We start from the raw sequence: 115,343 nt of genomic DNA on the forward strand, positions 1-115,343 counted from the left end.
ACGTTGTGATACAGAATTAAAATTAATGGCAACTGGATACAATTTTAAAAGAATATTCAATGAAAATGAACAAAAGATCCAATTCATAAGAAAAAAAAAGAATTTTTTGGATTTTGGAAAAAATTAAAAAAAAAATTGGGATCATGAATTTGATTTTTTTTCAAAATTTGTGACACCCTCTCTCATTTAGTTTTAATGTGAATTTAATCATATAAAAAAAATAATAACTTAGGTGTCTGATGATTCGTAATTTGAAAAATTAATAAAAATAATCTTTTAGAAATCAATTAAAAAAATACTCGGATTTCATTTCATATATAAAAAACAAATATATTTTCCAGCCACCATTTTTATAATGTAACTTCTTTACTAAATAAAGTTTATTGAATGTAAGCACTTACTTGCTTTTTAATTAGGTCATATCCATAAATAAAATTGCCAAATACTTTTTTGAGAAATTTGTTCATTAAATAACATATTTTAACCATTCTAATGCGGATGATGGGTCCATATTCATTCCATTTTTTTATTTTCTTAATTAACATATTCTTGCTTTAAAAAAAAACTATAAAAAAAGGTAAATAAACATTAAACATATTCTTGTTTTCAAAAAAAACTATAAAAAAGGTAAAGATATCTGATAAATTCTCACAATAAAGAATATTGCAATGATTATAATAGATAGGGAAAAGAGTATTATCAGGAAGTATTTAATGAATCCAGACATTAAATCTGAAAATCCAAATTTGTCATGGCTTGAATTATGCTGTCTTGGAGCTTCCTCTGTCTCATAATAAGGAGTTTTGAAATTGTTTCTGCAAGTTTGGCATTCCCAATTAGCAAATCCCCAATCTATTTTTTCCAATTTAGTGCTGCCACAGTATGGACATTTTCCTATTTTCTCTTTTTCGGCCATCTAATCTCTCCCCTTAAAACAAGACTATTAAATTGTTTATTTAAAAAGATATATAAATGGGATAAAACTTAAGGTTTACTTTACGCTTCCCCAGTATTCTATAAATCAATTACTTTATAAAACTTAATTAATCAATAAAAGAAAAATATATTCAATTATGGGTTGTGATTTTAATGGGTAAGGTGAAAAAGTCATTTACATGATTATTCAAAACCAAAAAAGAGAATAGGTATTTTTATAAAAATAATTAATAGCTAAATCAAACATACCATAATATGAGAGTGTACTCATATGGATTTAAATTCAAATAAAAAAACTAGTGATAAAGGCAAAAAGAAGCAACCAATGATTTCAGATATTTATTCATTAGACAATAATGAAATTGACAATGTCCCTATAGGATTTTTCTTCGGACCTGCTGCCAGCCAATATCTTACCTTTTTTGGCAGATATCTAAAGGATCTTGATATAACTCAAAACCAATTTTGGATCCTATTGACACTATTCCAGGAAAAGAACATTTCACAAGAGAGAATAGCATCTATTTTAAAGCTTAATGAAGCAACCGTGACTCGTGAAATCAACACCTTAGAAAAAAGGAATCTCATAATGAGAAAAACCGATGAAAATGATAGGCGTAGAAAAATAGTTTCACCGTCCGATGGAGGACTTGAAATGTATAAAATGGTTAAGGAAGTTGACTATAAAAGCCAAGCAGAAGTATTGAAATACTTCAGCAAGGAAGAACTTCACATTTTGAAATTTTTGCTTAAAAAACTTATGATTACAATGAAAGAGATTCTGGAAGAATAAATACTTATTCTAATCATTATATTGCAATTAATGATCCATCATTCAAAACTCATGAACCCAATCATTTACATTGCAAATAATGACCCATCATTCAAAACTCATGAAAAAACTATTTGCAGATAATCTCATCATCACTGATAATATCCTCTTCAACAACAGTATCTTGGGAAATTACAGCATTTTTAATTTTAGTTCCCTTTTTAATAAGACAATTATCCATTACAACAGAATTTAAAATATCAACATCCTCCTCAATAACAACACCATCCCCAATCATGGAATGGTTGACATTACCTAAAACAAAGGAATTTTTACCGATTATTGAAGATTTTATATTGGAATTCTCACCAAAAAAGGATGGGCTTGAATTATTAATATCTTTATTAATTTTAAATCTTTTATCTAATTCAAAAAAGTCCTTAATAAAAGTAGGGTGATCTAATAGGCTCATGTTTAATTTCCAAAATGAGTAAACTGTTCCTACATCCAACCAATACCATTTAAACTTGTATAAGCCTACTTTATAATTTTCAAGGAAATATGGTAAAACATGTTCTCCAAAATCCAAATCAGCCCCGAAACTCTTTTCCAACTCAATTAATGCTTCTTTTAGCTTGTCTTTTTTAAATAAATAAATACCCATAGAAACGTAATTGCTTTTAGGATTCTCTGGCTTTTCTTTAAAATCTATAATATTATCCTCTTCATCAAGTGTGAAAACACCTAAACGTGAAGCTTCCTCTAAAGAAACTTGTGAAACTGAAACGGTTAAATCATTATCCATTTCCAAATGATGCCTATAAAAAAAGTCATAATCCATGGAATAGACATGGTCTGCAGATAAGATTAGAATATCCCTTATATTATCATCATCAACCATATAATCCATATTGACCTTCACTGAATGGGCAGTGTTTTTATAAGCAAAATCCCCATCACTTGATTGCTTTGTTCCAGGAGGCATGACTTTGAAATTGGCAACTAATGAATTTAGGTTTGATTCAAATAAATAGTTAATCAAATCAATTGATTCATACTGAACAATAACTGCTAATTTTGTAATATTGAAATGTAAACAATTTATTAGACTAAAATCAATTAAATGATAATGGGAACAAACCTTAATTAATGGCTTGCATGTATTTCTAGTTAGATTTCCTAATCTAGAACCTTCCCCCCCAGCTAAAATAAAGCAACCTATCCTTTCTTTGTATTCTCTTAACATTTCCTCAATTCCTACAAATCTCAACATAATCTTTAACGGAATTATGCAAACTGTTCTGAATCCTAAACATTTCTCATTAATTCCATATTTAGCAAACTATATTTAAACTCTGTTGATTTTATAATATTTTTCAAAATATCTCAATATTTAATATTTTATTTAATTTATTATTTAAATTATAACGATAACCATATTTTAAAAAGTTTTTTGCTTAATTAATCTATTTTTTATGGATTTAGGCAAAAAATAAACAAATATTAACCAAAACAATAAAAAAAAGACATATTAACCAAAAAAATAAACAAATATTAACCAAAACAATAAAAAAAATACCTCAAAAAAAAATAAACAAATATTAACCAAAACAATAAACAAATATTAACTAAAAAAATTAAAAAATATATTACTAAATAGGGAATGCTTAAGCTTATTACACTCCTCAAATTCCAAATTAGAAAAAAATTTAAAGTTTAACTTGAAAATAATATAATGGTGATTAAAATTAAAAACATTGAAGTGAACAAGAGAGATAATTCATTAAATCTTTTAAGGCTGATTTTTGCCATTTTGGTTCTAGTTGGGCATTGTTATTTTATTCCTAATTTTGAATATAACTTACCTCAACCTGTTATATACCTAATTACATTAGCAGTTCCATTATTTTTTGTAGTTTCTGGATATTTAATCACCGGTTCTGCAATTAAGAATAGCTTTAAAACATTTTTAATAAAAAGATTTGCTAGAATATATCCAGGATATTTTGTTTCTTCAGTAATGGTTGTTTTACTTTTTGCACCAATCACATATGCACTGATTCATCACGGATTCGATATAAATAGTTATTTTTCTTTAAATCCTTCACCAATAGACTATTTACTTAACTGTATGGTATTTGATATTCTTACCCCAATTGGAAACATCTTGACTACAATACAAGTTAATGGATGGAATACTTCAACATGGACATTATTCTATGAAATTTTATGTTACCTTTTGATAGGAATCGTGATGTTTTTATTAAAAAAGCTAAAGCTAAAAAACTACACAAAAATAATAATTTTCTTGTATTTATTTATGATTTTCTGTTCTTTTATAATTCCAAGGCCAGAAAATCCGCCAGCAAATTTTGTAGAGGAAATTGCATATTTCATTAATTTTAGCGCAATATTTTTAGGAGGATCTATTCTTTATTTAATAAAGGATAAACTGGTATTTAACAAAAAATATCTGATTCTATCTCTAATCTTCTGTATAATAATTATGACATTGCTAAATAATTGATTTGCTACTGAAATATGTGCAATACCAATGACATATAGTGTTGTACCTCGCTATCAATCTAAAATCACCGAAGTTCATTCAAAAAAATGATATTTCCTATGGAATTTACATTTATTCCTGGCCAATACAAATTGTGTTAACATGTTATTATAAGCTTTACAATCCTAATATGAATGTTTTAGAATTTGGTATCATTTCACTGATTATTGCAATGGCATTTGGATTATTTAGCTGGTATGTGGTTGAAAAGCCAATCTTAAATAAAGTAAGGTCTATTTAATTAAAGATTAACAAGTACTCGCCAAAAATATATTTTTATAAAAATTTGTTTCCATATTTTTAAAATAAAGGGTTTTTAGAAGTTTTTTAAAAGGATTTTTATTCTTTTGGCGAACACTCTTAACTTAAAAAAGAAGCTTTTCAAACCTAAAATTAGTAAAATTAATAAAAAAAAGATTTCCAAACCTAAAATTAGTAAAATTAATAAAAAAAAGGTTTTCAAACCTAAAATTAGTAAAATTAATTAATTAAAAAACCTAATGAAAGAAGTTATTTACGATAAGCATGTATTAAACCAACTTCTTCAAAATTAGCTGCTGTTTCAATCAAATTTTCAACTTCAAATCCTTGGCTTTTTAATTTATCCATCAATAAATGATAATCTTTCTTAACCAAAGCCTGATGATGTTCAAAAATTATATCCTTAAAATCTGATAAGTCAGTGTTTAATATTATATTATATTCACAGCCTTCACAGTCCATTTTTAATATATCAGGTTTAATGTCATTCTCATTTAAAATATCCTCAATAGTGATTATATCAACTTCATAAGAATCTTCCACATTTCTATAATCATCTGTAGAATCCATTGAATCAATCAGCAATTTACCTGTCTTATCTGAAACCCCATAATTAAAGAAATGAATCTTATCTTTAAGGCTTGGATTCAATTCCCTGATTTTTAAAGAAAACTCATAATTTTTCTTCACTGGATCAAAAGCATATACCTCAGCACCATTTTTGGCAAATAAAAGTGCTGTATCACCAATAAATGAACCTATATCAATTACAACTCTATTTTCAAAATCAATTTTAGAAGAATTATAATGTCCATAATAATAAAACTCATAAAAAGGGTCAGTCATGAAATCATATTCATCATTAAAAAAGTTATAAATTGTAACGCCAAACCACTCTACAGTTTCATTAAATTTAAATAATTCATTATTAAATTCAACATAATCTCCAATAAGCTCAGGCCTTACACGAAAAATATTTTTTATAATCGCATTCAACAATCTTACATCAGTTATCTTTAAATCATTATTTGAATGCCTGAATTTTACAGTGACTTCCTTCTTAATCCCACATTTAAACATTAAGCAGGAAATTGGATTTTTAAAAAATTCAAAATAAGAACAAAAGTTACCGAAATGCTCTAATATGCCAGTCATTTTAATACCTTATTTTAAGTCTATAATTAATTTAATACCTTATTTTAAGTCTATCATTAACCTACAAAAAATACAAGTCCAACACACCAATATTTAAATCAGCATCAACCTACAAAAAAACTGTTAAGGTTAACAAAATTAAATTATTTAAGTAAATATTTATATTTAATATTTTAAATATATAACCAATAATTGTGAGCATTTATACTCATAAAAATTTATAGGAGAAACTAATTTGCAAAGCAGATTTTGGAAAGGGGAATTAAAGGAATTCTTCTCATTTAATAATTTTACAAAAAAAGCCAGTGAAAATAAAAACTTTGAAAAGATTAAAAGCAATCTTTTAAACACTCCTGAATTGGAACTATTTTTAACAGAAAATAATATTTCATTTTTTGAATTTTACACAAGCATTCTATCCATATACTTATCCAGAACCAGCAGAAGTGAAGGGATAATATTAGCTTACAATAACATAAGCCCAAATGATACACTTTTTAAAATTAGCTATAACAGCAAAAGTTCCCTTTTAAATAGTGTTTTTAATGTAAAAACAGTGCTAGACAAGTCCTTAAAAAGCTCTATGGACAATCTAAAGGACTATGTTGATGAATTATATCCTGAATATAGTGATTACATTTTCAATTATTTGATCGTAGATGGAGAAAAAAATTCAAATATCCAGGATAATGATTCTGCTATAAGATTCATCATATTTGAGGATGCTGTTGAAATTGAATATGATAAAAACACTTTCAATAGAATTGAAATGGAAACCATGATGGAAAATATTGAATACATTATTTTAAACTTCCAAAAGAACATCAATCAAAATTGCTGTGACATAAATATTGTATGCGATAGACAATTAAAATTATTGGATGAATTTTCAAAAGGTTCAAATTTTGAAATAGAAGAAAAATCACTTCCAAAAATCATATCTAACATAGCAAAAAAATATCCAAATAATTTTGCAATAAATGATGAAGAAAACCGAATAAGATACAATGAATTATATGATTTGATTAAATCCACAACATATACTCTTCAAAAAGACTATGACATTTCTAAATCTGACAAAATCATTTTAAATTTATCTAGATCATATAATATTCCATTGTTAAGCATTTGCCTAATGAAATTAGGTGCCATCACCATTCCTATTGATGATTCATATCCTGAAAATTATATTCAAAATATCATTGATGACAGTTCAGCAAAATACATAATCCAAGAAACTCCTCATGAGTTCAAAAATATTGAATCCATTGCATTGGATTCACTAAGAACATCTGTTAAAATTGATTCTTCAGAAGATTCTGATGCAAATATTGATTTTTCTGATGCAGATGTTGATTTAGATGACACTGCACTTATTTTATACACTAGTGGAGTGACTGGAACTCCAAAAGGTGTGGAAATAACTCAAAGAAACATTATTAACATTAACTACAATTACATCAATCATTTCAATATAGAAGAAGGTGGTTCAGGGAACTTCATGTGTTTAGCAAAATTCACTTTTGTTGCTTCCCTTCCAATTTATGCTGCATTAATGAATGGGTCTGAAGCATTCATTATACGTGAAACCAGCCAAGATACAATTCCAAAAATTGTCAAATACCTATCAATCCATCATTGCTATGTGTTGATTTCAACACAGGAATTAGGATTATACCTATACAATAATTTTGACTTGAATTTGGATAATTTAGCCTTTGCAGGTTCCAGTTTAACTAAAGCCAATATTAGAAAAAACTCTTCAACAAACCTGTTTAATGCCTATGGCTGTAGTGAAACATCAGGTTCTGTTATAATAAATAAGTTAAATGATGATTTATCTGACTATTCAGTTATTGGAAAACCTTTAGGCAATTCTAAAGTCAGCATATTAGATGAAAACAAAAAGCAATTGCCTATTGGTTCTGTAGGTGAAATCGTTATTTCTGGACCAATAGTCACTAAAAAATATTTAAACAATCAAAAAGAGACAGAAAAAGCCTATGGTAAATTTAATAATGAAAAAGCATTTTTTACAAATGATTTAGCTTATTTCAATAATAATGGTGAAGTTGTTTATTTAGGAAGAAAGGATAATCAAATCAATCTAAATGGTTTTAGAATTGAACCTGAACAGATTGAATCCACAATCCTTGATTATAAGGATATGGATCAAGTGAAAGTCATTGTCGGTGAAATAAATCATCAAAATCATTTGATTGCATATTATTCATCAGAGCTTGCCATTGATGAAAATGACCTTAAGGAATATTTGCAGAATCAATTGCCAAATTATATGATTCCATCATTTTATATGCAAATGGAAGTTTTGCCGCTAAATCCAAATGGAAAAATAGATGTAAAGAAATTGCCTCCTATAGAAGTTGATGAAGTTGAATTTGCCAAAGCAAGGGACGAATATGAAGAAATGATTGTTAAATCCTTTGAAAAATTCTTCAATAATGATAAAATCAGCATATATGATGATTTCATACAATTAGGAGGTAACTCCATTATTGCAATGAAGATCTTAAGCGAATTAGATGAATATAATTTAACAATCAACGATTTGATTAGACTAAGAACTCCTGAAAGAATTGCCAAACACATTAAAAATAATGAGATGCCTGATTTCGATTGGAACAAATACTCAATAAATGATGCCTGTCCATTAAACGAATCACAATTAAACGTTTATCTAGACATTCAAAGAAATGAAAATAATGAAGAATACAATATACCACTTAGGATTAAGATAGACAAAAGCCATTCAATTGAGGATGTAAAAAATGCATTAAATGAAATATTCAAGGTTCATCCAATACTTAAAACTCATATTGAAATCATTGATGGAACTCCTTATCTAAATTCTGGAAAGACTCCTGAAATCAAAATTTTGAAAAAACAAGAAGAAAACAAGACAAACCATATAAATGAATTACTTGATTCAAAACAAGAAGAAAACAAAACCAACAAATTCATGAATGAATCATTTGATTTGAATGAAAGCTTATCTCGCTTTTTATTAGTGGAAAACAATGATGAACTTAGTTTGATTGCAGTCTTCCACCACTTGATTTTTGATGGTTTTTCCAGCATGGTATTCAGAAACGATTTATTCGATTTACTCAATGGAAAAACATTAGAAACTGATGTTGGATTCATCAAAGCAAGTATTTATGACGAAGAAATCATTAAAGAGCCAAAATATGAAGAAGCAGAAAAATTCTATGACTCCATGTTGTCTGAAGCCAATGAAATTGCCCCTCTTTTAAGCAGTGTTGAAGGCAATGAAGCAGGAGCTTACTGTTTTGATTTATCAATTGAAAAAAATGAAATCCAAGACTTCCTAAAGGCCAACAATATTACTGAAAACATTTTATTCACAGAAGTTTTCGCATATGCCTTATCCAGATTCACTGGAGACAGTCAAGTATTATTCAATATCCTAGACAACGGACGTGACACTTTAAACAATTATAAATCCATAGGCATGTTCGTGAATACCTTACCATTGCTTGTTGATTGCCATGACAAGGAAATTAAATCCTATACACATGAAGTTAAGGAATTAATTTTAAAAGAATTATCCTATAACTTTTATCCATTTAGGATCTTAGCAAACAAATATAATATTAATTCTTCAATTCTATTCCAATACCTGCCTAATTCTGATGAAAACGATGAAACAGGCCTATTTTACAATGTTTCCGATTTGGATTTCACCATATTAAAAACTGATGATGAGAAATATTCAATAAAAGTCATATATTCAAGCCTCTATTCCATGGAAACTATAAAGCGATTTACTGAATCATATAATATGATACTAAATCAAATCATAAAGGCGGATAAATTATCAGAAATAAGTTATACTGCAGGTTCAGACATTGAACTATTAAATGAATACAACCAGACCGAACATGCCCTTGAGTACAATGACATTTTAGAGGCATTCAATGATAATCTTAGTCAAAATCCAAATAGCCCTCTTGTATCAATGAATGATAAAGTCTATAGTTATGCTGAAGGAGCATTTATTGCAGATAAGCTTTCAAAAGGATTAATTGAATTGAAAGTTGAAACAGGTGATTGTGTTGCATTTCTACTTGAACGCTCTGAAATTTATGTGCCTTGCATTTTAGGAATCATGTCTATGGGAGGAATTTATGTTCCTTTGGATGATAAGCTCCCTGATGAACGGATTAATTTCATATTGGAAGATTGTGATGCTAACGTGATTGTTGCAAGTGATGAAACTTACGAACGTGTCTGCAGCTTAAGCCATAACTGTGATATCCTAAACATATCTGAAATAATAAAAGGAGATACTGGAAAAAACCTCTCAAACACACCAAAAAATACAATAGATGAAACTGGAAAATCACTTAGTTTGCCTCTTGTTTACAGGGATATAGCCTGCATTTTGTATACCAGCGGTACAACTGGTATTCCTAAAGGTGTTAAAATTACCAGAAAATCCATACTTAACCTATCAGAGTTTTATATCAGAGCCTATGGCTTAAACAATGATGATGTTTATGGATTATTTGCTTCCATTGGCTTTGACGTATCCATAAAGGCCATATTCTCATCTATCTATGCAGGAGCCTGTTTATCAGTCATTCCAGGTGAAATTAAGTTGGATATAACTGCAATGAACGAATACTTCATCAAACAGGGAGTGACCCATACTGAAATTTCAACACAAGTTGCAAAACTGTTTATCGACCAAATTGATGAGACTTCACTTAAGGTGTTGACTACTGGTGGTGAAAACTTAGGTGAAAGTGAAATTGAAGTTGATTATCGTTTTGTAGACTCATATGGACCAACAGAAGCATGTGTTGATGTAACAAGTATTGATTCAGATGAGAGGATTGACCCATCATCAATTGGTTTCCTCATTGACAACACTAAAGCATATGTTTTAGATGAGGAGTTTAGACGAGCTCCTGTTGGAGCTGTTGGTGAACTGTACCTATCAGGTTATCAAATAGCTGACGGTTACTTGAATCGTGAGGAAGAGACCGCTAAGGCATTCTTGAAAAATCCATTCAATGATAGTGAAGATTATCCCATAATGTATCGTACCGGTGATATGGTACGTGTTTTGCCGGATGGCTCTTTAGCTATTGTTGGTCGCCGTGACAGCCAAGTGAAAATCAGAGGAAACCGTGTAGAGCTAACTGAAGTAGAATCAAGCATAAGGGAAATGAAACATATCAAGGACGTTACTGTCCAAACTGTTAAAAAGGGCTCTAACAACGAGCTTGTTGCCTATGTTGTAACAGATAAGAAAATGGACAAAAACACCCTCAAAGAAGATCTTTGCGATTATATAGCAAAATCCAAACCAAGCTACATGGTCCCTTCATATGTAATGGCATTAGATGCCATCCCTCTAAACGTTAATGGAAAAGTGGATAAGAATGCATTGCCTGAAATTGACTTAAGCAGTCTTCAGACAGAATATGTGGCCCCAAGAACAGAAAGAGAAAAGAAAGTCACAGAAGCCTTTGAAAAGGCATTCGATATGGAAAGCATAGGAATTTACGATGATTTCATACAATTAGGGGGAGAATCATTAACTGCCATCAAATTAGCATCATATCTAGAGGAATATGAGATTTCAATAGCAGCCATACTAAGATTAGGTACACCTTATGCTATAGCTAAAAACATGAAAGAAATCACATATGACTTAAATATCTTCTCATTAGAATCAGGATGTCCTTTAAACGAATCACAATTAAACGTATACCTGGATATTGCAGCTAAGGGCAAAGTGAATTCATATCTCATGCCATTAGCTATGGAAATCCCTAAAAAATATGACACAGCCAGAATTAACACTGCTTTAGAAGAGATGATGAATGTCCACCCTATTTTAGGAATGTGCGTTAGCGACGAATACGATGTTCCATATTTAGTCAAAGGAAATAAGCCACAAATAATCTTTAAAACCAATATTAAAGAGGAATCTGTCATTGAATTTTTAACCAAGCCATTTGACTTGCATAAAAGTTTATGCAGATTCCTAATCATGGAAGAAGAGGATAAGCATTCACTCTTAGCGGTTTTCCACCACATCATTTTTGATGCACTGTCAAACAATGTATTCAAAGAAGACCTATTGGCGATACTTGAAGGAGAAACCATCGACATTGATGATTCTTTCTTAAAAGTCTCAGCATTCAGCCAAGAAATGCAAAATTCAGATGAAACCGAATCCGCTAAAGACTTTTACGAATCAATGCTGGCAGAAAGTGATGAAACTGGCCTGTTTTTAGAAAGTGTTAACAGTGATGGCCCAGGATCAATAGAAAAGGACATGGACTTGAAGCATGATTCAATTAAGCCGTTCCTAATTGAACAGGGCATAAGTGAAAATGTGTTATTTACCAGCGTTTTTGCCTACACCTTATCCAGATATGTTGGCGGAGACTCTGTCCAGTTCAATATCATTGAAAATGGCCGTGACAGATTCAATAACTTCAACTCTATCGGAATGTATGTAAATACCTTGCCAATATTGGTTAACTGCAAAAACCAAAACATCTCATCATTCATGGACTATATGTCCAATTTGGTTTATGATGTAATGAAATACAATTACTATCCATTCAGATTGCTTATAGACAAATACAATATTGATGCCAATATCATGTTCCAATACTTGCCTGATTGGACAATGGATACTGATAATGATAATTATAATAAGAATATGGAAGATATCATACTTGGCCAAATGGATGACTTAATCGCTGATTTCACTGCAGAGCTTATCCAAAAGAATGAAAACTACAAACTGCAAATAACATATTCCAACAAGTATTCAAGTGACTTTATTGAGCATTTCATCGAAAGCTATAAGCTCATCCTACAGGAAATGCTTAAAGTCGAGAAATTAGGAGATATTGATTACATTACAGATAAGGATATAAAGCTTTTAGACAGCTATAACCAAACCGAATATGGATTTGAGCATAAGGATATTTTAGAGGCATTTGACAATGGCTTGTCAAAATATTCAGACAATATCCTTGTAGGATATGAAAACAGAAGCTACACACATGGTGAAGGGGCATACATAGCAAATGAAATAGCAAACAAAATACACTCACTAAATATTGCTAAGCAGGACAAGGTTGCTTTAATTGTACCACGCTCAGAATGGTTCCTCCTTGCAAGTTTAGGGGTCTTAACTGCAGGAGCAATATATGTCCCAATCGATACCACATATCCTGATGATAGAATAATGCAAATGCTAAAGGACAGCCAAGCAAAAGGAGCAATAGTAAGTGAACAAACAGAACAACGTGTAATGGACATAATCAACAAAAGCAAATTAGACATTAAAACATTAAACATGTCCAAAATAACAAAAAGCAATATAAAAAGCTCTAAACACTTAAACTATGAAGCAGTCAATGAAAATGACATTGCCTGCATCCTATACACCAGTGGAACAACAGGTGTTCCTAAAGGGGTCTTAATCACCAGAAAGGCAATAAACAATTTTGTTTCATGGTATGTGAAAGAAACCGACTTCAATGATAATGACGTTTACGGAATGTACTGCTCATATGTATTCGACATGCATACACATGCATTATACTCTCCACTCATCACAGGAGGATCATTATATGTCGTTCCAGAAGATATCCGTCTAGACTTGAAAGCCTTAAACGATTATTTTGTAGAACACAATTGTACCCACACATACATTACAAGCCAAGTGGGAAAGCTCTTTGCTGAAAGCGGCATGGAAACATCAATTAAGCTTTTATGCTTTGGAGGAATGAAGCTGGGAGAACTTAATGCACCAGACTCCATCGGTCCATTCGAATCATATGGCCCTTCAGAAAACTTAGCGATTTCAACAAGCATATTTGCAAATAAGCGTATACACCCTTCAAGCATTGGTAAATTGGTCAATAATGTAAAAGCCTATGTGCTTGACAATGAACAACGCCAAGTGCCTATAGGTGCAGCAGGAGAACTATACCTATCAGGTCACCAATTAACTCCAGGATACCTCAATCGTGAAGAAGAAAACAAAAAAGCATTCTTCAACAACCCATTCGACAATACAGAAGGATACAAAAAGATCTACAAAACAGGAGATATCGTCAGATTCCTGCCTGACGGCACATTAGGAATAATAGGACGCCGAGACAATCAAGTAAAAGTGAGAGGAAACCGTGTAGAATTAACTGAAGTCGAATCAACCATAAGAGAATTGGAATATGTTGAAGATGTAACAGTCCAAACAGTTAAAAGCAACAGCAATCATGAATTGGTAGCCTACATTGTATCAGAAGAGATGGAAGAAAACCATCTAAAGGAATCTGTCAGCGAATACATAAGCCAACACAAACCAGATTACATGATTCCATCCTTTATCATAAAAATAAATGAAATTCCATTAACAGTCAATGGAAAAGTGGACAAGCAATCCTTACCTGAAGTGGATATGAACAGATTAAAAGCCGAATATGTTGCTCCAAGAACAGAAATCGAAGAAATAATCACAGACACATTCAAAACAATATTCAATGAAGAAAATATAGGCATATATGATGACTTCATCCGTCTCGGAGGAGATTCAATCATTGCAATAAGAATGATTTCCTCCCTTCACAAGCAACACATTTCCTGTTCTGCTAAGGACATATTAACTTACAAAACACCTTACTTAATTTCACAGCATGTAAAAATAGATGATTCAGTCAAGTCATATGAAAGCACAGAAGGAATAGTGGATCTTCTCCCTATTCAATCTTATTTCTTTGATCAAATCAATGAAAACAACTTCACACAGCAATTCGTATTGAAAATCAAAGAAGATTTAGATGTGGATATTTTGCAAAAATCATTTGATGAATTAGCAAATATTCATGACATCTTACGTGCCGTATATAGGTTTGATGAGGATAATAATCCGATTCAGGAAATATTGCCGGTAAATACACATATCTGCGATATAAATGAACACTTCATAAATGATAATTTCAACAATACACAAAAAGAACAAAAAACAACACCAAATAAACACAACAATACACAAAAAGAACAAAAAACAACACCAAATAAACACAACAATACAGAAAATGAACAAGAACAATCCATATTAGATAAATTCAATGAAAGCATAAAGGATATCCTAATGGAATCCATCCAAAATATAAACATAAAGAGCAAGCTAATTGATATCAATTTAGTTCATCATAATAATGAAAATTATATGATTATAGTTGCTCATCACTTGATTATTGATGGAATAAGCTGGAATAATCTCCTTGTTGACTTAACAGAGATTTACCTTAAATTATCCAAAGGCGAAGAAATTGACATCTTAAGGCCTTATCCATATAAATACTGGGTTGACGATGTTAAAACATTAGTTGAAAGCATATCTGATGAGGAAAAGCAACATTGGACTAAAGTAAACAACCAATTAGATGACTCTCTCATTAAGGGAAATGCTAAAAATATTCTCCTAAAGATAGACAAAGATTACAATAAGGATAATCTATTGAACTTATCTGAAGAGGAGTATTTAGCATTAGCAATTGTTCGTGCTTATAAGAACACATACAATGAAGATGTCATTTTCAACCGTGAATCACATGGACGTGACGACAGCATAGCAAACATCAACCAAACCATAGGATGGTTTACAAGCCAATACCCGGTTACAGTTGAAACAAATAACGGCTATGACCCTATTTCACTAACAAATGACATATATAGCATCAAAACAGCTTTAAAAGATGTTAATAATTTAGGACTAAACTATGCTTCCTTGATTTACACTAGCCATGATTTGGAATTCAAGCATTGTCCAATAACCTTCAACTTCTTAGGAAATGAATTCATATTCAAAAATGAACTCTTTGAATCCATTAATCATCTTATAACTGAAAATGATTCAAATGATATGAAGCCAATTGAATCAAAAACCTATGGAATTACCTTAAACATTGGCGATTTAGATGATTCATACATCATTGATGGAGAATATGCAGACAAGACCTATTTAAGTGAAAAATTTGATGAATTTATAGAAAACATCAAATCAGAATTAAGATTCATTGGAGAATATGAATTTAAGGAAATCATTTGCAGCTTATCAGAACCACAATTAGGAATATACTTAGATGAAAAAGTTAATGAAAAAAGCACTGCATATTCTGTTCCAGGAATTTTAGACTGTAAAGACAAATCTATGGAAGAAATTAAGGATGCAATCGATGCATTGATTGAAAAGCACCCTATCCTAAAGGGTAGAATATTAGATAATGACTTGCCTCTTTTAGTTTGCGATACTTATCCAACAATTGAAACCGTCAATGAAAAAGACTATATGGAATTGATCAAGCCATTTGACTTAAATAAAAATTTAACTCGCTTCTATATAGTTAATAATGATGAAGGCAGATTCATATTATATGATATGCACCATATAATCAGCGATGCAAGCTCACGTATTATCATCAATAATGAGTTAGAAGATATTTTAAATGGAAAAATAGACAATAAAACAGATTTAGACCTTAAAAAAGCAAACTCACAAAACAATACCGATTTAGACCTTAAAATAAACCCAGAAAACAATAAAACAGATTTAGGATTTGTTTATGCAAGCTTAAATGACTTTGAATCCAAATTTAAAGCAGAATATGAATTAGCCCATGAATTCTTTATAGAACAATTTGCAGACATTGACGAAACCTACACAATATTAAATGATATAGACGGATCTAAAGGAAGCATAACTCTTCCTATTAGAGGAATCAAAGATAAGATAGACTCATTTACACATGAAATAGGAATTACAACCAGCAACCTATTGAATAGTGTATTTGCATATACATACTCCCGTTTTACCGGTTCAGATAAAGTTTATTATACCTTTACAGAGCATGGACGTCATGAAAGCTACACACAAAATAGCTTAGGAATGTTTATCAGAACAATACCAATTATTGCAGACTGCAAAAACAAGTCAGTAGAGGAATTTTTAGATGAAATGTCTGATTCAATCATAAATTCCATGATGAACAGCAATTATCCATTCAGATTGCTTGCAAAAGAATTCAATCTAAACAATAATGTATCATTTGAATATAATTATGACTTAAATGATGTTTCTAACATTGGAGATGAAATGGAATTTAGTGAATATGCTGATACTGTTTCTGAATTCTCATGTGTTGTCAATGACTTAGAGGATGGTTTTGCAGTTAATCTCAGTCATTCAAACAGCTTTAGCCAAGATACAGCGATACGCTTTGTCAATGTGTTTAAGGAAATACTAATCCAAATTTTAGATAAGGAAGAATTATCTGACATCAATTATGTTTCCAATGATGATATAAAACTTTTAAATAACTACAACCAAACAGAAAAGGTATTGAAATATGATAACATTTTAGATGCATTCAATGATAACCTTAGTCAAAACCCTAATGCCCCTCTTGTATCAATGAATGATAATAGCTTCACTTATGCTGAAGGAGCATTCATTGCAGATAAAATAGCTAATGATTTAAGGGCTTTAGGTGTTGGAATGGATGATAATGTTGCCTTTGTCTGTGAACGTAGCGAATATTACATGTTTGATGTCTTGTCAATTTTATCTCTTGGTGCAGTTCCAGTTCCTATCGATGATGCCCTTCCTGATGAAAGAATAAGGCTTATGATAGAAGATTCAAGCTCAAAGGCGATTATTGTCAGCAATGCCACTTATGAAAGGGTTTGCAGCTTATCTGATGATATTGCTGTATTAAATGTTTCAGAAATCATTGAAGGTAAAATAGGCCGCTTATCACATCTTCCTGTTTCAAATGGCAATTTGGCAGGAATCTTATATACCAGCGGTACAACCGGTGTACCTAAGGGAGTTAAAATCACTAAAAAGGCAGTTCTTAATTTAGCTGAACATTATGCAGAAGCTCAAAACTTAAGCAATGAAGATGTCTATGCCCTATATCCATCTATTGGTTTTGATGCAGGATATAAATCAATATTTAAGGTCCTCTATTCCGGATGTTCCCTAGCAATAGTTCCAGAAGAGATCAAATTGGATATGAAGAAGTTGAATGATTATTTCATTAGGCATAATGTAGGCCATGTCTTCATTACCACTCAAGTAAGCAAGCTCTTTATGGATAGTGTTGAAGAGACTTCCTTGAAGGTATTGTCAGTTGGTGGAGAAAAGCTTGGAGAGTTTGAAAGCCCTGAAAGCTATCTCTTAATGGATGACTATGGTCCTACAGAGGCATTTGCATTTATAAGCTCAATTGACAACTCCAAAAAGATTGATGACTCTTCTATAGGCAGCTTAAATATTAACTCTAAAGCATATATTTTAGATAATGAAGGCAGACAAGTTCCTGTTGGTGCTGTTGGTGAATTATACCTTGGAGGAAATCAAATAGCTGAAGGATATCTAAACAGAGAGGATGAAAACAGAAAAGCATTTGTCGATAATCCATTTGATGAAAACCACAAGCTAATGTATCGTACTGGAGATATGGCAAGGATATTGCCTGATGGCACTTTAGGGCTTGTTGGACGTCGAGACAGTCAAGTAAAGATTAGAGGAAACCGTGTAGAGCTTACCGAAGTCGAATCAATTATAAGGGAATTGGATTATGTAGATGACCTTACTGTTCAAGTGTTTGACGGAAAGCTGGCAAGCTATATTGTAGCAAAGGACGATATCAGCGAGAAGGAGCTCTTTAGCTCTGTAACCGATTTTGTAGCTAAACATAAGCCAAATTATATGGTTCCATCATTTGTTGTCAAATTGGATTCAATCCCACTAACAATTAACGGAAAAGTCAATAAAAATGCATTGCCTAAGCCTGAATTAAGCGATATTGAAATAATAGCTCCTCAAAATGATATTGAAAAAGGATTGCTTGAGATTTGTCATGATTTAAGCAATGTTTCTAATTTCGGAGTTAAAACAAACCTATTCAATCTAGGATTTTCATCACTTACCTTCATGAAGCTGAATCATGAAATACTAAAGGAATATGATGTGGATTTAGGTATTGGATTCCTATTGAACAATCCATATATACAAAAGATTGCAGAAGCTGTAATCAATAATGATTCCTATAGCCTAAAATCATATCCTCCGCAAAAATACTATCCATTAACCAGCATGCAAAGGACAATGGCAATATTTTCACATAGTGACTTAAGCAAGCAAAAGTTTGTATTGCATGAGGTTGCCAGCTTAAATGAATTTAATGACGTGGATAAGCTTAAAAGTTCAATAATTAAGGTTATTGACACACATGCATCAATGAAAGCCCAATTGCTTAAAAAAGATGATGAAATAATTCTAAAGCGTGATGATGACTTGGACATTAGCCAATTCATTGAAATCAGGAAAGTTGATGAAATCACAGATGAGCTCCTTAATGATACAATATTTGAGTTCAATGATTTTGAAGATGCATTATTCCGCTTTACAATTTACCATACCTCAGATGAGGTAAAGCTGGTTTCCAATATCCATCACATAATAATGGATGTCTACTCCATAAAACTGTTTATTGAAGATGTAAAGCTAGCTTATGAGGGTAAAGAGATAGAAGAGGAAATCATTAATATGTATGACCTTACATTGAACGAATTGGAATACGAAAATACAATTCAATATAAGCAGTCAGAGGAATACTATTTAAATATCCTAAAGGAATATGAGGAAGTCAAGCTTCCTAAGAATCAGGAAGATTATTCATCAAAGGAAAATGCTAATGTTCAATCAATAGAGATTGATGATATTGAAATAGAAGAGTTTTGCAGTGAAAACAACATCTCACCAAGCATTCTATTTATGGCCTCAAGCCTCCTTGCCTTAGACAAATTTACATATTCTACCATGTCCAGCTTAAGCAATATCTATAATGGACGATACAATGCCTCATTATATAAGACATATGGTGAATTGTCAAAAGAGCTATTGCTGATTGTCAATAGGGATAATAGGGAAGAGACAGTCAAAAGCCTATTTGAAAAAATCAATGATTCATGGAACAATGCATTAAAGCATTCCATGTATCCGGTTGAAAGATTATATGATAAGGAAAATATCAGTTCTACAATTACCTATAGGTATTTTGAAGATTTCGTCCCATCCTTCTTGGAATTTGAAGATCAAACATCCCAATTAACTGATATTGATAGGGATTTGGAAATAGCATTTGTCAAAGAGAGTGAAAACAAGTTCCTTGCAAGCATAACTTATAATCAGGAATTATACACTGGAGAATATATGGAAACATTTTTAGATTCCATTAGGACAATAATTGAATTTATTGTGGATTCTGATGTAAATCATACCCGATTAAAGGACATTTCCCTATCAAATGAGTATCTTGGCGATTTCAGCGAGGACATTTACATACCTACACTTGTTGAATTGTTTGAAAAGCAAGTCTCAATCAATCCGGATAAGACTGCATTGATTGTCAATGATGAGGAAATCAGCTATTGGGAATTGAATCAAAATGCAAATAGGATTGCAAATAGGCTTATTGGCAAAGCACCTTCCAAATCCAATATTGTGGTCTTGCTTCCAAGAACTAAGGAATTGATGTATTCCATTTGGGGTATTCTTAAGGCAGGATGTGCATTCATACCATTGGATGAATCCTATCCTGAAGATAGAATAAAATATATTATTGAAAACAGTGATTCATCAGTTGTAATAACAGATAAGGACTTGCCTAATTCAATTCATCCAAATGAATTGTTAAATGGAGAAAATGACACAAATACAAATCTACAAGCTGATGACACAAACCCTAATCCAAATGAATTGTTAAATGGAGAAAATGACACAAATACAAATCTACAAGCTGATGACACAAACCCTGATTTAGACATATCCCCTAATGATGTAGCATATATCCTATACACTTCAGGTACAACCGGAAAGCCTAAGGGAGTTAAAGTGTCCCATAGGAATATTGTAAACATTACAATGCCTAGTGAAGATAATAATCTTAATCAAGCATTTACAAAAGATATAAAACATCTCTTGACCTTAACTCATGTAAATTACACTCCATCAGTTATTGATTATACAACTGCATTAACATCAGGCATAACAGTAGTTTATGCAAATAATGATGAAATAAAGAATATAAGTAGCCTAATCAAATTAATGGATAAGTATAAGCCTGAAATCATTGGATCAATTACTCCATCAAGATTAACTGAATTCCTAGAGGTTCCAGAGTTTGTTGAAGTCTTCCAATATCTTAAAAGAGTTGTTCTTTTAGGTGAAAAGTTCCCTCCAATCCTATATACAAAAATAAGGAGCAAACATAAAAGCATTAAAATCTACAACGATTATGGATCCACTGAATCAGTTGGAATAGGCCTTAAGGAAGTGACAAATGAAAATGACATTACAATCGGTTTGCCTATGCATAATGTAAAGCGTTATATTGTAGATATTGATGAACAGGTATTGCCTCCTCTTGTCCAAGGACATTTGTATATCAGCGGTCCTTCAGTTTCATTAGGATATACCAACAGTGAAGAGGATAAAAAGACTTATGCTGAATTCAATGGAAAAAGATTCATTAAAACAGGAGATTTGGTAGTACTGCAGTTAAATTCAGAAATCAAACTATATGGACGTGTCGATAAGCAATTAAAGCTTAGAGGACAAAGATTAGAAAGTGAAGAAATAATAAGCCTAATCAACAAATATCCAGGTATTACAAATAGCATAATAACGATTGATAAAATTAACAATTTTGAACACTTGATAGCATATTATGTAAGTAGTAATCAAATAAATGAAAAGGACCTTCGTACTTACTTGGAAAGAAAACTCCCTATATATATGGTACCTACATATTTCATAGAAATTCCTGAAATTCCAACTAATCTCCATGGAAAGGTTGATACAACAAAATTGCCAAAATTGAATTTTAATGAAATGAGCTACGAAGCTCCTAGAACTGAAATGGAAAAAACATTAATCGAATTTGCTAAAAAACTGACAAATGTGGAAAGAATAGGAATTGACACTAACTTAATCAGCATAGGTTTCACATCATTGACATTCATGAATTTCAATTATGAAATCTTCAAGGCTTTTGGTGTTGAATTAAACATTGATACTCTATTATCTGAGCCATTTATAAAGGATATTGCCAAAGCAATCAGCAATACACAAAAATCAATAAAATCCTATCCAATACAGAAATATTATCCTTTGACTACAATGCAGGAGGTAATGTTTACATTTTCATATATCCTGAAAAAATCCGTTATAATATCTGATGTTGTAAATATTGATTCAGATATGGATGCAGAAAGGCTTAGAAATGCAATTTTAAAAACCATCAATACTAAAACATCCATAAAAACAAGATTTGTGAAAAGAAATGGTACATTGATGCAATGGAGAGAGGATGATTTGAATATCGATCATTTAGTTGAATTGAAAAAGGTTGATGAGATAAGTGATGAGTTAATCTTTAATGAACTATACGAATTTAATCTTTTAAATGAAAATCTCTTCCATTTTACAATTCTACAATCCAATAGTGAAATTAGATTAGTGTTTAGCATACACCACATTTTGGTTGATTTATATTCATTGAAATTATTCTTTGATGATGTATTGAAGGCCTATGATGGTGAAGAGCTAGATAAGGAAATCGTTAACTTATTTGATTTCACAATAGCTGAAACAGAATTCTTAAACTCACAACAATGCAATGAAGCAGAAGATTATTATTTAGAAATGTTAAGTGATTATGAAGACATTAAATTGCCTAAGGACCAAAAGCAAGATTTAGATGAGAAAGTCCTAAAGGGAATAGCTGATAATCTTAATGACTTTGATATTATAGGATTCTGCAATGAGCAAAATATTTCTCCAAGTGTCCTGTTTATGACATCAACATTATTGGCTTTGGATGAATTCACAGATTCCTCTAAATCCTTGTTGACAAATATTTATAATGGAAGGCACAGCTCTTCCCTATATCAGACATTTGGAAACCTATCAAGGGAATTGCCATTGATTGTAAATAGGGATGACCGTAATCAAAGCATAAAGGCATTATTGACTGGAGCTAATGAAAATTGGAACACTGCACTGAAATATGGAATGTATCCTTTCGAAAGAATGTTCCATAAGAAGAATATGCAGTATTCAACAATAACCTATAGGTATTTTGAAGACTTTATTCCTGAATTGCTAAAAGATGATTTGGTTTTCAATAGCGCATTTATTGGAGATAGGGATTTGGAAATCTACTTTATTAAGAATTATGATGGAAGCTTTTTCATTAATTTAAGCTATAATTGTCAATTATATACTGATGAATATATGAAGAGCTTTTTAAAATCAGTGAAAAAGACAATTGGAAGCATTATCACCTGTGATGTATTGGAAACAACAATAAATGATGTTTCAAAAATTAAAGAAATAGAAGCCATAAAGGAGAATTCAAAGATTAAGGGAATGGAATCTATAAAGAAAGATCCAAAGATTGATGAAACGGAAACTTCCACTGAAAAGAGAGAAACTGCAGAATATGAAACTCCAAGAAATGAACAAGAAAAAACAAAAATTGAAACTCCAAGAAATGAACTTGAAAAGACTATTGTAAGAGCTTTTGAATTGGTCTTCAATCAAAGAATTAGCATTGATGATGATTTTGTATCTCTTGGTGGAACCTCATTAACATCTATGATGATACTTCGTTACTTATATGACTATGGAATTGAAGATATCGATTTATTTAAGCTAAGAACACCTAGAGCAATAGCTGAATACATAGAAAGCAAAGATAATTAAGTAATAATTTACTTCAATTATCTTTCTAAACAGTAGATGAATAAACACAAAGAAGAAATAAAATCAGAAAATAATACAAAAATAGCCGAATAAACAAAGCAGAATTTAATAAAGAAATAAAATACTTCAAAACCTTCTAATCAAGTTCTGCATCCTCATTTATTTCTTTTTCATTCCTTTTTCTATCTAAAAATTCATTTAAATCCTTTCTAAACATATAATAATAGATTACAATTTGCACTATGGAAACAACTATCAAAACATAATAAACACTGTTTACTATATGTAGCCAATACTCCATTACATACATTGCACCAAAGGTGAGAACTGTACCGATTAACAATAGATAGAAAGATTTTTCTGGTTTTTCAATGGAAATAAACATTGCATCCACTAAAAGACAAGCATTTTGCACTATATTCAATATTGCAAAGAATTTTATGCTTAAGGAAATCTGGTTGATAACAAGCATATCCTTAGTTTGATATAAGACATAACTTAAGAAATCAGATCCGAAAAAGGCAAATATAGAAGGAATAATGGTAATTACTTCTACTACGAAAAATGCATATTTTAAATTTGGAGTTATATCATCCCAATGCTTAGCACCTATTAAAAATCCAATAACTGAAATCATTGCTGATGAAAAGGCATTTAAGGGCAATAATGCAAATGCCATCAGCTTATTGGTAAAGGAGTAAGCTGTAATGTAAATTAAACCTTCATATAAAAAGAAGTTATTAATTAAGATTGAAAAAAATGTTGTAAGGGCAGACTGTAATATTACTGGAACCCCAATTCTTATATTCTTTTTTAAAACTTTCAAATCCCTTTTCCTATTATAGTTATATTCACCTATAGAAATATATTCGTTTCTTTTGATAAGCAAGACTGCAAATAAAATGATAGAACCTATAATAACAGAACATACTGTTGCCATAGCAGCTCCCTTAATGCCCCAGTTAAAGGAATATATAAAAATAGGATCCAAAACCATATTTATCCCAGATGTTATGACAATGATAACAATAGGTATTTTAATATAACCCTGTAGTCTCAATAAGAATGGAAGAATATCCAAAACAAAGAAAAATCCAATGAAGCATACTAAAATACTTAAATATGAATAGGAAGCGTCAAAAATTTGATTAGTGCAAAACAAGGCAAGTATCTTATCTAAAAACGGTAAAACTATAAGAGGAATTAAAATACTAAGACCAAGGATGACTAAGAGAATATTCTTAATTAGACTATTGGATTCCTCAATATCCTTTGCAGCAATTGACTTTGACAGAGAAACATTTACTGTAGTGCCAATACCAGTTCCAATTATAATCAATAAATTAAATATGAAGCTTGTTATTCCAACAACAGATACTTCAACATTACCTAATCCGCTAACCCAAATTGAGTCGAAAAATAAATTTAATAAAATACATCCAAATGAAACAAAAGTCGGAATGGCCATCTTAAATAAAGCCATTCTTGGATTTTCTACCATTTCCGCAACATTTTCATTAGTATTCATATTTATATATTTTATCTTTCATGCCATATTTATTTTTTGACACTGAAAAACAAGACGAATTTAAAAATCAGTAAAATAATTAAAAATATAAAAAAAGTGATAAACAGCAAAAGCCATCCCAAAATAAAAAAAAAAAAAAAAAAAAATAAATATCCCAAAACAGCCCAGCCATCTACAAATAATCAAAAGGTAACCTAAAAAAAAAAAAAATAAACAGCAAAAGCCATTCCAAAAATAAACATTCCAAAACAGCCCCACCATTTACAATAATCGAAAGGTAAAACCTAAAAAAAAAAATAAACAGCAAAAGCCATTCCAAAACAGCCCCACCATTTACAATAATCGAAAGGTAAAACCTAAAAAAAAATAAACAGCAAAAGCCATTCCAAAACAAAAGAGCTCCAAAATAACCCTGCCATTTACTATAATCGAAAGGTAAACATAATAAAATAAATAGCAAACCATTCGAAAAGTACGGGTAGGAATATAGTTTGCTATTTACTTAAATCAAAAGGCAAATATGATTTATTAATCTATTTTAGTTTATAGACAATTTTTAAATTGTTCTATTTATTTTAGGTGATTTTTTTCTTTCAATTCTGTATATGGATTTTTTAAAGATAATCCATCATTATGCTTTTTGTAATTATATTGCGATTATTTCATCATCCATCAAATGCCCTTTGTGATTTTTTTAGAATAATGTCTTATTCCTATCTTATTGTTTGTAAAAGGCCATATATAAAGATTTTCGCATGTAAGTGCATGCTTACATAGTTAAATTAAAAAATAATTATTATATAAAGTTTAATTAAAAAAATAATACCATATAATAGGATTTTAATATATTATATATATTAAGATTTGAAATAGGAAAGAATTTCTTAAGAAATTTCTAATAAAAAATTTTGTTTACTATAAAAAACTATACATAAATTTCTCAACAATTTAGCCTTATTTTTTACTATAGACATATAATTTTACAGCATTATTAGAATATCCAATAAGCTATTTTTTTAAATGATTTCCAAAATTACGAAACAATTACAATATTGCTTCCAAATGAAAACAATATACAAACTATTTTTAACATTAAACCAAAGCAAAAAATTTCTCTTAAAAAAAACCATTAATAAATAAAAAAAAATTAAATTAGGAATATTTCTAAAAATAAAGCAATCATAGTCCTCTATTTCCAAAAATAAGATGCAAGTAAGCACTTACACTCGAAAATTTTTATATATGAACCTTAACAAACTAAAATTATCTAAAGATAATTTACAAACAAATGAGGTAAAAAATATGAAAAGAATCATAGCAACATTATGCATATTAATGATAGCAATTATAGGTGTAAGCGCAGTTGCAGCATCTGCTGATGCTGACAATGCTAGTAATGTCGAATTAGAAGACATTGGCGATTATACAGTTGTGCCAATAGATGATGCAAGTGCTTCAACTTCCGAAGATCCATTCGTTATACCTAACAGCACTTTTAAAAACTGTACAGCAGAGGATAATGGTGGAGCAATTTTCCCTGAAAAAACATTATAAACAATACTAATTTTAAATCTGATAAAGCAAACGATACTGGTGGAGCAATTCACTATAAAGAAAATGCTACTGTAAATAATACTCGCTTCACCGATAATAATGCAGAAAATAATCCATATGATATGATTATGGAAGTCATTAACGAAAACAGCTACGGTAAACTTAACTTAAGCGAAAAATTATACTTCAACAAAATATAGCATGGAATTATAGATTCCTTTAATTCAGGACACTCAAGTGTAAGCATTGCAATTGAGTACAATATGACTCCTGTGCAAGTTGAAAACATTGTTAATACCTATAACGATCCTATTTCAGACAACCCAAAAGTTATCACTGTCTATAAAATGTACGGTTCCTATACTCTCAAAGAAATTGCAGATTACTTAGAAGTAACCACTGAAGATGCTACAAGAATTGTTCTTGATATAAAACATGGTATGTACGGAGACCACTTTAAAAAATTATTCACAAAACGTGACCTCGTATCCATGAACGACGATCATCCTGAATACGTCATCGGAAATATTATTAACAACTCTAATTAAAAAATTAGAGCAAAAATCAAAAAAATACAAAGGCTCTAATTAAAAAATTAGAGCTAAAATCTTTTTTTTAATTTTTTTAGCTTATAAAAACCTTTATACTATTTTTCAAACCAAATCTAAAGATCTTATTTTAAATCAAAGACAAAACATTATAAACTAAAAACCCTTAACTTTAAGCCAATGCTTTTAACCTGAAATATTATTTTAAAACCAGTTATAAACACTAATTTTAATCTAAATAAATTTGAACAATAATCAATAATTTGAAAAATATTACTGATTTTGTCCATTCTGTAAACTCTGTTTATTTATCGATTAAAAAGCCTTTTTTCCTACTATTTAATATTTATTTTCTAAATAACCAATAATAAATCCTTTATTTTTAAAAATAAATATGCAAATAAGCATTTAGACTTAAAAACATTTATATATGAGATTTAATATACTATTAGTAAGTATTATATATAAATACAAATATGAACAAATTTTAGAGGGAGGAAATATGAAAAGATTTATCTTAACATTATGTTTAATAATGATAGCTCTTATAGGAGCAAGCGCAGTTGCAGCATACCCTTATGCTAGCAATTCCCATGACGTAAATGAAGCAAGCACTTCAAATTCCGAAGATTCACTCGTTATACAAAATTATACATTGAAAGATAATAAAGTAAACTATAATAGTGGAGCAACTTACGCAATAGACTACCTTGACGATCAAACAGATTTACCAATCAAAGAAGCTCTCAGTTTATTAGAAAAACAACCATCAAGATATTTTATTAGAGTACATTAACGATTATACAGATATACCAATCAAAGAAGCACTCAGTATTTTCGAAAAGCAAGCATCAAGATATCTTATACCAAATAAGTACTTTCAAAAATATGCGTAAACTATACTAGTGGAGCAATTTACGCAAAGAAAAATTATTCATAATAAATTAAAAACTTTTATAAAAAAGTTTTAAGTAAAAAAAATATAAAAATGCTCTAATTGAAAAATTAGAGCTAAAATCTTTTTTTTAGCTTATAAAAACCTTTATACTATTTTTCAAACCAAATCTAAAAATTTTATTTTAAAACAAAACATTATAAACTAAAAACCCTTAATTTAAACCAAATCTTTTAAATTAACCCTTATTTTAAACTATATTCAAACACTTTTTAACAGATAATTTTGAATAATAATCAGTTTTATAAAAAAATATTAGTGTTTTATCTATTTTTTTATATGTATTATTATCAATTAAAAGCCTATTTTTCAAATGTTTACTCTTTATTTTAAAAATAACTCATAATATATCCATATTTTTAAAAAAAAATGCAAGTAAGTACTTGCATGCGAAATTCTTTATATATTAGCCATGATAAAGTTAAGTATTGCAGTTAAAAAACTTGCAAAAAAAAATGAGGCACTAAATATGAATAAAATTATAGTGACATTATGTTTAATAATGATAACTCTTATAGGAGCAAGTGCTGTTGCAGCATCAAGTGATGATGACAATTCTAGTAATGTTGAATTAGGAGACATTGGTGATAGTCCAATAATGCCAATCGATCCATCAAGCAACGTAATTTCTGAAAATCAAACCATAAATACTGAAGACACTGCAAATGATTGGAAAATTGCAGATAAACAAGCTCAAAAGGCAAAAACTAATAAAACAGTTGACATTGAAACAAATGAAACTGTAGAAGATGGTACATTATCAGAAAACGTAAATGTAACAAATACAATAGAAGATGGTACATTATCAGAAAACGTGAATGTAACATATACCAAATATGATAAAATCATGAAAGTCGTTGGAAACAATGAAATCAAAGATTTTAACGAAAAAGAAATTAATTACATTATTAACATCTATACTAAAATCTTAGACTCTTACAATGCTGGAGTTTTAACCAAACAAATTGCAAAAGACTACAACATGACTCCAGAAGAAATTCAAAATATTGCAGATTTAGAAATCAGCCCTATTGAAATCGACCCAAAGGTTGATGCAGTATATAAAATGTACGATTCCGTAACTGTCATAAAATGGCTAATTATTTAGGAATAGACCACCAAGATGTCAAAAACATTATCGATGACTTAAAAAAAGGTGTATATGGAGATATCTATAAAGATATATTATTAAATCGTGACGCATTTTGTTCAAATAGATTTGCATATCAAAAAATCATGGACGTCTTTACCACTCATGATGACGGAAATCTTAAATATGAAGATACCCAAATGATCATAGGCTTCTATATGGGAATCGTAGACAGTTATCATGCAGGATATTCAGTCGAAAGCATTGCAAAAGAGTACAACATGACTCCATTACAAATTCAAAATATTGCAGATTTAGATGTTAAACCTATTATAAAGAGTGAAATAGCTAACTCTGTATATAAAATGTACGGTTCCAATACTCTCGATGATATTTCTATTGAAGTAGGAGCAAGTAACGAAACCGTCAAAAATATTATCACCCATATTAAAAAAGGTTCATTTGGAGATGTCTATAAACGTTTATTATTTAAACGTGACTTCCTAAATATAAATCAACACAATTATGAATACGTCGTCAATTAAAATTTTTGTAAAATGCTCTAATTGAAAAATTAGAGCAAAAACCTTTTTTTAAACCAATCAAAGCAATAAAACTTAAATCTCTTTTTTTAAACTAAATTAACAAAATTTATAGTTATAAAAAAACATTAAATCTCTTTTAAAAAATTAAAATCAAACAAAAATTTCAGCTATAAAAATGAAATACCTAAAACCTTTTTTTTTTAACTGATTTAATACCATGAATAAATATTCTTAAAGTGCAAAACTTAGAACAGTTAAGTAATAATTTTAAAAAAAATGAAATAATTCTATTTATTAAAAATTTTTTTATAATTTCATTCAAAAAAATTATAAAATCTTATATAATTTAACCAACTTAAATAATTATGGAAAACTGATATATTTATTTGCGATTTTATGTCTAAAGTATCTGAGGTAAAACTTATAATTATAGTAGCTGGGCTATCACAATTAGCCATGCAGTTAGTGGCCAATATGGCAACAGTCATCATAAGACACAACAGTAGACACCGCCACAACAATAAAAGACACCACAATAGACACATACAAACATAAAAGACACAACAGCAGATGTAGCAAAAACCACCAAATATACAACAAAAGATACAATAAACATAAAAGACAAGTAGGGGGAGATAACATGAAATACTGTTACAATTGCGGAGCTGAAATATTTGACAAGGATCAAAAGTTCTGCATCAAATACAGCACAGACTTGATGAAATACAAAAAGAAGCGTGCCAAATATAATAAGGATTCCAGAAAGAAATACCAACCATTAAAAGGAGAGTCCTATAATGATTATCTTGAAAGAATCAATTCACCAATAAGGCACAAAATTGCAAGCAAAGAAGAAATAGAAGAGGAAAGCTTAGCTTACATCAATTACAAACCACATAAAAAGAATGATGAAATAAACTATCCAAAATCAGAAACAGAAGATTATGACGATCCCAAATCAATAGCTGTTGAAAACACTGCAGAACTGATTTTAGAAGGAATGTATGGAGCACCAGCTGCATCCACCCAAGGAAACTTCATAGTGGAAGGAATGTATGGAAGGCCAAAGTACTATGTGGATGGAGATATACTCAGGGAAAACAATCAGTTCGGAAAGCCAGCCTATAGAATAGACGGCAACTACATTAGGGAAGGAATGTTCGGCAAACCTAAGTATTATATAGATGGTGACTTGATTAGGGAAAACAATCAGTTTGGTAAAGTGGTTGGCAGAAAAAAGAAGATTTAAAATAAATTTTACTTTAAGAGTTAATAAAAAAACTTAAAAGATTATTTAGAACCACACAACCGATTAATTTTATCCTTAGACAAATCAGTAGCCTCAGATACCTCATCTAAACTAAAACCATCATTAACCATTTCAACAGCAGAAATAAGTTGTTCAAGCCATTGCTCAAGCGCTTCTTCAATTAACTTATCCTTAAATTCCTGAACATCAGGAGGCAAAACAACCATATCACCACCTCCATTATTATTGACTTCTTCTTTAAAATACCATTGCTTTGCATAAATCAATATAATATTCATCGTTTCTGATTTTTCCTTTTCACTGAGATTATTAATCTTATGAAAATAACCCATTAGTAGTCTAATAGCCTCAATCTTATTGTCTGAAAACATCAAAGGACTTAATAGAAATAAGGCCTTTTCCTTATCAGACATATTATGCTTGTTGTTTATTTTATATAAACTACTATTTAAAGTTTGTTTTTGATTTAGAGCGATTAACGATACGATAAGCATAGTAAAATCATCAATAAGGCCGATTTTATGTCTAATAAGGTGATGTTCATAGTGATAGTTACTTAAAACCACTGTAAACACTCGTTGTTGATGTTCCTTATGTAAGTCCGCTTGATATTTATTGAATATTGTTTCCTTTTCATAACTTATCCTATATGATTGGAATTCCAGACTTATAATCAATTTCTCGATAGTGTAAAAAGGAGAATCAGCAATAAGCTTTTTACCATCTTTCGTGAAAAATTCATTGTTTACCTTCTTTTTGAAATGAAACCTGAATATTTCACTATCCATTAGGGATTCAGGACATAGTGCCAAGAGTTCCTGAGGGAAAGTATCCCAAAAAGCATTTGGATACTAATTCAAGATCAATTCAGGATAATATTCTATTATCGTGTCATTTATAATATCTAAAATTCCTTGAGGATAAGTGTTAAAAATATTCTTAAAAATATAATCATAAATATGATATACTACCTTAACACCTCCAAAAATTTATAATTAATCTTATTTTGTAAAAAATAGTATTTAAATTAGTCAGTATAAAATAAAAGCAATTTTTAAGTCTAATTTTAATTTTTTAAGTGATTTTAATTTTCTAATATGATTTTAAAATAATAATCATCTAATAAAAGTAAAAATAAGCAATAAATTATGAAAAACATAGTACAATTTAATAACAAAAATAGAATAATAAATCATGAAAAATAAAAAACAATTATTTTTTAAAAACTTGAAAAATAATCAAAGAAAGGAATAAAAAATAGAAAAAAACTTAAAATAATCAATAAAGCAATAAAAAGAAAAAAACTTAAAAAAAATATAGAAAATCAATTATGAAATCAAAAAAAGAAAAAAGCTTAGAGAAAATACTCTAAGCCCTAACCTTAACATTCCTCTTGATTGTATCCCTAAGATAAGTTACAGCAACCTTATATGTCCTACCCTTTTTTAGCTTCTTAATAACAGCCTTCTTAATTGTAACTTGAGCAATTCCTCTGCTGTTTGTCTTTGCAGAATAGGTCCTTCCATAGAATCTGAACTTAACGACCTTTCCCCTAATTGCCTTGTTTTTAGAAGTTCTTAAACTTGCCCTAAAGATGAACTTTTTAGCAGATTTCTTAAGAATGCGGTTGCTTGACTTCAATGTTCTTTTAACTGTGATTGTATTCTTCACGGTTTGTCCCTTGTAAGTTGCAGTTATAGTGTACTTCTTAGGAGTTACAGTATAAGGAATCTTTAAGATAGCCCAACCATACTTATTGGTCTTGACCTTATATGTCTTCTTATTCAATTTTATTGTAACGACCTGACCTGCACCAACCACTTTTCCATTGTTGCCATATACGCGAAGTTGATACCTGGTGCCATTGTAATAATCCATGACTATGTTCTTGTTTCCGCTGAATCTTGATACAATCTTGACTATGCATTTAGCACTTTCACCTGTTGACGGATTGATTACAGTTAAGGTATGGCTGCCTATTCTGAAATCGTCAAGAGTGATTCCAAGATAACCGTTGGCACCAACAGGAAGCTTAACTGTCTGTCCATCAAATTTTACAGTGATATACTTGTCTGTCAATGGAAGATCATTAAGGTCCTTGAAATAGGAATCTATCACTATATGGGTGTTGAATGCTGCAGTTCGTGATGAAGCAATGCTTACAGACTTGAATACATGAATAGGATATGAAACCTTAGTGCCATTATAATAGACATTGACTTGTGAGTTGCCTGATTTCAATGCCTTGGTGAATATTGCCTTGCCATTTGAATCAAAGGTCAAGCTGGCATTTGTTCCATCATATTCAACAATCACAACTTCACCTGCAGGTCCTGTCAATGTGAATTTTTCCCCAGTCAAGTAATTTGCCTTAGCGCTTAAAGGATTTGCAAATGTGTATGCCTTGAGACATGGGATAATGCCCTGTTTGGTAACTCCTTCCCAATCATCAAATAGGGAGCGTCCTGGATCAAAGACTACTTTGCTGTCTAAAAGGTATGGAGCTAAGCTGGTCTTTATTGATATTGCAAACTGTTCCCCTTTCTTCACTGCAATCTGTTTTGCAAGGTCAATGGTTTGGTATCCAGGATACAATGACTTTCCGCTTTGGCTGTATGCAAAGAGATCATTGTAGCCAACAAGAACTGAAATGGTATAGTCAATTCCTATGCCGTTGAAGTATGTTCCCACTGCACTGATTATCTCATCCTTATCAGCAAGATAATATACTGTGTAATTGTTTTCAACAGGAATATAATCAATAAAGTCAAAATCGTATTGATAGACTGTAATGTATGATGGGGTCTGATTTATGATATATGCTACTGAATAGGATGTTGCAAAGCTTGTATCATCATATGAGACATAATAGAATCCCTCATCTCCAAATTCAGTTCCCCAACTGTTTTTAATTATCCAAGCTCCGTTTCTTTCAACATTCTTGATGCCAATGACATGTCCTTCCTCATCTTTCACTTCATAAGGCAAAAAGTTTTCCTTTGAATAATTGTCATCCCATCCAACCAATGTGACGAAATGGTCTCCCTTTGCATCAGGCTGGCCAACGAATTGGGAATAGGTAACATTATTGTATCCTTCCTCCCCAGAATTAGTTCCTTGAAGATAAACTGTCACTGCACCATATTTTATTAAGGCTTCCTTCAATTGCCTGTCAATTTCAGCAGACTGTTCCGGATTGCTGGCATTTCTTTTAGGAATCATCAAAAGATTTTGAATGTGATAGCTGTTCTTATTGAGGAATATTGGAGATACCTTTCCAAGCTCATCAAAGCTGTCCTGACTTTCATTGGCAATTCCAATATAAGATAAAAGATAAGCAATAGGTGATCCAATAGCTGCCCCTTCAGTAATTGACCTTTTTCCCAATATGGAATATGCAAGCATAATGCCCTTAAGGTTGTTTTCGGAAATGTTAAGCTTTACATAATATCCAGTAGCCTTTAGGAATGCTGATTCAAGTGCACCAGCAGCACCAAATGCCCAACAAGCACCTATTCGGCCTTGATTCTCAACTGGACTTACCAATCCATAATCCCTTAAGTCAAAGTATTGGCTGTCTGCATTTGCATCATTGATTTCAACAGGATTGTAAGGAATCTCCCTACCTGTTTCATCAATATTCAAATCATAAAACACATTGTACAATGAATTCTTATCATTATTGAATGTGTTTGATTGGATTACAGTATCAGCAAAGTCAAAATAGGTCTTGATTGCTATTCCATTATCTATAAAGTTGTTTCCAACTACAACATAGTATGGGTTGCTGTATAGGGAAAGTGCACCAGTGTTGTTGATGAAGATGTTGCTTCCAATCCAAGAATATCCGGTATCTGAATATATGGCACCTGAATTGAACTTTCCAAATCCTTCACTTAATCTGTTGCTCTCATCACCTGTTTCAAAGAAAGTGTCCTTGACTGCAGTATTGTTTTCAAATAGACACTCGAATATTTTGCTGCTTACATTTGAAGCATAAATGGCTCCACCTATGTATGTAGCATTGTTGTTTGTAAAATTAGTGTTGTTTATGGTCAAATCTCCACCAAATTGGGCGATTGCACCTCCAAACAAAGATCTACAGTTGTCAAATATTGAATCCTTGATTATAAGCTCTCCATAATAAGGCTTTGCCTCATCAAAGAAATCCATACCATTAAAATCTGCAAGTATGGCACCACTGTTTTTGGAAGAGCTTACATTGATGAACTGGCAATCATATACTTCAAGAAGAGCAGTGTATCCATCAAAAGAGGCATATCCCTTTAGAGCAATAGCTCCTGCAGAAATGGAAGTCAAATTAATGAATCTGCACCTTTGAATCTCAGTTTGATAGGCATTGTAAACAACTGTAGCATATTTGGAGCGTAAGTTGGAAAACTCACAGTCCATGAGTTTAATGATAGAGCATTGGTCATCACTGTAAATCAAGGACCATTCGATTTCATCATCATTTCTGAAAGTTGCATTGCTGATTGTTGCCATAGTGTCAGTTAAATATATGGCAGAGCCAAATTTTGCATTGTTGTTTATAAAAGTGTCATTATAGCTGGAATAGACACTGCGGTCAGCACAAACTGCAGCTCCGTAACTGGAATCTGTATTGTTTTCAAAGGTAATGTTGATTGTAGTTACAGTAGATTCTGTGTCCATATATAATGCATCAACAGCATTGATGATTTTTAGGTTTCTGATTGTTACAGTACAATTATGGAATATGAAAACTCCAGCTTGATTGCTGCCGTCTATGACATTGTTTTGACCATCCAATTCAAAGTTTTTGTTTCTAAATGAAATACCGCCTTTAAGTTGACTGTCTGTAGATTCATCAAACTTATAATTGGCATTTAACTTAATGTCAGACTCTGAAGTATTTAAAACATTTTTCAAGTCAGTAAAAGTCCCAAAAGAGCATCTTGATATATTTCTTCCCCAATTGGGTTTTCTTGATTGATATTATTATTTTCCCTTATTGGGTTATCTTGATTGATGTTATTTTCGCTTATAAGATTTTCCTCTTGACTTTTCATGATGTTATGATAGCTATCCGAGGAGATGGAATCACAAAGAACTTCTCCAGATAAAACACCATCATCGAGAGAACCAGCACAAACAGCTTCCCCAGACAAAACACCATCATCGAGAGAATCAGCGCTAACAGTTCCTATAGATAAAATCAAAAAGAAAATAAGAATTATACTTATTTTAAAATTTTTCACATTATTCCCCTTTTTCAATTAATTAAAATTATGATATAAATTATATTTTTTATAATATATAATAGCAATCGATAAAAATAATCAATGATACATATCCCATATTAAAAAAAATAAATTGTCAAGTAAAAAACCATATGCCATACATTTTAATCTTTATTTTACAAATAACCTATAATAAATTCTTTTTTTCAAAAATAAAGATGCAAGTAAGCACTTACACTCGAAATACTTTATATATGACCTTAAATATATAATCATGTAGGAAATAAATTTTAAAAAAAAGATATGAGGCAAAAAATGAATAAAATAATTCTTACTTTATGTTTATTAATGATTGCTCTTATAGGAGCAAGTGCAGTAGCAGCATCCCATGATGCTGACAATGCAAGTAATGTCGAACTAGTAGATGGATGTCATTTAGATAATGTGGTAATCGATTATGAGCCTTCCTCACAAATTGATAGCCTAAGCATAAGATCTCTTTATAAAGAAGACATTAAGTATCATATCCATGAACATGATGCAGCTTATAAGGAATCACAAGCGCAAATCCGTAGAAGCGAAGACTATGCAGAATTCGAAAAGGAATTAGCAAAACTTCGTGAAGAAATGGATAAAGCAAATCAAACTGGGGAAAAAGAACAAGTCAATAAAAGCTGTATCGATGTCCCTGAAAATGTCACAATCACCGACCATAAATTTGATAAATCAATGTATTTAGAAGACAACGGAAATCTTGTCAGTGATGTGGACAGTGTAGATCAAGAAAGCATTCATTGCCAAAAACCTGTACTTTCATCTGCAATAATGGATCAGGATTACATAATTCACAAACCAACTCAAGGTACTGTAGATAAAGAGCATGATAAAATCAACGACCCAATAGTTGACGCCATATATAGAAAGTACGGTTCCGATACTCTCGAGGGATTGAGTGAGTACTTCAGAATGAACCCTACACAAATTAAAAATATTATCCATAAAATAAAAAGTGGTGAATACGGAGAAACCTTCAAAAATGCACTTTTAAAACGTGACAAGTTATCCGCGCTTTTAGATTTGGAAGGATATATTATTGACTAATTATTGTAATAATTGCTCTAATTGAAAAATTAGAGCTAAAATCTTTTTTTTAAATTAATATCAAATCAATTAAACTTTAAATAGCTTTTTTAAATCAATACAACTCTTTTTACTATTTCAACATTAAAACCAAAAACCAAACAGTATTATGTGGAAAAAGTAATTTTTATTGAATTTATATAGTTATTATCCTTACTATATATATAGAATAAAAAAATATATTTTTTAATTTAGATTTAAGTAAATTAAACATAGAGTTTATAAAAATAATGTTTAATATGAATAATTTATTTAAAATGATTGAAAAAATAATTAAAATATATCATTATTTATTCATTTAAAAAATGGCAGAACGTGACTTAAGCTATTTTCTGTTTTATATCAGTAAAACATTCATACACATTTTATAAATCAATAAAAATTCTTATTATATATTATATTAAAACAAATATTAAATACTTTATTTTTTTATTTAATATTTAATATGCTCCGATATTCTATACATAATAATTAATTTCAAGTTTAATATTTATTAAGGTTAGATTTTTTATTCCTTTTTTATGGGCCGTTCTTTCAATTTTATTCGTATGCGAAAATATAGTTTAAATTTTAGCTTAATGAATTATATCAAGGTAGTGAAAGATTAGAAAAAGATATTATTTATTAAAATAAAAGATAAAATTAATGTTCACATTTCTTAACTATGAACTATAAAAAAAGCAAGTATCAAATGTTAGATTGTAAAACGTCTTTTTAGGAATGATAAATCATCAAACAAAACAAACAATCCTAAAAGAAACAGATATAATCCTAATTCCAAAAAACTAATTAAGGAAATTAATCAGCTTAAAGAGGAACTGGAAATAAAAGATGAGGAAAAACAGGAATTGGAATATGAGCTCTCCTTAAAGTATAAGGAAATTGATGATTTGAAAAATGATTTAGAACTTAGAAAAGTGGAACTTGACGAATTGCTTAATGAATCAATGGAAAAGGATAAAAAGATCAGCATTCTAAACAACAATCTCATGAAATACAAGTTCGAAAAGGAAAAGGTAGACTTAAAACTAAAGAATGAGATAAATTATGAAAAGTCCAGAATGAAAGAGATGGACGATTTGGAAAAGAAAATCAATGAAAAGGTAGCTATCATTGATGACAAGCAGGACCAAATAAATTATCTTAGAACATTGATTAATGACTATAAGGAACAAGTTAAAAACAATACAGATAATTTAGAGCTTCAATTAAAGAAAATTACAAGAACATATGATAATCTGCTTGCACAAAAGGATTCAATTATTGAAAAGCAGGATAAGACAATTGAAGAGATGATTGAATCTGCAAAACAATTGGCTAAAGATAATAATGCTACTATAACAAGTTTGGAATTGCAAATAGGCAATTATAGAGAGTTGTTAAAGAAGTATGAATAAAAAAAATTTAAAAAAAAATTCTATAAACCAAAAAGATTTATAGAATTATACTCCTTTTATCAGTGCAAATAAAAAAGATTGCCAATATTTAAAAAAAAATTCTATAAACCAAAAAGATTTATAGAATTATACTCTTTTTATCAGAACTATTTATAGAATAATGCTTTATATTTAAGAACCATTTATCGAATAAAGCATTGGAGCCAGATATAACTCATAATATCCTTCTTCATAATTCAAGTTCAAGTCATCTGGATTGGAAATATAGTTACCACATTCCTGACATCTATATCCATTTCCTGATGGATAAATAGCTTCACTACCACAGTATGGACAAGTTTCAGCACCATCCCCATCACTATTGCTTCCACTTCTAAGTCTAAATGGATTGTAATCTGATGAAGAGGATGAAGAGTTTTTAGCTCTCTCTTTAGCTTCCCTTTGAGCTTTTTCCTTAGCACTTTTCAACTTATCGATGAAGCCTTTTACTTTTATTACATAATGGTCATATTCACCGCCAATCAACAGGCCATTAAGATTTTGGTCAGAACCCTTAAACATTTCCTTCAAATCAGCTTGTGAAATGCGGAATTCTGAATTGTGGTCATAATGTTTAACCTCATCAAAGCTAAGTCCGCCATCTCCATTGACATCCAATTGGGCAAAATCCTTATATTTGGTAGGTGTTTCTTCTGTATATGAATCTATTGGAATTCCAAGAATTGCATGACCTAAAACCATGATAATCATTAAAATCAAATAAACTGCACAGCATCCAACCAATATTTTTTTAATAGTGCCCATTTCATTAAAAGTGTTTATCCAATCATCAATGCCTGACATAAAATCCCCTTTATGTTATATGTTAATTAATATTTTATGTTCATATATTATTTAATGTTTAAGAAATGAAAATTTTAATCAAAATTAATGTTTAAGTAAATGAAAATTATAATCAAGATACGAATAAGCAATTATATAATGATTAAGCAAATGAACTTAAAATCAAGAAATGAATAAGAAAATTGGACTTAACAAATCAATATATCCATCATCATATGCTAATTCCAAATCATCAGGATTATAAATTGAATTACCACATTCAGCACACTTATAATGTCCTCCGGTTTCATAAACAGCTTCACTTCCACAGTATGGGCAAGTTAAGAGATAGCCTTCACTGCTGTTATCAAATTCTTGGTCATTAAGCTCATTGACATATTTATAATTCCCTGAACTGGAACTTGAAGAACCGGACTGTTTATTATTATTTGAACTGGAACTTGAAGAACTGGAATACTTATATTTATCATTATCAGAACTGGAATTGCCATAAATATTATAATACCTATTCACATTATCATAAAACAGCTCAAATTCATGACCCTTTAAAAAGCCATTACTGTTCGTATCAGCTTCATTGAAATATTTTGTCATTTGTTCCTTAGGAATGGTTGGATCCAATTGTGAAGCCTCATTAAAAGATAGTTTTCCATCTCCATCCAAATCTATGCCTTCATAACTATGGCCATAACTGATTGGGAAATTTTCAGCAAAGCCATGGAAAATTAATGCATAAACTATAAAGAGAATAAATAAAATTACAGGTACATAACAGCAACATAACTTTAAGTTACTTGAATCAATGCCCGTTTTTTTATTGATTGTAGAATTAGAACTTGAACTACTATTAGATGAACCAGCCCCTCTATTAGAAGAACTTGAACTACTATTAGTTGAACCTGCACCTCTATTAGAAGAACTTGAACTACTATTAGTTGAACCAGCACCTCTATTAGAAGAACCTGAAGAAGAATCATTTGCTATATATCTTTTAAGTGTATTCAATGCAGGAGGGGGAACTGAAGAATTAGGATTATTAGAAACAGATCCACTAGAACCACTATTTGAAGAACTAGACTTATTAGAAACAGACCCACTTGTACTATTTGAATTAGAATTTTTAGAAATAGTGTCTAATTTAGCACCGCAATTTGCACAATAAATAGCTTTATCAATGTTTTCCTTTCCACATTCTGCACATTTTTTCATGTTACCCCCTCAAATAAAATTATGCTATTTATTAAAAAAATAAAAATAAGTAAATTTAAAATCAGATGTCAATAGTTATAATAACCTCATCTCCATCCTTTAAATCGAATTTATCCCTTAATTTGTCTTCTGATATGAATTCCAAATAATTTTCATCATGAGTTGTCTTGTCTGGAAATACAATTGCTCCATCAATATCATTATTTAAGTGAGCTTCAACATATCTTACTGCACCAAATCCTTGATCAGGCTTTATAAGATTCTTACAACTGTTTTTCATTAATCTTATATCTTCCAGCTTTTCCTCTTCCACAACGAGATTTAAAGTTCCTGGAAATGGTGTAAAGCCTAATCTTTCTCTAAATTGATTTTTATAAAAATCCTGACCTAAGAAATATGCTGCCTTTCCAAGACCTGTTGTAACAATTCCTGTTAGTTCCATTTTAACCCCTAATAAAATAATTTGAAATATTGAATTTTTAAAAAATTTATTAAATCATAAGAATAATTTTATCAATGATTAATATAAATATAACTGAACAATTTATTAAATTATAAGAATAATTTTATCAATGATTCATTTAAATATAACTGTACAAATCCATCCTATAAATTCTTAAAGATTAATTAAATTGAATATAACTGTACAAATGCATCATTATCACTAGTAACATAGTTTCTGATAGAAGTGTTGTTTCTATCCTCAAATACAATCATTCCATCTTTTCCATCATATGTGAAAGTTATGTTTCCCTTTTCTATATCATCATAAGTGAATGAACATAATGGATTTCCATCATATAATATAGAATAGCTGCCGTTTTTCCTAAAGTTACCTACTGAAGATAAAATGGATTCATTATCCAAAGTCAAATTAAAGAAGGTTGCATTTAAAGAATTTGGACTTATGCTAAACTCTACAAATCCTTCCATATCTTCACTGAGATTATTGAATTGAATGTTATGCTTGACAATTGACCTTTGGAAAACTTCAAGTATGTGGCTGTTTGGAATAACTTCCCTATCATGCAAATGCAATTGGCGCTTGACCTTTGATGGCAGCCTAAGTGTATCTCCTTCTCCATCCCTTGAAGCATTTACACTATATGATACGCCATCTATAATCATCGTATCGTTTTCACTCATTTCCATCGTGCTCATGGCATCATTTGGCACCCTCAATATATCTGTCTCATTTTCAATAGCGCTGTCAATGGTATATGGGCCTCTAACTGAAATGGTTTGATAATTATTGTCACTTGGAGCGTAGACAAAGTTTCTGGAAGTAAGCTCTACAGATATTCTACCATCATCAAAATTAGCTGCAGATAAGAATGTGAAAAGCATTAAGATCAATATCAATCCTGAAACAAGCACAGGATAGTGCATTCTTACAAAAGACCTTAATGAAGTGATGGTATTGCTTTTCCTTAAAATAGGAATAGACCTTTTGATAATCCTTACATTATAAAAAATAGTCAAGAGTATGCCGACAAAGGCTACAATAACGGAAATTATCACTGGAATGAATGGAACAAAGAAAATCATGAAAAGCCCTAAGATAATAAGGGACAAGCCTAAGTTAGCCATTCTAATATAATTTCCTAACTTATCCATCATTGTTACACGGCCATACTCTACAGCCCTGTCAATAATGGTTCTAACCACTTGGTTAGCCATTTGGTTTAAATTGGAAAGAGGAGACATGTCATGGGAAATCTGTCCTATGTCAACTTCTAAAATACTGATACCGTGAACATCAGCATCAAGCACAATACCAACATCCACACCATAATCCTTTTCAAACTTAATCTTATTTAATGCAGAACGTTTTCCTGCAAATTGACCGCTTAAAGGCTGTTCATAATTTAGCTCTGGGAAGAAAAATCCTAAAAGAGGCTTTGCAGTAAGCTCTGTTACACGACCGCTTTCTCTTGCAAACTTAGTTTTGGTGATATCTGTCTTATCTTCCAAAATAGGCCTTATGATCTTATCGATCTTATCTGAAGTAAAATTGGAAACGTCTGCATCAATGAATGCTACAATATCTCCATGAGAATTTTTAAACCCTGAAATAATAGCTGAACCTTTACCTTCATTGACAGAATGCTTTATTACAATAGCCCCTGCACCTTTAGCCTCTTCTGAAGTTCTATCGCTAGAACCGTCATCAACAACTATTACTTCATCCACATAATCAAGCTTACGTGCCACACCTACAACTTGAGCTACGGTAGCTTCTTCATTATAAGCAGGAATAACAATGGAAACTGATTTTTTAGGATTTTTAGTTGATTTGACAGATGCAAGCAAAAATACCAAAATCCCTATTAGCCAAGACAAATTTTCACCTCATTCAAGTTCTCATAGAAATAATAATTAAATATGTTAATAATTTATAATATTACTATTATGTTTTAAGAATGTATATATTTTGTTATATTTTTATTATTTTTAGTCTAAAAGAATGTTTGTTAGGAATTATAAAAACAAAATAAGTATTGTCCATATAGAAAAAATATGAAAGATATGAAAAACAAGGAAATTCAGAGAAAAAGAAGGGTTAAGAGCAATTGCTCCCAACCAATAAAAAGATTTTTAATCAAACTTTTTCTAAAAGTTTGACCAATACACCCAACCAATAAAAAGATTTTTAATCATACTTTTTCTAAAAGTTTGGCAAATGTCCCAAACCAATGAAAAGATTTTTAATCCAACTTTTTTTAAAGTGTGGCCAATAATCTTAACCAATGAAAAGATTTTTGATCAAACTTTTTTTAAAAGTTTGAGTTATAAACCAAAGAACAGGTACAAGAAGAAAATAATAGCTAAGACATAGATTCCCCAGCTGATTTCTTTGAACTTACCTGTAGCAATTGTTGCAACTGTGTAAGTTACGAATCCCCATGCTATACCAAGGGAAATGGAATAGGTTAAAACCATCATGATAATGGTCATGAATACAGATGCAGAAACCACTAAGCTGTCCCATTGAACGTCCTTCAATTGCATAATCATTAAAACACCAACCATGATAAGAGCAGCTGCTGTTACAGTTGATGTGAATAATGCAAGAACAGTAGGAGCAAAGAATACAGACAATAAGAATAAAATACCGGTTACTATAGCAGCAAGTCCGGTTCTACCACCTGCACCTACACCAGTAGCACTTTCAACATATGCAGTTAAGGTACTTGTACCACAGAAGGAACCGATTACACCACTTATAGCATCTACTAAAAATGCCTTTTCAATACCTTCAATCTCACCTTCTTCATCAATGTAACCTGCTTGATTTGCAATACCGAGTAAAGTACCGGTAGTATCAAAGAAGGTAACAAATACCAAGGAGAAGAGTATCATGATAAGGTTCGGAATATTCTTGAACAGCTCTCCAAATCCAGCCAGGAATCCTCCAACCAAACTTGTATCAAAGTTGAACGAGATTACTTGAGAAGGTATGCTAGGCATAAGAGGATCTCCAGCACCAAATCCCAATACTGTCATTAATAATCCTATGATTGCAGTAATGATCAAACCGAAGAATACTGCACCTGGAACTTTTTGCACATAGAAAATCAAGGTGATTAAGATACCTATCAATGCAAGAAGTGCAGGAGCGGAAGTCATAGCACCTAATGAAACGAAAGTGGAAGGGTCTGCAACGATAATTCCAGCACCTTTTAATCCAAGGAAAGCCAAGAAGAAACCAATAGCTGCACCAATACCCAATTTCAAATCAATAGGAATAATATTTAGAATAGCTTCCCTTAAACCGGAAATAGTGATTATTAAAAATATTATACTTGATAAGACAACTGCAGCTAAAGCAGCTTTTCAACTGCAACCCATACCTAAAATAATTGTATAGGTAAACAATGCATTTAAACCCATACCTGGGGCAAGTCCAACAGGCCAATTAGCAACAAGACCCATTATAATACATGCAAAACCTGATGCAACAGCTGTAGCAAAAAATACTCCAGTTGCAGGCATTCCGCCGTCAGCAAGCATAGCAGGGTTAACCCCTAAAATGTATGCCATAGCAAGGAATGTTGTTACACCAGCAACAATCTCTGTTTTAGCATTAGAGTTATTTGCCTCTAATTTAAAAATTTTATTTAACATAAAACACCTCATAACTGAAAACCATTAAGGTTTCTTAATAATATATAAGTTAACTAAATTTATTAATTTTTTGATATTAGTTAATTACTTATTAAAAAACAATTAAAAGTTCAAAATTAGTTAAAATCAGATAAAATTGTTAAAAAATCATTTAAATTTACTTAAACTGGAAATAATTCTTAAATTTTAAAAAAAAGAAAATAAATAAATTTGAAATAAGGATTAAGATTAAAATAATTCTTAAAATTTAAAAAAGAAAAAATAAATAAACTTAAAAAAATGATAAAGATTAAAAAAAATTCTTAAAATTTAAAAAATAAAATAAATAAACTTAAAAAAATGATAAAGATTAAAAAAATAAAATTTTTTAAAAAAAGCCGATAAAATTTTACAGTCTCTAAAAAAAGGAAAATAAAAAATGATAAAGATAAAAATAAGTGATCTTAAAAATATTTAACTAAAATAGGAGAATAAAAAGAGTTAGAATAAACTCTTTTTTATTAAAAAAATCAATTTACTTTAAAACTATGGATGAATGTAAATACTGGATCCGTTAACATCTGCAGTGTTGCCTTGGAGGGTACACATTACTGGAGTATTGATACCTTCATAAATATAGATGGCTCCACCATTATTTTTTGCATGATTGCCAGTGAAGGTAGAATATTGTGCAAAAGTTTTGTAAACTGCACCACCATTATTTGCATTATTATTGTTAAAGTTACAGTTGTTTGCATTACCCTCAGACATTGCTCCACCACTATTTTTTGCAGTGTTATTGGTGAAATTACAGTTGTCTGCAGAAGTGCGGGCGATTGCTCCACCTTCAATTGCATCATTATCAGCGAAGATGCAGCCTGTTGCAGTACCATAATACATAGCTCCACCACTATTTTTTGCAGTGTTGTTTGTAAAGATACTATCACATGCAACAGAATCAAACATTGCTCCACCGTCAAATTCTGCCCTGTTGAAATCAAAGCTACAATTGTTTGCATAACCGCTCTTAATGGCACCGCCAAAAGAATAAGCAACATTGAGATTAAAGATACAGCCAGTTGCATTGCCTCCAAACATTGCTCCACCATAATCTGCTCTGTTGTCATAGAAATAAGAGTTGTTTACATTACAGCAATACATGGCTCCACCATTTTTCGCTTTGTTTGAAGTGAAGTTACAATTGTCTGCTTCGGCATTATATAATGCTCCTCCATATTCTGCATTGTTAGAGACAATGATACAGTTAATTGCAGAGCCGCCTTTCATAGCACCTCCTAATTTTTTAGCAGAATTGAGGTTAATGATACAATTCATTGCAGTTGTATTGAACATGGCTCCACCATCATTATCAGCACTATTTCCAGTAATGGTACAGTTAATTGCAGTAGAGTTATACAAAGCACCACCATTATTTTCTGCAGTATTGTTGATAAGGCTACAGTTGATTGCTTGAGAAGAATCCATAGCTCCACCATTGCCTCCAATATTGCCAATGAAAGTAGAATTGACTGCTCTTGACTTAGATAATGCACCAGCCCTATTGCCTGCAGTGTTGTTGATTAGTGTACATCCAACTACAGTACCATCAATCATAACTCCAGCATCCCATGAGGCTGAGTTACCAGTGAAGGTACAGTTGGTTGCAGAGCCTTCAAACATCGCTCCACCATTTTCAGCAGAGTTACCAGTGAAGGTACAGTTGGTTGCAGACCCAGCTTTCATAGCACCACCAAATTGAGCAGAATTGCCAATAAAGATACTGTCGGTGCATTAACATCAGCCATTGCTCCTCCACGATCTTTTGCAGTGTTGTTGATGAAGGTACAGTTGGTTGCTTTACCATTACACATTGCTCCACCATTTTCAGCAGAGTTACCAGTGAAGATACAGTTGGTTGCTTCACCACGACACATTGCTCCACCAAAAAATCCAGAGTTGTTGATGAAGGTACAGCCGATTGCATTACTATCAGAGATTGCTCCACCAAAAAATCCGGAGTTGTTGATGAAGGTACAGTAGATTGCTTTACCATCACTCAATGCTGCAACATATTCAGAATTATGGTGTCCCATGAAAGTACAATTGATAGCAGTACCTGATTGAATTCCTGAACACATCTTCGCATCATTACCATTAAAAATACAATTAGTAGCAGTGCCCCCATACATTGCACCACCCATAATTCCTGCAGAGTTTTTATTGAATGTACAGTTGATTGATTTACCACCATTCACAGCTCCACCTTGATTATATGCATAGTTGCCAACAAAGATACAACCTGTTGCATTACAACCATTCAATGCTCCACCTTCTTTGTATTCTGCTCGGTTGTTATGGAAAGTGGAGTTGATAGCAATACCGTCAGACATAGCTCCACCATTTATTGCACTGCTGCCATAGAATGAACAGTTGATTGCAGTACCAGCATGCAAAGCTCCACTTACACCAAGGGCAGAATTGCCATTGAATGCACAATTGATTGCAGTACCCTGATACATTGCTCCTCCACCAGAGTGTGCTTTGTTGCTATTGAAGTTACAATTGATTGCATTGACGTTATATAATGCTCCCCCATATCTTGATGAATAGATGTTTGTGAAGTTAGAGTTTTCCACAGCACAGTTAGCATTAGGTGCATTAATAGCTCCACCATTTGCGAATTTATATCCATTTATGAAATTAATGTTTAGGAATTTCACACAGGCACCTTCGCATATTTCAAAGAGACCTGCCATATATGCACCATCTATAGTCATCCCATTACCATTTATAGTCACATTACGATTGACGGGAACACCATTTCTAAAAGGAGAATCATCAGCATCAGTTCCGCTAAAGAGATAGTATCGGGCTAAAGTGATCTCATCTTTATCGTTTCCGTTAATATCCTTTTCTAAATCAGTGAAGGAAGCTACAGGTAAGTTAATGAAGATACAGTTGTTTGAACTGCCTCCATACATATTTGGATCATATTGTGCAGTATTGCCCCTAAAGATACAGTTGTTTGCACTGCCTCCCCACATTGCTCCAGCTTTATTTCTTGCAGAGTTGCTGGTGAAGTTACAATAGTTAGCATTACCAACTTTTATTGCTCCTGCAGCGTATGCATAGTTAGCATAGAAGTTACAATTGTTTGCGGTTCCACCTCTCATTGCTCCACCAGTGTTTCCAGTGTTATGGCTGAAAGTACAGTTGTTTGCAGTACCATAGTACAATACCCCCTGCATCACGTTGTGCACTGTTGCGGTTGAAATTACACTTGTCTGCAGTACCATAGTACATCACTCCACCGTCACGTCCTGCAGAGTTGAAGTTGAAATCACATTTTTCTGCATCGCTCTTGAACAATGCTCCACCATCAGTACCTGCAGTATTGTTATTGAATATGGAATTGCTTGCATCACTGTCAGACATCGCTCCTCCAAAGGTTGCAGAGTTGCCAGTGAAAGTGCAGCCATCGGCATTGCCCCCCAATACTGCACCACCATAAACTTGGGCAGTGTTGCCAGTGAAAGTACATCCTATGGCATTGCCACCAAATACTGCACCACCATTAAATTCTGCAGTGTTGTTAGTGAATGTACATTTTTCCATAATGCAAGTGCCTTTATAAGGTGCATAAATAGCTCCACCATGACCATAAGTATCCTTTCCAGAAGCATTACCATTTATAAAATTCAAGTTCAAGAATTTAACACATGCATTTGGACCAATATCAAATAGACGTGCCATATTTGCACCATCAATAGTAATGCCAACACCATTTATAATCACATTACGATTGATGGGAACACCATGAATAAAACTAGAATCCTTGTCTATATTAAAGACATACTGCTTAAGTAAAGTGATCTCATCATCATCGTTTCCATTAATGTCATTGTTTAAATCAGAAAAAGACCCATCCTTGGAATCCATAAACATAGAATTGATCATATAATAAGGAACCATTGCCCCGCCGGATTTAGAATATTTATCCCTGTAGGTACAATTGATTATAGTACCATATTGTGTAGCTCCACCATTATTGTCTGCAATATTGCCAGTGAAGGTAGAGTTTCTAACAACACAAGTATCGTTGTAAGGTGCATTAACAGCTCCACCATTAGCATCAGCACCATTTCCATAGGCATATCCATTAATGAAATTAATGTTCTCTAATGTCACATTAGCATCTTTGCCTATATCGAATAGGCGTGCCTTATGTAAACCATCTATGGTAAAGCCATTGCCGTTAATTGATACATTACGATTAATGTAAATACCATGAATAAAACTAGAATCCTTGTCTCTGTTAAAGACATAGTCATGATTTAAACTAATCTCCTCATTATTGTTTCCGTTAATATCCTTGTTTAAATCAGTGAATGAACCTTTTCCATTAATATTCTTGTCTGAATCAGTGAATGAACCTGATATAACATCTAAACTATCAACAAGCTCATTGCTATTGTCATCATTATCAACGCTTAAAGCATCAGCATCTAAGCCATGTTCTAAAATAAAATCTTGATTATCATTAGCACCAATGATATCTCCTGCATCGTCTGCAGCATTCACTCCAGAAATGCAAAGTATGCAAACAAGAAATATCATTGCTACATACAAGTATCCTCGAAATTTCATAAAAAATTCTCCATCATTAGAAAAATAATAAGATAAATTTTTATTAAAATTAAAAATTAGATAAAAAAGTCTTTTCGCAAAATAATATCATTTAAACTTAATGAATTAATACATTTGAAATAAAAAGAATTGAAAAACATATTGATTCAAATATGATTCATCCGTCTTTTATTCAATAAGATTTATTTTTTATCCCCTTTATCAATATAAATATATCTTATATATACTTAATTTATAATAAGGGGATATATAAAGATTTTCGAGTGCAAGTACTTGCTTAAAATCGTTAAAAGGGCAAATAAGTGATAGAAATTTGTTTTTAATTTTCAAAAAATTGATCAATGTATAATCGTGGAAATAGTTCAAACAAAAGAGAAAATAATAAAAAAAACTGAAAAAGAAAAATGAAAATAAAGAAAAGAAATAATAAAAAAAAACTGAAAAAGAAAAATGAAAATAAAGAAAAGAAATAATAAAAAAAACTGAAAAAGAACAATGAAAATAAAGATAAAAAAATCAGAATAACAATAAAAGAAAAAAAGCAAATAATAGAAAAAGAGAAAAAAGAGTTAAAATTATCAATTAAACCCTTTTTTCATTATTTTTAGATTTATGTATTCCCTAATTAAAAAGGACAATCAGTAGCTTTTAAAGTTTTAGCTACCCTCTACATAAATTCCATCATCACCAGAAACTCTTCCAGTGTTATTTATAAAGGTACAGCCTATGTCAGATACAGGTGCAAAGATAAGGTAGAGGGCTCCTCCATAGTCTGCAGTGTTGCTGTTGAAAATGCAGCTATGTGGATTGCCCTTGAAGATTGCTCCACCATTATGTTTTGCATTGTTTCCAATGAAAGTACAATTATCGGTATTTCCTCCAGCCATAGCTCCTCCATTGTTTGCAAGGTTGTTTCTGAAAGTACAGTTGCTTGCATCACCATATCCTATTGCCCCTCCATCTAATTTTGCAGTGTTGTTATCGAAAGTACAATTTCTTGCAATTCCATGGTACATAGCGCCACCATTGGAGTTTGCAGTGTTGAAGCTGAAGGTAGAGTTGCTTGCATCTACACAAAATATTGCTCCACCATGTTCTGCTTCGTTAAAGTAAAATATAGATTGAGTAGCAAAACCACCGTTCATAGCACCACCATATGTTTTTGCAATGTTAGAGATAAAAGTGCAGTTGCTTGCATTAGCATAGTGCATTCCACCTCCAAAGTTTGCAGTATTGCCGTAGAAGGTAGAGTTGCATGCAGAACCACCATTCATTGCACCTCCAAGTTTGCAGAGTTAGATACAAAACTACAATTGCTTACAGAACCACCATTCATTGCACCTCCAAGTTTGCAGAGTTAGATACAAAACTACAATTGCTTGCAGAACCACCATTCATTGCTCCACCGATGTTTGCAGAGTTGCATGTAAAGTTACAGTTTGTTGCGACAACCCCACATATTGCACCACCATAATCCTTTGCTGTGTTGTCATTGAAAGTACAGTTGATAGCATTTCCATTCTTCATTGCACCACCTTCAGATTGTGCCTTGTTTCCATTGAAGAGACAATTATTGGCATTGGTACCAAATAAAGCTCCACCATATTTTGCATTGTTTCCTTCAAAGAAAAGTCTTTTTTAATGTATTTTAAGCACCTATCTTTGCTTCATTTTTAGAAATAGGCATATCAATGTCATCAATGTTGAAAGGACAATCACTGCTAAAGTCGACACGTGGAAGGACTTCAGTCAATATTTCTCCTACCAATTCTAAACCAAGTGAAATTGCACCTAATTTAACTGCTTCTTTTCCTACTGGTTTTGCTACAGCGGTTCCGAAATATTTTATTCCAATCCAATCTGCAGCATAACCGGTTACACCATCAAATATACCTGCAATAATAGACAGGATTATTATGTTACCAACATTGATGTTATGGTCAAACCAAACCTCTTCTACAACCTCTTCACTAGCTGCCAAAAGACCTCCGCCAATAAAACAAATAATTCCCGCTATAGCTTCCGGCACTCCTGCCAAACTACAGCCGATGGTTAATGCTACACATGCAACAACTTCAGCAGCTCTTAAGGACCATCTGGCAACTTCACTCGGTTCTTTAACGATCACCTTAATAGGCTTTAAAACAGATGTATCCTCATTATCCTGAATATATGAGTAGGTAATGATGTATTTGCTGTCCTTTCCAAATCTGAAAACACCTTCTCCATTTCTGCTGTGAGATTCTTGGATTAAGCAGTTGTCTAGAGCTATTTCACTAAAGTCATTATATATTGTTCCTCCATTATCCTCAGCAGAATTATCCTTAAAGAAAGATAGGCTTATGTTCATTACTCCATAGGTACTAAAGACAGCACCACCATCTTTAGCAGAATTATTGAAGATATTACAGTGTTGCAATCCAATCATTCCTTTTTCATTATAGAATGCTCCACCTTTATCTTCAGCGTTATTGCTGCTGAAATTTGAGTTGAAACAATATACTGTTCCTAATTCGTTATAGATTGCTCCTCCATAATGGCTTGCTTTATTGGATGTAAAGTTACAATAGTTAGCCATGAAGATTCCCTTCTTGTTATATACTGCAGCTCCATTTTTAGCTTTATTGCCGCTAAAGGAGCATCCGGTTACAAATGCATACCCATTTTCATTATTATATATTGCAGCGCCAAAATCACTGTATAAAGTATGGCTAATCAGATTATTGGAAAAGCTTGAGTTTATAATGGTTAAGGTACCGCAGTTTTTTATTGCTTGATTGAATCTTACAAAATTCATATCCTTAATGCAGCAGTAGCATCCATCGGATATCTCTAAAAACATGCTGTCAAAAGCCTTTTCTTCATTATCTTCTACCTTAATTGTAGCACCGTTTCCTTCAATGAATAGATTTTCCACATCCTTAAGATTTACACAATCATCATATTTGTAGATATTGTATGTATTAGGTGTAAAATTCAAAATCAAATATTTTACATGTCCTAATATAGGTATAATTTTGAAATAAGTGTTATAATCGGTCATGTCTCTAATGTTGAAGAATACAATATCATCTTCAGCATTCAAGACGATGCATGATGCTCCTGTAGATGAATGAATGTTATTCTCATCATTATTGGAAAATCCTGACTTTTCACATTTTTTGTCAGCTTTATTATCTTTAAATGAACATGTAATTATACTGGATTGGCTTCCTAAATCATTATAGATTGCACCACCGCTATTTGCACTATTTTTAATGAAGCTGCAATCTACACATTTCAAGATTCCTTTGTTGTTTATTGCCCCTCCGTTTCCACTAGGATTTACATTTTCCTCAAAGTTTACATTATTAAATTGGCATTTTCCTTGATTGACCACTGGGCAATTGAATTTCTTTATTGTAATATTGCTCATCCATATTGTAGCATTAGTATTTGCTTTTAAGAAATGGTGTTTGTTATTTGAGATTATTGTTGCGCCATTACCTCTAATAACAATATTCTCATTGAAGTCGGTTTTTATATATGCATCTGCATCATAATCAATGTTAAGTGTTAGGTTTTCCTTAAAGTCAATGAGAATCATATCATATGGAATCTTATTAGCTGAAATGTATTCAGTTACGTTTTTAAAGCTTTCCAAATCATAAACTGCAAATCTATATGCAGTTAAATTAGTATTATTGTTCATTGTTATCATATATCCATTATCTGACAGTTGAACAACTTTAGATTCGGTTGAGTCAACAATATCCTTTATTGTGAAATTGTCACCACTTTCATTTACCTCATCCTCATTTGTATCGGCTATCAAAAACACCTTGCCAACAACATTAACTGGTATGTCATGAGCCTATCTGCAATATTATGGTTATTGCTAAGGCCAATATGAGATATGGTCAGATTGCCTATGCACTGAATCGCTCCACCGATATTTTTGGCAGTATTGCCTTCGAAAAGGGTATTTTCCAGTTTTGAATTAGATTCAACATCTATTGCACCTCCAGCATTATCCTCTGCAGTATTGTTAATGAAGTAATTGCAGAAAATGGAATCGTTTCCTTTGGAAAGTGCATTTATGGATTTTGCATATATTGCTCCTCCGTAGTCTGCTGCAGTGTTCTTGTTGAATGTTGAGTTGACTAAAGTTACGGTTTCTTTGGAGCGTATTGCTCCTCCGTAGCATTGAGATGCTTTTGCTCCTTTTGCTTGGTTTGATTCGAATAGGCAGTTGTCAAGGTTTACGTCCGTCAACTATTGCATGATTGCCTCTAAAGCATGCATCATTTGCTGTTAGGCTTCCTTCAACATATAATGCTCCTCCATCATTGTCTTCTGCAGTATTGTCTATGAAGTAATTGCAGAAAATGGAATCGTTTCCTTTGGAAAGCACTTTTACGGTTTTTGCATATATTGCTCCTCCGTAGTCTGCTGCAGTGTTCTTGTTGAATGTTGAGTTGATTACTGTTACGGTTTCTTTGGAGCGTATTGCTCCTCCGTAGCATTGAGATGCTTTTGCTCCTTTTGCTTGGTTTGATTCGAATAGGCAGTTGTCAAGGTTTACGCCGTCAACTATTGCATGATTGCCTTTAAAGCATGCATCATTTGCTGTTAGGCTTCCTTCAACATATAATGCTCCTCCATCATTGTCATTAGCAGTATTGTTAATGAAGAAAGTGCTTATAGCGTTATTTCTCTTCCTTTCACAATTTATCATTACAGTTCTTGCAGAGATTGCTCCTGCATAATCTGCTGCATAATTGTTCATAAAAGTTGAATTGTCAACATAAACATTTGTTTCACTATATACTGCTCCACCATAGCACTGGCTGATTTTTGCACCTTTTGCATTATTGGATTTCAATGTTGAATTATAGATATGCACATCTCTTTTACAGTAGATTGCTCCTCCTTTAACATCTGCAGTATTAGACTCAAAGCTTGATCCTTCAATATTCACAACGCCTTCAGACCAGATTGCTCCACCGTCATCATCTGCTTCACAATTCTTGAAGGTACAGTTTATGATTGTAAGTGGCAGATTTACGGTATTGTAGATTGCTCCACCATAGTCATCTGCCCAATTGCTTAAGAAAGTACAGTTTATGAGAGTGTATTTGGCACATCCGGTAATATATATTGCACCACCCTTATCGGTATTATCGTTATGGCCATTGATTATGCGAAGGTTTTTCAAGATGATATTTCCCTTGTTTGAGTAGAATGCACTGCATCCTCCTTCACTTAAGCAATCTAAGGTGTGGCCATGTCCATCAATTGTCAAGCCCTTATTGAATTGGATTCTTGAACCGTAATGCCCTTTATAATCCCTGTATAAATGTAATGTAGGTCCTGTAGGGGCATTGTTTATCTCTACTTGAAGGTTATCGAAAGTACCTGGAGTACTGGATTCCTTACTTGGATCATAACTATCTATATATGCCTTAAGCAAAGTGGAATTTAAATCAATAGTACCAATCTTAGGGGGATGAATAACTATTTCTGTTTCGTTTGTTGTCCTTGGGCCTTGAATATTTAATTGAGTTCCATTTATTTCTTCAGCCATTGCAACAGTATCATTAAGCTGTGAACTTTGGTCGACCATATCAAGACTTGAGCTAGAGCTGTTTTCATCAGCACCAGCATTCAAGTCAACCTCATTTTTAGCTTTATAGTCAGATGCTTTGACATTGTCATTAATGTCAATTTTATGTTCTTCATTAGCTATAATGCCAGAATTATCATTTAGGCCTGAGTTAGGATTCTCATGAATAATGCCAACATTATATGAATCTAAATTTTCATTAGGAATCAATCCTGCATCAGAGCCATTATCCGCTGCAAATGCACAATTGATTCCCAATAAAAATATGAAAATCAATATAAAAAAAGTCATTTTAAGTTTCATAAGTTTTCACATCCGCAAATATTCTAGATTTTTATAGTTCTCCTTAAGCTTAAAAGTTCTTTAGGAACTAAAGCTCTTTACCATCCCCCAGGATTTTATTATAACTTTCAATAACCTAAATAATTATATATTTAGGTATACCAAAAGTATATAAGATATATAAACTATATCAGATATAAAGTTTTTTGTAAACAAGTATTTGCTTGCATTGAACATAAATAGCATATTTAAATGCAATTCAAATCATTATATAAGTTAAAATAAGATAGTTCTATTTATTTATCATATTTAATTGATTATACTACATTATAAGCATTTTTCAAATTCTAGTTTAAATCATTATTTTTTTCAAGTATTTTTTTCTTATTTGATTGAAATCTTTAATTTTTTCAAGCATTTTTTCAGATTATTGTTTAAATCATTAATTTTTTCAAGTATTTTTTCAAATTATAGTTAAATCTTTAATTTTTTCAAGTATTTTTTCTAATTTGATTCAAATCTTTAATTTTTTCAAGTATTTTTTCAAATTCTCCTTCAAACCATAATTTCTTCAAACTTTTTAAATTTGTTTTTCTTCTTGTTTTCTTCCTTAATTCATCTTAAATGCTTTATTTTATTAACAAAAAATAATTTTTTATTTATATTTGATTTAAATGCAAGTAAGTACTTGCATACAAAAATAATTATATATTATGCCTTTCATAAATTCTTTTTATAATAATTCGAGTTGATTATTATGAAAAACTTAAGTATAAAATTAGCTTGTATATTTATTATTGTTATGTACTGTTTAGCACCTTTAAGTGCTTTAGATTTAAATCAGAGTGATAATAATACTAAATATTCAAACCAAGATGACAATACTAGCAAAATTGAAGTAAAGAATGAAAGCATCCCTGTTGATGATTCTCAAAGAGAGATTGTGGATGATAACAGCAGTGATGTAAAAGTGAAAGACGATAAAAAGCTTGCATCTGATGATGATAAAGCTAATGGAAAATTCATTGATCCAGATTTACATATAAGCATTGCAGACATTGATGTAGGTGAAAGGCCAGTTGTTGAAATTTTTGCCGATGATAAATTCTGTGGCTATGTTTATCTTACCACTCCTGATTCATGTAGTTTTAAAGAGGTTTATGTTAAAAATGGACATGCTACAGTTACATTAAATGAAAAATACAACCCTGGAACATACACTGTAGTAGCTACATTTTATGGTAATTTAAAATATAAGTCAAGTGTAGCAAAAACATCCTTTACCGTAAGGAAAATTGATCCTTGCTTAAGCATATCTGTTGATGATATCAATAAAGGTGAAAGTGCAATTGTAAATGTCAATGCAAATGAGAAATTATACGGTAAAGTTTAGGTTCAATTAAACACTTTAGGTTCTGTTTACACCGTTAACCTTGTAAAAGGTCATGGTAGTGTTGCTATCGATGATTTAGCAGTAGGAAACTACACAGCTACTGCAAGCTTTGATGGAAATAAATATTTCAGGAATGATGAAAGTTCTGCAGACTTTAAGGTAAAGGCAAATGCTGATCCTTGCTTAAGCATAAAAGTAGATGACATTTATGTTGGTCAACAAGCAGTTGCTGTAGTTGATGCTAATGAAAGCTTTAATGGTGATGTAAACGTTCAATTTAACACTTTAGGTTCTTCTTACACCGTTAATCTTGTAAATGGTCATGGTAGTGTTGCTATCGATGATTTAGCTGCAGGAAACTACACAGCTACTGTAAGCTTTGAAGGTGATGACACCTATATGGCAGACGAAGCTTCCACTGACTTTGCGGTTAAGGAAAAATTAAATCCTAACTTAAAAGTTTCAGCAAGTAATATTGTTTATGGTGGAAAAGCTACTGTAACTGTAAGCGCTGATGCTAAATTCAGTGGTACTGTTGCTGTTTCTGTCGGAACCAAAAACTTTAATGTTAAGGTCACCAATGGAAAAGGTACAGCTACTGTAAGCGGTCTTGCTGTTGGTACATACACTATAAAAGCTAGCTCTGCTGCAAGTGAAACCTACAATGCCAGCACTGCTTCAAGTACTTTCAAAGTCAATAAGGCAAATGCTAAAATTATTGCAAAAGCAAAAACCTTTAATTATGGCGTAAAAACCAAAATATACTCAGTAAGCTTGAAAAGCAGTCAAGGCGCTGCATTGAAAAACCAAAAGATTACCATGAAATTAAATGGTAAAACATACAGCGCTAAAACCAATGCAAAAGGTGTTGCTTCTTTCATAATCACTAACTTAAATAAAGTAGGAACCAAAACTGCAGTTATCAGCTATGCTGGAGATAAAAACTACAACAAGGTTAGTGCTAAAGCAAAAATTACCGTTAAGTTTGTCACCATGAAATTAGGCTGTAAGGACAAGACTTTGGTTAAAAAATTGCAAAGAGCATTGAAGAAAAACCATTTCTACATTAAATACAACAGACGCAATTTAATTGTAGATGGTATTTATCGTTTTTTCACAAAATGGGCAGTTAAAAAATATCAGCTTGCTAAAGGCTTAAGAGCTACTGGTAATGTTGATTTAAAAACTGCATTAAGACTAAAAATTATTTAAGTGAAGAGTTTTAATTAAACTCTTTTTTTCTTTTTTTTTAATTAGTCTGTATCTTTTTCTAATCCAGTTTATTCTAAAATATTGGTTTATTATTTATAGGAAATCTTGTTTTGATTGATTTTTTCTAAAATCTTAGTTTTTTTTATTTTAAGCAATTACCTTATTTTATTTAATATTTTTTTCTAAAAATATCTATTTTGTTAAAAAAAAGTTTATTTTTTCTATACAATTGGCTATGCAAGTAAGTACTTGCATGCAAGCATGCTTATATATGATGCATTTCAAAAATTTAGATGTAATTGAAGTTGATTTTATGAAACGTTTGAATTTATTGTTAATCAGTGTTATAATTATTTTCATTTATTGTTTAGCACCTGCATGTGCTGCAGAGTTAAACCTTGGAAATGATCATTCTATAGATGGGAGTTCTATAGACGATGCTATACCTATAGATGGGAGTTCTATAGATGATGCTATACCTATTGATGGGAGTTCTATAGATGATGCTACCTATTGATGATGGTTCTAAAGGGGACATTCCTACTCCAGATGAGTCTAAAGGTGATGTTTCTGATTCTGATGTTTCTGATAATGATAATTCTATAGATGATGTTCCTATTGATGAAGATGATGACCTTCCTGTAATTGATGGTAATGCATTTGACGGTGACAGTGACATGGATGATCCTAATTATGTCCCTGATATACCTATAGAAGGGGATTCCCATGATTATATTATTCCTATTCATAATGAAGATTCTTATGATGCAAAGGAAAATAGTGTTGTTATCATTGACAATACTGACAAGAATTCCTATAATAATGGCGATAAAGATCAAGAAGTTTCAATAGATTCAAGTATTGATGCGGATATTACTTCTAATGTTCAGGAAAATATTGATTGCATTGGCGATGATTCTACCCTAATCGATGATATCCAATTAAATCTATCATTGGATGTTTATGGAGTTCAAGAGGAAGAGGATTATGATGCTACAAGCCCATTGGATCATGTTAAAAACTATAACAAAAGGGGATATCAACTTTTGACCATTAGAAATAATACAGACATAGAATACTTTAACGATGAATTATTCAAATCAAACAACTCAATTTATGAAATAAGAAAAACTATAGATTTAAAGAACCTTAATTTAAGTTATAAGGTTCCGGATAAAAATGATCGGCCATCATTGCAGATCCGGACATTTGAACCTCAAAATAACTTATTAAGCGTTTATTTAAACAATACTCTTTTTATAGACCTTGAAGATATTAGGGAAGCTAATGCAAATGAATCTTTCACTGAAGGTCTTTCTGCTATGGAAAACCCTGTTCCTACTTTTTTCAGTGAAAAAACAATTCTTTTTGAAATAGCTCATGTTTTTACATAAAATGCTTTTTGAAAAAAGAGTGGAAAATTTATTTTCGTTTTGAAAATGATTTTTCATTGATTTTTCAAGTAATTTTTACTTGACAATTTTAGCTTTTCAAGCGTATTTCCTTTGCTTGATGATTTTAGCTTTTAAAAATTGATTTTTATTCAAGTATTAATTATTTGGGAATTTTAGCTTTTCAAGTTAATTTCTTGCTTGACAATTTTAGCATTTTAAAATGAATAAGTTCAAGTATTTCTTTTACTTGATTATATCATTTGAACACTGAATTTATCAGGTTTTTTAACTTGATTAGTTAGCATATAAACGTAAAAGCATTAATTAATTCAAGTATATTCTTTTATTTGATTAATTAGCATTTTATAATTAAAAACATTAATTAAGAATATTTCGAGGTGATTTTATGATAGATCATTTAATCAAAATTGTTGCAGTATTTTTCACTGTAATCTTTTGCTTATCTTTTTTAGCATCAGTTGACATGCATCAGGAAAATATTTTGCACAGTCAGAAAAAGGCCGTTGAATTTGTTGATAATGGCCTTAGCACCATATCTAGGAATTTAGATCTAGTTGGCTTAAAATGTGCTGAATTTTTGAAATGTTGCTTTAGGCTTTACCCAAAAACGATGGGGAGGAGATTATGGATCTTTTAACTTCCCAAAAATTTATTGTATTGTTCCTGGCTTTATTACTTATATTTCAGTTTTCAATCGATATTTATATAAGTGAGATTTGCCCTAAGGACACTATCCAAAGTAAGAATACAACAAACATCATTGGCATTCACCCATAGGTAGTCGTAATGGCATTTATGGAGTAAATAGCAGTGATCATCCAAATGTTCCTATTGGTCAAATGGTCTGTACAGATTTACGAAATTCAGTTCATAAGCTGATGGCAGTAAGGCATTTTTAATCTAGTTGCTGCTCGTAAATAATAGATTTGATATAAAAACTTTATAATTGCCCCTTTTTAAGGGGCTTCTTTTTTATTTTTTAATCCATTGATTTTTATCAATACTTTTCCATTAATAATGCTTTTCGTATTGTAAATTTTAATTATGAATATTGTAAGGCTTTTGTATATTTTTAATCAATATTTTTTTATATCTATTTTCCAATTAGCTATTTTTCTATTAAGAATATTATTTTTACTAAATTGATTTGCAAGTTTTTATTTTTCTATTAAGAATATTATTTTTACTAAATTGATTTGCAAGTTTTTAATCAGTTATTTTTTTTATTAAGAATATTATTTATACTAAATAAAACAAATAATTTCATATGAAATCAAGCCAAATGAAAGTCTCTGACCTTGGTGAGAAAGGCATTATAGAAAGAATAATAGAAAGGTCTAAACTCTGCTCACAATCCAATATGGACTTAAGCAATTTTGCCACATCAATAGGAGACGATTCTGCACTAACAAACATCACTATGGATGAAAACAGCTATTTAGTCTCATCAACAGATATGCTTATCGAACACAGCCATTTTCCATATGGCATGACTTATTTTCAGATGGGATATAAGGCCGTAGTAGTTAATGTAAGCGATTTAGCCAGCATGGGTGCAGACAATATTGGATTCTTGCTTAACATAGCCATTCCAAAGGACACATTATTGGATGACTTTGATGAATTGATCTGTGGAGTCATAAAGGCTTGTGATGAATATGACATTCCCCTTATAGGTGGAGATACAAACCAAGCTGGTGAAATAATAATTTCAGGAACAGCTATTGGACAAGTTGACAAAGACAAAGCTTTAATGAAATACGGATTCCAAACAGGAGATTTGGTTTGCATCAGTGAAGAGCTTGGTCTTGCAGCACTTGGATTTGAATTGCTGAACCTGAAAAAGCAGCTTACAAACAACCTATTTGAAAATGTTGATTTGGAAAAAAAGCTAAAGGCAGCTTATGAAATAGATTCAAGTCTTTGTGAAATGGCTATTTTCAAGGCATTAAAGCCAGAGGCAAGATATCTTGAAGGCCATATATTAAGGGACCATAATACAAAAGACAACAGACTTACTGCAACTGACATCACAGACGGTTTGGCAAGCGAGTTTTATGAAATAATCAATTCAGATAAAAAGTTCACATATTCTTCAAGTGAAAATTTGAATGACAATTATAAAAAGGGAATAAGAATCTATGAGGACAAGCTTCCAGTTGAAGAAGAATACAAAGAGATAGCAGATGCCTTAGGGCTTGATTACCTTGATTTGTTTCTCCATGTAGGAGAGGATTTTGAGTTCCTATTCACCATAAACAAGGAATTGAAGAATCAATTGTCAGATGATATGAACTTTTACATCATCGGTGAAATCATTGAAAAAAATACACTTGAAATAGTACTCTCCAATGGTGATATAAAAAATATAAGTTCAGAGGGTTATCAACATCTTAAATAGATTTGATAAAGTTTTTTTACAATAAATGAAATAATGTTAGTCATTTAGAATTATTATACTGTTAAAATAGGTGTTTTTAATGTTGCATGAATCAAAGTTCTATGATAAATTATATGAAGATGAAGATCTTGATATGAATGATAATTCAACATCAAAAAGGATGGTTCAATGCTATTTATGTGGAAAGAACTGTAAAATAGTTAACAATAGCTATGGATTCTGCAATACTCAAAAAAACATCGATGGTAAGTTATATTCCTGTAACTATCATAGAATTGCATCATATCACACAGATCCTATTGAGAAAAAGCCTCTTTATCACTTTTTGCCAGGCTCATCAACATACTCGATTGGTGGTTTTGGATGTAATTTTTCATGTTTGAACTGTCAGAACTATATGTTGTCAATGAATTCTTATAATAAATATTGAGAAAAAGCCTCTTTATCACTTTTTGCCAGGCTCATCAACATACTCGATTGGTGGTTTTGGATGTAATTTTTCATGTTTGAACTGTCAGAATATATGTTGTCAATGAATTCTTATAATAAATTTAACTCAACTAAAATACTGCCAGAAACCATTGTTAAAAATGCTATTAATGATAATTGCCTATCGATTTCTTGAACCTATAATGAACCTACCTTATACTTTGACTTCGCACGAGAAACTTCTTTGATTGCACATGAGAAAAATCTTAAGAATGTTTATGTCAGCAATGGTTTTATGACTAACGAATCATTAAGGGAAACATTAAGGTTTATTGATGCATTCAACATTGACTTGAAATTTTTCGATGATGAATTGTATAGGAAAATATGTGGAGGCAGATTGGATATTGTACTTTATAACCTAAAGACAATTTATGAAAGCAATTCCCATTTGGAAATAACTACCCTTTTGATAAATGACTTAAATACTGATGAAGGCCACATTAGAAATATTTGCAGATTTGTTTTAGATGAATTAGGTCCTGAAGTTCCTATTCACTTTTCAAGGTTTTTCCCAATGTATAAGATGGAGGATAAAAGTCCAACCAATATTGATTATCTCTTAAGAGCTAAGGAAATAGCTATTGATATGGGAATTGAATATGTTTATTTGGGAAACACGCCTGCAGACAATAACAGCTATTGCCCTAATTGCGGTGAGCTTCTAATAGCAAGGGAAAGATACTGCAATAGGGATAAAAATAGAATAAAGGATGGCCATTGTGCTAATTGTGGCCGTAAGTTGAATTTTGTTTTAGAATAAGGTTAGCTATTGTGCTAATTGTGGCCGTAAGTTGAATTTTGTTTTAGAATAATGATTTTCATCGATAGAATTATTCTAAATATTCTTTTAGAAAAAAAATAATTGATAGTTAATAACTATCATTTTTTACTTTTTTTGATTAACAATTTTTTTGGGGATATGGAAAATCTTTAAGCTCCAGAGACCTTTTCTACATATGGTATTTTGCTCATGATCCAAATTATTCCCCAGCTTGTAAAGATAACCAATACTATCAATAATGAAGACCATTTGATTGGATTATGATTTGCTATGTCTATTGAGTGGAATATGATATCCTTATAGAACATGTATACCAATGGATGGATGAAGTAAATTCCAAAGCTGCATCTGCTTAGGGAATTGATCAGTTCCCCTAATTTTCCATTTCTTATTTTCATGAATAGGGAATTCTCATTTTCATTATATGATTCCTCAAAGTATCTGAATGATAGGAATATGCTTGAAGACATCAATAATGTTAGAATGCCAAAATAATTTACTGATACAAACTTGTTTGCCTCAGCGCATAATCCTGTTGCATATACAAGGAAGTAAATGTATAGTACTGCAAACAGTGCAGTTGAAATAATGAACAGTGCCTTATTGGATAGCTTTAGCTTATTGGAAAAGTCTGTTTTTGCCAAATAGTATCCTAATATTCCATATCCTGCAAAGGATATGTAGTAAGGTATGAAGTTCTTGTAAGGGCTTAATTTTATTAGGTCAAATGGAAGGGCTACTAAACAGTATATTGTAAATACTATTACTAGTATGTCTATTATTCTTTTCCTTTGATTCTCATTGAAATGATACAATACCTTATTCAGTATAAATAAGATTACATATACTACCAAAATCATCCAAATAAACCAAAAGAGACGTCCTTTTTGGAATCCTGGAGTAAATCCTATCATTGACTTGAAGAGGTATCCTATAGAGAAATCGCTGATCATGTTTGTCTTGATTCCCAATGTGACCAATAGGAATGAGACAAGAACAAAGACAATTGCCCAAAATATGTAATGGATAAAGATCCTATTGAATTTTTTCCTTATGAAATTTGATAGGGAATAGTCCTTATTGATTAGCAGTGCACCGCTTATCATTACGAATAAGGGGATAGAAAATTGCCTAAGTGAATTGAAAAAGAATAGATACATCCAATCCAGATTATGAATGGAAATGTCATTTGCTTTTGTTATGAATATTGTAATCATATGACAGGCTAAAATTCCAAATATTGCCAAGGCTCTCAAAGCATCGTAGTAAAAAACTCTTTTGTTTGCCATATAATCAACTGTATCTAATCTTTAATTTTTCAATCATTCTATCTAGCCATCTTATCAACTGTACCTAATCTTTAATTTTTCAATCATTCTATCCTGCCATCTTATCAACTGTATCTAATCTTTAATTTTTCAATCATTCTATCTATTTGGATAATCTTTATTTTTTATAATCTTATTTTTGCTTAATATCCTTATTATTTTTTATCAATATCAATCAATATGTTTTTTTCACCTGCATATTCTCCTATGCCTCTTATGATTATTTTCTTCATGCCAATTTCAGAGTAATCCTCTTCTTCCCAATCGTAATCCTTTCCTTCTGCCAATTCTTCCCCATCAAAGCTGACAGTGAATCCATCCTCTTCTCCTCTGTATTTGGCTTTTTTGATGTTTTTCTTGATTTTGAAATCAATAGCCTTGGATCCGGTATAGATTCCCTTTCCTATTATTTCACATTTGGCAGTGCCGATTTCCACATTGTCATGATATTTGACATCAAAGTCAAGTTCCCTGATAAGCTTCCTGCCATTGTAGCTGACTTTCATCTTGTTGAAGACAATAGCCTTGCCGGTGTATGGCCTATCATCAATTCCTTCTACGATAATATCATTGATATTGTGCTTTCCAGCTTTTTCAGGGAAAATATTTGTCTCATAAACGTAATCTATGAATCTTTCAGTATTTTTTCCATCGTGGTATTCAACAATGTCGTTGTATTTTCTTGTGTTTTCTTCACTATGGCTTCCATAATAGTTTTTGCTGATGAGTTCAGCAAGCTTGTCATAGTCATATGCAATGTCTGCAAATGCATTATCATCATTTAGCTTAAGTTCAATTCCAAGGTTGCTGAGGCACATTTCCTTTTCCATCCAAGCGAAAATTACATTGCATCCCCTATAGAATGCATCATAGGAAATTGAGGAATAATCGGTAATGAGCAATCTTGTGTTTCTCAGCAATTCATCATAGCTGTATTCCTTTGGCATATACTTTTCCAGGTCTGTCTTTCCGAATATTGCATTTACAAGTGGATGTGGAATAAAGACTATCTTGTCCTTCAAGTCCTCTGGCACACTTTCTATAATGCTTTTTGAAAATTTGTAATAGGTTGAATTGAGTGTGTCGTCCCTTATTGTTGAATATTCGAAGTTTCTTGAAGTAGGCATTATGAGAATCTTGTCTGCATCCTCATTTTGAACGGCATGGTCGAATTTTGGAAGTCCGCATTTAATAAGGTCTTCCCTATCGAATTTTCCATCCTCTATGAAATGGTTTGCCTCTGTTTCAGAAGATACAACTACAAAAGCGTTCTTGTCAAATCCTCCTCCCTTTTCAAAGTCCCATCTGCCTTTTAGGGAGTATGCATACATAACTCCATGCTGAAGGAAGATATAGTAATAGTCTTTCCAGTATTGCCTTTTTCTTGTAAGTTCGTTGTATGTTGTCAAATCGATGACATGGTTTATGGATTCTGTAGCTATGAATGCTTTAGCATTGAAATATTCATAATAGTGCTTTGGAGAGTATTTTTCTATGATGTTTGATCTGTATTTCTCTGGAACATCATCCCAATAATCGCTGTCTCTGCTTAATATGAAGAATACGTTTTCACATCCATCATCTATCAGCCTTTCATAAACGTATTTTGCGCTTTCCTCATATTTTCCACAGAACTTTTCATAAAGGAGAATGGAAGGAATGTTTTTCCCATCCTTTTTGTCTTTCATATACTTTTTGAAGGCAGATTTTATCTTTCTTGACTCTTTTGAATCGTCTGTTACATTTATTTCCCTGTAAGCTATTGAAAGGTATCCCTTCCAAGTGTCATAGAGGAAAATGCTATGATTGTCATAGGTGACCAAATCGCTGTAAAAAAGGTCATGATGAATATACTTATTGTATGAATTGGTTTTAGTCAGATAGAAGTTTTTAATTCTTCTCATAAAGCTTCTCATAGCAAGGAATTTCTTTTTGAAGATAAATCCGTTTTCATCTCTATATACAAGATAGACTCCTGCAGACCTTCCTGGAATGCTTATGGTATCATATGGAATCTCCACATGGTATGCCTTTGATTTCTTAGTGAAGCTGTAGTCATTATATCCAACATTTACCCGAAAGTCCTTTAAGTCATAGTCAGGATACTTTTTGCTGGATACTGTAAAGTCTATGGCAATCCTATCCTTTTTCATGGAAACTGATTTTGCTCTTGGCTTGAAATCAAATATGCTATTATAAACATTAGTTTTCTCAATATTAAGAATTTTCTTAGGCTTTCCCTTTTTAAATAAGGCATTATATTCTTTTCCTTGTCTTATAGTGTAAGCATTTATCAAATCTAATTCTCTATACTGTGGTTCTATGCTTTCATCCATATTTATTCCTCATCATGAAAAATCCTGATTTTGCTTTTTAAGATATTTTGTTTTTTTTTTTAATCCTGTTTTTGCTTTTTTAGATATTTTGTTTTTTTTTTTTAACTATCTTGGTTTGGATAATTGATTATATCTTAGTTTTTTTTAGTATATCTTAGTTTTGTTAAGTTTTATTTAAACAGCTTTTTCACCTATTTAATGAAATACTCTTTTTTAGACAGCTCCTGTATTTTTGCAAGAAGCTTTGTTCTGCCTTTTTTCTCCAAGACCTTTTCAATCAAATGGTCTATTTCAGGACTTATTGAAAATGTCATTTCATGTTTGCTGTATTTATTCAATGCCTTAATTGCATCTTTCAATTCCTTATGAAGTCTCTTGAAGTCTTCTTCATCATCTATGTCATAGCTTAATATCTTTTCAGAGTTTTCTTCAAAATATTTTCTAAGCTTAAGCTGTCATTGGTCATTTCGACAAGATTCCAGTTATTTATTATTATATTATAGTCTTCAATTGCAATTTCCCTTTCCTTTTTAATTTCATTGCTATTGTTTCTTGATTCGATTACCAAATCTCCTATTTCTTCCATTACCTCTTCATAGCTTCGATTTGCATCTATAAGGATATGATTTGGCTGTGTCTTTTCATTGATTTTTCTGCTGTTAAAGTTTTTTCCATACATTTTTTTAAAATAGCTTTCGTTGTCTTTAGGAAAAGCCAAGTCAATTCCATCTACATTGACCTTTTCAATTTCCTTGAAAATATCCACATCATATTCCTTATTGATTATCTTAACCAATCTATAATCCTGCATGTCTTTCCATTTGTCTAAGAATCTTTTATCATCTTCATCATTCCTAATCAAACTTTTGATCCTTCCAAAGACTTTTTTTCTAGCTACATTCTTTTTAGATTTTGATAGGGAAATTGGAGTAATCTGAATGCTGATTCCATTATAGAGACTATCATCTGATTTGAGCATATTGAATTCAGCGGTGTTCCTGTTTCCATAAAAGACATAAGTTTCCTTATGATTTGGATTATTGAAGCGTCCTTCAACATATCTGTCTTCATGCTCCTCTTCAATAATTTTACAGAAGCGTTCCAAGTCTCCTTCAGTCATAGCAACGAAGACGCTGATAGGCCCTTTTTTAATTGTATGATTGCGATAGGCATTTAAGGTATTTAATCCGGTTAGGATGTAATTCAAGTCTTTCTTTGAGGAAATCTCATCAACTTCCTTTAGGAGTTCCAATTGGACATCTTTTTTAGTTTTCATTTTCATCCCTCTCCATATCTAAGATCATTTCGGATTCAATAGCTATTCTGCTAATGCCAGATTCCTCTTCAACCTTTTTCCAAATCAAACCGTTTCTTGTATTTTCAATGGATTTTTTATAAAGCTCCATAGCTTCCTCATCATTTCCACATTCCAATTTTGCCCTTGCCTGATAGGCCATTGTTTCTCCGTCAAATGGATAGCTGCTTAAGACATCTTCACATAAGCTGTCAATTTCCTTAAAGTCTTCATTTGATTTTGCTTGGCTTTCCTTAAGATAGATGATGGAGCGATGAATGTCCAATAAGTTAGGATATTTGTCCTTGTTTTCTTCAACCAGTTTCATTAGCTGATCATTGTCCTTTTCATCATACCGGGCTATTGAGATTTTTCTGCATAGGCTAATTATTTCTCTAATCTCATTGAATTCATCATCCAATGGAGTTTCCTGTGCTTTAAGAATATCTAAATACTTATTGGCTTCAAAGTATCTTCCCTGTTCTGTCAGGGACAATAGCAGTGTATTAAGATTCTTTTTAGAAATAGGAATAAGTATATTGTTTTTTCTTATGTTTTTAGACAATTGTAATTTTGAATAGTCATTAAATTCTTTTGACAATGTTTCATAATCCTTATTTTCCAATAGTGAACTTAAGTGTTCCTCCTTAGAGTTTAAGTCATTACAAATTTCCTTAGACTTTAAAATGGCATTTGCCTTTGCAACAAGCATTCGGTTTCTTTCACGCTTATAGAATAGGCTTGCATTGTTTCTTTTGTTTTTTCCATATCTTTTGAAAACAGATTCTCTGTTGATTTTCTCTAAATAAATATCCGTATATTCCTTTAAAGGCACGTCAATGTCTTTTATTCCACCATGAACAATTTGATTATGGTATTCTGGAACATACATCCAGTCATCACCAAAGTTAACTCTAAGTGCAGATTCAGCTTTCTTTGCTATTGGGAAAAAGTCCTCTTCAAATTTTTCCATTCTTCCACTTTCAAAGTATTCCTTTTTGAATATCAATATGTAATTTCCCCAACGCATGCAAAATGAATCGCATTCTTCCATTGGGTAGCCCTGCAATCTTTCTTCCAATTCATTGATTACCTTTTCCTTGCCTTCTTCATCAACCCTTTTTAAATATTTTTCATATAGTCTGTAGTGCCTTTCCCACTCTTTAAGGTTTAAATTGAAGTTAACTACATAATAAGGTGTTAATAATTCTGTGTAGACCTTGAATAAGTCAACATATTCCTCTTTTTCCTTTTCATCCTTTGGCATAGGGTCTAAAATAAAGAGTTCTATATTTTGTCCGCATGATGCTCCAATCATTGCCTGTGACTTGTAGATTGATGTTGTATTGTTGTTGATGTATCTTGGGAGAGTGTTGCAGTAGTATTCTGTATTTTCTTTGTAGACAAATGAGCGTCCTTCTGGGAGGATATTATCTTCAGTTTCCAATAGATGTCTTAGCTTGTTCCATTCGTCCCTTTTAAGGTACACGTCTATATCATCATCCCATGGCATGAATTGATTGTGTCTAACTGCTCCCAATGCATTTCCTGCAGCTATGAAATATTCTATGTCATTTTCTTTGCAGATGCTGTCAAACTCTTTCAACAGCTGATATAGATTTTTCTGCACATCATTCATTTCACTCAAACTCCCATTCCCCTTAATTTTTATTTTTTCGTGTTTTGTGTTTTTTTCCTTTTCTGCTGTGTTTTTGGTTTGTGCTTTTTTCTTTTCTTGTTTAGTCCCTTCTTCGAGTTGTGCTTGGAGGTCTTGGATTACTGCTTCAAGTCTTGCGATTAATTCATCCTTGTTTTCTTCTTTTTCTATTGTGTTTTTTTGTGTTTTGTTTTTTTCTTTTTCTATTGTGTTTTTTGTGTTTTGTTTTCTTCCTTTTAGTTGTGTTTTTCTCTATTTTTTAGCTAATGTATCTCTTAAAATGGTTTTCTTACCGCTAAAGTCTCCTTTACCCTCTACAACTATCTTGATTAATGCGATATCTGGGTAATCATTCCATTCATAAGTATAATCTTCACCTTCAGTCAGTTCTTCTCCATCGTAAAGGAGGATTAAATGACCTTTTTTGATTTTATATTTTGCATTCTTAATGTTTTTCTTGATTTCATAATTAACTGTCTTTGATCCTTTATAGATTCCCATTCCTTCAATCTTGCAGGTGGCAGTTCCAATGTCGATATTATTTGAATTCTTTACCTTAAAGTCAAGGTCTTTTATGAGCTTAACTCCATTGTAGCTTAGCTTAATCTTTGGATTTCCTATTGGCTTGCCTGTATATCCATGGTCTTCTATGCCAGTGACGACAGCATCCTTTATGTCACGTTCTGCTGCCTTTTGCGGGAAAATATTTGTATTGTAAAGATATTCGATAAACCTTTCAGTATTTTTTCCATCGTGGAATTCAACTATGTCGTTGTATTTTCTTGTGTTTTCTTCGCTGTGGGTTCCATTGTAGTTTTTGCTGATGAGTTCAGCAAGCTTGTCATAGTCATATGCAATGTCTGCAAATGCATTGTCATCATTTAGCTTAAGTTCAATTCCAATGTTGTTAAGGCACATTTCCTTTTCCATCCAAGCGAAAATTACATTGCATCCCCTATAGAATGCATCATAGGAAATTGAGGAGTAATCGGTAATGAGCAATTTTGTGTTTCTCAGCAATTCATCATAGCTGTATTCTTCAGGCATATATTCTTCCAGGTCTGTCTTTCCGAATATTGCATTTACAAGTGGATGTGGAATAAAGACTATCTTGTCCTTCAAGTCCTCTGGCACGCTCTCGATAAGTTTCTTTGAAAAATTGTAGTATGTTGAATTAAGGGTGTCGTCCCTTATTGTTGAATATTCGAAGTTTCTTGAAGTAGGCATAATAAGGATTTTGTCAGCATCCTCATATTGGATAGGGTGGTCGAATTTTGGAAGTCCGCATTTAATAAGGTCTTCTCTATCAAAGTTTCCATCTTCTATAAAATGGTTTGCCTCTGTTTCAGAAGATACAACAACATAGGCGTTTTTGTCAAATCCTTTTCCCTTTTCAAAGTCTCCTCTGCCTTTAATGGAATATGCAAACATCACTCCATGCTGAAGGAAGATATAATAATAGTCTTTCCAGTATTGCCTTCTGCGGGTAAGGGCATTGTATGTTGTCAAATCAATAACGTGGTTTATTGTTTCAGTTGCAATAAAGGCCTTAGCATTGAAATATTCATAATAGTGCTTTGGAGAGTATTTCTCTATGATGTTGGATCTGTATTTTTCTGGAACATCGTCCCAATAATCGCTGTCTCTCTTTAGGATAAAGAATACGTTTTCACATCCGTCATCAATAAGCCTTTCATAAACGTATTTTGCACTTTCTTCGTATTTTCCACAGAACTTTTCATAAAGGAGAACTGATGGAACGGTTTTTCCATCCTTTTTATCTTTCATATACTTTTTAAATGAAGATTCTATCTTTTTAGCCTCTTTAGGATCATCAGTAACATTCATTTCCCTAAAAGCCAATGAAATGAATCCATTCCATGATTCATAGAGGTAAATGCTATGGTTTTCATGCTCTATCAGTTTGCTGTAGTAAAGGTCATGATGCTCATATTTGTTGTAGGAGTTGGTCATGTCGAGGTATTTGTTTCTAAGTCTTTTTGTAAAGCTTGGAACCAATTCGAATTTCTTTCTGAACATGAATCCGTCTTCATCCCTATAGCAAAGGTATACTCCAGCTATTCTTCCTGGAATGCTTATGCTGTCATAAGGAATTTCAACGCGATATGATTTGGATTTTTTTGAAAATTCATAATCATTGTATCCCACATTTATAAAAAAGTCCTTTAGGTCATGGTCTTTATAATTTACACTTTCCACAATGAAATCTATGACTGCCTTATCCTTTTTCATGGCGATGGATTTTGCTTTTGGCCTGAAATCAAATATCCTATTGTATACGTTGATTATATTGGTGTTTAGGGTTTTATTAGGTTTGCCCTTTTTAAAAATAGCATTTAGTTCGCTTCCTTGTCTAAAGGTATATCCATAGCCTAAGTCAAATTCCTTTAAGTTAGCAGAGTCATTGTTTTCCATTAATCATACCTCGCCATAAAGTTTTTGTGAGTTAGTAAGAGTTTTGAAAAATTTTTGCCTTTCAATAAGATTCAAATCTTAAATTTTATTAATAGATTAAAAGAGCATAAATTTTAATGCAATAGCCTTTTTTTAGCTACTGTTATCAAATTATTTGCTTCTAATAAGTTCAATGATCTTTTTTTTAGCTACTGTTATCAAATTATTTGCCTCTAATTAATTCAATAATCTTTTTAGAAGCTGTTCCATTATCAAATTCATTGTATTTCCTTTGGAAATCATCATATTTCTTGCCGAATCTTTCCATATATTCTCCATTGTCAAGCTCTTTTATCTCAGATATCAATTTGTCGGTTGTCTCAACGATAGGTCCTGGAACCTCTTCAAACATGTCGAAATAGAAATCCCTTAAGCTGTCCTTATAGAATTCAAGGTCGTATGTAAAGAATAGCATAGGCCTTCTAAGGATTGCATAGTCAAACATCACTGAAGAATAATCGGTTATAAGCACATCGGAAATGAGATACAATTCCTGAATGTCCCATTCTGAATCGCATTCAATTACAAATCCTCCATACTTATCCCAGTCTATGTTTTCCTTAACAAGATAATGATACTTTACAATCAAGGCATAGTCATCAGATAACGCTTCCTTCATGGCATCAAAATCCATGTCAGTTGCAAATTTGTATTGGCCTTTTGCATAGTATTCATTGTCTCTCCAAGTTGGAGCATAAAGAATTATCTTCTTATCCTTAGGGATATTGAATTTGTCCTTTATGGCTTCTATGTCATCAGGATTGTTTTTTGAAAACAATATGTCATTGCGGGGATATCCTATTTCAAGCATTTCCCCATTAAAGGCAAATGCCCTTTTGAATATTTCACTTGAATAGCTGTTCTGTGAAATAAGATATTGCCAATCTGCACTGTTTTTGGTAAACTCTGCATGATACTTTTCAATGTCCTGGTTTCCGCTCATGTCAATATAGTCCATATCCAATCCTAATTTCTTAAGAGGTGTTCCATGCCAGGTTTGAATGTATTTTGTTTTCTCATGTTTCCTAAGATAGTAGAGATGCCTTGAATCAAATATCCATGTTCCGCTTACGATTGTATAATAGAGGAACTTGAAGAAGGACCTTTTTACCTTGATTCCATTTCCAGGTATTTCCTGAAGTTCAGGCTTCATGAATACCCAAACGCATTTGAATTCCTTATCAAGGCCTTGGCTTAAGATCTCTTCATATACATATCTTGGGTTTCCAGTATAATTACGTCCATTGCTTGATTCCAAGAGGATAATATTGTCTTTTGGTCTAAGCACATGGGTTCCTAAGTAGTACAGGGCTCTTGCACTACGTTTTGCAGAAACGTATATTATATCTTTGATTTTCTTTTTGAATGATTTAGCCATTTTATCCTCTCTGTCAAACTTTTTTTATATATTTACTACTTTTTTTTATCTGAAAATAATTGTATCTTTTTTTAAATCATCTCGATTATAATACTTAAAGCTTAATGGGCTCCACTGATTTCCCTTAAAATTGGTATTTTGCTTAAGACATAGATTATAAGCCAGCTTAAGAATATGACCAATATCAAGACTATAGGCAGATAGGCCACTGATGCTGAGTATATTGGGAACATATTATGGTCAATCCATCTAAGGCCATAAACAATGAAATAGTGGATTAAGAACATACCATAACTGCATACGCTTATTGTCAAAATGATTTTTGACATGAATGTGTCTTTGAAAAAGGAATAAACCTTATTTCTAAAGGTATTTACATGCTTTGAACAGTATTTTGCATAATATTCAAAGAACAGGAATACTCCAGTAGATTGCAATACCACAATCAAAGTTTCATAATGGTAGTATTTTAGGTTATTGTCCCCTGTCAATCCAACTTTTCCATGTGTTAATGTAAATCTGATGTTGATTGCTGTAAATACTATGAATATAATCAAGCTAAGCCATATCATTTGTCTATCTGTTAAATTAAACTCTTTATTGGTTAAATAGTAGCCTAAAACGATGTATCCAACATAACCTGCAAAATAGCTTAATTCCAAGTTATGGAATGGGTAGATTCCAAATGTATTAAGACCTATTGTGAGCAGCCAAATTACAAGGAAGTATTCCACTCCTTTCATTTTGAATTCCTTAATAAATGAATTTAGAATAGGCAGGAATAGGTAAACACCAATCAGCATCCATACAAACCAGTATTGTGAATCAAGGAATAATGTAAGATAGTTGCTTGGGTCAGTTGGGTATGTAATTATTTTAAAAATCGGAAGAAGCAATGCCCAAAATATAAATGGAATCAAGATTCTTGAAAATCTTCTCTTTAAAAAGTCTCCTAATTCATAATCTCTATTCAATAATAAAGATCCACTTATCATTAGGAATAATGGAACTCCCATTACTCCAAAATCAATTAAAAAAGCGGTAGAACTCCACCCAACTGAACCAATTGGGCGTATTTTAGTATATTCTCTTAGAACATGGCATAATATAACCAATATAATAGCCAATGCCCTGACTTGGTCTAAATAGAATATTCTATTTCTACCATTAACATTCTTTATCATATTCTCACATTTCAATTGGTTTTAAAATTGCTTATCAGCAGTTTTTTTTATTATTTGTGTTTTACTGATTTTTCATCAGTTTTTTTGCTTTCAGTGATTTTTTATTATCAGTTTTTGATTTTTCAGCAACAATTAAAAATATAAAAATGATTAGTTTTCTAATTCATTAACAAGTATTTGAGCATTTTCCCAATCTGTATGGTCATCTATTTCAGTCCATTTCAATCCGTTTGTTAGTACAAAATCAATGGTTTTGATTGTGCTCAAGTCCTTGTATGCAAAATCATAATAGTTTTGAGGGTCTTCTTCAATTAATCCTTCCAATATTCTATTGAATTCTGCTACATCATCGCTTTTTACTTTAGACACTCCAATGAATTCTCCACTTGAAGATGGAATATCAAGGCCTTTTCCAATGGAATTGATCTTTCCATTAGCTATTGACTTGTCATCATTGAAGGACTCATCATTAATAATCAATTTGAAGGATTCTTCATTAAGTTCCTTAAAGTTGTCAATGATCATTCCTGTATTGATGGAGGCAGCAAGCCTTGAGATTATTTCAGGGTCTACCACATTATCTCCATTAACTAAAATGAAGTCATCCAAATCGTTTTCTTCAATGTATTTGCTTGCAAGATAAGTTGATACAGAGGTATTTGTTACATCATACTTTTCATTTACAATAGTCTTTATTTCAATATCATACTTTTCAGCTATTTCAGGGCATAAGTCAATAACTTTGTCTCTGTTATATCCTACAACCACTAAAAATTTGCTGATATCAACATCTACACAGTTTTTAATCATTCTTTCAAGCAAAGTAACTTCATTAATTTTTAATAATGCTTTTGGAATGTCTTTTGTAAGGGGCATTAATCTTGTACCCATTCCAGCAGCTAATATAACACCGATCATATTATTCCTCTTTAAATTTTTTAAATAATCATTATTTTAAGTTTTAATTTTCTTTATCATTTAATGAATCATTATTTTTTGTTTTAAATTGTTTATGATTTTTTATTTTTTAATTAATCATTATTTTTAGTTTTAATTCATTAACAAGTTTCAATTTCATATCTAATGCTTTAAAATCCATTCGTATGCACGTTTACAATTGTTCTTGTCATGATATTTGAAGAAACCATTGACTCTATCTATGTACTTCTCTTCCATTTTACAGTCATTTTCAATGTATTCAATTATTTTTGCAATCAATTCATCTTCGTCCTTTATGATGTCACCAAAGGTACTTTTCTCATCATCAATCAATGCCTCTCCCTCAAAGTGGTAGTCATCACCGTATTGGTAATAGATTACAGGCTTTTCAAGGTAGGCGAAATCAAAGTTGACTGAAGAGTAATCTGTAATCATTAAAGCTGATTCACACAATATGTCGTGGAACCTTCTATAATCATCAACTATAACGTTTTCAGTGTTGAAGAGCTCTAAGAACCTTAATGAATTAGGGTGTGGCTTGAAGACTATATTATAGCCATTTTCATTAGCAACCTTCAACAATTTCTCATCGTTAAGCAAGTTGTTCCATCTTCTATAGTATTCAGATGCTAAAAGCCCTACTCTAGACCTTATTTGCTTTCTCCAAGTAGGAATTATTACAATTTCCTTCTTAAGGTTTTCATTTGTTAGATTGTCATATCTTGGGAAACCTAATTCCTGAATGATTTCCTCGTCATAGTTGTATGTATTGACAAATGCCTCTTGGTCATAGTCAGATACTGTAAGTATAAGTGAGAAGTTAATGTCATACTTTCTAAGCCAGCTTCTCATGTCGTATTTTCCAACTCCATGCTGGAGGAAATAGATAGGTGGGCTTGAAACTCCTTGCACCAATTTTAGGTTCAAGTCAGAAAATGGATTGGCATGCTTCTTATATCCTTGTGAAGAGATAAGCTTCTCTGAAAACATATAGAGGAACTTGTGCTTGATGGATCCGAATTTGAGAATGCTCTTTCCATATTCTTTTTTAAGCTTTTTGTATTCAGCACAGTCCTTTTCCACTGCAAAGTATTTGGATATTCCATCTTTCTGTTCTATTGCATATCTGAACAGATGCTCTCCATTGTCTCCTGTATTCTCTCTTCTATCCATATACATATTGATCTTTTTGTTTTTCATAAATGGATAGGACAATAGGTACAATAATCTATAGCCTATTGACCTTGGCCAATATTTTGGTCTGGTCAATGCAATTGATTTGAGTGAGGTCAATTCATAGCGCAATGCTTTCTTAAAGCTATATGGCATAACTACAAAGGAATTTCCTACTGCTGCTATGATTTGTGAATTTCTAATGTAATAGTGACTGAATTTAGAGATTTCTGCAAATTTCCTAAAGGTGATGTTGTTCTTCATCACTGTTTTCTTTCCATTCTCATCAAGTATCATGCGGAAATCAATTTTAGTTTCTCCTTTCTTGTCAATAGGAATCTTGAATTCAAAGTTATAGTCAAATCTCCAATCGATACCTAATGACCTTCTTGTTACACGTGGTGTTCTTGGATATTCAACATACTTTCCCTTGAAGGTTTCTTTCTTTCCCTTATAGGTTTTTATGGCTTCTACGCTTAATGCATCGCTTTTGCATGAACTTACAAAATTACCTGATAAATTTAGAACTCCTTCCTTAAGTTCTATAATGTCAAAGAATATTCTGCGCTTTTCCAATCTGTTGAAGGTATAATCACCAGTTTTCAAACATGTGTATCCATCTTCATCCTTCTCAATGCGGAAATCCTTTCTGTTTTTCACATAAATAAGGAATTCCCTAAAGTATGCAATCTTTTTATTCATTATCCTTGGGTCTGAAATGACTTCCTCTTCGACATTTTCCAATATGCCGTACATTGATTCCCAAAAGCCATCTATTTCATCTTTTGTTAGGAATTTTGGAAAATCAGCTATCTTTTCAAATGTCTGCAAAACGTATGCAATTGCACCTTGTATAAATCGAGGGACTCTTCCTTCCTTTTCTTTTGCAAAATCAATAAGGTCCTGTAAGCAATCTAATCTATAGGTGTAGAATTCCTTGTCCTTTGATGCAATTTTACTTAATGATTTGTCATTAGCTAGTCTAAAGAGATACATGGCATCCTTTACCAAGCCTATTTTTTCGCATGAAAGCAATAGCTTGTTTATAAAAATAAGACCTTTAGCATCATGCAATTGCTCATCAAATTTCAAATCATTTATTGCACTTGCCTTTATGAAACAAGAGTTTACAGAACTTTGAATAAAATCAGGATTTTCCTTGAAAGCTATTGTTCTGTTTTTTGAATCCTCTTTTAAGTTGAATTTGTAGTTTAATCCATGACCTCTTTCATTGTAATAAAAAATAGGGATTGTAGCGACATCAACTGAATTGCCTTTAAGGAATTTGTTTACCTTATCCAAGCAGTTTAGGGACAATTCATCATCGCTATCCAGGAAATTTATATATTCCCCTTGAGCCACTTCCATTCCATAGTTTCTTGCAGCTCCTACTCCTTTATGTTCTTGGGAATATGTTTTGACACGTTCATCCTTAGTTTCATATTCCTTTAATATGGATTCAGAACTATCTGTCGAACCATCATTGATACAGATTATTTCAAGGTCCTTGAATGTTTGGTTTACAGCACTGTCCAAACATTCCCTAAGATATCGTTCTGAATTATAAACTGGAATGATAATTGAAAATTTTGTCATAGATTTTTCTCCCAATAATGAATTTGATTTAATTTTTGAATATTTTAATTAGAGCAGTTTATTAATTTTAATTTGATTTAAAATATTTTGATAAGTTTAAATTATTTTAGATTTTAGATTATTCTAATAGAGTAATTTTTATTCTAATAGAGTTAATTTTCATGATTTTTTTGATTTTAGATAATGGTAAGCATAATTTTAGTTTTGATCATTCGATATTTTGCCATAATGTATTAAAGGCTTTTGTAGGCTTGATTTGCTTGACAATTACATCATAAACGAAATTGACTATTACGCTTTCAATATTGTGCTTATCGCAAATGTCCTTAACTGCCATAATGGAGTTCTTTCCTTCAAAGACTATTCCGCTTGCCTTTTCGTCCACTATGATTCTTTGACCATAGAGCATTCCAAGGGTATGGTTTCTACTTTCCAAGGATGTTGAAGTCAATACCAAGTCACCAAATCCACAGTATTCTCCTGCAGTGGATTCATGGCCTCCAATGTTTTTGATAATGTTTTTAGTGTCTTCAAATCCTTTTGTCAAAACACCGAATCTTGCGTTTTCATTAATGTTCATTCCTTCACAGATTCCATTAGCTATTGCATTAATGTTCTTAAGGACTCCACATATTTCAAGGCCAATGACATCACCGATTATTTTCACCTTAAATTGTGGAGTGGACAATACTGATTTGACCTTTTCACTGTTTGCCCTATTTCTTGATGCAATATTGGAAACTGTTGCAAGGTTTAACATGATTTCAGATGCGAAATTAGGTCCGGATAATGCTACAAAGTCACCATCAAAATATTCTCCTATAAGGTTTCCCATTGATTTTAGGGAAGGATATTCAATTCCCTTTGCAGTTGTTACAAGGACAGTGTCTTCACTTATGACTCCTTTAATGCTTTCTAAGCTGGTTCTAAAAGCAGATGATGGAATAGCTAAAAATATGATGCTGCATTCTTTCAAGTCATTCAAATCGGTAGTTGCAATTATATTATCTTTTAGCCTTGTGTTAGGATAATATTCTGCATTGTATCTTGATTCATTTATGGAATCCTTCAATTCTTCCCTTCTAAGATGCATATACACCTCATCGACATTTTCAGAAATTGTTTGAGCTAAGGCAGTTCCTAAGCTTCCCGCTCCCATAACACCTACTTTTTCCATTATTTCACCTAATCTAAAATCATAAAATTAAAGTCAATATTAATTCGCTAAAGCTATTCTTCTTGTTTTCCATTTTTTTAGCTAATTTGAAACTTTTTTGTTTTCCATTATTTAGCTAATATTTGAAGTTATTCTTCTTGTTTTCCATTATTTAGCTAATATTTGAAGTTATTCTTCTTGTTTTCCATTATTTTAGCTAACATTTGAAGTTTTTTGTTTTTCTGTAATTTTAGTTATTTTAAGCTTTTTCTTTTTCAAAATAATCTTTTTATTTCAAATTAGCTATTTATTCGCTAAAACTCACTCTTTCGAATTTTTCTGGCTCTAAAATTGATTTGGTAGCATCAACACCTACTTTAGTAGTTGTTCCATCAACTTCAGAAGCTTTTGGATCTAAGGAAGAACCTCTTGCTTTAGGGACAATGATTATGTCGTCATCACCTTTTACACGTGTAGCTATTGCATATTCAATGTCCTGTGGGTCGAATATGTTTACATCCTCATCCACTACCACTACATGCTTTAATGATGGGTGTGCAGCAAGGGCCGCCATAATTATGTTTTTTCCGTCTCCTTCAGTTTGCTTTCTTACTGAAACAGCTGCATGCAACCAACAGCAGCCTCCTTCTGTAAGAACTACGTTTTGTACAGTAGGAACGGTGTTTTTAACAGCATTGAATATTCTTGGCTCTTGTGGCATTCCTTGAAGCAATTTATGTTCAAATCCTGCTGGCAAGATTGCATGATACATTGGATTTTCCTTTTTAATGTACATTTTGCTTAATTTAATTACAGGCTCTTCTCTTACATAGTCATAAGTATCAGTCAAGTCTACGAATGGACCTTCAGGAGCAGTTTCATCTATCAATATCTTTCCTTCAAAAATGACGTCTGCTTCTGGAACCTTCATTCCATTCTTACAGTTTACAAGTTTCAATTCTCCATTTCTGAATCTGTTTGCAACTTCCATTTCATCTGCATCGATTGGTATGGAGGTTGTGCATGCAAGAAGTATTGCAGGTTCCATTCCAATAGCTATTGCAATGTCCAAGTCCTTGCCCATGTCCTTTGCCTTTTGGAAGTATGTGTAAAGGTTTCTTGGCACAATACGAATTGCCAATTTATTTTTCTCTAAAACCAACATTCTGTGGATTGAAGCATTTTGAACACCTGTTTCAGGGTCTCTTGCAAATACAACTCCTGCAGTGATATATGCTCCACCGTCACGTTTATAGTGGGTAAGAATTGGTATTTTGCCTAAATCGACTCTTTTGCTTTGGTATTCCTCTACCAAATCAATGAATTCAGTGACTGGTGTAGGATTGTTCATACCATCAATGATCTTGTAAAGTATTTCATCAACTTGACATCCAAGGGATTGGGCTATTTTCTCTCTTGTATTGCAGATTCCAGAAACCACTGGAATGTCATATCCCTTAATATTATTTAACATTACAGTATCTTTAGGATATTTACGAAGGACTTTTGCTGCTTCATATTTAGCATCAAGCTCTTCATCAATTTGAATAACATTCATAATCTCTTTTGTCATATTAATCACACATCTTCCTCTTCAATCATATAATCAGATTTAAGTTATAATCAGCATTTAATTTTTCAAAATCATTTTACTATGAGATTTAATCTTAAACACATTTAATAAAAATTATTTATCTATAAATCAGCATTTTTGTATTTAATCCATTTCAAATTCTCTTCAATTGTTTTATCAGATATTCCAAGGATTTCCCCTGCAACTATTGCAGCATTTCTTCCATTGTCTATTCCTACAGTTCCTACAGGTACTCCTGGAGGCATATTAGCCATTGTAAGAAGGGCATCTTGGCCATCTAATTTCTTGGAGCATGGAACTCCTATAACTGGCTTTTCAGTTAGTGCAACAACAGATCCTGCAACAAGAGCGGATAATCCACTGATTGCTATGAATAATTTTGCATTGTTTCTTTTGCTCATATAAGATTCAAAGTCTTTAGAATGTCTTATTGGAGAAATGTAATCAAGCTTGTATTCTATTTTCATTCTTTCAAGTAAAATAGCTACATTTTTAGCTATTTCCATATCTGAATAACTGCCTGCAAGTATCATTACATCTGGAGTGTCATCCAATTCCTCAAATTCAATCTTTTCATAGTTTTCATCTGCTAAAAAGTCTTTTTGGAAGTATTCTCCTTCGATGCTATCGATTAATTCCTTTTCTCCTTTTTCAACTTTTTCCTGATATTCAACACGCAATTGGGAGATTTTTAAAGCAACTTCATCATCATGGCTTGCAATGATTTCACCTGCAAGGATTGCAGCATTGTCTCCTCTGTTTATTCCTACGGTAGTCACTGCTGTAGGGAAAGGCATTTGAACACAAGCATACAATGCATCCATACCTCCAACAGCACCATCTACAGGAACTCCAATAACTGGTCTATGGGTATATGCAGCTATTGCTCCTGGAAGGTGGGCAGCTAATCCTGCTATTCCTATGAAAACTTCTACACCTTCTTTTGTTGCATCCATTACCAATTTTTTGACCTTATCATGAGTCCTATGTGCAGATGCCACTTTTAAACTATATGGAATTTGAAGTTTTTCCAATATTTTAATAGACTTTAAAGCTATTTCCTTATCAGATGCACTTCCTAGAATTATCATAACTTTTGGAATCATTTAATTTCTCCTTTAAGCATTTTATGTGTTGTAAATCAAGAAAAATCTACTTTGTTTTCATACAAAAATTTAGATTATATTTATATTTATATTTACTAATATATAATATTTAATTAGTATTTATATAATTATTTTAAAAATATAAATCAAAAAAATCTATTAAAGCACTTAAATCCTATTAAATTAACTAAATTTAAATAATAGAGATTTTATATTTATAAACAATTAATTGGAGAATTTACGAATAATTATAGTGACTTTATATTTATAAACAATTAATTGGAGAATTTACGAATAATCATTATTCTTAACTTCAATTTCAAATTTTTTTTATTAAACGTATTGGGATTCTTATGGTAAAGATTTCAGTTATAGTGCCTGTTTACAATTGTAAAGAGTATATTGAAGAATCAATCAGCAGTATCCTTAATCAGACATTTACAGATTTTGAGATTGTCTGCATTGATGATGGATCAACTGACGATTCATTGAAGATCTTAAATAAGCTTGCATCAGAGGATTCTCGCTTAAAAGTATATTCACAAGAGAATCAAGGAGCAAGCGTTGCAAGAAACAATGCCTTGAAGAAGGTCTCTGGAGATTATGTCTATTTCTTTGATGCAGATGATTCTATCCTTGAGGATTGTTTGGAAAAGGTCTATGATAATGCAGTAAGCAATGATTCAGATATGGTGATTTTTGATTTTGACATTTATGAAGGCAATCAGTTCATTAAGCATTCAAGGATTGATATAGGAAAGAAATTTAAGGATGCTGACTTCAGTGATTTCACATTTAACTATAAGGACTATAGGCTACTTCCATTTAAAAGTCCCTTTGCCCCTTGGTTTAAGTTTTATAAAAAGGAATTTTTAGACAAGCATGACTCTCTAAAGTTTCCAACAGGCTTAAATCACAATGATTTGCCATTCCATTCAATGACAATTCTAAAGGCTTCTAAGATTTCATTTCTTGGAGAGCATCTCTATCATTATAGAACAGACAATCCAAATTCCATTTCAAACACTCGATTGAAAAGGTATAAGGATATCTTTTGCATACTTCAGATAGTTGGAGACTTTTTAAAGTCAGAAGGCCTATTGGATGAATTGCAAAAGGAATTTGATTATTTGAAGTTGGATCAGATTACATATCAAATAAATGGACGTTCAAATGAGTATTTCGATTTGGCTAAGAAAGAGCTGTCTAAAATTGATTTGAATAATGATTATGTCTCTAAAAATGTTTTGCTTAAAGTCAAGGCCATTTTAGATTCCAATTCAATAGAAGAGTATAAGTATAAGATGAGAATAAAAGGATTGGAAAATCAAAACAGTAAATTGTATAAACAGATTGAAGAGTTGGAGAATCAAAAAAATAATCTTATGAATGCTTTGAAGGAAATTGATGCAGAAAATGAGGCAATGGTGACTTCCACAAGTTGGAGAGTCACAAGGCCTTTTAGATTTAGAAAAAAAAAGATAGTCAAAAATTTCTTAGGTTTTTTTCCATGATTATTTTTTAAAAAATGTTATCAATAAATTCTTAGGTTTTTTAAATAAGCATAATTCAAGAAATTTTGCCTTGGTTTTTCGAGTAAAGTATAATTATTAATACCCATAAAATATTAATTGATAGTGATTTAATTTTTAGTGTTAATATTTTGATTAAAAGGTGTTTTTATGGATTATGAGTATAAATTTTCTGTTGTAATGCCTATTTATAATGTAGAAAAGTATCTTGCAGAGGCTATTGATTCTTTAATAGACCAAACTATAGGCTTTGAAGAGAATGTCGAGCTATTGATCATTGATGATGGCAGTCCTGACAATTCCAAAGACATCGCATTGGAATACCAAGAAAAATATCCTGAAAACATAAAGTTCTTTTCTAAATTAAATGGCGGTCAAGCAAGTGCATTCAATTTAGGATTAAAGCATTTGCATGGAAAATATGTCAGCTTTTTAGACAGCGATGACCGTCTCTCACCAAATACCTTTCAAGAGGTTTATGACTTTTTTGAAAAGCATTATGATGAAATTGATCTGGTTGCAATACCTGTGCTGTTTTTTGAAAGAAGAACTGGAGACCATGCCTTAAATTATAAGTTTAGGTCTACTCGAGTAATTGACTTAATGAAGCAGCCCCATAACCCACAATTATCTGTTGCATCTTCATTTGTAAAGAATGAATCATTGGAAGGAAAGGAATTTGACACAGAATTGATTTCAGGCTATGATACCGTAATGGTAAATAGAATAATATTGCCTAAGAAAAAAATTGGTGTCATAAGCACCTCTTCCTATTTTTACAGAAAGAGAATGGATGAAACTTCCATGATTGACAATTACAAAGGCAAGAAGAAGTATTTCACCCATACATTAAAGAACCTTAACGTTTACTTGATTGATTATTATATGGAAAGGATGGGCTGTGTTCCTAAGTTCATTCAATATGTTATTGCATATAACCTTCAGTGGTATAAGGGAGTTTCAGACTTTCCGGATTACTTTACAGATGAGGAAATCAATGAGTTTTGGGAAACTTTCTGCCATGCCCTAAGCTATGTGGATGAGGATGTAATCAATGATAAGCGCATCATAAAACAGAATATTGTCAGATATTTCCTGATGTATATCAAAAACAAAAAAGAGTTCCATATAGAAACTGTTGATGGGGAAGGAGAGGTCTATTTAAAGACTGGAGACTTTATAATCAACAATTTGCATAATCATGGAATCTACTTAGACAGCATTGAAATAGAAAGCAATATTCTAAAGATTTTAGGAACCTTTGCAAGTTCCTGTGATTATGATACATTAAGCATTCAAGCTATTAAGACAGATTCAGATGGAACCAAAGAAGTTTTCCATGATTTAAATGAATTTACAAAGGAAAATTCGTCAATTAAAAGATTTTTAGGTGTAAATTGGCAATATAAACGTTATTTCAATTTGGAAATACCTATTATAGAAAATGAAGAGGCTAAATTAGAATTTGAAGTAATCTATAATGAAAATGATAAAACCATTGTCATGAAAAACGACATTCACTTTAGAGACACTTCAATGGTGGATGATAGAATCAGCTATTCTATAGAAGGATCTCATATCATTTCCTTTAATGAAAATTCATTTAGCATATGTCCTTATTCAATAGAAAAGGCCTATGAGCTTAAGAATGACTTACACATGAATATTCAAGAGCTGTTGCAAACCCAAAAGGATTTGGAAAAAGAACTCAGGTCATTGAATAAGGAAATAAATAAGCTGAATAAGAAAAACAGTAAATTGGAAAACAAGAATGAAAAATTAAATGACAAAAACGATAAGCTGAATGAGCAAAACAAAAATTTAAAGAATCACAATAGAAAGCTTAAGGAAAATCTAAAGAAATCCAGGCAAAAGAATAAAGAGATTGTTAATTCCACCAGTTGGAAAGTAACTAAACCTCTTAGAATGCCTAAGCAAGTGATTAAAAAATTGGAAGATTAACTTGTCATTTTGTCTGATTAAAAGCTTTTCATAGTTAGAGAATCAACTCTAACTATTTTATTTTTTATCTTTTTAGGGGCTGTTGAAAACCTTTTTTAAAATTTTATTTTTAATCTTTTTAACAGTTATTTTTTAAAATTTTTATATAAATTTATAGAATTTCAACAAAGCCCTTTTTTTAATATTTTCCATTTTTTTAAAAATCTTTTTTTTAAATAATCATAGACAATTGAATCCTATGACGTGCAACATCCACATCAATAACCTTTACATCAATAATGTCTCCAACACTTACAAAATCAAGTGGATGCTTTACAAATTGTGTATCGGTTATTTGGGATTTATGGACTAATCCATCCTGATGCACTCCAATATCTACAAATGCACCAAAATCAACTACATTACGAACTGTACCACTTAAAACCATACCTTCTTCAAGGTCTTCCATTGTCAAGACATCTTTTCTTAAGATAGGTTGTGGCATTTCTTCCCTTGGGTATCTTCCAGGTTTTTTAAGCTCTTTTGCAATGTCCTTTAATGTGATTGAACCAATGCCGATTTCAGAAGCGATCCTTTCAAATTCCTCATCTGTTAAGTCAAGGTCAGATTCCTTTATTTTTCTATTGTCCAAATCTTCAAGGGAGTATCCAAGTGAGCTTAGGAATGCTATTGTAGCTCCATATGATTCTGGGTGAACTGTAGTGTTGTCCAATGGATTGTGGCTGTCCTTTACCTTCATGAATCCAGCACATTGCTCATATGCCTTAGGACCTAACTTATTCACTTTCATCAATTCATCCCTTGAGTAGAACTTTCCGTTCTCCTCTCTGTATTTCACAATATTTTTAGCTACTGTTTTACTGATTCCTGAAACATGTTCCATAAGTGATACAGATGCAGTGTTTACATCCACTCCCACTTCATTTACGGATTTTTCAACAACATTGTCAAGAGACTCTCCAAGCTTCTTTTGATTCATGTCATGCTGATACTGGCCGACTCCTATTGATTTAGGATCTATTTTAACAAGCTCTGCAAGTGGGTCTTGAAGACGTCTTGCAATTGAAATTGCGCTTCTTTCACCTACATTGTAATCTGGAAACTCTTCTGATGCCAATTCACTTGCAGAATAGACACTTGCCCCTGCCTCATTGACTATCACATACTGTACATCAAGGTCCTTTATTATCTCTGCCACTATTGCTTCAGATTCCCTTGATGCAGTTCCATTTCCAATTGCGATAAGATTAATGTCATACTTGAAAATCAGGTCACGAACAGTTGAACGGGTTTCAGCTATTTTATTTTGAGGTTCTGTTGGATATACAAGTCCTGTTTCCAATACCTTTCCATATTCATCAACAACAGCAAGCTTGCATCCTGTCCTGAATGCTGGGTCCCAACCAAGAACTACCTTATTGATTATTGGAGCCTGCATCAACAGCTGTTCAAGGTTTTTTGAGAATACCTTGATTGATTTGTCTTCCGCCTTTTCAAAAAGCTGATTTCTAAGTTCCCTTTCAATAGCTGGTGCAATAAGCCTTTTGTAGGAGTCTTGTATTGCATCAGTTAGGGTTTCTTCAGTATACTTATTGTAAATCGGTTGAGTTGGCTTGCCTCCCTTATTGATTAGGACATGTCTTCTTAGATATGCTATAATGTCCTCTTCAGGAGCACTGATTTTGATTTTCAAGAATTTTTCCTTTTCTCCACGATTGATTGCAAGGACTCTATGGATTGCTATCTTAGAGACTTCTTCAGTGTAGTCGTAGTACATGTCATAAACTGATTCCTCATCCTTATCCTTAGCTTCTGAAATAAGCTCACCATCTTCATAACTGAGTTCACGTATAAGGGCTCTGAAGCTTGCATTGTCAGATATGATTTCAGCTATTATGTCTTGTGCACCTTGGATTGCCTCTTCTGTATTGTTTACTCTCAATTCCTCATCAATCTCTTCATTGTCAACGGTAACAAAATCCTTAGCTATCTCTTCAACCGGAACCTCTATATCTTGGGCAAGGATAATATCTGCCAATCCTTCAAGACCCTTTTCCTTAGCTATTGTAGCTCTGGTTCGTCTTTTTTGTTTGTATGGTCTGTATAAGTCTTCAAGTTCAACAAGGGTTGTAGCTTCCATAATGGCCTTTTTCAACTCTTCAGTCAGTTTTCCTTGTTCCTCAATATTCTTTAAGACAGTTTCCTTTTTCTCTTCAAGATTTCTGAGATATTTTAATCTTGTATCAAATTTCCTAAGTATCTCATCATCAAGTGAACCGGTTACCTCTTTTCTATATCTTGCAATAAATGGAATGGTGTTTCCATCGTCTATTAGCTTTATTACACTTTCTGCTTGTGATATCTTTATGTTAAGCTCTTGTGATAATGTATCTGCAATCATCATTTTTTAACCTATAAAAATCTGTTTTATTTGTTTATCTTTAAATTATTTTTATTTTCAAAATATTTAAAGTTAATTTTCATTTATCTTTTTAAGTTGTTTTTTTATTATTTTTTTATCTTTTGTTTGAAAATCTTTAGTATAGATGTTTTTTTATTATTTTTTTTTATCTTTTGTTTGAAAATCTTTAGGGATGATTTTTGATTATTTTTTTATGAAAACTAAAATAAATTTCCTTCTTTTATTTGCAATTTTAACGATTGTAAGCAAGTACTTGCACTCGAAAATCTTTATATAGTCCTTTATTGAAAAATTTTTTTACATAAGGAATATTTATTGAAAGGATGATAAAAAATAGGTTGAATAAAATTTGAATCAAATATGATTTCAAGCCTTTTTTTCTCAAATTTATTATTTTATGATTTAAAGGATATTATTTTGCGAATAAGACTTTTTTTATCTATTTTTTATTTTAATAAAACTTTTTCTTATTATTTTTAAATGATGGAGAATTTTTATGAAATTTCGAGGATACTTGTATGTAGCAATGATATTTCTTCTTTGCATGATTTGCATTTCTGGAGTTAATGCAGCAGATTATGATGGAGGAAATATTATTGGTGCTGAAAACAATCAAGATTTTACTTTAGAATACCGCTTAGATGCTGATGCTATAAGTGTTCATAATGACGACAATGCTAATGGGCTTGTTGAAGATATAACTGAAGATGGTACTGACAAGGTTAATGGGCTTGTTGAAGATATAACAGAAGATGACAATTCATCAGGTTCATTTACTGATTTAAACAAGGATATTAATGGAAATGAAAAAAATGAGATCACTTTAACTCGTCACTATCTCTTTAATGGTACTGATATTGATGATTCTCGTTTTACTGAGGGTATTTCCATTAATCGTACAGTAACTATTAACGGAAATGGCATTACTATAGATGGTGCAAATCTTGCACGCCTCTTTTATATATGTCCTGGTGCAAATGTGAAATTCCTAAACATAAATTTCATAAACGGACATTTTAGCGAATATGTAAATGGTGGTGGAGCTATTAATGCACCTAGTAATGATAGTTGTGTTGTGGAAAATTCTACCTTCAAGGGCAACATAGCAAGATGTAAAGGAGGTGCTATGTATGGTGGCACAGCAATCAATTGTATCTTTAGGGACAACAAAGCAGGTGATGGTGGAGCAATGTCAAAAGGCACTGCAATCAACTGTACTTTTAGTGGAAACAAAGCAGTTGATGGTGGCGCTATGCAAGACTGTTCTGCTGTCAATTGTAATTTGACCAGCAACTCTGGAGAATGGGGTGGAGCAATGAATGGTGGCATTGCGATTAACTGTCGATTTGGCTCCAACTCTACAGAGGATTATGGTGGAGCTATGTATGGCTGTTCTGCTGTCAATTGTACTGTCTCTAACAACAAAGTTAAACGTAATGGAGGTGCAATGTATAATGGTAATGCAATAAACTGTGCATTTGACTATAACTATGCGCTGGAAGATGGTGGAGCTATGTATGAGTGTTCTGCTGTCAATTGTACTTTTTTCAAGAACCGATCAGATAATTTAGGCGGTGCAATGTACTTAGGTAATGCAAGCAATTGTACTTTTAAGAACAATAACGCAGATGCGGGTTCAGCAATATTCCACGGGGATGCCTACAATTGTAATTTTACAGGTCATTATATAGTAGGTTCTGGCGGAGCTATGGAAGGTGGGAATGCGATAAACTGTACTTTCCACAATAACACTGCAAGTATTTATGGTGGAGCTAAAAGAGGTGGTAATGCGATTAACTGTACATTCTTAAAGAACATTGCAAAAAGTGATGGTGGAGCAATCTTTGCAGGCACTGCGATTAACTGTACTTTCATTGGCAACCTTGCATATGAGGATGGTGGAGCTATGAGTAGAGGCACTGCAATCAACTGTATCTTCAAGAACAATACTGCAAGAGAGTCTGGTGGATCAATGTCTGACGGAACTACAGACAATTGTACTTTCTATGGAAACACTGCAAAAATCAATGGTGGAGCTTTATTAAGAAGTACTGCTAATGATTGAGTCTTTGAAGGAGACGATATGTGTATTTGCATGAAAAAAGAGTTCAAATCACTTATTTTTTAATTTTTTTTTAATTATGTTCTTCTCCAGTGAAATTAATATATGTATATTATTTTTAATTTATTTTTTTCTTTTTTTTAATTATGTTCTTCTCTAGTAAAATCCATGATGTATATTATTTTTAATTTGTTTTTTTCTGTATTGTCAGTTTTTATGAATTTTTGTATTTTTTAATTTGTTTTTTTCTGTATTGTCAGTTTTTATGAATTTTTGTATTTTTTAATTTGTTTTTTTCTGTATTGTCAGTTTTTATGATATTTGTTTTTTTTAATTTGTTTTTTTCAGATAATCACTTTAAAGAATTTATTGATTCAATTTTCTATTCATTATAATGAATTTTAAGCATATTTTAATAAAAGTTATTGTTCAAACTATGAATTTAAACAAACAATTATTTAATTTACTTATAGATAAATTAAAATTATCAATACATAATCTAAATCAGACACATCATATATTCATAAATTTATTGAATTATTAAAATATTTAATTAATGGTATGTATTTTTTTAAAGAAATTATGGTTTGTAAAATTATAATTGAAGTATGATATTTAAAAAAATAGAAAATTAAAAAAATCAGAATCATTAAGATTGAAATTATAAAAAAAAAAAAAAAAAAAAAAATAAAAATAAAAAGCCCCATTTGGAATAGGGCTGAGAAAAGATAAATTAAGAATTGATCTTAATTCACCTTCAAAGAATCCAAAATTGTCTATTATCTCATAGCCAAGCTTCTTATAGAGATTGATAGCTGCATCATTTTCACTTCCTGTTTCTATGACAGAATACCTGAAGTTCTCTTCCATTGCCAATTTTTCAATCTGCTTTACAAGCTTATAGGCTATTCCTTTTCTTCTGTATCTTCTTTTAACATAAACCCTTTTGATTTCAATTGTGTCCTTATCAAAGAGTTTAAAGCTTGCACAAGCTATTGGCTTTCCATAGTTTAAGGCAAGGACTACAATATGAGGATCCTTCAATTCATTATAATCCTTATACTTCAATACCTTATCTCCATGCTTTTGGAAATATTCATTATCCAATTCATTGGAAAGTTCAATGAATCTTTCATCCTTTTCATCAGTAATAATGGATTCCATAATCATTCCTCATCTTATTTCAATTCTGTAGTGTTTCCTACCTTGGCAAGCTCCTTTTCCCATACTCCAGGGTTTTGTTTTACAAATCTGTCAAACAGTTCCTTGCATCTTGAATCATTCAACACTATCACTTCAACACCATTATCTTCCAAAAGCCTTTCAGCTCCCATTAATGTTTTATTGTCTCCTATAACGACCTTTGGAATATTGTATAGCAATACAGCACCGGAACACATTGGACAAGGGGATAATGTTGTGTATAAGGTGCATTTTCTATAATCATCATAATTAAGGCCTTTTGCATTTTCAATTGCATCCATTTCTCCATGAAGGATTACTGAATTCTTTTGAATAAGCCTGTTATGGCCTCTTGAAATGATTTCATTATCCTTTGCTATCACTGCTCCAATAGGAATTCCACCTTCAGACAATGATATTTCAGCCTCTTTGATTGCTTCATCCATGAATTTTTGATGCATAAAATACCTCATAGTTTTTTGATTTAAAAAATTAATTAGCTAATGCATTTCAATTAGAATATTTATTGACTTAAAAAATTTAAATTGATTTAAATTTCATTTTCAATATTATATTTAAAAAAGGAATAATAATAATTTTACTAAATGAAAATAAAAAAAGAATTATTGAAAAAAGATTAAAAAAAGAATATTATCAAATTATATAAAATTAAAAAAAAAGAAATTTAGATTACTCAAAACCATTGCTGGTCTTGAGTTAAATTCAAATTAAATTATAAATCTTCAGCTTTTGGTTTGATAGTGAATTCAACACATGTTGTAGAATTTCCAAAAACTTCAGAGCCATAATGCTTTATATACATTTTATGGACACCTGGTGCTAAATCTACATCTTCGAATGCACAATTGGAATAACCATCTTTAACATTCTTAACTGCACTAAATCCTTCTGGATCATCTATATAACATAAAACATAGCCATCAAAGTTTTTAGTGGTTCTAGTAGATACCAATACTGGTTCACCAACCTCAACACTACTAACAAATGCATCTACTGTATAATTATTGGATACAGTGAATTTTACTGTCTTTTGAGTTTCATTATAACGCTCATAAGGGGAACAAACCACTTCAACTTCGTATTCTCCAGGTAACAAATCTTGATCAAAAGTTACTTTGGAATTACCGCCTCCTTGAACGGTTTGGGTTTCATTGCCTAATTTGATAACTATATCTCCTTTGTATGCATTATATGTACTAACTCTTACTACTGGTTTTTGACCTGCAACTATATTATCAACATCTACAAATAAACCAGGCTCTTTAATTCTATTAACAGTGAATGTTGTATGACCTCTTACTTCATAGCCAATAACATTAACAGTATATCGACCTGAATCCAATCCTTCAATATCTAATGAAGCAAATCCATTTTTCATAGAAACAGATCTTTCTTGGTTTCCAATCAAGACAGTTAAATCTGCATTAATACCATCAGGTGAAATTAATTGTATTGATTCAATTTCCCCTTGATTGATGTTTTCGGAAATAACAGCCATAGAAGGATTTTTCTTTTCGTCAAGGTTTGCGTTTAAAGCCTTAGCATTATCAATTTCAGTCTTTTTGTCAAGTTTCACATCATCTACTTCGTTTTCATCATTATCTACAGTGATATTTACATCTTTTACTGCAATATCGTTATTGTTATCCTCATTAATATATTTAGTATTATTATCTTGAGCTAAGTCACCAGCACATATAGGTGCTAAGCAATACATAAGAATAATAAATATACATGAATATTTAAAAATTAATTTTTTCATCATAATCACATAATATATTTTTTTATAAGTGTGGATTAATAATATAATATAAATTTTTAAAAAAAGTATAATTATATTCAATAATATATATTTTAAAAAAGTAAAAACTTATAATAATCCTGTATAATAATTTATAAAATCGTATATATAATTATTTTGGCATGTAAGTACATACATGCATCTTAAATTAAAAAATAAAGGATTTTATGCATTTATAAAATAAAATAACCAATTATTAGTGGAAAAATAAAAAAATAGATGAATATAATATAAAAATCTGAAGAAATAGCTATAATATTCAATTAAAACAGAAAAAAATATTGGCTATATTTAGAAAAATATCCTCTACAATAGAAAAAAAGATTTAAATTTGTTAAAGATGAAAATAAAATAAAAAAATCTAGAGAATATATAAGACTCAAATTAAATAAAGCAAAAAAGAAAGAGAATAGAAGACTCTAATTAGAGTGCTTCATTAACCATATCCTTTAATATTTCAATCAATATGTCATCATCACAGATTGGGTCTGGATAAAGGATTTCCCCTTCAAATTCCATTTTAATATCATCATTTCCATGATGATGGTGATGATGTCCGTGAGAGTGACTGTGGCCGTGATCGTGGTCATGGCTGTGTCCATGATGGTGATGGTGATGTCCGTTTACATCATCTTCAATAAGGCCTAAGATTGTTGGAATGTCTCTTGTAGTGTGTGCACCAGGAGCAATGAATACAGGTACAACAACCAATCTGTCAACTTCGTTTTCATTTACAAGCTTGTTGATTGAAGTAGGGATATTAGGTTCTACAAGTTCCATAAATCCAAAGTCACATGGATAATCTGTTTGAGCTTCAAATTGACCAAACAAGTCTGTGATAAATTCCTTGCTGTAATTTAATCTGCTTCCGTGAACCACAAGCAAAACGCCAGTCTTTGCATCATCTCCAAGTTCAGATTCATCAATTGCAGTGGAAATCTTTTTGTTTATGATGTCTAAAAGCTTTGGATTAGGACCGATAGGACCAATCAAATCAATTTTTCCATCAAAATCAACTTCCTGAAGACCATGTAGGTAATGACCTTCTGGATAGATTCCATCAGGCTGTCTTGGATCTGTCTCTTTAGGTTCAAGACCAAGAATGATTGGAATGTCAATGTTGGTGTGGATTCCAGCAGCTAAAAATACAGGAACAGCTATGATTCTTTTCAAATCAGAATTGCGTTCCTTTAGGACATCAATAGCTTCAGGCAAGTTTGGATGAGCAACTTTCATATATCCAACTTCAGCATCGAATTCTGTATTTTCCTTAAACTTAGCGCATATATTTTTAAACACTTCTTCTGCATATGGGAGAGTACTTCCATGACTTAATAACAATACAGCAGTATCTTCATAACTCATAATAATCACATATACATATTACTGATTTTCCTCATTTTTAGGAAAGGATAAATTTAATTGAATAAACATTAAATATTGAAAATCTTAATAAATTTTTCTTAAATAATTTTATACTATAAATTATAGCTTTATAGTTTATAAACTTTGTTAATAATCATTAAAATTATTTTTAAATCGATTTAAAAGTAATAAAATTTTAATAAAAATACTAAAAAAAGTATTACTCAAGATTTATAAAAAATAAAATAGCTAAAAAAGCTATTTTAAAAGATTTATTTGAATCCAATGGACATTAAAAATATTATTTAACTACTTTAAACTTGAATCCATATGAGATTACGCCATCAGGGCCATCTTCACGGATTTTTCTAAAGACCATTTCAACTGGGTCTCCGATTTGAATATCATCAACATCAGCGTCAACGATTTGTGCAGTTACCTTTGCACCTTCATCAAGTTCAATGATAGCTACAGCATATGGAGCTATTTTCTTAAAATCAGAAGTAGGAGTTCTAATTACAGAATATGTAAATATTTTTCCTTTTCCAGAAAATTGAATATCTTCAATGTTTCCTTTTCTTCTACAATCAGGACAGATTACTCTTTGTGGGAAAAATACTTGTCCACAATTTGTACATTTGGATCCAACAAGGTTATATCTTTGTTGGATATGACGCCATGTTCTTACAGTATCAGACATTAAATTCCTCCAATATAAGCATTAATAAGTATGATTTCAATAAATTTTAAACTGTTTGCAAACTTTTAGCAAGATTGAATTTTTAAACTAGTTTTTATTTATTTTTAATTTTTTTTAGTTAATAAATATTATCTTTATTTATAACAATAATCTATTTATAATTCATCTATAATAAAGTTTTAAGTATTTTGCTTGCCCAATGAAGATTTTTTATATTGAATTATTAATAAAAAAGTTAAAAAATATCTTGTGAAAATATAATTTACATTCTTTTTGGCATATCCTAATTATGTTGAAAAATTATAATTAAATAATGAAATTACAATCGTTTAATCAAATTATAATCACTTAAACAAATTATAATTAAAATTTAGTAAGTTTTAAATATTATTTTGAATAATAAAGCAATCAATGAAGATTAAATATAAAAATAAGAAAAATAAGGAAAATAAAAATTATAGAAAAAATGACTTTTTATATGATGAAAAGGCTAATTTTTCAATAATAATAAGCGGCCTTCTTCTAATCAGCTTCCTATTGCTTTCAATAATCCTTCTAAACACAGCTATTGAAGAAAGAGAGGAAAACCAGGAAATCATATCCACAAGTCAGTACCAATACATAATGAAAGACTATATAAGAAATCTTCCCCTTATAGAACGTGAAGGGTTGGAAGAACTTAGCGAAGAAGTTATAAAGAATAAAAGAGCATGTCATGATTCTAAAAGTGATTTAAAGGAACTGATTGATGAAAAATTGCGTTTGAAGAATCAAGAATACTATGATAACTATAATATCAGGATAAACTCTTCCCTAATAGCTATTGAGAATACATCGAACCCTTTTTCTTACAAATTCAATACATATATTTCAAGTGTAAAAGGGGATTATTCATTTGATAATGTCATATCATCTGATGTGGATTGCATTGGATTGAAGGATCCTGTTCCTCTTCTTTTCTGTAAAGGATATCATGGCCTTAGCCATAATGATACAAGCTATAGCTATGGAGATTCATTGTCTGAATTCCTAAAAAGACAAGGAGTTGAGAACTATTCCTGTTATATCAATGCAAGCTCTCCTTTCATAGTAAGGAAATGTCTATTTGACCCTTATACCCATCATGGAGATGATAATGGAAAGATAATGAAGAACTGCAGAGACAATGGATACTATCATGAAAGCAGAGATGGAGCATGCTATCTATGTAGGCTTGAAGGAAAAAGCGGATGTGAACACTATGGCTTTGAAACATTCATCAATCCTCAAAGGACAAATGAAACCGGACTTGTTTCAGCCTGTGGAAGTGACCATGTAATATTCAGTGATGATGTCTATCCTGGAGTTGAGGTGATTTATAATAATGAAAGCTCCAATGATGTAGATGGGCCTTATGAGATTTTATATCTTGACCCAAATGGACATAAGGTAAAGTATGGAATGAGTGATTTTTAGGTGATTTAATGAAAATAATTGATTCATTCATAAAAGACAATGATGGCCTATTGCACTCAACTGAACTTCTACTGTCAATCATAATTCTTGTATTCATAATAGGAACAATAGCTAACCTAAGTGATGAATTAAATGAAAAGATGCTAAGTAAAGAGGAATTATCATCACTTGAAAACATTGCAATAGCTACAAGCGATTATCTATTGAACAATCCGGGAAATCCAGAGCATTGGGAAAGGGATGAGGGATTGGATAATGGAATTGTATCTCGTAATATCATTCCTGGCCTTGCCATAAAGAAAAAAAACATAGGCAATGGTGAATTTTACGATGAAAGTGGAAATGATGAAATGATAATGTCAAATGCAATATCCTACAATAAGCTGATGAAGATTAAAAACAATTACGATGATTTGATAGATAGGAATATTCTTAATGGCAGCTTTAAAAGTTCAATGGCTCTTTATCCATTAAACTGCAAAATAGGGCCTATTAAAATGGGAGATGATTTAGGTGTCAATGATAATGTCAATGATAATGACATTGCAACTGTAAATAGAAGAGTCCAATGTGACTTCTATTCAAGCTTTGTAGTGTATAGATTTAATGATTTAGAGCTTTTTGGTGATGATTATGAAAGAGATGAAATATGCAATCATGATACAAATCCCAATTTGACAAACCATAGCAATGATGGAAGGTCCCTTTGGCTATGCAAGAACTTTAGAGTATATAAAAAATCATTGGAAGACTATAATTATTACCTGATTAGTGATGAATCTGTAAAATACGGCAATTTTTATTGGATATTGGAAAGCCTTAATAGGACAAATGACAATAAGGAAAGGCTAAATAGGGAAGTGATTGATTTGAATCCATTCTTTGAAGAGGATTTATCAAATTCTTCAAATAAAATCTATTCCATTCACTTTAATGTGGAAAAAGATAAGAAAGAGGATTTTAGAACGGTTTTAGTAGCTATTCCAAAGAATATGACTAATGATCTAATAGCTGATGATGAGTTAAAGTATGATTATTTCAATAGTCAGAATGTTGAATTTTTATTAAAGATGGCTTATAAATGATTCAAAGCCTAAAATATTGATTTTTTATAATAAATAGCTAAAAATAAATAATTATGGCCTTTAGGAAGGAAGAAATAAAAAATAACTAAAAAAAGAAATAATACATCCCCTATTTAGAAATAAAATAATAAAAAAATAACTAAAAAAAGAAATAATACATCCCCTATTTAGAAATAAAATAATAAAAAAATAACTAAAAAAAGAAAATACGGCCTGTTAAGAAATAAAATAATAAAAAAATAACTAAAAAAAGAAAATACGGCCTGTTAAGAAATAAAATAATAAAAAATAGCTAAAAAAAGAAATAAAAAGGAGAAATTTTAGTCATAATGGTATTTTGAGTAGAATAATAATATCATTGCAGATAATGTTAAAACTGTAGCTATCGCCATCATAATATGTGAAGATTTTATTAATCCGCTTACATTGCTGCTATTAATAACTTCATTACCTATGAATAAAACACAAATTACATTATAGATAGCTAAACTGACTGTCTTACCAACTTCCTTACTGGATGTTAAGAGAGATGAAGCATCTCCTAAATCCTCTTTAGACACAGATGTGAGAACAAACTTATTGTTTGGCGGTGAGAAGAGACCATGGCCTAATCCTTGAACAATCATAACAATAAGCAACACATATGGTGGCAATAAATCAATGAAGCATAGGGCAAGAATGACAAAGAACAATATTACCATTGCTGTTCCTGCTAAAACCCTATTATCATATTTATCTGCTAATTTTCCACCAGTAGGTGAAATTAAAACCATTACAATAGGAGTGATAAGAAGTATCATACCTGCAATTCTTGAATCGTATCCTAAAACGTATTGTAAATGGAAGTTAAGAATGTATGTAGCAATGAAAGTAATGAAATATGTAACGAAAGCTGCATAATTTCCAATCACATATTTGCCATCCTTAAAGAGATTCAAATTGAAAATTGCATTAGAACTGTTTTTTTCAACCATAATGAAAATGGCAATAGCGATTATGCTGAAAACTAAAAGATAAGATCCCCAAGTTGTAATCTCATTCAATCCTATCATAAACATAGCCATTATCAGCATATACATGATTGAACCTTTTACATTAATAGGTCTTGGGTCAGATTTAAAGTCGCCATCGAGTCTAGACAACAATATCAATTCAATGATAAATACTAAAACCAATAGGACAAAGAGTATTCTCCAAGATAAATAATAAACTATAAAACCTGAAATGGTTGGAGCGGAAGTCATCCCAATATATCCGCAAGATCCTACAATACCTAATGCCTTTCCAAGATTATTTTCAGAAATCTGATTCACTACAAACATGTAAATACTGATAAGGAGTATTCCAACTGCAAACCCTTGAATGATTCTTGAAAAAATTAGGAAAACGATATCGAAAGAAAGTGCAGACATTGCCAACCCAACCTCTAGAATCAGTACCCCATAAATGGTAAATCGCTTAACTCCATACTGGGAAATAACTCTAGATATTGGAACTGAAACTGCAATCAATGCAATCAAATAAGAAATAGTAATCCAATTTGCAAGTTCAATGGTTAAATGTAAATCATTGGAAATCAAAGGAATTGCTACTTGAAGCATGCTTCCAATAAAGGAAGTTGTAAATTGAATTAATGCTGCAATTACAATAACCAGCAAATCCTTTTTAGTAAATTGCAAATGAGATTTTAAACTTAATGCCATGAATAATTTTATTGATTTAATTATAAATAAAACTTTTGAAATGTGATTGCAAAAATAATGTTTCAATGCTGATTAGACCAATTTGCTTGATAAAAATAAGAAAACAATTATACAATTATTCTGAATAATATTCAATCGATTTAAGTATTGAATTTAATAAAAAAATGCAATAGAATAGAGATATAAATATCCTAAAAGAATAAAAAAAGAAAAAATATTCTATCTTAACTAAAAAAAAGGAAAAGGAATAAAAATAAATTATCCTAAATATATTGGCCGCAATCTATTTGATAAACCTGACCAGTAATATTGTTTGCTTGATCGCTTGCCAAAAACAAAACCAGATTTGCAACTTCTATAGGCTCTGACAATTTCTTGATAAAGCATTCATCAAGAATCTTCCTTTTCATGGCTTCATCTATATTGGCATGACGTTCAGTGTTGATAAAGCCTGGAGCTATGACATTGGCAGTAACATTATAAGGACCTAATTCCTTAGCAATGGATTTTGTAAGACCAATCATCCCTGCCTTTGCAGAGGAATATGCTAAGTTACCTTCTCTACCTCTCAAACCATTGATTGAACCAATGTTGATAATTTTTCCAGACCTATTTTTCTTAAAGACCTTTGAAACTTCATTTGAAAAATTAAAGCAGGAGTATAAAACATTTCTGACTGTGAAATCCCAGTCCTCAGGAGTAAGTTCACCAATAAATCCATATCGGAATCTTGAAGCATTGTTGATTAAGACATCTATAGTCAAAACAACTTTCTTATTGGACATAATCTTACACCTTTAACATTTGGTCATATTTTAAATATCAATATCCTCTTTAATTTTTTCATTTCTTCCATATAATATTTTTTAAATTATGGTTAATAAAATGTTTTATAAATTTGAACCATTTGATGTTAAATTCCTTATTATTTTATCATCCCAAAAAACAAAAACTTTTTATATGACAATGATAAAATCATTATACATATATTCAACTATATAGGATGATATTATGAAATTAGATGCTATAATAGGAATGATATTCGTAGCGATATTAATAGTTGCAGGACTTTTAAAACATAAATCTGCAGTTGATTTAGAAAAGGAAAAGGATCTAAAAGAATTGCACAGCTTAAGTGATCTGTTCCATATTCATTAATTCAGTTAGGATGCTGATTAATTGAGATTATAAAAATCCATTACTATTTTTAAAAAAAGAATCTCAAGAAATCAGATTCCATACACTTCTATTTTTTTATGCAATTATCTAAAAAAGATATACACATTTAACTTTTAAAAAAAATAAGATATGCTAACACATATAAACTATTTAAAAAAAACATCTCAAGAGACACTAAAACTAGCTGATTTTAAAAAAACAAATAATCGCAAGAGACACTAAAACTAGCTGATTTTAAAAAAACAAATAATCGCAAGAGACACTAAAACTAGCTGATTTTAAAAAAACAATATCTCAAGAGATTTAAACATATATTCTAATTTTAAAGACTATTCATTGCTCTTCAATGATTCAACCATATTCACCTTTTTGATCTTGAATGAGAATGCCAAATTAACAAGCACAGACAATCCAAAGGTGATTATGAAACTGATAACAAAGTTCCACAAATAGATGTATATTGGGAACCAATAGTCATTTCCAGTTGATCCCATCATGATTCCAATCAAAACATATGCTCCTGGAATTGCCAATATAAATCCGATAGTGGAGTACCATAGATTTTGAGTAAGCAAAAGCCTTCTTAAGCTTTTAGAACCAAAACCAAGTACTTTCATTGTAGCAAGTTCCCTTTGAATCTCGGTAAATGACAAGAGACCTAAATTATATAGAACCACAACTGCCAAAACAATAGCAAAGGTTGTAAGAACACTTACCATCATGTCCAATGCCTCTGTCATTGTATTCCAGCCTTTTTGGATTTCATCCCTTGTTGTAATACTGCTTACTCCAGTGTAGTTCTTATTGATTTCCTTTTTGGTCAAGACAACATTTGCACTGTAGTTGTAATCATCCCCACCTTCTTTATCAAAAGTTTTAGGGGACATTATCAATCCTTGGCCAAATGGAATTGTATAGGTTTCTGTAACCTTTGAATCAATCCATTTAGGATTTCCTGCAACATGCCATCTTATCTCATCGCCAACTTCCACTCCCAGGACTTCAGCCATCTTGTCTGAAATAGCTACTCCCTTTGGATTGAGCTTGATGAAATTCCTATCGCTATCGGTTATTCTATAATACTCAGAATCGTTTAAGACCGTTAGTGTACCTGACTCCTTATTGCCCTTGGACTTTATTTCAATTGCCTCTTCCATCATTGCTTCACCATCGGTTTCCTCTAATACATGGTCCAATTGTGAATCAGTGATGTTTTCATCCAGAAGCAGCTTAGAATTGAAGTTATAGATATCGTCATATTGCCAAGATTCAACATCGTTTATTGAGTCAACCATACCAAATGCAGACATTATAAGTAGGGCACAGGCAAAAACACCAAAAATACTCATTATGGCTCTTATCTTATTTCTTTTGGCATCCCTATAGTTCCATCTTTCATTGAAGCTAAATCTCTTCCAGATTTTAGTCTTTTCTATAAATCCTGATGAAACAGCCTTTGGAGCCTTATGCCTAATTGTTTCTGCAGGGTTCTCATCACTTATGCTTTTAACTGAAATGTAGCTTACCGCAACTGAAAATATCACCATCAATGCCGCTACAGCAAAGGCGCTTATATCCAATCCTGGAGCCCATTTTGGAAGGGAATAGGTCGCTTCCATTGTTGGATAGAAGAGATGTGGAATGGTTAGAGGCCCTATTATGAGCCCTATTATGGAACCAGTAAGTGATAATACAAAACCATAGGAAAGATAATGAAGAAGGATTTCCCTATTGCTGTATCCCATAGCCTTAAAGGTACCGATTTGTGTTCTTTGAGCTGCAATGACACGAGACATGGTTGTAACCAATGTCAATAGTGAAACAAGAACGAAAATGGAAGGAAAGATTCCTGAAAACATTTGATGCTGATCTATTTCATCCTGCAATGTCTTTACACCAACATTGTCGTCACGATGAACAAACTGAACAAACTTAGACATTCCCATAAGCTCTTCAAGGTCCTTCTTAAAGTCCTTTTCATCAATCTCCTCATAGGAATCCAAAGCTATTGTATTGTATTCAAGTTCAAAATCCGCTCCTTTTGCAGGCATATAGGCATAACCTACTTGGCTAAAATCAGGAAGGAGACTCCCTTCCTGGATATAAAAGACATACTCTGGAGAATACATTATTCCCCTAATGGTTTTGGAGACAGACTTTCCATCAAATTTCAAGGTGATCTTATCTCCAACATCCAGTTTACGGCCATCAGCAAATCTTTTGTCAATCCAAATTCCCTCTTCATCATTTTCATCAAAGTCCTTTCCTTTGAAGAGATGGAATTTAGATACTTTCTGCTTGCCTTCTACAATATGTAGAGTAATGTCAGGATCCGAAGAGTAATTTGCAACTGTATCCACCACCATTTCCCGTTGAGCATCCTTTATCTGATGCCTGCCTTTAATATCGGCAAATGTGTCATTGTCCAAATCCTCTCCATATATCCAGCCGTCAGCAATATTGGTATCATGGTAGTAATTGCTTGAAACCGGCTCTATTCCAACTGCCTCACTGCTGATTCCTGTAAATGCAAAGACTCCTATAAGAGCCATTAAAAAGATAGAGATGAATTGGGCCTTATGATCCCTAAAGTCACGCAACATTTTTCTAAACAGCATCTTCATATTATCATCACTTTAAAAAATATTAATAATTTCACTAAAGAAACAACTTTAAAAATTCTTCTAAAAAAATCATTCAAAATATTTCACCAAAGAAACAATATTCAATTCTCCTAAAAAAATATTCAAAATTAATTTCTCTAAAGAAACTATTTTCAAAAATTCTACCACTCTATCTCTTTTACATCCTTAGGATTTTCATTGATTGTGATTTCTTCAATCTTACCGTTCTTGATTCTTATAAGCTTGTCAGCTGCTTCAGCCAAATTTGAGTTGTGGGTTACAATGACAACTGTAGTGTCCTTTTCATGGCACATGTTCTGCAATAAAGAAAGAATAAGAACACCAGTATTTGAATCCAATGCACCAGTAGGCTCATCACACAAAAGCATTGCAGGCTCTTTTTCCAAAGCCCTTGCAATAGATACCCTTTGCTGTTCACCACCAGACAATTGTGCAGGGAACTGGTTTCCATGACCTGTAAGGCCAACTGAATCAAGAACCCTATTTCCATCAACATCAATGCCGGTAATGTCCTGCATCATTTCAACGTTTTCCTTTGCAGTAAGATTAGGAATCAAGTTATAAAATTGAAATATAAAGCCAACGCTTTTAGCCCTATATTTTGTCAGCTCATCATCATTATAGTTTACAATATCCTGTCCATCAACAACTATCTTTCCACAGCTTGCAGTATCCAATCCTCCTAATAGATTCAAAAAGGTGGATTTACCTGCACCTGATGGTCCTAAAATAACAACAAATTCCCCTTTATCGATTTTTAAGCTTATATTGTCTAAAGCTCTCAATTCATGTTCGCCGATTTTATAAATTTTATATACATTTTCAAATTCTATCATTGTTGTCATTTTAAAACCTCCTTTTTAGTTAATTAAATTAAAAAATATTTTTCATATAGTTTATTTATAAAAAAATAATTAATAAATATTTTCATGGTTAAGTCATTGATCATTAATCAAGAAAATATCTTTTCATATTAAGTAGGCTTTTAAAAATAAGAATTAATAATCCCTTTCAATCATTTTAAAAAAATTAGAAGAAACATCTGTAAAATCAAATTTAAAATAAAAATAAAGACCAAATCCCTAAATCTATTTATAAATAAAAATAAAGATCCAATCCCTAAATCCTTTAAATAAAATTTTACAAATATTCCTTCTAAAACCTATTTTAAAAATATATAAGGATATATATTTTAAGGCCATGTTTTTCAAATTAAATAATATTTTTCCTCATAAGTCGCGTATTTTAATTATAACTGTATAAATAAAATACAAATCAATATATGTAATTCATCATATATAATATTTAGGTTTACCTAAAAATAATAATTTTTCACTTTCAATGATAAAAATGAAATTATCAAAAAGCATTACTGTCAATGATAAAAGTATAGAAATTATCCAAAATAATTACTTTCAATTATAAAAGTATAGAAATTATCAAAGAGTATTACTTTCAATAATAAAAGAATGAAAATATCCAAAAATAAAGGATATTCCTTATTTTTAAATAAAAAAAGTAATAAGATAATAAAGCAAAATAATACTTAATTAAATTAATTATATAATACTTTTAATATTATAAGATTTAAATAAAATTATATATTCTAATTTTCACTGATAAAACAGGTTTTAATATGGCAAGCACTATAAGAGAAAACTTAAAGCAAATACTAAAATTCACTATCTACCTAGTGTTGGAAGTGATCATCTTCTTTACAATCACTAGGACATTAGGTGGAATCTCATTGCCTAATTTTGGAACAGCTTTTCTTGTCATAGCCTTATTATCATTGGCAAACGCCCTATTATGGCCTGCCTTAAGCAAGCTTTCACTTAGATTTGTTGTTGTTACACTTGGTTTTGGAACATTCTTAATAGACGGAATCCTTTTATACATCATAAGCCTTTTTATTCCTGGAGTGGAAATTGGAGGAATAGCACTATTTTCAATTCCTCTTCTTATAGGACTAATATCTTCCTTTGTTTCACTTATCTTAAACATTGATGACGATAAAAGCTATCATCAAAACGTTTTGGAAAAGGAAATGAAATCAATTTATAATGAACCTATCGATAAGGAAGGATTTATTTTTCTTGAAATAGATGGACTATCCTACTATACCCTTAAAAAAGCATTGGAAAGGGGAGACATGCCTACATTATCCAAATGGATTGAAGATGGAAGCCACGAACTGACAAGATGGGAAACAGACCTTTCAAGTCAGACATCATCTTCACAAGCGGGAATACTTCATGGAAACAACAGCAATATTCCAGCATTCCGTTGGGTGGAAAAGGATAATGGCAATAGAATCATTTCCTCAAATGGGCTTGAAAACTCCGAGATTATTGAAAAGAGAATATCAGATGGCAATGGACTCCTTAGAGACAATGGTGCAAGCAGAAGCAATCTCTTTTCAGGAGATGCAAGAGACCATATACTTACTTTCAGCAGATTGACAGAATCTTCAGGAATCAGAACCACCAGCTGGTACTATGTTTATTCAAGGCCATATGTCATTACCAGAATCTTAATATTATTCCTTTTTGATATGGTTATGGAACTGATATCCAGATTCAGACATCTATTCAAAAATGTTCAGCCTCGTCTTAAATGGAGAGGAATTCCATACTTTGTTGCCCGTGCAGGAACAAATGTAGCTATGAGGGAAGCTACAACATACACCTTGATTGGAGACATCTTTGCAGGCCAGTACAATGCAATCTATGCAACATATATGGGATATGATGAAATAGCTCATCACTCAGGAGTGGAGGATTATGATGCATTCTATTCCCTTAGGCAAATAGACAAGCAATTCAAGAGAATCGAAAAGGCAATTGAAAAATCCCCAAGAGACTATAAGCTAATCATTCTTTCAGATCATGGCCAATCCAAGGGATTCACATTTAAGCAGAAGTATGAAATAAGCCTTAATGATTTGGTTAGCCAGCTATTGCCGGATAACATAAGCATACATGGTATATTGCATTCCAATGATGATTACTTCAGAAAGAAATATGCCATAAAGCCCTATTTTGAACAGCGTGTTGACAGAATTGACACTAGAATCGACAATACTGTAGACAATGCAAAGGAAAGGATAGACAATGCAAAAGAGAGAATTGACAATACAGTGGATAATGCAAAGGAAAGGATAGATTCAAATATCAACATCAATACCTTGGAAAGAATATCCAATATAAAAGACAAGACAAAAATCTCAGAATATGTTGAAAGGCTAAGAACAGACAATAGGTTTTTCAATAGCGATGAATCCTTTTCAGATAAGCTAAACAAAATTTCAACAGATTTGGACGTAAACATCAAATTTTCAAACAAGACTACAGTAAGTGAAGAGACTGCACAGACAATGGTGCTTTCTTCCGGAAATTTAGGATTGATTTATTTTACAGATTGGTCTAATAGAATGACATATGAACAGATAGAAGATGCATTTCCTAGACTCTTGAATCAATTATCTCATCATGATGGCATAGGTTTCGTAATGGTGAATTCAATAGTATATGGAACAATAGTTTTATCACAAGATAATGTATTTTATCTTGAAACAGAAGAGTATGTTGGTGATCATTTCCTTGACAAGTATGGCAATCACATCATTGAAAAGCTAAAAAGGACAGATGGATTTGAGCATGTGCCGGACATTCTTGTAAACAGTGACTATGATATTGAAAATGATGAGGTTTATGCATTTGAGGAACTGATTGGAAACCATGGTGGAGCTGGAGGAAATCAGCAATATCCATTTATACTATATCCAAAGAAATGGTCATTGGATGAGGAGATATTTGGTGCAGAAAATGTGCATAAGTTCTTTAAAAGAGAAATGGAAAGGTCATGGGAAGGAAAATAAAAATATGGCCTTTAAATACTATTTTTATTATATAATTTAACTAAAAAAAGAGAAATGGGAAGGGAAGGAAAATAAAAAACATGGCCTTAAAAAGAAAAATAGAAAGGAAAATAAAAAAATGCCTTTTAAGTGCTATTTTTATTATATGATTTAACTAAAACATGCCTAATATGCCTAAAGACACTACAATAAGAATCAATGTGGAAATTGAGTCTGTTAGGCTTGTTGACATTGGAATTACAATATTGTCAGGGTCAAGTCCTCTTCTATAGGAAATTGTAGATATATAGAACACTACAAGGAGCATGATGAAAATCAAAATCATTCCTGAAAGGAAACTTATTGATAATGCAGGAAGATATCCCACTCCAATATTTCCAAATCCTATAGTTGATGATTCAGCTAAGAATCCAATTAAAGGATACATTACAATAGCTAAAGTTATAATAGCTATGAAGTTTTCCATAGTGTGCTTTTTAGGCTTGAGGACAGGGTCTATTAAACCAGAGTGGAGACCAGATGAGAGTCTTGCACCTAAAATGCTTACTAAACCACCACTTTCACCTGAGAACAATGGAACCAATGTAAGCAATGTTTGATTATTAAGCAATGTGCTGATTGAATTGTTCAATATTCCACCTGCCAATGTTCCTAAAATGGAACAGAAGAATAAAACAGGAGTGGATTGCCTTACAATATGTCCGATTTCACTTTTGGCCTTGTATCCTAAGACCAATGCTATTGCTGTTAGGATGAGCACTATAGCAAATAAGGCAATTTTGACTATTGAATGGAATCCTATAAAGTTTACAATCATAACGCTTAAGATAAGTGCAGGCAATGTGAAGAAGTCTCCAACAGCTGCAATGAATGGAGTTGTGATATTATCTGGGTCCCAACCACCTTCAAAGCTCTTAAGTGAAATGAACATTGTAATAGGAAGCATGATGACTGTTGACAAGAGCCCTGCTATAAATGAAATCAAGACAAAGTCATATATGCTGATGCTTTTGAAATTGAATAAAATACAGATTACCTTAGCAATGATTGCAAGAAGAACAGAAAGCACCATGGTTAAAATCAATGAGGCAACTATGTTTTCATCTAAAAATTCTGATCTTTTGAATTCAGGAGAGATGGTACCAATGTGGAGGTGAGTGCTTAGCCTTGAACCAAAGGATCCAAAGATGTTTCCTCTCATTCCAATAGCTCCTGGAATGATTACCATAAGTCCTGGATATGTTTCTAAAAAGAATTCCATGTTTCCTAAAATAATGCCTGCACACAAATCACCTACAGCACATATTGAAAGTGCTATAAGGCTTTCCTTTAAAACAGAATCAGTGTCAGAAAAGAATTCCTTAACTGCACCGATAAAACGGGAAGGCATGGAAACGATGTATTTTATACCATTGAATAAAAGTAGAATAATGCTAACAACTATTGAGATAGCAGATTCCCCAACTTGACGTATCATCTTCATTAGACTTTTCAATTGGTTCACCTCCCATCATCATAGTGTCACATCCATACATATTAATTAATAAATTAATTGAAAATTAAATTCATTTTCTAAAATTCTTCATTTTCTAAATAGTTTTTTTAATAAGTTTTTAAGATTTATAATCCTATAATAATTTTTAATTGATAAACAACTAATTTTAATTGTTTTTTTAATTTATTTATGATAACAACTAATTTTAAAGATTGTTTCTTTAATTAATCGTCATCATCATCAATAAATTCTTCAATATTTCCTAAGTCTTCTAAGTTCATTTCTCCATCAGCTAACTTTTCAATGATTTCAGTTCCTGTTTCAGAACCTTTAGCGATTAAGACATCTCCTGCAAGGATTACAGTGTTTTTATCAGGACCGTAAATCCAAGAGTCTCCACGTCTGATGGAAATAATTCTCATACCAGTACGGTTAAGCAATAATAATTCTCCTAAAGAATGGTTAGCCAATACGGAACTTTCTTCAACATTCAAACGAATAATGTTCTTTTCGGATTCTTCCATAACCATTTTAAATACTGGGTGTGGTTCAAATCCTTTTAAGGTTAAGTCAGCTAAATCCTTAGCAGCATTTCCCATAGATTCAGCAGCTTCTGCAATTTCAAGCAAGGTAGTCAATTGTTCTGCATCTTCAAGTGAACGTGCAGCTACAAAAGATTGCTTTTTAATCTCATAATTCATGCTATTGAGTCTATTTTCAAGGGTCAATACTTCTTCTGCAGCAGCTTTATTATTAAATAAAACAGCAGAATACGCTAAATCAACCATTAATTCCGACATGTCTTTCATTTCAATTAAAATATCTTTTACACTTGGCATTTTATAACCTTCTTAAATTAATATGTAATAAATAAGCATAATTTTAGCTAAATAGCTATTTGTTCTTTATTTTTATTTATGATTTTAAATTATTTTAAGTTTATTTATGATTTGAACTATTTCAAACTTGATTTCATTTCTTCAAATCAAAATTATTTCAAGTTTTATTTTATAATCCTTAAATCAATAATATTTCAAACTTGATGATCTTTAAAATAAAACTATTTCAAAGTCTTTAAGAGACATTCACGTCTTAATCTTAGCAATTCAATGTGCTTGTCCTTTAAGTCATCAACATCCTTTAGGATATCTCCAAGCCCTTGTCTGATTGTTTGACATGGCTCTTCAAGATGGATCCAATCACAGTATTGACAGCTCCAAACGTCCTTGTCCTTAATCCATTCTCCACCAGTCACTCCATCAGCACATGGATAGAATGGACAATAGCAAAAGTCACATGCTTCCAATGACTTATGGCATGGGAGATAATCGCAATCATAATCAAGTTCTTGAGGAGTTTCATCTTTCAAGTATCTTTCAAAGAAATCCATATTCTGTGAAATGAACTTTGGCTCTACTATATAGTCACATGATGTAACCATATAATCTTCCAGCTTGTAAGAGAGCTTAGTTCCAATGACTAAAGAAGTATTTCTGTTTAATTTTTTCTCATCAATCTCATTGAACTTGGATATTTCGTATGATGAGTCGTTTACTGCTGCAACCAATAAATCCTTGCCGTATTCATTGACAAGTTCCTTCAGCAGATTGAAATTATCCATTAAGTCATCTTCTTCACCTATTATATTGTGAATGAATAGGACCACATCATTTCTTATTGCAAACTTAATCTTATTTTTTAGTTCTTTAGAAGATGATAATGTCTTGTTTAAGTCAATAGCTATGAAATCATCAAATGGAGTACCTAAGATAGATGATGCATAATCAATTGGAGAAACTCCTGGATGTATTTTCAATTCAACATCACTGTATTTAGAACTGATTTGAATCAATAGATTTGCTATGCCATAAATATTAGGATTGTTTGAGCAAATCAAAGCTACATCATTATCGAAAGATTTTGAGATTGCCAATTCTATTAGTGAATAGCTTTCGTTAAGCTTTGAATATACGGCTTTGGAATCATTTGAAATCTCTTCTGAATCCTCTTCCAATTGAATCATGTCTTCAGATAAGGTATCCAAATCCTCTTCTGACTTGATTGAATCTCTATCAATTATTTCCTTATCTTTTGTATATGAATCCAAATCACTTATATCAATATTATCAAAATTAATTATAATATCTGCTTCAATTATAGCACTGAATGCATTTACAGTTAGATCTCCTATATCATAACCAATACCAATAAGATTAATCATAATATCACCTTTTAAAAAGGTTGTTTAGATTTAATTTTTAAATAAATGATAATTAGCTCTAAAAGAGCCATTGCATTTTTAAATAATGATTATAACTCTAAAGAGCCATTAATAGCATTTTTAAATAATGATTATAACTCTAAAGAGCCATTAATTGCATTTTTAAATAAATGATAATTTAACTCAAAGTTTTATAGATTTTTTGTATTCTTAACCATGATGATTTACTCAAAAGATTAATTATTATGAATAAATGAAAATAATGATTAGCTCAAAAAGAGCTAAAAATTAAATAATAATTAATTTAACTAAAAAACAAAGCTAAAATTTAAAATTTAAAAATATAGGTGCTAATAATTCACCGGTACCTCCACCAGAAGAGCCTCCACTTGAAGAGCCACCACTGTAAGATGAACCACTATAACTGCTGCTTGAGCTGGAATAGCTGGAACTGGACTTATAGCTGGAACTGGATGAAGAGCTTGAATTATAGTCTTCACCTAAAACATTGTACTTGTTGTTGTCATCTTCATCAAAGATCTTTAGGATAGAATCTACCTTAACGGTGTCTAAATCGACTTCAATACCATTTACAGTGTATTTAGCTTTTCCTGTACAAATGATTTTATAGTCAGGCTCATTGCTGATTACAATGGAACCTCCTTTGCTTGTAGGTTTGGAATATCCATAAGCAGTAATGGTTACATTGAATTCCTTGCCGTCAGTGTCGTCAACTGTTGTAACTGTCATGTTTTCGACATCGACTCCATCAACATCCGCCACCTCTGATACCTTGTCAGCCAATTGGAATCTGTTTGTTACGTTAATGCTGTCAGGGTCCTTGATAAGCAATCCGCCTACATTTTCGGCACTGAATATGGAAGTTATTGTTTCAACTTGCATGCCGAACAATTCTCCTGGATCAGGTACTTCTCCAGTTGCTAAGGTATAGGAACTGAAAAGACCTATTTCAAAAAATACAAAAAATAATAATACAATAAGTATAATTCTTGATATTTTCATTTTAATCCCTTTTTGATTAATTTTTTAACAAATATTCTTTTAATAATATAATTTAAATTGATTATTCTTTTAATAATAAATTTTAAACTGATTTATTCCTTGAATAATAAATTTAATGGGATTTTCATTTCCCATTTCATAAATTTTTATAAGCAAATTTTTTTATCTACAATACCATCCATAAGTTTTATATTTGATGGAATTATTATAGATAGTATCTTATAGTATTAATGTTTTTATAATTTATATATAATAAAATTATCGAGAATTAATATTATATAGTTTGTTTTATTAAATAATAAATAAGACAAATAAATTCATAGATATTTTTTAGATTTATAATTTCAATTATTGGAACTATCTCAAAGGCCAGAAGAAACTCTAGAAATCTGGCTAAAATAAAAGAGGAGAATCATGACAGCTGAAATACTTATTAAATTTGCAAGGAAAGGGATAATACTATCCCCAGAGGCATATGAGTTAATTGCCAACTCTGAAAATCCTTTAAATTTAAGTTCAGAAATAATTGTAAAGCTAAAAAGTGGAAATTATTCTAAAGAAATGGTTCCAGTTGATGTAAACACCTTAAAAAGCATGGAAGGTCTTAATTTTAAATTAAACATTCCAAAAGATCAAGAGATTAAAACACCAACTCAAGAAAAGCCTATTGCACCTGCAATGGAAAAGCCACAAACAAAAGTTGAAGAAGAGGTTAATGCTCCTGGTTTAGATGGAAGTCCTGTAGCACAAGCTGAACAAAACAGCACTCATACACTTCAAACAGAACAAAAACCAGCAATGGAACAGAATGGTTCTGCTACAGTACAAGTTGAAAAGCCTGTAATGGAAGATAGACCTGTTGCTGCAGTTCCAGAAGAAAAGGAAACAGCTACTATCCAAACTCCGGAAAAACCTATCATAGAAGAAAAGGAAACAGCTACTATCCAAACTCCGGAAAAACCTATCATAGAAGAAAAGGAAACAGCTACTGTCCAAACTGAAGAAAAGCCAATAGCTGAAGAAAAATCTCTTGACCCTATTGAAGAAGAGCCAGAAGAAGCTAAGGCCGAATTAAGCTTAGAAGAAAAATACAAAAAGCTTGGTTATGATAGGGAGCATGTAGAAAAGATAACAGATACAGAAGTTTCAGAAGACACTAAAATCAAATATAAAAGAAACTTAACAGAATCTACAGTTAGCTTTGACAGATATAAGGTTATTCAAGACACAAGCAACAAATCCTATACAAGCGGTGATATAGGAAACCTTATCGAATACTTCCAAAACAGATATAAAAAGTTATCAAACATCCTATCCAAAAGGCCAGAGCTTAGGACTTGGCAAAAAATCAATGAAATTACAGAAAATCAGACTGACTTAAATTTAATTGTAATGATTACAGACATCAGAAGCACTAAAAACGGTCACTATCTAATCGAAGTGGAAGATGATACAGGTTCAATACCTGTTCTCGTAAGCAAAGACAACGAAGAAATGATCAATGCTGCTAAAAACCTTATGAAAGATGAGGTAATTGGAATAGTAGCTCAAAAGAGACCAGGTGCTGAAAATCAATTGGCAATTTGTCAAAACCTTATAGACCCAGGTGTTCCAAGAATGCCAAGAAAGGATACTGAGTTTGGAACAGTATTCACTTCAGACATTCATATCGGAAGTCAAACATTCCTTGAAGATGCCTTTGTCAGATTTACAAGATGGCTTAATGGTGACTTTGGTGATGAAAGACAAAGGGAAATGGCTAACAATGTAAAATACATGATTGTTGGAGGAGACATTGTAGATGGTATTGGTGTTTATCCAAACCAAGACAAGGAATTAGCTATCAAGGACATTACTGCCCAATATGATGAAGCTGCCCGTTTGTTAGGTGACATCAGAAGTGACATTAAGATCATCATCACTCCTGGAAACCACGATGCATCAAGAGTGGCAGAGCCTCAACCTGCAGTGCCTGAAAAGTATGCTAAATCATTGTATCAATTAAATAATGTAGAGTTCCTATCAAATCCTTCTATGGTAAGCTTAGATGGACTTGAAGTATTGATTTACCATGGAAGAGGAATAGATGATATGGTAATGGGTTCAAATGACTTTTCACACGAAAGAAATGACCTTGTAATGAAGGAATTCTTAAGAAAAAGACATTTAGCTCCATTATATGGTGAAAGAACACCTCTTGCTTCAGAGCTTGAAGACCATTTAGTAATTGATAAGGTTCCGGATGTCTTGCATACAGGACATGTTCACATTAATACCTATACAAATTACAATGGAATTCACTGTATCAATTCTGGTACTTTCCAGACTCAAACAGAGTTCCAGAAGATTTATAACATTATGCCAACACCTGCAGAAGTTCCTATACTTGATGTAGGTGGTGTTTACAGACAATTAGACTTTAAATAGTCTGATTGTTTTTAAAACTTTTAATTATTCGAGTCAGATTCTATTTAACAAAAATTTAAACTTATAATTATCTAAAAAGATTCTAATTTAAAAAAATTAAAATTATAATTAACTAAAAAGATTCTAATTTAAAAAAATTAAACTTATAATTAACTAAATTTTTTACTATTTTTATACTAATTTTGGAATGATAATATGGAAAAGGAAATCGTAAAATCAGTTGTAGAAATGTCAGCTTATGTATTTGAAAGAGGATTGGTTTCAGGTAAGGCTGGCAATGTCAGTGCAAGATTCAAAACCGAAACAGGTGATATAGTAGCTATTACACCTACACTTAAATCCCTTGCTGATTTAAAGGAAGAAGATATTGTCCTTGTAAATGAAAAAGGTGAAAACCTAACTAAAGGAAAGCCATCTTCTGAAGTAGGAATGCATTTGACAATTTACAGAGAAAAGCCTCAAGTGAATGGAATTGCACATACTCATTCACCATATGCAACTGGATTTGGATTTTCAAACAAAAGAATCAAACGTCTTGAAGGATTTGGAACAATTAAGTCTGAATACATAAAGGATATTGAATACTTTAAGCCTGGAAGCAAGGAATTGGCAGAGCATGCTGCAGAAGCCTTAAAGAATGAGGATGCAATTATCCTAAAGAATCATGGAGTGATTGCAACTGGTGAAACAGTTAAGGAAGCTGCTGCACTTGTTGAATTCGTTGAGGAAATAGCTAAGACACAGTTTGTAACTCATGTCTTAAATTCAATCGAATAATATATTA

The 115,343-nt window shown here is 31.5% G+C and carries 77 protein-coding genes and 2 pseudogenes; 30 read left to right on the forward strand and 49 right to left on the reverse strand.

Annotated elements, in window-relative coordinates:
• Positions 1 to 616: 616 nt before the first annotated feature.
• On the reverse strand, positions 617 to 916 hold the full coding sequence (locus QZV12_RS02800) for a hypothetical protein (protein ID WP_295616867.1): 300 nt from the start codon (positions 914 to 916) through the stop codon (positions 617 to 619).
• A gap of 291 nt (positions 917 to 1,207) precedes the next feature.
• Between QZV12_RS02800 and QZV12_RS02805 the strand changes: the two genes are divergently transcribed.
• Positions 1,208 to 1,729, forward strand: coding sequence for a MarR family winged helix-turn-helix transcriptional regulator (locus QZV12_RS02805; protein WP_295616869.1), 522 nt, complete (start codon positions 1,208 to 1,210; stop codon positions 1,727 to 1,729).
• A gap of 109 nt (positions 1,730 to 1,838) precedes the next feature.
• On the opposite strand, the gene QZV12_RS02810 is transcribed toward QZV12_RS02805, so the two are convergent.
• Positions 1,839 to 2,981 carry a glucose-1-phosphate adenylyltransferase family protein gene (locus QZV12_RS02810; protein ID WP_295616872.1) on the reverse strand — a complete coding sequence of 381 codons (1,143 nt, stop codon included), beginning with the start codon at positions 2,979 to 2,981 and terminating at the stop codon, positions 1,839 to 1,841.
• A gap of 462 nt (positions 2,982 to 3,443) precedes the next feature.
• On the opposite strand from QZV12_RS02810, the gene QZV12_RS02815 reads away from it, so the two are divergent.
• Positions 3,444 to 4,235, forward strand: coding sequence for an acyltransferase (locus tag QZV12_RS02815; protein ID WP_295616875.1), 792 nt, complete (start codon positions 3,444 to 3,446; stop codon positions 4,233 to 4,235).
• Between the two features lie 133 nt (positions 4,236 to 4,368).
• Positions 4,369 to 4,515: a hypothetical protein gene (locus tag QZV12_RS02820; protein ID WP_295616878.1), complete on the forward strand. Its 147-nt coding sequence runs from the start codon at positions 4,369 to 4,371 to the stop codon at positions 4,513 to 4,515.
• A 269-nt stretch (positions 4,516 to 4,784) separates the two neighbouring features.
• Here the strand turns inward: QZV12_RS02820 and QZV12_RS02825 are convergent, their stop codons facing one another.
• Positions 4,785 to 5,690: an FkbM family methyltransferase gene (locus QZV12_RS02825; protein WP_295616882.1), complete on the reverse strand. Its 906-nt coding sequence runs from the start codon at positions 5,688 to 5,690 to the stop codon at positions 4,785 to 4,787.
• A 235-nt stretch (positions 5,691 to 5,925) separates the two neighbouring features.
• On the opposite strand from QZV12_RS02825, the gene QZV12_RS02830 reads away from it, so the two are divergent.
• The gene (locus QZV12_RS02830) at positions 5,926 to 23,547 is read left to right on the forward strand and encodes a non-ribosomal peptide synthetase (protein WP_295616885.1); all 17,622 of its coding nucleotides are present in this window, start codon (positions 5,926 to 5,928) and stop codon (positions 23,545 to 23,547) included.
• 136 nt (positions 23,548 to 23,683) lie between these two features.
• Here the strand turns inward: QZV12_RS02830 and QZV12_RS02835 are convergent, their stop codons facing one another.
• Positions 23,684 to 25,075 carry an MATE family efflux transporter gene (locus tag QZV12_RS02835; RefSeq protein WP_295616888.1) on the reverse strand — a complete coding sequence of 464 codons (1,392 nt, stop codon included), beginning with the start codon at positions 25,073 to 25,075 and terminating at the stop codon, positions 23,684 to 23,686.
• A 1,302-nt stretch (positions 25,076 to 26,377) separates the two neighbouring features.
• On the opposite strand from QZV12_RS02835, the gene QZV12_RS02840 reads away from it, so the two are divergent.
• The 5 genes from QZV12_RS02840 (at position 26,378) to QZV12_RS02860 (ending at position 29,767) form a co-directional block, all read left to right on the forward strand.
• Complete coding sequence (locus tag QZV12_RS02840) at positions 26,378 to 26,629, forward strand: hypothetical protein (RefSeq protein ID WP_295616891.1); 252 nt, start codon at positions 26,378 to 26,380, stop codon at positions 26,627 to 26,629.
• A gap of 263 nt (positions 26,630 to 26,892) precedes the next feature.
• Positions 26,893 to 27,177, forward strand: coding sequence for a hypothetical protein (locus QZV12_RS02845; RefSeq protein ID WP_295616894.1), 285 nt, complete (start codon positions 26,893 to 26,895; stop codon positions 27,175 to 27,177).
• Between the two features lie 502 nt (positions 27,178 to 27,679).
• Positions 27,680 to 27,973, forward strand: a complete 294-nt coding sequence (locus QZV12_RS02850) for a hypothetical protein (protein WP_295616897.1) — start codon at positions 27,680 to 27,682, stop codon at positions 27,971 to 27,973.
• A 628-nt stretch (positions 27,974 to 28,601) separates the two neighbouring features.
• Positions 28,602 to 29,240, forward strand: a complete 639-nt coding sequence (locus tag QZV12_RS02855; protein WP_295616900.1) for a hypothetical protein — start codon at positions 28,602 to 28,604, stop codon at positions 29,238 to 29,240.
• The gene (locus tag QZV12_RS02860; protein ID WP_295616902.1) at positions 29,225 to 29,767 is read left to right on the forward strand and encodes a hypothetical protein; all 543 of its coding nucleotides are present in this window, start codon (positions 29,225 to 29,227) and stop codon (positions 29,765 to 29,767) included. Before QZV12_RS02855 ends, QZV12_RS02860 begins: the two co-directional genes overlap by 16 nt.
• Before the next feature lie 487 nt (positions 29,768 to 30,254).
• Here the strand turns inward: QZV12_RS02860 and QZV12_RS02865 are convergent, their stop codons facing one another.
• On the reverse strand, positions 30,255 to 30,383 hold the full coding sequence (locus QZV12_RS02865) for a hypothetical protein (protein ID WP_295616905.1): 129 nt from the start codon (positions 30,381 to 30,383) through the stop codon (positions 30,255 to 30,257).
• Positions 30,384 to 30,407: 24 nt separating this feature from the next.
• On the opposite strand from QZV12_RS02865, the gene QZV12_RS02870 reads away from it, so the two are divergent.
• A complete protein-coding gene (locus QZV12_RS02870; protein WP_295616907.1) occupies positions 30,408 to 31,016 on the forward strand; it encodes a hypothetical protein in 609 nt (202 codons plus the stop codon).
• Positions 31,017 to 31,057: 41 nt separating this feature from the next.
• Here the strand turns inward: QZV12_RS02870 and QZV12_RS02875 are convergent, their stop codons facing one another.
• The 3 genes from QZV12_RS02875 to QZV12_RS02885 all read right to left on the reverse strand — a co-directional run bounded on the left by QZV12_RS02875 (position 31,058) and on the right by QZV12_RS02885 (position 36,277).
• A complete protein-coding gene (locus tag QZV12_RS02875; RefSeq protein WP_295616910.1) occupies positions 31,058 to 31,849 on the reverse strand; it encodes a hypothetical protein in 792 nt (263 codons plus the stop codon).
• A 556-nt stretch (positions 31,850 to 32,405) separates the two neighbouring features.
• Positions 32,406 to 35,948 (reverse strand): C1 family peptidase, encoded by a 3,543-nt coding sequence (locus QZV12_RS02880; protein WP_295616913.1) that lies wholly within the window; start codon positions 35,946 to 35,948, stop codon positions 32,406 to 32,408.
• Positions 35,945 to 36,277 (reverse strand): hypothetical protein, encoded by a 333-nt coding sequence (locus QZV12_RS02885; RefSeq protein WP_295616916.1) that lies wholly within the window; start codon positions 36,275 to 36,277, stop codon positions 35,945 to 35,947. Before QZV12_RS02885 ends, QZV12_RS02880 begins: the two co-directional genes overlap by 4 nt.
• Before the next feature lie 297 nt (positions 36,278 to 36,574).
• On the opposite strand from QZV12_RS02885, the gene QZV12_RS02890 reads away from it, so the two are divergent.
• Complete coding sequence (locus QZV12_RS02890) at positions 36,575 to 37,360, forward strand: hypothetical protein (RefSeq protein ID WP_295616919.1); 786 nt, start codon at positions 36,575 to 36,577, stop codon at positions 37,358 to 37,360.
• Positions 37,361 to 38,247: 887 nt separating this feature from the next.
• Positions 38,248 to 38,796 carry a glycosyl transferase gene (locus QZV12_RS02895; RefSeq protein WP_295616922.1) on the forward strand — a complete coding sequence of 183 codons (549 nt, stop codon included), beginning with the start codon at positions 38,248 to 38,250 and terminating at the stop codon, positions 38,794 to 38,796.
• Between the two features lie 171 nt (positions 38,797 to 38,967).
• Here QZV12_RS02895 and QZV12_RS02900 read toward each other — a convergent pair whose 3' ends face one another.
• From QZV12_RS02900 to QZV12_RS02960, 14 genes and pseudogenes are all read right to left on the reverse strand, one after another.
• Positions 38,968 to 39,639, reverse strand: coding sequence for a hypothetical protein (locus QZV12_RS02900; RefSeq protein ID WP_295616925.1), 672 nt, complete (start codon positions 39,637 to 39,639; stop codon positions 38,968 to 38,970).
• Between the two features lie 162 nt (positions 39,640 to 39,801).
• Positions 39,802 to 40,848 (reverse strand): zinc-ribbon domain-containing protein, encoded by a 1,047-nt coding sequence (locus tag QZV12_RS02905; RefSeq protein ID WP_295616928.1) that lies wholly within the window; start codon positions 40,846 to 40,848, stop codon positions 39,802 to 39,804.
• A gap of 61 nt (positions 40,849 to 40,909) precedes the next feature.
• Positions 40,910 to 41,290, reverse strand: coding sequence for a DUF120 domain-containing protein (locus QZV12_RS02910; protein WP_295616931.1), 381 nt, complete (start codon positions 41,288 to 41,290; stop codon positions 40,910 to 40,912).
• Positions 41,291 to 41,475: 185 nt separating this feature from the next.
• On the reverse strand, positions 41,476 to 43,191 hold the full coding sequence (locus QZV12_RS02915; protein ID WP_295616934.1) for a glycosyltransferase: 1,716 nt from the start codon (positions 43,189 to 43,191) through the stop codon (positions 41,476 to 41,478).
• Between the two features lie 447 nt (positions 43,192 to 43,638).
• Positions 43,639 to 44,988, reverse strand: a pseudogene (locus QZV12_RS02920) (NCS2 family permease).
• Positions 44,989 to 45,501: 513 nt separating this feature from the next.
• Positions 45,502 to 46,698, reverse strand: coding sequence for a hypothetical protein (locus tag QZV12_RS02925; protein ID WP_295616937.1), 1,197 nt, complete (start codon positions 46,696 to 46,698; stop codon positions 45,502 to 45,504).
• Positions 46,695 to 48,251, reverse strand: a complete 1,557-nt coding sequence (locus QZV12_RS02930) for a hypothetical protein (RefSeq protein WP_295616940.1) — start codon at positions 48,249 to 48,251, stop codon at positions 46,695 to 46,697. The genes QZV12_RS02925 and QZV12_RS02930 overlap by 4 nt, the downstream gene beginning before the upstream one ends.
• Positions 48,151 to 49,602 (reverse strand): hypothetical protein, encoded by a 1,452-nt coding sequence (locus QZV12_RS02935; RefSeq protein WP_295616942.1) that lies wholly within the window; start codon positions 49,600 to 49,602, stop codon positions 48,151 to 48,153. Before QZV12_RS02935 ends, QZV12_RS02930 begins: the two co-directional genes overlap by 101 nt.
• Before the next feature lie 656 nt (positions 49,603 to 50,258).
• Complete coding sequence (locus QZV12_RS02940; protein ID WP_295616945.1) at positions 50,259 to 50,876, reverse strand: hypothetical protein; 618 nt, start codon at positions 50,874 to 50,876, stop codon at positions 50,259 to 50,261.
• Positions 50,877 to 50,934: 58 nt separating this feature from the next.
• Positions 50,935 to 51,129, reverse strand: a complete 195-nt coding sequence (locus QZV12_RS02945; protein WP_295616948.1) for a hypothetical protein — start codon at positions 51,127 to 51,129, stop codon at positions 50,935 to 50,937.
• A pseudogene (locus QZV12_RS13650) lies at positions 51,130 to 51,174 on the reverse strand (hypothetical protein); the annotation flags it as partial.
• A gap of 76 nt (positions 51,175 to 51,250) precedes the next feature.
• On the reverse strand, positions 51,251 to 53,416 hold the full coding sequence (locus QZV12_RS02950; RefSeq protein ID WP_295616951.1) for a hypothetical protein: 2,166 nt from the start codon (positions 53,414 to 53,416) through the stop codon (positions 51,251 to 51,253).
• On the reverse strand, positions 53,413 to 53,856 hold the full coding sequence (locus tag QZV12_RS02955) for a hypothetical protein (RefSeq protein ID WP_295616954.1): 444 nt from the start codon (positions 53,854 to 53,856) through the stop codon (positions 53,413 to 53,415). The genes QZV12_RS02950 and QZV12_RS02955 overlap by 4 nt, the downstream gene beginning before the upstream one ends.
• Complete coding sequence (locus tag QZV12_RS02960; RefSeq protein ID WP_295616958.1) at positions 53,837 to 55,510, reverse strand: right-handed parallel beta-helix repeat-containing protein; 1,674 nt, start codon at positions 55,508 to 55,510, stop codon at positions 53,837 to 53,839. Before QZV12_RS02960 ends, QZV12_RS02955 begins: the two co-directional genes overlap by 20 nt.
• A gap of 736 nt (positions 55,511 to 56,246) precedes the next feature.
• On the opposite strand from QZV12_RS02960, the gene QZV12_RS02965 reads away from it, so the two are divergent.
• From QZV12_RS02965 to QZV12_RS03005, 9 genes are all read left to right on the forward strand, one after another.
• A complete protein-coding gene (locus tag QZV12_RS02965) occupies positions 56,247 to 56,882 on the forward strand; it encodes an Ig-like domain-containing protein (RefSeq protein WP_295616961.1) in 636 nt (211 codons plus the stop codon).
• A 399-nt stretch (positions 56,883 to 57,281) separates the two neighbouring features.
• Positions 57,282 to 58,094, forward strand: a complete 813-nt coding sequence (locus QZV12_RS02970) for a peptidoglycan-binding protein (RefSeq protein WP_295616964.1) — start codon at positions 57,282 to 57,284, stop codon at positions 58,092 to 58,094.
• Between the two features lie 235 nt (positions 58,095 to 58,329).
• Positions 58,330 to 58,611, forward strand: coding sequence for a hypothetical protein (locus tag QZV12_RS02975; RefSeq protein WP_295616967.1), 282 nt, complete (start codon positions 58,330 to 58,332; stop codon positions 58,609 to 58,611).
• Positions 58,595 to 59,488, forward strand: a complete 894-nt coding sequence (locus QZV12_RS02980; protein ID WP_295616970.1) for a hypothetical protein — start codon at positions 58,595 to 58,597, stop codon at positions 59,486 to 59,488. The genes QZV12_RS02975 and QZV12_RS02980 overlap by 17 nt, the downstream gene beginning before the upstream one ends.
• A 406-nt stretch (positions 59,489 to 59,894) precedes the next feature.
• On the forward strand, positions 59,895 to 60,146 hold the full coding sequence (locus QZV12_RS02985; protein WP_295616973.1) for a hypothetical protein: 252 nt from the start codon (positions 59,895 to 59,897) through the stop codon (positions 60,144 to 60,146).
• Positions 60,134 to 60,286 carry a hypothetical protein gene (locus QZV12_RS02990; protein ID WP_295616976.1) on the forward strand — a complete coding sequence of 51 codons (153 nt, stop codon included), beginning with the start codon at positions 60,134 to 60,136 and terminating at the stop codon, positions 60,284 to 60,286. Before QZV12_RS02985 ends, QZV12_RS02990 begins: the two co-directional genes overlap by 13 nt.
• Before the next feature lie 490 nt (positions 60,287 to 60,776).
• Entirely contained in the window at positions 60,777 to 61,910 is a 1,134-nt protein-coding gene (thiL, locus tag QZV12_RS02995; protein WP_295616979.1) for a thiamine-phosphate kinase, read from the forward strand.
• 79 nt (positions 61,911 to 61,989) lie between these two features.
• Positions 61,990 to 62,340: a hypothetical protein gene (locus tag QZV12_RS03000; RefSeq protein WP_295616982.1), complete on the forward strand. Its 351-nt coding sequence runs from the start codon at positions 61,990 to 61,992 to the stop codon at positions 62,338 to 62,340.
• A gap of 243 nt (positions 62,341 to 62,583) precedes the next feature.
• Positions 62,584 to 63,162, forward strand: coding sequence for a hypothetical protein (locus tag QZV12_RS03005; RefSeq protein ID WP_295616985.1), 579 nt, complete (start codon positions 62,584 to 62,586; stop codon positions 63,160 to 63,162).
• A gap of 170 nt (positions 63,163 to 63,332) precedes the next feature.
• Here QZV12_RS03005 and QZV12_RS03010 read toward each other — a convergent pair whose 3' ends face one another.
• The 13 genes from QZV12_RS03010 to purE form a co-directional block, all read right to left on the reverse strand.
• Positions 63,333 to 64,472, reverse strand: coding sequence for an acyltransferase (locus tag QZV12_RS03010; RefSeq protein WP_295616988.1), 1,140 nt, complete (start codon positions 64,470 to 64,472; stop codon positions 63,333 to 63,335).
• Positions 64,473 to 64,666: 194 nt separating this feature from the next.
• Positions 64,667 to 66,847 (reverse strand): CDP-glycerol glycerophosphotransferase family protein, encoded by a 2,181-nt coding sequence (locus QZV12_RS03015; protein WP_295616993.1) that lies wholly within the window; start codon positions 66,845 to 66,847, stop codon positions 64,667 to 64,669.
• A 191-nt stretch (positions 66,848 to 67,038) separates the two neighbouring features.
• Positions 67,039 to 67,206, reverse strand: coding sequence for a hypothetical protein (locus QZV12_RS03020; protein ID WP_295616996.1), 168 nt, complete (start codon positions 67,204 to 67,206; stop codon positions 67,039 to 67,041).
• 47 nt (positions 67,207 to 67,253) lie between these two features.
• Positions 67,254 to 68,123, reverse strand: a complete 870-nt coding sequence (locus QZV12_RS03025) for a hypothetical protein (protein ID WP_295616998.1) — start codon at positions 68,121 to 68,123, stop codon at positions 67,254 to 67,256.
• Positions 68,113 to 69,780, reverse strand: coding sequence for a phosphorylcholine transferase LicD (locus tag QZV12_RS03030; RefSeq protein ID WP_295617114.1), 1,668 nt, complete (start codon positions 69,778 to 69,780; stop codon positions 68,113 to 68,115). Before QZV12_RS03030 ends, QZV12_RS03025 begins: the two co-directional genes overlap by 11 nt.
• A 270-nt stretch (positions 69,781 to 70,050) precedes the next feature.
• Positions 70,051 to 72,234, reverse strand: coding sequence for a CDP-glycerol glycerophosphotransferase family protein (locus tag QZV12_RS03035; protein ID WP_295617001.1), 2,184 nt, complete (start codon positions 72,232 to 72,234; stop codon positions 70,051 to 70,053).
• Positions 72,235 to 72,436: 202 nt separating this feature from the next.
• Positions 72,437 to 73,651, reverse strand: a complete 1,215-nt coding sequence (locus QZV12_RS03040; RefSeq protein ID WP_295617006.1) for a CDP-glycerol glycerophosphotransferase family protein — start codon at positions 73,649 to 73,651, stop codon at positions 72,437 to 72,439.
• Between the two features lie 101 nt (positions 73,652 to 73,752).
• A complete protein-coding gene (locus QZV12_RS03045) occupies positions 73,753 to 74,835 on the reverse strand; it encodes an acyltransferase (RefSeq protein ID WP_295617008.1) in 1,083 nt (360 codons plus the stop codon).
• A 150-nt stretch (positions 74,836 to 74,985) separates the two neighbouring features.
• Positions 74,986 to 75,753 (reverse strand): phosphocholine cytidylyltransferase family protein, encoded by a 768-nt coding sequence (locus QZV12_RS03050; protein ID WP_295617012.1) that lies wholly within the window; start codon positions 75,751 to 75,753, stop codon positions 74,986 to 74,988.
• A 162-nt stretch (positions 75,754 to 75,915) separates the two neighbouring features.
• Positions 75,916 to 78,543, reverse strand: a complete 2,628-nt coding sequence (locus QZV12_RS03055; RefSeq protein WP_295617015.1) for a CDP-glycerol glycerophosphotransferase family protein — start codon at positions 78,541 to 78,543, stop codon at positions 75,916 to 75,918.
• A 208-nt stretch (positions 78,544 to 78,751) separates the two neighbouring features.
• Positions 78,752 to 79,720, reverse strand: a complete 969-nt coding sequence (locus QZV12_RS03060) for an NAD(P)H-dependent glycerol-3-phosphate dehydrogenase (protein WP_295617018.1) — start codon at positions 79,718 to 79,720, stop codon at positions 78,752 to 78,754.
• Positions 79,721 to 80,006: 286 nt separating this feature from the next.
• A complete protein-coding gene (locus tag QZV12_RS03065) occupies positions 80,007 to 81,272 on the reverse strand; it encodes a UbiD family decarboxylase (protein WP_295617021.1) in 1,266 nt (421 codons plus the stop codon).
• Between the two features lie 122 nt (positions 81,273 to 81,394).
• Positions 81,395 to 82,399, reverse strand: a complete 1,005-nt coding sequence (gene purE / locus QZV12_RS03070) for a 5-(carboxyamino)imidazole ribonucleotide mutase (RefSeq protein ID WP_295617024.1) — start codon at positions 82,397 to 82,399, stop codon at positions 81,395 to 81,397.
• Between the two features lie 353 nt (positions 82,400 to 82,752).
• Here purE and QZV12_RS03075 point away from each other — a divergent pair, with 353 nt between their 5' ends.
• Both QZV12_RS03075 and QZV12_RS03080 read left to right on the forward strand, forming a co-directional pair.
• Complete coding sequence (locus QZV12_RS03075; RefSeq protein ID WP_295617027.1) at positions 82,753 to 83,913, forward strand: glycosyltransferase; 1,161 nt, start codon at positions 82,753 to 82,755, stop codon at positions 83,911 to 83,913.
• Positions 83,914 to 84,081: 168 nt separating this feature from the next.
• Entirely contained in the window at positions 84,082 to 85,893 is a 1,812-nt protein-coding gene (locus QZV12_RS03080; RefSeq protein WP_295617030.1) for a glycosyltransferase, read from the forward strand.
• A gap of 211 nt (positions 85,894 to 86,104) precedes the next feature.
• On the opposite strand, the gene QZV12_RS03085 is transcribed toward QZV12_RS03080, so the two are convergent.
• Positions 86,105 to 88,294, reverse strand: coding sequence for a Tex family protein (locus tag QZV12_RS03085; protein WP_366925530.1), 2,190 nt, complete (start codon positions 88,292 to 88,294; stop codon positions 86,105 to 86,107).
• Positions 88,295 to 88,811: 517 nt separating this feature from the next.
• On the opposite strand from QZV12_RS03085, the gene QZV12_RS03090 reads away from it, so the two are divergent.
• Positions 88,812 to 90,380, forward strand: coding sequence for a hypothetical protein (locus tag QZV12_RS03090; RefSeq protein ID WP_295617036.1), 1,569 nt, complete (start codon positions 88,812 to 88,814; stop codon positions 90,378 to 90,380).
• Between the two features lie 612 nt (positions 90,381 to 90,992).
• Here QZV12_RS03090 and QZV12_RS03095 read toward each other — a convergent pair.
• The 5 genes from QZV12_RS03095 to QZV12_RS03115 all read right to left on the reverse strand — a co-directional run bounded on the left by QZV12_RS03095 (position 90,993) and on the right by QZV12_RS03115 (position 95,446).
• On the reverse strand, positions 90,993 to 91,541 hold the full coding sequence (locus QZV12_RS03095; RefSeq protein ID WP_295617039.1) for a GNAT family N-acetyltransferase: 549 nt from the start codon (positions 91,539 to 91,541) through the stop codon (positions 90,993 to 90,995).
• Positions 91,542 to 91,555: 14 nt separating this feature from the next.
• Positions 91,556 to 92,020 carry a nucleoside deaminase gene (locus QZV12_RS03100; protein ID WP_295617042.1) on the reverse strand — a complete coding sequence of 155 codons (465 nt, stop codon included), beginning with the start codon at positions 92,018 to 92,020 and terminating at the stop codon, positions 91,556 to 91,558.
• Positions 92,021 to 92,292: 272 nt separating this feature from the next.
• Positions 92,293 to 93,297, reverse strand: coding sequence for a hypothetical protein (locus tag QZV12_RS03105; RefSeq protein ID WP_295617045.1), 1,005 nt, complete (start codon positions 93,295 to 93,297; stop codon positions 92,293 to 92,295).
• Positions 93,298 to 93,804: 507 nt separating this feature from the next.
• A complete protein-coding gene (gene cfbA / locus QZV12_RS03110; protein ID WP_295617048.1) occupies positions 93,805 to 94,746 on the reverse strand; it encodes a sirohydrochlorin nickelochelatase in 942 nt (313 codons plus the stop codon).
• Positions 94,747 to 95,047: 301 nt separating this feature from the next.
• Entirely contained in the window at positions 95,048 to 95,446 is a 399-nt protein-coding gene (locus tag QZV12_RS03115; RefSeq protein WP_295617051.1) for a Zn-ribbon domain-containing OB-fold protein, read from the reverse strand.
• A 411-nt stretch (positions 95,447 to 95,857) separates the two neighbouring features.
• On the opposite strand from QZV12_RS03115, the gene QZV12_RS03120 reads away from it, so the two are divergent.
• The gene (locus tag QZV12_RS03120) at positions 95,858 to 96,901 is read left to right on the forward strand and encodes a hypothetical protein (RefSeq protein ID WP_295617054.1); all 1,044 of its coding nucleotides are present in this window, start codon (positions 95,858 to 95,860) and stop codon (positions 96,899 to 96,901) included.
• Positions 96,902 to 96,909: 8 nt separating this feature from the next.
• Positions 96,910 to 97,986, forward strand: a complete 1,077-nt coding sequence (locus QZV12_RS03125) for a hypothetical protein (RefSeq protein ID WP_295617057.1) — start codon at positions 96,910 to 96,912, stop codon at positions 97,984 to 97,986.
• Positions 97,987 to 98,306: 320 nt separating this feature from the next.
• On the opposite strand, the gene QZV12_RS03130 is transcribed toward QZV12_RS03125, so the two are convergent.
• Positions 98,307 to 99,689, reverse strand: coding sequence for an MFS transporter (locus tag QZV12_RS03130; protein ID WP_295617060.1), 1,383 nt, complete (start codon positions 99,687 to 99,689; stop codon positions 98,307 to 98,309).
• 263 nt (positions 99,690 to 99,952) lie between these two features.
• Complete coding sequence (locus QZV12_RS03135) at positions 99,953 to 100,474, reverse strand: SDR family NAD(P)-dependent oxidoreductase (protein ID WP_295617063.1); 522 nt, start codon at positions 100,472 to 100,474, stop codon at positions 99,953 to 99,955.
• 226 nt (positions 100,475 to 100,700) lie between these two features.
• On the opposite strand from QZV12_RS03135, the gene QZV12_RS03140 reads away from it, so the two are divergent.
• Entirely contained in the window at positions 100,701 to 100,847 is a 147-nt protein-coding gene (locus QZV12_RS03140) for a hypothetical protein (protein WP_295617065.1), read from the forward strand.
• A 350-nt stretch (positions 100,848 to 101,197) separates the two neighbouring features.
• Here the strand turns inward: QZV12_RS03140 and QZV12_RS03145 are convergent, their stop codons facing one another.
• Positions 101,198 to 103,492, reverse strand: coding sequence for an ABC transporter permease (locus QZV12_RS03145; protein ID WP_295617069.1), 2,295 nt, complete (start codon positions 103,490 to 103,492; stop codon positions 101,198 to 101,200).
• 161 nt (positions 103,493 to 103,653) lie between these two features.
• Positions 103,654 to 104,358, reverse strand: a complete 705-nt coding sequence (locus QZV12_RS03150; protein WP_295617072.1) for an ABC transporter ATP-binding protein — start codon at positions 104,356 to 104,358, stop codon at positions 103,654 to 103,656.
• Between the two features lie 791 nt (positions 104,359 to 105,149).
• Here QZV12_RS03150 and QZV12_RS03155 point away from each other — a divergent pair.
• Complete coding sequence (locus QZV12_RS03155; RefSeq protein ID WP_295617075.1) at positions 105,150 to 107,393, forward strand: phage holin family protein; 2,244 nt, start codon at positions 105,150 to 105,152, stop codon at positions 107,391 to 107,393.
• Between the two features lie 154 nt (positions 107,394 to 107,547).
• On the opposite strand, the gene QZV12_RS03160 is transcribed toward QZV12_RS03155, so the two are convergent.
• The 4 genes from QZV12_RS03160 to QZV12_RS03175 all read right to left on the reverse strand — a co-directional run bounded on the left by QZV12_RS03160 (position 107,548) and on the right by QZV12_RS03175 (position 112,132).
• The gene (locus QZV12_RS03160) at positions 107,548 to 108,783 is read right to left on the reverse strand and encodes a magnesium transporter (protein WP_366925531.1); all 1,236 of its coding nucleotides are present in this window, start codon (positions 108,781 to 108,783) and stop codon (positions 107,548 to 107,550) included.
• 329 nt (positions 108,784 to 109,112) lie between these two features.
• Positions 109,113 to 109,727, reverse strand: a complete 615-nt coding sequence (locus QZV12_RS03165) for a potassium channel family protein (RefSeq protein ID WP_295617081.1) — start codon at positions 109,725 to 109,727, stop codon at positions 109,113 to 109,115.
• A 221-nt stretch (positions 109,728 to 109,948) separates the two neighbouring features.
• Entirely contained in the window at positions 109,949 to 111,109 is a 1,161-nt protein-coding gene (locus QZV12_RS03170) for a cysteine-rich small domain-containing protein (RefSeq protein ID WP_295617085.1), read from the reverse strand.
• 321 nt (positions 111,110 to 111,430) lie between these two features.
• A complete protein-coding gene (locus tag QZV12_RS03175; protein WP_295617088.1) occupies positions 111,431 to 112,132 on the reverse strand; it encodes a hypothetical protein in 702 nt (233 codons plus the stop codon).
• Between the two features lie 414 nt (positions 112,133 to 112,546).
• Between QZV12_RS03175 and QZV12_RS03180 the strand changes: the two genes are divergently transcribed.
• Together QZV12_RS03180 and QZV12_RS03185 are read left to right on the forward strand one after the other, a co-directional pair.
• On the forward strand, positions 112,547 to 114,559 hold the full coding sequence (locus QZV12_RS03180) for a DNA-directed DNA polymerase II small subunit (RefSeq protein ID WP_295617091.1): 2,013 nt from the start codon (positions 112,547 to 112,549) through the stop codon (positions 114,557 to 114,559).
• Positions 114,560 to 114,754: 195 nt separating this feature from the next.
• Complete coding sequence (locus QZV12_RS03185) at positions 114,755 to 115,336, forward strand: class II aldolase/adducin family protein (RefSeq protein WP_295617094.1); 582 nt, start codon at positions 114,755 to 114,757, stop codon at positions 115,334 to 115,336.
• Positions 115,337 to 115,343: the final 7 nt, after the last annotated feature.

The sequence above is a fragment of the uncultured Methanobrevibacter sp. genome (assembly GCF_902769175.1).
Taxonomy (GTDB): Archaea; Methanobacteriota; Methanobacteria; order Methanobacteriales; family Methanobacteriaceae; genus Methanobrevibacter.

Bases quoted from the DNA above. Each gene is read 5' to 3' on its own strand.
- QZV12_RS02870 (WP_295616907.1), top strand. From the start codon at position 30,408: ATGAAATACTGTTACAATTGCGGAGCTGAAATATTTGACAAGGATCAA.
- QZV12_RS02840 (WP_295616891.1), top strand. From the start codon at position 26,378: ATGAAAAGAATCATAGCAACATTATGCATATTAATGATAGCAATTATA.
- QZV12_RS02805 (WP_295616869.1), top strand. From the start codon at position 1,208: ATGGATTTAAATTCAAATAAAAAAACTAGTGATAAAGGCAAAAAGAAG.
- QZV12_RS02940 (WP_295616945.1), bottom strand. From the start codon at position 50,876: ATGAATGGTGGTTCTGCATGCAACTCTACCTTCTACGGCAATACTGCA.
- QZV12_RS03030 (WP_295617114.1), bottom strand. From the start codon at position 69,780: ATGAATGATGTGCAGAAAAATCTATATCAGCTGTTGAAAGAGTTTGAC.
- QZV12_RS02860 (WP_295616902.1), top strand. From the start codon at position 29,225: ATGGCTAATTATTTAGGAATAGACCACCAAGATGTCAAAAACATTATC.
- QZV12_RS02850 (WP_295616897.1), top strand. From the start codon at position 27,680: ATGAAAAGATTTATCTTAACATTATGTTTAATAATGATAGCTCTTATA.
- QZV12_RS02890 (WP_295616919.1), top strand. From the start codon at position 36,575: ATGAATAAAATAATTCTTACTTTATGTTTATTAATGATTGCTCTTATA.
- QZV12_RS02900 (WP_295616925.1), bottom strand. From the start codon at position 39,639: ATGTCAGGCATTGATGATTGGATAAACACTTTTAATGAAATGGGCACT.
- QZV12_RS03160 (WP_366925531.1), bottom strand. From the start codon at position 108,783: ATGCCTTCCCGTTTTATCGGTGCAGTTAAGGAATTCTTTTCTGACACT.
- QZV12_RS02865 (WP_295616905.1), bottom strand. From the start codon at position 30,383: ATGTTTATTGTATCTTTTGTTGTATATTTGGTGGTTTTTGCTACATCT.
- QZV12_RS03175 (WP_295617088.1), bottom strand. From the start codon at position 112,132: ATGAAAATATCAAGAATTATACTTATTGTATTATTATTTTTTGTATTT.
- QZV12_RS02845 (WP_295616894.1), top strand. From the start codon at position 26,893: ATGACTCCTGTGCAAGTTGAAAACATTGTTAATACCTATAACGATCCT.
- QZV12_RS03000 (WP_295616982.1), top strand. From the start codon at position 61,990: ATGTTGCATGAATCAAAGTTCTATGATAAATTATATGAAGATGAAGAT.
- QZV12_RS03050 (WP_295617012.1), bottom strand. From the start codon at position 75,753: ATGATCGGTGTTATATTAGCTGCTGGAATGGGTACAAGATTAATGCCC.
- QZV12_RS03100 (WP_295617042.1), bottom strand. From the start codon at position 92,020: ATGCATCAAAAATTCATGGATGAAGCAATCAAAGAGGCTGAAATATCA.
- QZV12_RS02910 (WP_295616931.1), bottom strand. From the start codon at position 41,290: ATGGAACTAACAGGAATTGTTACAACAGGTCTTGGAAAGGCAGCATAT.
- QZV12_RS02970 (WP_295616964.1), top strand. From the start codon at position 57,282: ATGGCAGACGAAGCTTCCACTGACTTTGCGGTTAAGGAAAAATTAAAT.
- QZV12_RS03015 (WP_295616993.1), bottom strand. From the start codon at position 66,847: ATGGATGAAAGCATAGAACCACAGTATAGAGAATTAGATTTGATAAAT.
- QZV12_RS03080 (WP_295617030.1), top strand. From the start codon at position 84,082: ATGGATTATGAGTATAAATTTTCTGTTGTAATGCCTATTTATAATGTA.
- QZV12_RS02930 (WP_295616940.1), bottom strand. From the start codon at position 48,251: ATGGTACTGCAGACAAGTGTAATTTCAACCGCAACAGTGCACAACGTG.
- QZV12_RS02990 (WP_295616976.1), top strand. From the start codon at position 60,134: ATGGATCTTTTAACTTCCCAAAAATTTATTGTATTGTTCCTGGCTTTA.
- QZV12_RS02905 (WP_295616928.1), bottom strand. From the start codon at position 40,848: ATGAAAAAATGTGCAGAATGTGGAAAGGAAAACATTGATAAAGCTATT.
- QZV12_RS03065 (WP_295617021.1), bottom strand. From the start codon at position 81,272: ATGACAAAAGAGATTATGAATGTTATTCAAATTGATGAAGAGCTTGAT.
- QZV12_RS02810 (WP_295616872.1), bottom strand. From the start codon at position 2,981: ATGTTGAGATTTGTAGGAATTGAGGAAATGTTAAGAGAATACAAAGAA.
- QZV12_RS03035 (WP_295617001.1), bottom strand. From the start codon at position 72,234: ATGGAAAACAATGACTCTGCTAACTTAAAGGAATTTGACTTAGGCTAT.
- QZV12_RS03130 (WP_295617060.1), bottom strand. From the start codon at position 99,689: ATGGCATTAAGTTTAAAATCTCATTTGCAATTTACTAAAAAGGATTTG.
- QZV12_RS02965 (WP_295616961.1), top strand. From the start codon at position 56,247: ATGAAAAACTTAAGTATAAAATTAGCTTGTATATTTATTATTGTTATG.
- QZV12_RS03150 (WP_295617072.1), bottom strand. From the start codon at position 104,358: ATGACAACAATGATAGAATTTGAAAATGTATATAAAATTTATAAAATC.
- purE (WP_295617024.1), bottom strand. From the start codon at position 82,399: ATGATTCCAAAAGTTATGATAATTCTAGGAAGTGCATCTGATAAGGAA.
- QZV12_RS02945 (WP_295616948.1), bottom strand. From the start codon at position 51,129: ATGAAGAATGGAAATGCTATCAACTGTACTTTCAATGACAACACAGCA.
- QZV12_RS02835 (WP_295616888.1), bottom strand. From the start codon at position 25,075: ATGAATACTAATGAAAATGTTGCGGAAATGGTAGAAAATCCAAGAATG.
- QZV12_RS03060 (WP_295617018.1), bottom strand. From the start codon at position 79,720: ATGGAAAAAGTAGGTGTTATGGGAGCGGGAAGCTTAGGAACTGCCTTA.
- QZV12_RS03165 (WP_295617081.1), bottom strand. From the start codon at position 109,727: ATGCCAAGTGTAAAAGATATTTTAATTGAAATGAAAGACATGTCGGAA.
- QZV12_RS03155 (WP_295617075.1), top strand. From the start codon at position 105,150: ATGGCAAGCACTATAAGAGAAAACTTAAAGCAAATACTAAAATTCACT.
- QZV12_RS03145 (WP_295617069.1), bottom strand. From the start codon at position 103,492: ATGAAGATGCTGTTTAGAAAAATGTTGCGTGACTTTAGGGATCATAAG.
- QZV12_RS02815 (WP_295616875.1), top strand. From the start codon at position 3,444: ATGGTGATTAAAATTAAAAACATTGAAGTGAACAAGAGAGATAATTCA.
- QZV12_RS02985 (WP_295616973.1), top strand. From the start codon at position 59,895: ATGATAGATCATTTAATCAAAATTGTTGCAGTATTTTTCACTGTAATC.
- QZV12_RS03115 (WP_295617051.1), bottom strand. From the start codon at position 95,446: ATGTCTGATACTGTAAGAACATGGCGTCATATCCAACAAAGATATAAC.
- QZV12_RS03090 (WP_295617036.1), top strand. From the start codon at position 88,812: ATGAAATTTCGAGGATACTTGTATGTAGCAATGATATTTCTTCTTTGC.
- QZV12_RS03010 (WP_295616988.1), bottom strand. From the start codon at position 64,472: ATGGCAAACAAAAGAGTTTTTTACTACGATGCTTTGAGAGCCTTGGCA.
- QZV12_RS03185 (WP_295617094.1), top strand. From the start codon at position 114,755: ATGGAAAAGGAAATCGTAAAATCAGTTGTAGAAATGTCAGCTTATGTA.
- QZV12_RS03085 (WP_366925530.1), bottom strand. From the start codon at position 88,294: ATGATTGCAGATACATTATCACAAGAGCTTAACATAAAGATATCACAA.
- QZV12_RS03120 (WP_295617054.1), top strand. From the start codon at position 95,858: ATGAAGATTAAATATAAAAATAAGAAAAATAAGGAAAATAAAAATTAT.
- QZV12_RS02935 (WP_295616942.1), bottom strand. From the start codon at position 49,602: ATGAAATTTCGAGGATACTTGTATGTAGCAATGATATTTCTTGTTTGC.
- QZV12_RS03075 (WP_295617027.1), top strand. From the start codon at position 82,753: ATGGTAAAGATTTCAGTTATAGTGCCTGTTTACAATTGTAAAGAGTAT.
- QZV12_RS03125 (WP_295617057.1), top strand. From the start codon at position 96,910: ATGAAAATAATTGATTCATTCATAAAAGACAATGATGGCCTATTGCAC.
- QZV12_RS03045 (WP_295617008.1), bottom strand. From the start codon at position 74,835: ATGATAAAGAATGTTAATGGTAGAAATAGAATATTCTATTTAGACCAA.
- cfbA (WP_295617048.1), bottom strand. From the start codon at position 94,746: ATGAGTTATGAAGATACTGCTGTATTGTTATTAAGTCATGGAAGTACT.
- QZV12_RS03180 (WP_295617091.1), top strand. From the start codon at position 112,547: ATGACAGCTGAAATACTTATTAAATTTGCAAGGAAAGGGATAATACTA.
- QZV12_RS02980 (WP_295616970.1), top strand. From the start codon at position 58,595: ATGATGCTACCTATTGATGATGGTTCTAAAGGGGACATTCCTACTCCA.
- QZV12_RS03025 (WP_295616998.1), bottom strand. From the start codon at position 68,123: ATGAAAACTAAAAAAGATGTCCAATTGGAACTCCTAAAGGAAGTTGAT.
- QZV12_RS02855 (WP_295616900.1), top strand. From the start codon at position 28,602: ATGAATAAAATTATAGTGACATTATGTTTAATAATGATAACTCTTATA.
- QZV12_RS03095 (WP_295617039.1), bottom strand. From the start codon at position 91,541: ATGGAATCCATTATTACTGATGAAAAGGATGAAAGATTCATTGAACTT.
- QZV12_RS02975 (WP_295616967.1), top strand. From the start codon at position 58,330: ATGCAAGTAAGTACTTGCATGCAAGCATGCTTATATATGATGCATTTC.
- QZV12_RS03040 (WP_295617006.1), bottom strand. From the start codon at position 73,651: ATGGCTAAATCATTCAAAAAGAAAATCAAAGATATAATATACGTTTCT.
- QZV12_RS03055 (WP_295617015.1), bottom strand. From the start codon at position 78,543: ATGACAAAATTTTCAATTATCATTCCAGTTTATAATTCAGAACGATAT.
- thiL (WP_295616979.1), top strand. From the start codon at position 60,777: ATGAAATCAAGCCAAATGAAAGTCTCTGACCTTGGTGAGAAAGGCATT.
- QZV12_RS02825 (WP_295616882.1), bottom strand. From the start codon at position 5,690: ATGACTGGCATATTAGAGCATTTCGGTAACTTTTGTTCTTATTTTGAA.
- QZV12_RS03135 (WP_295617063.1), bottom strand. From the start codon at position 100,474: ATGTCCAATAAGAAAGTTGTTTTGACTATAGATGTCTTAATCAACAAT.
- QZV12_RS02925 (WP_295616937.1), bottom strand. From the start codon at position 46,698: ATGAAAGCTGGGTCTGCAACCAACTGTACCTTCACTGGTAACTCTGCT.
- QZV12_RS02800 (WP_295616867.1), bottom strand. From the start codon at position 916: ATGGCCGAAAAAGAGAAAATAGGAAAATGTCCATACTGTGGCAGCACT.
- QZV12_RS03170 (WP_295617085.1), bottom strand. From the start codon at position 111,109: ATGATTAATCTTATTGGTATTGGTTATGATATAGGAGATCTAACTGTA.
- QZV12_RS03140 (WP_295617065.1), top strand. From the start codon at position 100,701: ATGAAATTAGATGCTATAATAGGAATGATATTCGTAGCGATATTAATA.
- QZV12_RS02960 (WP_295616958.1), bottom strand. From the start codon at position 55,510: ATGAAACTTAAAATGACTTTTTTTATATTGATTTTCATATTTTTATTG.
- QZV12_RS03105 (WP_295617045.1), bottom strand. From the start codon at position 93,297: ATGTATTGCTTAGCACCTATATGTGCTGGTGACTTAGCTCAAGATAAT.